At 62.7% G+C, this 113273-nt stretch carries 102 protein-coding genes and 1 riboswitch (2 of these 103 cut by a window edge); of the genes, 48 read left to right on the top strand and 54 right to left on the bottom strand.

Features of this window, described 5'->3' with window-relative positions; translation table 11 throughout:
- Window positions 1-646, bottom strand: the 5' portion of a protein-coding gene (locus tag AC097R_RS09385) for an MBL fold metallo-hydrolase (protein ID WP_479597813.1). Its footprint begins 221 nt before the window's first position; only the first 646 of its 867 coding nucleotides appear in the window; its start codon is at window positions 644-646; its stop codon lies off the left edge, out of view.
- A 128-nt stretch (window positions 647-774) separates the two neighbouring features.
- Between AC097R_RS09385 and AC097R_RS09380 the strand changes: the two genes are divergently transcribed.
- On the top strand, window positions 775-1665 hold the full coding sequence (locus tag AC097R_RS09380) for a LysR family transcriptional regulator (RefSeq protein ID WP_479597812.1): 891 nt from the start codon (window positions 775-777) through the stop codon (window positions 1663-1665).
- 6 nt (window positions 1666-1671) lie between these two features.
- On the opposite strand, the gene AC097R_RS09375 is transcribed toward AC097R_RS09380, so the two are convergent.
- Complete coding sequence (locus AC097R_RS09375) at window positions 1672-2589, bottom strand: LysR family transcriptional regulator (RefSeq protein WP_479597811.1); 918 nt, start codon at window positions 2587-2589, stop codon at window positions 1672-1674.
- Window positions 2590-2688: 99 nt separating this feature from the next.
- Here AC097R_RS09375 and AC097R_RS09370 point away from each other — a divergent pair, with 99 nt between their 5' ends.
- The 4 genes from AC097R_RS09370 to AC097R_RS09355 all read left to right on the top strand — a co-directional run bounded on the left by AC097R_RS09370 (window position 2689) and on the right by AC097R_RS09355 (window position 5588).
- Window positions 2689-3687 (top strand): NAD-dependent epimerase/dehydratase family protein, encoded by a 999-nt coding sequence (locus AC097R_RS09370; RefSeq protein ID WP_479597810.1) that lies wholly within the window; start codon window positions 2689-2691, stop codon window positions 3685-3687.
- A gap of 47 nt (window positions 3688-3734) precedes the next feature.
- A complete protein-coding gene (locus AC097R_RS09365; RefSeq protein WP_479597809.1) occupies window positions 3735-4649 on the top strand; it encodes an RNA polymerase sigma-70 factor in 915 nt (304 codons plus the stop codon).
- A gap of 37 nt (window positions 4650-4686) precedes the next feature.
- Window positions 4687-5145, top strand: coding sequence for a carboxymuconolactone decarboxylase family protein (locus AC097R_RS09360; protein WP_479597808.1), 459 nt, complete (start codon window positions 4687-4689; stop codon window positions 5143-5145).
- Window positions 5146-5336: 191 nt separating this feature from the next.
- Window positions 5337-5588: a histone protein gene (locus AC097R_RS09355; protein ID WP_479597807.1), complete on the top strand. Its 252-nt coding sequence runs from the start codon at window positions 5337-5339 to the stop codon at window positions 5586-5588.
- A 123-nt stretch (window positions 5589-5711) separates the two neighbouring features.
- Here the strand turns inward: AC097R_RS09355 and AC097R_RS09350 are convergent, their stop codons facing one another.
- On the bottom strand, window positions 5712-6887 hold the full coding sequence (locus AC097R_RS09350; RefSeq protein ID WP_479597806.1) for an FAD-dependent monooxygenase: 1176 nt from the start codon (window positions 6885-6887) through the stop codon (window positions 5712-5714).
- A gap of 88 nt (window positions 6888-6975) precedes the next feature.
- On the opposite strand from AC097R_RS09350, the gene AC097R_RS09345 reads away from it, so the two are divergent.
- Window positions 6976-8433, top strand: a complete 1458-nt coding sequence (locus AC097R_RS09345) for a sensor domain-containing diguanylate cyclase (RefSeq protein WP_479597805.1) — start codon at window positions 6976-6978, stop codon at window positions 8431-8433.
- Here AC097R_RS09345 and cadR read toward each other — a convergent pair.
- Window positions 8430-8894, bottom strand: a complete 465-nt coding sequence (gene cadR / locus AC097R_RS09340) for a Cd(II)/Pb(II)-responsive transcriptional regulator (RefSeq protein ID WP_479597804.1) — start codon at window positions 8892-8894, stop codon at window positions 8430-8432. The genes AC097R_RS09345 and cadR overlap by 4 nt on opposite strands.
- Window positions 8895-8986: 92 nt before the next feature.
- On the opposite strand from cadR, the gene AC097R_RS09335 reads away from it, so the two are divergent.
- On the top strand, window positions 8987-9649 hold the full coding sequence (locus AC097R_RS09335) for a cation efflux transmembrane domain-containing protein (protein ID WP_479597803.1): 663 nt from the start codon (window positions 8987-8989) through the stop codon (window positions 9647-9649).
- 8 nt (window positions 9650-9657) lie between these two features.
- Here AC097R_RS09335 and AC097R_RS09330 read toward each other — a convergent pair whose 3' ends face one another.
- Window positions 9658-10302, bottom strand: coding sequence for an NAD(P)-dependent oxidoreductase (locus AC097R_RS09330; protein ID WP_479597802.1), 645 nt, complete (start codon window positions 10300-10302; stop codon window positions 9658-9660).
- A gap of 114 nt (window positions 10303-10416) precedes the next feature.
- On the opposite strand from AC097R_RS09330, the gene AC097R_RS09325 reads away from it, so the two are divergent.
- Window positions 10417-11310 carry a LysR family transcriptional regulator gene (locus AC097R_RS09325; protein WP_479597801.1) on the top strand — a complete coding sequence of 298 codons (894 nt, stop codon included), beginning with the start codon at window positions 10417-10419 and terminating at the stop codon, window positions 11308-11310.
- A gap of 6 nt (window positions 11311-11316) precedes the next feature.
- On the opposite strand, the gene AC097R_RS09320 is transcribed toward AC097R_RS09325, so the two are convergent.
- From AC097R_RS09320 to AC097R_RS09300, 5 genes are all read right to left on the bottom strand, one after another.
- The gene (locus AC097R_RS09320; RefSeq protein ID WP_479597800.1) at window positions 11317-13794 is read right to left on the bottom strand and encodes a beta-glucosidase; all 2478 of its coding nucleotides are present in this window, start codon (window positions 13792-13794) and stop codon (window positions 11317-11319) included.
- A gap of 13 nt (window positions 13795-13807) precedes the next feature.
- Complete coding sequence (locus tag AC097R_RS09315) at window positions 13808-16720, bottom strand: aconitate hydratase (RefSeq protein WP_479597799.1); 2913 nt, start codon at window positions 16718-16720, stop codon at window positions 13808-13810.
- 101 nt (window positions 16721-16821) lie between these two features.
- Window positions 16822-18009 (bottom strand): hypothetical protein, encoded by a 1188-nt coding sequence (locus tag AC097R_RS09310; protein WP_479597798.1) that lies wholly within the window; start codon window positions 18007-18009, stop codon window positions 16822-16824.
- A 41-nt stretch (window positions 18010-18050) separates the two neighbouring features.
- Entirely contained in the window at window positions 18051-21137 is a 3087-nt protein-coding gene (locus tag AC097R_RS09305; RefSeq protein WP_479597797.1) for a CHAT domain-containing protein, read from the bottom strand.
- Between the two features lie 44 nt (window positions 21138-21181).
- The gene (locus AC097R_RS09300; RefSeq protein WP_479597796.1) at window positions 21182-22519 is read right to left on the bottom strand and encodes an NAD(P)/FAD-dependent oxidoreductase; all 1338 of its coding nucleotides are present in this window, start codon (window positions 22517-22519) and stop codon (window positions 21182-21184) included.
- A gap of 109 nt (window positions 22520-22628) precedes the next feature.
- On the opposite strand from AC097R_RS09300, the gene AC097R_RS09295 reads away from it, so the two are divergent.
- Window positions 22629-24845 carry a molybdopterin-dependent oxidoreductase gene (locus AC097R_RS09295; RefSeq protein ID WP_479597795.1) on the top strand — a complete coding sequence of 739 codons (2217 nt, stop codon included), beginning with the start codon at window positions 22629-22631 and terminating at the stop codon, window positions 24843-24845.
- Window positions 24846-24858: 13 nt separating this feature from the next.
- Here the strand turns inward: AC097R_RS09295 and AC097R_RS09290 are convergent, their stop codons facing one another.
- From AC097R_RS09290 to AC097R_RS09250, 9 genes are all read right to left on the bottom strand, one after another.
- Complete coding sequence (locus AC097R_RS09290) at window positions 24859-26064, bottom strand: D-amino acid dehydrogenase (RefSeq protein WP_479597794.1); 1206 nt, start codon at window positions 26062-26064, stop codon at window positions 24859-24861.
- On the bottom strand, window positions 26061-27008 hold the full coding sequence (locus tag AC097R_RS09285) for an ornithine cyclodeaminase family protein (protein ID WP_479597793.1): 948 nt from the start codon (window positions 27006-27008) through the stop codon (window positions 26061-26063). Before AC097R_RS09285 ends, AC097R_RS09290 begins: the two co-directional genes overlap by 4 nt.
- 20 nt (window positions 27009-27028) lie before the next feature.
- A complete protein-coding gene (locus AC097R_RS09280) occupies window positions 27029-28627 on the bottom strand; it encodes a methyl-accepting chemotaxis protein (protein WP_479597792.1) in 1599 nt (532 codons plus the stop codon).
- 37 nt (window positions 28628-28664) lie between these two features.
- The gene (locus AC097R_RS09275; RefSeq protein ID WP_479597791.1) at window positions 28665-29513 is read right to left on the bottom strand and encodes an amino acid ABC transporter substrate-binding protein; all 849 of its coding nucleotides are present in this window, start codon (window positions 29511-29513) and stop codon (window positions 28665-28667) included.
- A 34-nt stretch (window positions 29514-29547) separates the two neighbouring features.
- Window positions 29548-30951 carry an amidase gene (locus AC097R_RS09270; protein WP_479597790.1) on the bottom strand — a complete coding sequence of 468 codons (1404 nt, stop codon included), beginning with the start codon at window positions 30949-30951 and terminating at the stop codon, window positions 29548-29550.
- Complete coding sequence (locus tag AC097R_RS09265) at window positions 30948-31634, bottom strand: amino acid ABC transporter permease (RefSeq protein WP_479597789.1); 687 nt, start codon at window positions 31632-31634, stop codon at window positions 30948-30950. Before AC097R_RS09265 ends, AC097R_RS09270 begins: the two co-directional genes overlap by 4 nt.
- Window positions 31631-32290: an amino acid ABC transporter permease gene (locus AC097R_RS09260; protein ID WP_479597788.1), complete on the bottom strand. Its 660-nt coding sequence runs from the start codon at window positions 32288-32290 to the stop codon at window positions 31631-31633. The genes AC097R_RS09265 and AC097R_RS09260 overlap by 4 nt, the downstream gene beginning before the upstream one ends.
- Entirely contained in the window at window positions 32287-33075 is a 789-nt protein-coding gene (locus AC097R_RS09255; RefSeq protein ID WP_479597787.1) for an amino acid ABC transporter ATP-binding protein, read from the bottom strand. Before AC097R_RS09255 ends, AC097R_RS09260 begins: the two co-directional genes overlap by 4 nt.
- Window positions 33076-33143: 68 nt before the next feature.
- On the bottom strand, window positions 33144-34010 hold the full coding sequence (locus AC097R_RS09250; RefSeq protein ID WP_479597786.1) for an ABC transporter substrate-binding protein: 867 nt from the start codon (window positions 34008-34010) through the stop codon (window positions 33144-33146).
- 149 nt (window positions 34011-34159) lie between these two features.
- On the opposite strand from AC097R_RS09250, the gene AC097R_RS09245 reads away from it, so the two are divergent.
- Entirely contained in the window at window positions 34160-35287 is a 1128-nt protein-coding gene (locus AC097R_RS09245) for a GlxA family transcriptional regulator (RefSeq protein ID WP_479597785.1), read from the top strand.
- A gap of 42 nt (window positions 35288-35329) precedes the next feature.
- Here AC097R_RS09245 and AC097R_RS09240 read toward each other — a convergent pair whose 3' ends face one another.
- Window positions 35330-35560: a hypothetical protein gene (locus tag AC097R_RS09240; protein ID WP_479597784.1), complete on the bottom strand. Its 231-nt coding sequence runs from the start codon at window positions 35558-35560 to the stop codon at window positions 35330-35332.
- Between the two features lie 101 nt (window positions 35561-35661).
- Here AC097R_RS09240 and AC097R_RS09235 point away from each other — a divergent pair, with 101 nt between their 5' ends.
- A complete protein-coding gene (locus AC097R_RS09235) occupies window positions 35662-36366 on the top strand; it encodes a hypothetical protein (RefSeq protein WP_479597783.1) in 705 nt (234 codons plus the stop codon).
- Here AC097R_RS09235 and AC097R_RS09230 read toward each other — a convergent pair.
- Window positions 36359-36748, bottom strand: coding sequence for a hypothetical protein (locus AC097R_RS09230; protein WP_479597782.1), 390 nt, complete (start codon window positions 36746-36748; stop codon window positions 36359-36361). The two genes, AC097R_RS09235 and AC097R_RS09230, sit on opposite strands and share 8 nt — an antisense overlap.
- 121 nt (window positions 36749-36869) lie before the next feature.
- Here AC097R_RS09230 and AC097R_RS09225 point away from each other — a divergent pair, with 121 nt between their 5' ends.
- Window positions 36870-37682 (top strand): helix-turn-helix domain-containing protein, encoded by an 813-nt coding sequence (locus AC097R_RS09225; RefSeq protein WP_479597781.1) that lies wholly within the window; start codon window positions 36870-36872, stop codon window positions 37680-37682.
- A gap of 49 nt (window positions 37683-37731) precedes the next feature.
- Here the strand turns inward: AC097R_RS09225 and AC097R_RS09220 are convergent, their stop codons facing one another.
- Entirely contained in the window at window positions 37732-38373 is a 642-nt protein-coding gene (locus AC097R_RS09220; RefSeq protein ID WP_479597780.1) for a TetR family transcriptional regulator, read from the bottom strand.
- Between the two features lie 166 nt (window positions 38374-38539).
- Between AC097R_RS09220 and AC097R_RS09215 the strand changes: the two genes are divergently transcribed.
- From AC097R_RS09215 to AC097R_RS09180, 8 genes are all read left to right on the top strand, one after another.
- A complete protein-coding gene (locus AC097R_RS09215; protein ID WP_479597779.1) occupies window positions 38540-39799 on the top strand; it encodes an efflux RND transporter periplasmic adaptor subunit in 1260 nt (419 codons plus the stop codon).
- Between the two features lie 18 nt (window positions 39800-39817).
- Window positions 39818-42973: an efflux RND transporter permease subunit gene (locus AC097R_RS09210; RefSeq protein WP_479597778.1), complete on the top strand. Its 3156-nt coding sequence runs from the start codon at window positions 39818-39820 to the stop codon at window positions 42971-42973.
- On the top strand, window positions 42966-44396 hold the full coding sequence (locus tag AC097R_RS09205) for an efflux transporter outer membrane subunit (protein WP_479597777.1): 1431 nt from the start codon (window positions 42966-42968) through the stop codon (window positions 44394-44396). The genes AC097R_RS09210 and AC097R_RS09205 overlap by 8 nt, the downstream gene beginning before the upstream one ends.
- Before the next feature lie 519 nt (window positions 44397-44915).
- Window positions 44916-45560, top strand: a complete 645-nt coding sequence (locus AC097R_RS09200; RefSeq protein ID WP_479597776.1) for a hypothetical protein — start codon at window positions 44916-44918, stop codon at window positions 45558-45560.
- Window positions 45561-46036: 476 nt separating this feature from the next.
- Window positions 46037-47065 carry a rhamnose ABC transporter substrate-binding protein gene (locus AC097R_RS09195; RefSeq protein ID WP_479597775.1) on the top strand — a complete coding sequence of 343 codons (1029 nt, stop codon included), beginning with the start codon at window positions 46037-46039 and terminating at the stop codon, window positions 47063-47065.
- 10 nt (window positions 47066-47075) lie between these two features.
- Window positions 47076-48647: a methyl-accepting chemotaxis protein gene (locus AC097R_RS09190; protein WP_479597774.1), complete on the top strand. Its 1572-nt coding sequence runs from the start codon at window positions 47076-47078 to the stop codon at window positions 48645-48647.
- A 51-nt stretch (window positions 48648-48698) separates the two neighbouring features.
- Window positions 48699-51131 (top strand): hypothetical protein, encoded by a 2433-nt coding sequence (locus tag AC097R_RS09185; RefSeq protein WP_479597773.1) that lies wholly within the window; start codon window positions 48699-48701, stop codon window positions 51129-51131.
- Between the two features lie 20 nt (window positions 51132-51151).
- A complete protein-coding gene (locus tag AC097R_RS09180) occupies window positions 51152-52114 on the top strand; it encodes a LysR family transcriptional regulator (protein ID WP_479597772.1) in 963 nt (320 codons plus the stop codon).
- Window positions 52115-52183: 69 nt separating this feature from the next.
- Here the strand turns inward: AC097R_RS09180 and parC are convergent, their stop codons facing one another.
- From parC to AC097R_RS09165, 3 genes are read right to left on the bottom strand one after another with little or no spacing between them, the layout of a single operon-like run.
- Window positions 52184-54571 carry a DNA topoisomerase IV subunit A gene (gene parC / locus AC097R_RS09175; protein WP_479597771.1) on the bottom strand — a complete coding sequence of 796 codons (2388 nt, stop codon included), beginning with the start codon at window positions 54569-54571 and terminating at the stop codon, window positions 52184-52186.
- Window positions 54572-54577: 6 nt separating this feature from the next.
- Window positions 54578-55447 (bottom strand): lytic transglycosylase domain-containing protein, encoded by an 870-nt coding sequence (locus AC097R_RS09170; RefSeq protein ID WP_479597770.1) that lies wholly within the window; start codon window positions 55445-55447, stop codon window positions 54578-54580.
- Between the two features lie 5 nt (window positions 55448-55452).
- Window positions 55453-57423, bottom strand: a complete 1971-nt coding sequence (locus tag AC097R_RS09165) for a DNA topoisomerase IV subunit B (RefSeq protein WP_479597769.1) — start codon at window positions 57421-57423, stop codon at window positions 55453-55455.
- Between the two features lie 125 nt (window positions 57424-57548).
- Between AC097R_RS09165 and AC097R_RS09160 the strand changes: the two genes are divergently transcribed.
- From AC097R_RS09160 to bamC, 6 genes are read left to right on the top strand one after another with little or no spacing between them, the layout of a single operon-like run.
- Window positions 57549-58763, top strand: a complete 1215-nt coding sequence (locus AC097R_RS09160) for an MFS transporter (RefSeq protein WP_479597768.1) — start codon at window positions 57549-57551, stop codon at window positions 58761-58763.
- A gap of 1 nt (window position 58764) precedes the next feature.
- The gene (locus AC097R_RS09155) at window positions 58765-58890 is read left to right on the top strand and encodes a hypothetical protein (protein ID WP_479597767.1); all 126 of its coding nucleotides are present in this window, start codon (window positions 58765-58767) and stop codon (window positions 58888-58890) included.
- A 22-nt stretch (window positions 58891-58912) separates the two neighbouring features.
- Complete coding sequence (locus AC097R_RS09150) at window positions 58913-59725, top strand: SDR family oxidoreductase (RefSeq protein WP_479598115.1); 813 nt, start codon at window positions 58913-58915, stop codon at window positions 59723-59725.
- Window positions 59722-60300 (top strand): class I SAM-dependent methyltransferase, encoded by a 579-nt coding sequence (locus AC097R_RS09145; protein ID WP_479597766.1) that lies wholly within the window; start codon window positions 59722-59724, stop codon window positions 60298-60300. The genes AC097R_RS09150 and AC097R_RS09145 overlap by 4 nt, the downstream gene beginning before the upstream one ends.
- Window positions 60301-60334: 34 nt before the next feature.
- Window positions 60335-61228, top strand: coding sequence for a 4-hydroxy-tetrahydrodipicolinate synthase (dapA, locus tag AC097R_RS09140; protein WP_479597765.1), 894 nt, complete (start codon window positions 60335-60337; stop codon window positions 61226-61228).
- A gap of 26 nt (window positions 61229-61254) precedes the next feature.
- Complete coding sequence (bamC, locus tag AC097R_RS09135) at window positions 61255-62337, top strand: outer membrane protein assembly factor BamC (RefSeq protein WP_479597764.1); 1083 nt, start codon at window positions 61255-61257, stop codon at window positions 62335-62337.
- 76 nt (window positions 62338-62413) lie between these two features.
- Here the strand turns inward: bamC and AC097R_RS09130 are convergent, their stop codons facing one another.
- The 3 genes from AC097R_RS09130 to AC097R_RS09120 form a co-directional block, all read right to left on the bottom strand.
- Complete coding sequence (locus AC097R_RS09130; protein ID WP_479597763.1) at window positions 62414-62599, bottom strand: hypothetical protein; 186 nt, start codon at window positions 62597-62599, stop codon at window positions 62414-62416.
- 155 nt (window positions 62600-62754) lie between these two features.
- Window positions 62755-63252 (bottom strand): hypothetical protein, encoded by a 498-nt coding sequence (locus AC097R_RS09125; RefSeq protein ID WP_479597762.1) that lies wholly within the window; start codon window positions 63250-63252, stop codon window positions 62755-62757.
- Window positions 63245-64381, bottom strand: coding sequence for a JmjC domain-containing protein (locus tag AC097R_RS09120; protein WP_479597761.1), 1137 nt, complete (start codon window positions 64379-64381; stop codon window positions 63245-63247). The genes AC097R_RS09125 and AC097R_RS09120 overlap by 8 nt, the downstream gene beginning before the upstream one ends.
- Before the next feature lie 13 nt (window positions 64382-64394).
- Here AC097R_RS09120 and AC097R_RS09115 point away from each other — a divergent pair, with 13 nt between their 5' ends.
- Complete coding sequence (locus AC097R_RS09115; RefSeq protein ID WP_479597760.1) at window positions 64395-64928, top strand: FKBP-type peptidyl-prolyl cis-trans isomerase; 534 nt, start codon at window positions 64395-64397, stop codon at window positions 64926-64928.
- 121 nt (window positions 64929-65049) lie between these two features.
- Here AC097R_RS09115 and dut read toward each other — a convergent pair whose 3' ends face one another.
- Both dut and coaBC read right to left on the bottom strand, forming a co-directional pair.
- Entirely contained in the window at window positions 65050-65496 is a 447-nt protein-coding gene (gene dut, locus AC097R_RS09110; protein ID WP_479597759.1) for a dUTP diphosphatase, read from the bottom strand.
- A gap of 9 nt (window positions 65497-65505) precedes the next feature.
- Window positions 65506-66723 carry a bifunctional phosphopantothenoylcysteine decarboxylase/phosphopantothenate--cysteine ligase CoaBC gene (gene coaBC / locus AC097R_RS09105; RefSeq protein ID WP_479597758.1) on the bottom strand — a complete coding sequence of 406 codons (1218 nt, stop codon included), beginning with the start codon at window positions 66721-66723 and terminating at the stop codon, window positions 65506-65508.
- An 89-nt stretch (window positions 66724-66812) separates the two neighbouring features.
- On the opposite strand from coaBC, the gene AC097R_RS09100 reads away from it, so the two are divergent.
- Genes AC097R_RS09100 through AC097R_RS09080 form a run of 5 tightly spaced genes read left to right on the top strand, consistent with a single transcriptional unit; the run spans window position 66813 to window position 71632 of the window.
- On the top strand, window positions 66813-68480 hold the full coding sequence (locus tag AC097R_RS09100) for a CTP synthase (protein WP_479597757.1): 1668 nt from the start codon (window positions 66813-66815) through the stop codon (window positions 68478-68480).
- Window positions 68480-69334 carry a 3-deoxy-8-phosphooctulonate synthase gene (gene kdsA / locus AC097R_RS09095; RefSeq protein ID WP_479597756.1) on the top strand — a complete coding sequence of 285 codons (855 nt, stop codon included), beginning with the start codon at window positions 68480-68482 and terminating at the stop codon, window positions 69332-69334. The genes AC097R_RS09100 and kdsA overlap by 1 nt, the downstream gene beginning before the upstream one ends.
- A gap of 59 nt (window positions 69335-69393) precedes the next feature.
- Window positions 69394-70677: a phosphopyruvate hydratase gene (gene eno / locus AC097R_RS09090; protein ID WP_479597755.1), complete on the top strand. Its 1284-nt coding sequence runs from the start codon at window positions 69394-69396 to the stop codon at window positions 70675-70677.
- A 26-nt stretch (window positions 70678-70703) separates the two neighbouring features.
- Window positions 70704-70979, top strand: coding sequence for a septum formation initiator family protein (locus AC097R_RS09085; RefSeq protein ID WP_479597754.1), 276 nt, complete (start codon window positions 70704-70706; stop codon window positions 70977-70979).
- A 17-nt stretch (window positions 70980-70996) separates the two neighbouring features.
- Entirely contained in the window at window positions 70997-71632 is a 636-nt protein-coding gene (locus tag AC097R_RS09080; protein ID WP_479597753.1) for an AAA family ATPase, read from the top strand.
- Here AC097R_RS09080 and hslO read toward each other — a convergent pair.
- Both hslO and AC097R_RS09070 read right to left on the bottom strand, forming a co-directional pair.
- A complete protein-coding gene (gene hslO / locus AC097R_RS09075) occupies window positions 71618-72607 on the bottom strand; it encodes an Hsp33 family molecular chaperone HslO (protein WP_479597752.1) in 990 nt (329 codons plus the stop codon). The two genes, AC097R_RS09080 and hslO, sit on opposite strands and share 15 nt — an antisense overlap.
- 41 nt (window positions 72608-72648) lie before the next feature.
- On the bottom strand, window positions 72649-73173 hold the full coding sequence (locus AC097R_RS09070; protein ID WP_479597751.1) for a gamma carbonic anhydrase family protein: 525 nt from the start codon (window positions 73171-73173) through the stop codon (window positions 72649-72651).
- A 40-nt stretch (window positions 73174-73213) separates the two neighbouring features.
- Between AC097R_RS09070 and AC097R_RS09065 the strand changes: the two genes are divergently transcribed.
- Both AC097R_RS09065 and AC097R_RS09060 read left to right on the top strand, forming a co-directional pair.
- Complete coding sequence (locus AC097R_RS09065; RefSeq protein ID WP_479597750.1) at window positions 73214-74011, top strand: ferritin-like domain-containing protein; 798 nt, start codon at window positions 73214-73216, stop codon at window positions 74009-74011.
- A 44-nt stretch (window positions 74012-74055) separates the two neighbouring features.
- Window positions 74056-75297: an EAL and HDOD domain-containing protein gene (locus AC097R_RS09060; RefSeq protein ID WP_479597749.1), complete on the top strand. Its 1242-nt coding sequence runs from the start codon at window positions 74056-74058 to the stop codon at window positions 75295-75297.
- A 13-nt stretch (window positions 75298-75310) separates the two neighbouring features.
- Here the strand turns inward: AC097R_RS09060 and xerD are convergent, their stop codons facing one another.
- A complete protein-coding gene (gene xerD / locus AC097R_RS09055) occupies window positions 75311-76222 on the bottom strand; it encodes a site-specific tyrosine recombinase XerD (protein WP_479597748.1) in 912 nt (303 codons plus the stop codon).
- Window positions 76219-77178, bottom strand: a complete 960-nt coding sequence (locus tag AC097R_RS09050; RefSeq protein WP_479597747.1) for a tripartite tricarboxylate transporter substrate binding protein BugE — start codon at window positions 77176-77178, stop codon at window positions 76219-76221. Before AC097R_RS09050 ends, xerD begins: the two co-directional genes overlap by 4 nt.
- A 114-nt stretch (window positions 77179-77292) precedes the next feature.
- On the opposite strand from AC097R_RS09050, the gene AC097R_RS09045 reads away from it, so the two are divergent.
- Window positions 77293-78204 carry an AEC family transporter gene (locus AC097R_RS09045; protein WP_479597746.1) on the top strand — a complete coding sequence of 304 codons (912 nt, stop codon included), beginning with the start codon at window positions 77293-77295 and terminating at the stop codon, window positions 78202-78204.
- 7 nt (window positions 78205-78211) lie between these two features.
- Here AC097R_RS09045 and AC097R_RS09040 read toward each other — a convergent pair whose 3' ends face one another.
- Window positions 78212-79222, bottom strand: coding sequence for a M14 family zinc carboxypeptidase (locus AC097R_RS09040; protein WP_479597745.1), 1011 nt, complete (start codon window positions 79220-79222; stop codon window positions 78212-78214).
- Between the two features lie 238 nt (window positions 79223-79460).
- Here AC097R_RS09040 and AC097R_RS09035 point away from each other — a divergent pair, with 238 nt between their 5' ends.
- On the top strand, window positions 79461-79589 hold the full coding sequence (locus tag AC097R_RS09035; RefSeq protein WP_479597744.1) for a hypothetical protein: 129 nt from the start codon (window positions 79461-79463) through the stop codon (window positions 79587-79589).
- Window positions 79590-79604: 15 nt separating this feature from the next.
- Window positions 79605-80621 (top strand): MBL fold metallo-hydrolase, encoded by a 1017-nt coding sequence (locus tag AC097R_RS09030; protein ID WP_479597743.1) that lies wholly within the window; start codon window positions 79605-79607, stop codon window positions 80619-80621.
- A gap of 10 nt (window positions 80622-80631) precedes the next feature.
- On the opposite strand, the gene queG is transcribed toward AC097R_RS09030, so the two are convergent.
- Entirely contained in the window at window positions 80632-81645 is a 1014-nt protein-coding gene (gene queG, locus AC097R_RS09025; RefSeq protein ID WP_479598114.1) for a tRNA epoxyqueuosine(34) reductase QueG, read from the bottom strand.
- A 93-nt stretch (window positions 81646-81738) separates the two neighbouring features.
- Between queG and tsaE the strand changes: the two genes are divergently transcribed.
- From tsaE to AC097R_RS09010, 3 genes are all read left to right on the top strand, one after another.
- Window positions 81739-82248, top strand: coding sequence for a tRNA (adenosine(37)-N6)-threonylcarbamoyltransferase complex ATPase subunit type 1 TsaE (tsaE, locus tag AC097R_RS09020; RefSeq protein ID WP_479597742.1), 510 nt, complete (start codon window positions 81739-81741; stop codon window positions 82246-82248).
- Entirely contained in the window at window positions 82245-83666 is a 1422-nt protein-coding gene (locus tag AC097R_RS09015) for an N-acetylmuramoyl-L-alanine amidase (RefSeq protein ID WP_479597741.1), read from the top strand. Before tsaE ends, AC097R_RS09015 begins: the two co-directional genes overlap by 4 nt.
- A 132-nt stretch (window positions 83667-83798) precedes the next feature.
- Window positions 83799-84578 (top strand): N-acyl amino acid synthase FeeM domain-containing protein, encoded by a 780-nt coding sequence (locus tag AC097R_RS09010; protein ID WP_479597740.1) that lies wholly within the window; start codon window positions 83799-83801, stop codon window positions 84576-84578.
- Window positions 84579-84594: 16 nt separating this feature from the next.
- Here AC097R_RS09010 and AC097R_RS09005 read toward each other — a convergent pair whose 3' ends face one another.
- The 4 genes from AC097R_RS09005 to AC097R_RS08990 form a co-directional block, all read right to left on the bottom strand.
- Entirely contained in the window at window positions 84595-87534 is a 2940-nt protein-coding gene (locus AC097R_RS09005; protein WP_479597739.1) for a putative bifunctional diguanylate cyclase/phosphodiesterase, read from the bottom strand.
- Between the two features lie 70 nt (window positions 87535-87604).
- Window positions 87605-88249, bottom strand: a complete 645-nt coding sequence (locus tag AC097R_RS09000) for a VTT domain-containing protein (protein WP_479597738.1) — start codon at window positions 88247-88249, stop codon at window positions 87605-87607.
- A 70-nt stretch (window positions 88250-88319) separates the two neighbouring features.
- Window positions 88320-88808 carry a hypothetical protein gene (locus tag AC097R_RS08995; RefSeq protein ID WP_479597737.1) on the bottom strand — a complete coding sequence of 163 codons (489 nt, stop codon included), beginning with the start codon at window positions 88806-88808 and terminating at the stop codon, window positions 88320-88322.
- Between the two features lie 90 nt (window positions 88809-88898).
- Window positions 88899-89699 (bottom strand): sterol desaturase family protein, encoded by an 801-nt coding sequence (locus tag AC097R_RS08990; protein WP_479597736.1) that lies wholly within the window; start codon window positions 89697-89699, stop codon window positions 88899-88901.
- A 72-nt stretch (window positions 89700-89771) separates the two neighbouring features.
- On the opposite strand from AC097R_RS08990, the gene mutL reads away from it, so the two are divergent.
- Together mutL and AC097R_RS08980 are read left to right on the top strand one after the other, a co-directional pair.
- On the top strand, window positions 89772-91748 hold the full coding sequence (mutL, locus tag AC097R_RS08985; protein ID WP_479597735.1) for a DNA mismatch repair endonuclease MutL: 1977 nt from the start codon (window positions 89772-89774) through the stop codon (window positions 91746-91748).
- A 17-nt stretch (window positions 91749-91765) separates the two neighbouring features.
- Window positions 91766-92485 carry a DNA alkylation repair protein gene (locus AC097R_RS08980; protein WP_479597734.1) on the top strand — a complete coding sequence of 240 codons (720 nt, stop codon included), beginning with the start codon at window positions 91766-91768 and terminating at the stop codon, window positions 92483-92485.
- Between the two features lie 9 nt (window positions 92486-92494).
- Here AC097R_RS08980 and AC097R_RS08975 read toward each other — a convergent pair whose 3' ends face one another.
- From AC097R_RS08975 to AC097R_RS08960, 4 genes are all read right to left on the bottom strand, one after another.
- The gene (locus tag AC097R_RS08975; protein ID WP_479597733.1) at window positions 92495-93544 is read right to left on the bottom strand and encodes a cytochrome d ubiquinol oxidase subunit II; all 1050 of its coding nucleotides are present in this window, start codon (window positions 93542-93544) and stop codon (window positions 92495-92497) included.
- Window positions 93537-94871, bottom strand: a complete 1335-nt coding sequence (locus tag AC097R_RS08970; RefSeq protein ID WP_479597732.1) for a cytochrome ubiquinol oxidase subunit I — start codon at window positions 94869-94871, stop codon at window positions 93537-93539. Before AC097R_RS08970 ends, AC097R_RS08975 begins: the two co-directional genes overlap by 8 nt.
- The gene (locus tag AC097R_RS08965) at window positions 94858-95448 is read right to left on the bottom strand and encodes a GbsR/MarR family transcriptional regulator (protein ID WP_479597731.1); all 591 of its coding nucleotides are present in this window, start codon (window positions 95446-95448) and stop codon (window positions 94858-94860) included. The genes AC097R_RS08970 and AC097R_RS08965 overlap by 14 nt, the downstream gene beginning before the upstream one ends.
- Window positions 95449-95552: 104 nt before the next feature.
- Window positions 95553-96683 carry an alpha/beta fold hydrolase gene (locus tag AC097R_RS08960; protein WP_479598113.1) on the bottom strand — a complete coding sequence of 377 codons (1131 nt, stop codon included), beginning with the start codon at window positions 96681-96683 and terminating at the stop codon, window positions 95553-95555.
- 286 nt (window positions 96684-96969) lie between these two features.
- On the opposite strand from AC097R_RS08960, the gene AC097R_RS08955 reads away from it, so the two are divergent.
- Window positions 96970-97551 (top strand): TetR/AcrR family transcriptional regulator, encoded by a 582-nt coding sequence (locus AC097R_RS08955; protein WP_479597730.1) that lies wholly within the window; start codon window positions 96970-96972, stop codon window positions 97549-97551.
- Window positions 97552-97604: 53 nt separating this feature from the next.
- On the opposite strand, the gene AC097R_RS08950 is transcribed toward AC097R_RS08955, so the two are convergent.
- On the bottom strand, window positions 97605-100394 hold the full coding sequence (locus tag AC097R_RS08950) for a bifunctional diguanylate cyclase/phosphodiesterase (RefSeq protein ID WP_479597729.1): 2790 nt from the start codon (window positions 100392-100394) through the stop codon (window positions 97605-97607).
- A 73-nt stretch (window positions 100395-100467) separates the two neighbouring features.
- On the opposite strand from AC097R_RS08950, the gene AC097R_RS08945 reads away from it, so the two are divergent.
- Genes AC097R_RS08945 through AC097R_RS08925 form a run of 5 tightly spaced genes read left to right on the top strand, consistent with a single transcriptional unit; the run spans window position 100468 to window position 105357 of the window.
- Window positions 100468-101361, top strand: a complete 894-nt coding sequence (locus tag AC097R_RS08945; protein WP_479597728.1) for a DMT family transporter — start codon at window positions 100468-100470, stop codon at window positions 101359-101361.
- Window positions 101362-101396: 35 nt separating this feature from the next.
- Window positions 101397-102833 (top strand): MATE family efflux transporter, encoded by a 1437-nt coding sequence (locus tag AC097R_RS08940; protein WP_479597727.1) that lies wholly within the window; start codon window positions 101397-101399, stop codon window positions 102831-102833.
- Window positions 102830-103804, top strand: coding sequence for a tRNA (adenosine(37)-N6)-dimethylallyltransferase MiaA (gene miaA, locus AC097R_RS08935; RefSeq protein ID WP_479597726.1), 975 nt, complete (start codon window positions 102830-102832; stop codon window positions 103802-103804). The genes AC097R_RS08940 and miaA overlap by 4 nt, the downstream gene beginning before the upstream one ends.
- Window positions 103801-104487 carry an ABC transporter ATP-binding protein gene (locus AC097R_RS08930; RefSeq protein ID WP_479597725.1) on the top strand — a complete coding sequence of 229 codons (687 nt, stop codon included), beginning with the start codon at window positions 103801-103803 and terminating at the stop codon, window positions 104485-104487. Before miaA ends, AC097R_RS08930 begins: the two co-directional genes overlap by 4 nt.
- 48 nt (window positions 104488-104535) lie before the next feature.
- On the top strand, window positions 104536-105357 hold the full coding sequence (locus AC097R_RS08925; RefSeq protein ID WP_479597724.1) for a substrate-binding periplasmic protein: 822 nt from the start codon (window positions 104536-104538) through the stop codon (window positions 105355-105357).
- 58 nt (window positions 105358-105415) lie between these two features.
- Here AC097R_RS08925 and AC097R_RS08920 read toward each other — a convergent pair whose 3' ends face one another.
- From AC097R_RS08920 to AC097R_RS08880, 9 genes are all read right to left on the bottom strand, one after another.
- Complete coding sequence (locus AC097R_RS08920) at window positions 105416-106177, bottom strand: PEP-CTERM sorting domain-containing protein (RefSeq protein WP_479597723.1); 762 nt, start codon at window positions 106175-106177, stop codon at window positions 105416-105418.
- A gap of 100 nt (window positions 106178-106277) precedes the next feature.
- Window positions 106278-106946, bottom strand: coding sequence for an ABC transporter ATP-binding protein (locus AC097R_RS08915; RefSeq protein WP_479597722.1), 669 nt, complete (start codon window positions 106944-106946; stop codon window positions 106278-106280).
- Window positions 106939-108519, bottom strand: a complete 1581-nt coding sequence (locus AC097R_RS08910) for an ABC transporter permease (protein ID WP_479597721.1) — start codon at window positions 108517-108519, stop codon at window positions 106939-106941. The genes AC097R_RS08915 and AC097R_RS08910 overlap by 8 nt, the downstream gene beginning before the upstream one ends.
- A gap of 16 nt (window positions 108520-108535) precedes the next feature.
- Entirely contained in the window at window positions 108536-109567 is a 1032-nt protein-coding gene (locus AC097R_RS08905; RefSeq protein ID WP_479597720.1) for a thiamine ABC transporter substrate-binding protein, read from the bottom strand.
- A 60-nt stretch (window positions 109568-109627) separates the two neighbouring features.
- Window positions 109628-109721: riboswitch (TPP riboswitch) on the bottom strand.
- A 41-nt stretch (window positions 109722-109762) separates the two neighbouring features.
- Complete coding sequence (locus AC097R_RS08900) at window positions 109763-110239, bottom strand: DUF2269 family protein (RefSeq protein ID WP_479597719.1); 477 nt, start codon at window positions 110237-110239, stop codon at window positions 109763-109765.
- Window positions 110236-110601 (bottom strand): DoxX-like family protein, encoded by a 366-nt coding sequence (locus AC097R_RS08895; protein ID WP_479597718.1) that lies wholly within the window; start codon window positions 110599-110601, stop codon window positions 110236-110238. The genes AC097R_RS08900 and AC097R_RS08895 overlap by 4 nt, the downstream gene beginning before the upstream one ends.
- 3 nt (window positions 110602-110604) lie before the next feature.
- Window positions 110605-111723 carry a saccharopine dehydrogenase family protein gene (locus AC097R_RS08890; protein WP_479597717.1) on the bottom strand — a complete coding sequence of 373 codons (1119 nt, stop codon included), beginning with the start codon at window positions 111721-111723 and terminating at the stop codon, window positions 110605-110607.
- A 4-nt stretch (window positions 111724-111727) separates the two neighbouring features.
- Window positions 111728-113206 (bottom strand): DUF1501 domain-containing protein, encoded by a 1479-nt coding sequence (locus AC097R_RS08885; protein ID WP_479597716.1) that lies wholly within the window; start codon window positions 113204-113206, stop codon window positions 111728-111730.
- Window positions 113207-113215: 9 nt separating this feature from the next.
- Window positions 113216-113273: the 3' portion of a DUF1800 domain-containing protein gene (locus AC097R_RS08880; protein WP_479597715.1), read on the bottom strand. It continues 1766 nt past the right edge of the window; 58 of the gene's 1824 nt are visible here — the last part of the coding sequence; the start codon falls outside the window, past its right edge; the stop codon is at window positions 113216-113218.

The raw sequence follows: 113273 nt of genomic DNA, 5'->3' as shown, positions 1-113273 counted from the left end.
CGGGTTTCAGGGCAATCATTTCATCCAGCTGAGCCACCCAGGCCGCGCGCTCGGCTGCGGTTTGGGTATCGGCCGTCCACACATGCATGTTGCCAAACACACCGATGTTGCCAACGATGGCTTTGATGGATGGGATCCAGGCGTAAGGGCGGTGTGCCAACAGGCCTTGCGTGCCGCGGATCTCAATCGTCTGGCCTTCCAGCGTCAGCGTGTTGCCTTCCAGTGCGCGCGGCACCACGGGCTTGCGTGGTGCATTGGCGCCCATCTTGGGGCCCCAGAACGCGACCTTGCCTGCCAGCTTGGGGGCCAGCTTGCTCAGCACAGCGGATGTGGTCACCACGTCCGCGTTGGGGAAGAATTCTTTCAGCGTTTCCACGCCAAAGTAGTAGTCAGGGTCGGCCTGGCTCACGTAGATGGTGGTGAGCTGCTTGCCGCTGTCCAGCACATTGGCCGCAATGCGCAAGGCGTCAGCGCGGGTGAAGCCGGCGTCAATCACGATGGCTTCTTTTTCGCCCACTACCAAGGTGGAGTTGACATTGAAGCTATTGCCGTCGGCGTTGTAGACCTTGACGATGAGCGGCTGGGCGGCCTGGGCGCCGGTGAAAGCGATGGCGAGGGATGCGGCGAGTAGGGTCGTGCGGATCATGTTGAATTCCTGAAGGTTGAGGGACGCTTTGAGGACCACTCTTCGGCGTTGGAATGAACTTTAGTTTCAATATCCGAACAGATAAACCCGATAATTCGCCCATTACTGTTTCATATCTTGATCAAATCATGGACCGACTGACCGCCATGCAGGTGTTTGTAGAGGTGGCCCACAGTGGCAGCTTCAGCGCCACAGCCGACAAACTGGACATGTCGCGTGCGATGGTCACGCGCTATGTGGGCGAGCTGGAGCAGTGGCTGGGCGCGCGCCTGTTACAGCGCACCACGCGCAGCGTCACGCTCACCGATGCGGGTGAAAACTGCCTGCGCCGCAGCCAGCAAATGCTGGCGCTGATGGAAAACGTCGAAGAAGAAACCCACAGCCACGACGGCACCTTGCGCGGCCAGCTGCGCATCACCTGCAGCATGTCGTTGGCCTATGCGCAAATAGCGGCGGCAGTGACGGACTTTTTGGAGCTGTACCCGCAACTCAAGGTCGACCTCAATGCCAGCGAGGGCGCGCTGAACCTGGTGGAGGCGCGCATTGACCTGGCCATTCGCATCAGTGCGGAGCCCGACCCCATGCTGATCGGTCGTGTGCTGGCACCGTGCACGTCCGTGCTGGTGGCGTCACCCGATTACTTGCGCGCGCAGGGAAAGCCGAAGCTGCCGGCCGACCTGGCCGCGCACCGCTGCCTGAGCTATGCCAACTTTGGCAAAAGCGTGTGGAAGCTGCAGCGCGGAGACGAGCACGCGGAGGTGCGCGTGGGCAGCTACTTCAGCGCGAATGAGGCCACGGCTTTGCTACGTGCGGCGCTGGCGGGCGGCGGTGTGGCCCTTCAGCCCACGTACCTGGCCAACCCGCATCTGCGCGACGGCAGCCTGCAGGCGGTGTTGCCAGACTGGAAATTGCCCGACATGGCCATCTACGCGCTGTACCCCTCGCGCAAGCACTTGTCACCCGCGGTGCGCGCGTTTCTGGACTTTCTGGTGGAGCGGTTTGCCAAGGTGCCTTGGTAGGCCTGCTCATCCCACCGCGGTTCCGGCAGCCACGTGGTCTTGCAATCCCTGCAGCAGGGCATCAAACGTCACCTTGCAGCGCGGGTTGTTGCGCAGGTCTTCGTGCATGGTGATCCAGGTGTCCAGGCTGAACAGCAAGCGTTCGGGCAGCAGATGCACCAGCTGAGGGTCGCGCGCCGCAAGGGCCAACTGACAAATGCCAATGCCACTGCCGGCGCGTATCAATGCCAGCTGCGCGATGTCGCTGTCTGTGCGAATGGCGAAGGCCTCCCGCTGCCACATGGGAAACCCTTTACGTGCAGCGCGCACAAACGGTGTTTCCTCGTCAAAGCCGATGAGCGCGTGCTGCGCCAGATCCGCCAATGACGTGGGGGTGCCGCGCTTGCGCAGGTATTTTTTGTGCGCATGCAAACCCAGGTGCACCTGGCCCACGCGCCGGGCAATCAGCAGCTCCTGCTTGGGCTGCGTCATGCGGATGGCGATATCGGCCTCACGCTTGAGCAGGTCCTGCACGCGGTTGGTCAGCACCAGTTCCACCTTCAGGTCGGGGTGTTCGCTCTGCAGTCTGGCCAATATGGGCGGCAACACCTCCACCCCAACCACCTCGCTGGCGGTCACCCGCACCGTACCCTGAACGCCCGCACCCTGCCCTTCCGCGGCACGCCTCAAGGCAGCGGCGGAACTGCTCATAGTCTCGGCAAATGTCTGCAATGCCAAAGCGGCCTCGGTGGGCAACAGCCCCAGCTGGGACCTGGTGAACAGCGTGACGCCCAGCGACCTTTCCAGCGCTGCAATGTGCCGCCCCACCGTGGGTTGGGCCACCCCCATGGCGCGGGCAGCGCCCGAGAGGGACCCTTCTTTCAACACGCTCAGGTACGAGCGGTAGAGCTCCCAGCCCATGTCGCCTGCAGTGTGGTTAGTCATACATAAATGTATAGCGTCTATGACATGTTGGTCAATTGCTTAATAACCTGCGTGCTTTCACACTCCATCCATCGCAACATTTTTTCAAGGAGTATTCAGATGCAAAGCAAGACAGCATTGGTATTGGGCGCCACCGGCGGCATTGGGGGTGAAGTGGCCCGGCAACTGCGTGACGCAGGCTGGACGGTGCGCGCACTGCGCCGCGGTGGCGCACTGGCCACAGAGCAACGCGACGGCATGGAATGGGTGCGCGGTGACGCCATGCACCGCGAAGATGTGGTGGCCGCAGCCCAAGGCTGCTCGGTCATCGTGCACGCGGTGAACCCGCCAGGCTACCAACGCTGGGCCGAGCTGGTGCTGCCCATGATCGACAACACCATTGCCGCCGCGCAGTCCCAGGGTGCCACCATCGTGCTGCCCGGCACGGTGTACAACTTTGGCCCCAATGCGTTCCCCCTGCTGCGGGAAGACTCGCCCCAAGACCCCTTGACCCGCAAGGGCGCCGTGCGGGTGGAGATGGAACACCGCCTGCGCGTGGCCAGTAGCCAGGGCTGCAGCGTCATCGTGGTGCGGGCTGGCGATTTTTTTGGCCCCAAGGTGGGCAACAACTGGTTCTCGCAAGGCTTGGTCAAACCCGGCCAGGCCGTGAAGACGATCAGCCTGCCTGGCACACCCGGTGTGGGCCACCAGTGGTCTTACCTACCCGATGTGGCGCGCACCATGGTCGAACTGCTGCAACGCCGCACCACGCTGGAACCGTTCGCAGCGTTCCATATGGCGGGCCACTGGGATGCCGATGGCACACACATGGCGGAGGCCATCCGCCGCGTGGTGGTGCGCCATGGTGGCGCCAAGCCCGTGCTGCGCGCCCTGCCCTGGTGGCTGATGACCCTGGCCTCGCCCTTCGTCACCACGCTGCGTGAAATGCGCGAGATGCGGTATTTGTGGAAAACGCCCTTGGTCATGGGGAATGAAAAGCTGTTGGCCGTGCTCGGGCACGAACCCCACACGCCCCTGGACCAAGCGGTGCAAGCGACGCTGGACGGCATGGGCTGCCTCACTGGCACGGCAGAAGCAGCCCGCTGGCAAAGCGTATAAAAGCAGATCGCTGTCACAAATCGGGTTCGCCAAACGTCTACACCTGTATGAACGACACCACCGCCACTTTCCACCGCCTGCGCCCCCGTCTGCAAGGCATTGCCTACCGCATGCTGGGTTCGTTGGCCGAGGCGGAGGATGTTGTACAGGACGCGTGGCTGCGTTGGCACGAGGCAGACACGGACAACCTGGACAGCAGCGAGGCCTGGTTGGTGTCCGTCACCACCCGCCTGGCCATTGACCGACTGCGGACGGCCAAGATCCAGCGCGCGCACTATGTGGGCACCTGGTTGCCCGAACCCTTGATGTCGGATTCGCCCGTCTCGCCCGAGCAACTGCTGGAGCGGGTGGACGATGTGTCGGTGGCGTTTATGACGCTGCTGGAGCGCCTGGCGCCCGAGGCCCGCGCGGCATATTTGTTGCGCGAAGTGTTTGATGCCGACTACGGCGAAGTGGCCGAGGCACTGGGCAAGACCGAACCCGCCTGCCGCCAGCTGGTGCACCGCGCCAAGGCACAGCTGCAGGACCAGCGCCCGCGCTACACGGTGGCACGCGAGACCCAGCTGCGGTTGCTGCGCGGTTTTGCCGATGCAGCGGCGTGCGGCAATTTTCATGAACTCAAGGGCATGCTGGCCGATGACGCACAGCTGATTGGTGACGGCGGCGGCAAGGTGCCCAGCTTTGGCGTGCCCCTGGTGGGCGGGCCGCGCATTGCGCAGCTGTACCTGGCCACCTCTCTGCGTTTTCCGGGGGCGGTGCGGTTTGAGGTGGTGGTACTGAATGGCCAGTGGGGGCTGCTACGCTTTATTGATGGCGTGCTGGAATCCGCGCAGTCGCTGGAGACCGATGGCACGCGCATCGTGCGCATCCACTCCCAACGCAACCCCGACAAGCTGGCCCGCATTGCCGCCACGCTGGGCCGCGACTTTGCTGTCACAAACGTGCCACCCCAAACGTCTTGAGTTTGTACATTTCGTACAGCAACCAAGGCAACGCACAATGAACCAACCCCGTCTCCCCTGGACCACACTCGCTCCCAAGTCTTACCAAGCCATGGCTGGCGTCAGCGCCAGTATTTCCCAGTCTTCGCTGGGCCCGGTACTGATTGAACTGGTGCAAACGCGTGTATCGCAAATCAATGGCTGCGCCTTCTGCCTGGACATGCATGTGCGCGACCTGCGCAAAGCCGGCGAGAACTGGCAGCGCATCAACAGCTTGCCCACCTGGCGCGAGACAGGCCTCTACAGCCCACGCGAACGTGCGGCGCTGAACTGGGCCGAAACCCTGACCCAACTGGCAGGCGACACCAGCAGCCGCGATGCAGAGTTTGACGAACTGAAAGGCCAGTTCAGCGACCAGGAAATCGTGGAGCTGACATGGGCGATTGCGCAGATCAATACATGGAACCGAATGGCCATTGGCATGCACATGCCGGTGCTGGAAAAAGCCATCGATTGAGCATTTGTTTTTTTTCGCAGCCGCACTTTTCGGACCGCGCAAATATTGAGGACAATAGAGGCCTGTTCAAGTTCTTGAACAGATAACAAAACAGGAAAAGAAATCAAATGGCAACTGCAAAAAAAGCGGCCCCTAAAGCTGCAGCGACAAAGAACAAAACTACAGCTCCTGCGCAAGCAAAGAAGACTGTGGTGAAGGCTCCCGCCAAGAAGGCGCCCGTCTCCAAGACTGCCAAGGCCATTGAAAAGCTGACCGCGAACATTGCCAAGCTGACCGAACGCAAGAACAAGCTGGGCGCTGAAATCAATGCCCTGCGTGACCAACGCACTGCGTTGAAAGCAGCTCCCGTTGCGGCCGCTCCTGCTGCTCCCAAGGCAAAGGCCAAGCCTGCTGCCAAAGCCGCTGCACCTGCGAAAAAAGCAAAGCCTGCTGCAAAGAAGTAAGGCACTTCGGCGACCACGTCGCCAAGTAGAAAAGGCCCCATCGGGGCCTTTTTTTATGTCAAATCGGCTTCCAGCCCCCGTAGATATTGCGCTAGCAGCTACGTTTTCTATAGCAACCTTGAACTACGCCTGGTAGCCATACAGCCAGGGTACATCCAGCACATGCTGCCCCAGCAGCTTGAGCGACAGGTCTCGGCCCAAGCGCAGCGGGCCACGCAAGTGGAAAATCTCACCGTTGCGGATGGCGCGTGCTTGCACCCGCGCGTTGCGGCGCCAGCGCGTTTGGGCGTAGTGCGCCAGCGCGGCAGGCACATCGGCTGAATGGGCCTGCAAAGACATCACTAGCTGCTGCGCATCCTCTATCGCCATACCCGCGCCCTGGGCCATATAGGGGCGCATGGGGTGGGCCGCGTCGCCCAGCAGCGCAATGCGGCCTTGTGCCTGCTGCGCAGCACTGGTCATGGGTGGGCGGTCGTACAGCGGCCACAGGCGCCAGTCGTCAATCGCGTGGATCAGGTCCAGCAGCGGTGCCTGGGCATTGGCCAGGCGCGCGCGCAGCTCGGCGGCGTTGGCGCTATGGTCCCACGATGTCGGGTCACCCTCGGTCTGGCCTTGCACGATGGCCACGACGTTGAGCCACGCGCCTCCACGCACCGGGTACTGCACTACATGGAACTTCGGCCCCAACCAGGCCGTGACGGCCCGGCTGCGCAGCGCTGCGGGCAAGCCGTCTTGCCGCACCATGGCCCGAAACGCCAGGTGCCCGGTAGACCGCGGCGGCGCCTGCGGCAGCAGGTGCTGACGCACCTGGCTCCACAGGCCATCGGCCCCCACCAGCAGCGGTGTGGTCAGCAGGTGGCCCTGCGCCGTGTGCAGCTGCACGCCTTGCGCATCTTCTTCAAGGCGGGTGATTGCCGTGGCCAGCTGCAGCGACACGCCGTAGGCCTGCACGGCCTGCAACAGCACGCCATGCAGGTCGGCCCGCGCCAGCGTGGCATAGGCCGCACCGTACTGCGCCAGAGCCTGCGCGCCCAATGGCAACATGCCCAAGGTTTTCGCAGTCAGCGCGTTGCGCACTTCCAGCTGCGTAGGAAAAGCCGCCACGCTGCGCAGCACGTCGCTGAGGCCCCAGCCCTCCAGCACCTTCACCACGTTGGGCCCTAGCTGAATACCGGCCCCGACCTCGCCAAAGGCGTGGGCCTGCTCCACCAGCCGCACGCCCATGCCGGCCCGCGCCGCAGCCAGGGCAGTTGCCATGCCGCCGATGCCTCCGCCCACAATCACCATTGCTTGTTCCATACCCGCCATTCTCCCCCGCCCCGGGGCCTCCTAGTTTGACCTTGCGCAGCTACACTGACCACGACTGCCCAACCACTGCACCTCCACCATGACCGCCAGCACCGACTTTGAACTGTTGTTTGAATCCGCCCCCATCTCTCTCTGGCTGGAGGACTACAGCGCCCTCAAGACCCTGTTTGCGCAATGGCGTGCCGACGGCATCACCGATCTGGGTGCCTACCTGCGCCAGAATCCCCTGAATGCTGCCCAGTGTTCGCAGTGCTACCGGGTGCTGCAGGTGAACCGGCAAACCCTGCGCCTGTATGGCGCGGCCAGCCAGCAGGAGCTGGTGGCGCGCCTGCCCGATGTGTTCCGCGGCGATATGTTTGAACACATGGTGACCGAGCTGGTGCACCTGTGGAAGGGCGAACTGGAATTCTCCAGCCAGGGTGTGAACTACACACTGGACGGGCGCCGCATGGATGTGCAAATCCATGTGCGCGTACTCGAAGGCCATGAGGACACCTGGGACCGCGTGATGGTGTCCCTGCAAGAAGTGACTGCGCACACCCTGGCACGGCAAAAGCTGGAACAAAGCGAGCAGCACGCACGCAATCTGTTTGACCTGTCGCCCGTATCGCTGTGGGCGGAAGACTTCAGCGGTGTGAAGCGGCTGATGGACGACGTGCGGCATTCGGGCATCAAGGATTTCCGCGTATTCCTGAGCGTGCACGCCGAATTTGTGACCCGCTGCATGGAGCAGATCCGGGTGCTGGACGTGAACCAACACACGCTGCACATGTTCGCCGCCACCGACCGCACCGACCTGCTCGGCAAGCTGGACCTGGTGTTCAGGGATGAGATGAGCGATTCGTTTGCCGACCAGTTGCTGGACCTGTGGAATGGCAAGACCATGCAGACGCGCGAGGTGGTGAACTACTCGCTGAGTGGCGAACCGATCAACATCCACATGCAGTTTGCGGTGATGCCGGGGCATGAGGCCGACTGGGACCTGGTGCTGGTATCGCTGGTGGACATCACCGCACGCAAAAAAGCGGAGGCCTACCTGGAATACCTGGGGAAGCACGACGCGCTAACGCGCCTGCGCAACCGGGCCTTCTATGTCGAAGAACTCAACCGCATCTCGCGCAAGGGACCGTGGCCACTCAGCATCGTTGCCATGGACCTGAACGGCCTGAAAGCCGTGAACGACAACCAGGGCCACGCCGCGGGCGACGCCATGCTGCGCCGCGCGGGCGAGGTGCTGGCCAAGGCGGCGGGCGACCAGCAGCCACTGTGTGTGGCGCGCATTGGTGGTGACGAGTTTGTGGCCCTGATGCCGGGCAGCGACGAGCGTGCGGCCAACGGGTTGAAGGAACGCATCGAATCCATGCTGGAACTCAACAACCAGTTCTACCCTGGCCAGAAGCTCAGCCTGGCGGTGGGCATCGCGTCCTGCCATAGTGCGGCCGCGGTGGAAGCCACCATCCACGCCGCGGACCAGGCCATGTTTGAAGCGAAGAAGCGCTTTTACGACGAATCGTCATTGGAACGCCGCCGCATCTAGTGCACGCCGCGGTGCGCCTTGCCATGGCTGCCATGCACGTGGCCCACGGATGCCGCGGCCGGTGTTGCCGCTCCTTCTGACAGCCCTTGCAGGATGCCGCAATGCGCTGCATCCTGCACACCCTGGCACTGGGCGCGCAGGGCCTTGAGCTGTTTCTCCAGTTGGCGCAACTCACGCACACGCTGGGCCACGTGGCCGATGTGCGCATCCAGCAGCGCATTCACCTGCACGCAGTTGTCTTCAGGCGCATCCTGAAACGCCAGCAACGCGCGAATCTCTTGCAGCGTCATGTCCAGGCTGCGGCAGTGGCGCACGAACTGCAGGCGCTGCGCATGGTGGGCTTCGTACACGCGGTAGTTGGCATCGGTGCGCACCGGCGCGGGCAGCAGGCCCTCGCGCTCGTAGTAGCGTATGGTTTCCACCGGGGTACCGGTGGTGCTGGCCAGTTCACCGATTTTCATGGGATGCGTCCTTCCAAAACCTTGTTGCAGTATAGGGCTTGACTCTGAAGTGGCTTCAGGGTTTCCAATGCTGGCATCGACGAGGAAACCTTATGAGCCAACACTGCTGCGAACACGACACTCCCGCCATTGAAACTCTGCACAATCCTGCGCGCTACCGCCGCATTCTGTGGATAGCCCTGCTGATCAACGCCGCCATGTTTGGCGTGGAGATGGCAGCCGGCTGGCGCGCGGGCTCGCTGTCGCTGCTGGCCGATGCGATTGACTTTGCGGGCGATGCGCTGAACTACGGCGTGTCGCTGGCCGTGCTGTCGGCCGCGCTGGCCTGGCGCGCACGCGCAGCTGTGGTCAAGGCCGTATGCATGATGGGCTTTGGCCTGTTGGTGTTGGGCAAGGCGATCTGGAGCGTCTGGCAAGGCGGTGTGCCCGATGCCACCACCATGGGCGTGGTGGGTTTTCTGGCACTGGCCGCCAACGTGGCCGTGGCCTGGATGCTCTACGCCTTCCGCGAGGGCGACGCCAACATGCGCAGCGTGTGGCTGTGTTCGCGCAACGATGCGATTGGCAACATTGCCGTGATGCTGGCCGCCGTTGGTGTGGTGAGCACCGGCAGTCGCTGGCCCGACCTGCTGGTGGCCGCCGGCATGGCCGCCCTGGCTTTGCAAGGCGGCTGGCAAGTGATGCGGCAAGCGCGGGGTGAGCTGGCGCAGCCAGGCCATGGTGGTGACCATGGCCACCATGGGCACAGCCACTAGGCCAGGCTTTAGTTCGCCACCGTAAACCGCTTCTGGATGTGCTTCGGAGCTTCGATCTCATCGACGATCGCCACGGCCATGTCCTGCACCGAGATGCTGCCAGGTCCGCCACCCTCTGCCCATAGTGGCGCATCGGCGCCCAGACGGTATTTGCCGGTACGCACACCGGGGTTCAGCAGCATGGCGGGGGACAGGAATGTCCAGTCCAGCGTGGTTTCTTTCTGGATCAGGTTCAGCGCGTCGCGTGCCGCGCCTGCGGCTACCTTGTATTCGGCGGGGAACTCGGGGGTGTCCACCAACTGCACGCCGGGCGCCACAAACAGGCTGCCGGCGCCGCCCACCATCAAGAAGCGTTTCACGCCGGACAGCTTCACGCCCGCAAAGATGGCGTGCGTGGCTTGCAAAAAGATTTCTGCAATTTTGGGTTCGGTCCAGCCTGGGTTGTAGGCGCTGATGACGGCGTCGTGGCCCGCAGCGGCCTTGGCCACTTGGGCCGCGTCCAGTGCGTCGGCGGCCACCACGGTCAGACCGGTTTGGGCGGCCACTTTGCCGGGGTTACGGGCCAGCACGGTGACCTGGTGGCCGCGGCTCAGCAGTTCTGCCAATACGGGGGTGCCCACAAAGCCGGTGGCGCCAATCAGAGCGATTTTCATAACAAAACTCCTGTGAATGAAAGAAACCGATAGTGTGATTACTTCACCCAACGCTGAATAGGCGGTAAATTTCGCTTTGACTGTGAAGTAAAACTAATCAATCAAAGAGAATCCATGGACCAACTCAAACGCATGGCGGTGTTTGCCGAGGTGGTGTCTGCCGGCAGCCTGAGTGGCGCGGCGCGCCAACTGGGTATGACGCCGTCAGCCGTGAGCCAGCACCTGCGCCAGCTCGAGGACGCGCTGGGCCTGGCGCTGCTGCACCGCTCCACGCGCAAACTCACCCTGACTGAGGCAGGCGCGCGCTATGTAGAGGGCTGTCGGGCCATGGTGGCTGCGGCGCGCTCGGCGGACCAGGCACTGGAGCTGCACCGGGATGAGCCCGAAGGCGAGCTGCGCATTGCGGCCCCCATCGGCTTTGGCAGCCTGCTGGCCACAGCGCTGGCGCCCTTGCGCAGCCACCCCAAACTCAGTCTGCACCTGCTGATGGATGACGCGCTGGTGGATGTAATCGCAGAGCGCGTGGACATTGCGGTGCGCGTGGCCAACCTGCCGGACTCCAGCCTGGTGGCACGCAAACTGGGCACGCTGCGGGCGCAGCTGTGTGCATCGCCTGCCTACCTGGCAGCGCGCGGCTGGCCCCAGCAACCGGCAGACCTGGCGCGGCACGACTGGCTGGGGGGACGCCCGCAGGGGCCTGCGCAAGAGACATTGCAGTTGCACACGACCGATGGCCAGGTCGCCACGGTGCCGGTGACTTCCAGGGCATCTGCAACCCAGGTCACCGCCCTGCACTCACTGTGTGTGGCGGGCTGGGGCATCAGCATTGTGCTGAGTGACGACGACCGCCGCGCGTTGGCCGATGGGCGACTGGTACCCGTGCTACCGGATTGGAGCCCGCCCGACTACGACGTGTACGCCATCACCGTGCGCCGCGGAGAGCAACCGGCCAAGGTGCGCCATGCGCTGGATCTGCTGGCCAGCCATTTCGCCACCCTGACCATTTAGCGCCACTCAGCCCTGGCAGGCCTCTGTCCAATCGCCCGTGAGGGTGAGCACTTGGTGGGCCTGCAGGTCTGCCTGCGACAAGCCGGCCGACACCGTGAATGCGCCCGCCTCCGCCACCCAGGATTTGCGCGCTGCATCAAAAAATGCCAGTGAACGCATGCCCAGCACCACGCGCACCATGGCACTGGCCCCGGGCTCCAGGTGCACTTTGCCAAAGCCTTTGAGTTCACGCACGGGCCGCTCCACGCTGGCGGCTTGGTCTGCCACATAGACCTGTGCCACGGCGGTGCCGGCCCGCTTGCCGGTATTGCGCACCACCACTTCCACCACCACGCTGCCGCCCGGCGCCACCGTGTCGGCGGACTGGCGCAGCGCGGTCACTTCAAACTGCGTGTAGGTCAGCCCATGGCCAAACGGAAACTGCGGCGTGATGCCCTTGCGCTCATAGTGGCGGTACCCGATGAACACGCCTTCGTCGTAGCGCACGTGGCCGTCCACACCGGGGTACTGCAGCGGCTGGCCCAGCGCGGGCGAGTCTTGCACGCGCACCGGCCAGGTTTGTGGCAGGCGGCCACCGGGTTCGGCCTGGCCCAGCAGCACGTCAGCAATCGCATTGCCGCACTCTTGCCCGGGGTACCAGGCTTGCAGCACGCTGCCCACTTGGTCTATCCACGGCAACTCGACCGGCGAGCCGGTTTGCAACACCACCACGGTGCGCGGATTGGCCGCGGCGACGCGCGCGATCAATTCGTTCTGGCGGTGCGGCAATTCCATGCTGGTGCGGTCCAGGCCTTCGTTGTCCCACTCAGCATTCAGGCCGGCAAACACCACGGCCACATCAGCGGCACTGGCAGCGGCCACGGCGGCTTCGATGTCTGCATCGCCCAGCACACGGTGGGCCCCAAAGCGCAAGGCGTTGATGTCCAGGTGTTCGGGTGCAGCGGTGCTGAACTCTAGCGTCATGTTGCACACCTCACCGGCCTGCAGCGTGCGCGCATGCCGCACCTCGCTGCAGCCAAAGGTGAAATAGGTTTCGCCGCGGGACCATTGGGTCCAGGCGTCTACCGCCAACACGCCGTTGATAAAGGCGCGGCTCACGCCCGCGCTGATCAGCGAGAACTGGTAGTCACCCGCCTGGTCCGCCACGAATTGCAGCGTGGCCTTGGCCGAGAACGCGCCGCGGTGCACCGAAGGGTGCACGGTGTCGATCCACAGCTGCTCGGTGTTGGCCACGGTCTGGCTGAACACAACGGGGCCGCTGAAGTCCAGGCTGTTGAAAAACTCCACCTGCATGGGCGCCTGCACCACCGGCACGTAGCGGTGGATATCGGCCCCCGCATGGTGGGTGAAGGTGACACCCGGGCACTGCGCCTGCAGCGCCGCCAGCGGGGCCACACGGTAGTGCGCATTGACTGTGGCGCTGCCACCGCCCATGATTTGCGGCACCACAGCGGCCTGGCCAATCAGCGCCACGGTGTGCCCGGCTTGCAGTGCCAGCGGCAGCAGGCCAGCGTCGTTTTTCAGCAGCACGGCGGCATCGGCTCCCAGCTTGCGGATCAGCGCGCGGTGGGCCGGCACGTCTTCGGCACTCTCGGGCGCAATGGTGGCGTTGTGCAGACGGCCCAGGCGCTGCATCAATCGCAAGATGCGGCCCGCGCAGTCGCGCACGGCCTGGGCGTTCACGCGCCCGTCTTCCACGGCCTGCACCAGGGCCGCGCCGCGCGCGCGCGTGGTGCCGGGCATTTCCAGGTCGCAGCCGGCCTCGGTCGACTCCACGGTGCCCATGCTGGCAAACCAGTCAGACATGACGATGCCGTCAAAGCCCCATTCTTCGCGCAGCACCTGCTTGACCAGGCGGCGGTGGTTGGCCGCAAACGTGCCGTCCAGGCGGTTATAGGCCGTCATCACGGCCATCACACCGGCCTCTTTCACCGCGCGCTCAAAGGGCAGCAAATACAGCTCGCGCAGTGCGCGCTCGGAAATGTCCGAGCTGATGTCCATGCGCTGGTACTCGCTCTCGTTGCCCACAAAGTGTTTGATGGTGGCGGCCACGCCCTGGCTTTGCACACCGCGGATATAGGCCACGCCCATCTCGGAGGCCAGCCACGGGTCTTCGGAATAGCACTCGAAGTTGCGGCCGTTGAACACCGTGCGGTGCAGGTTCACCGTGGGGGCCAGCAGCACCTGCGCGCCCTTGAGCTTGGCCTCGGCACCCAGCGCCGCGCCGGTCTCTTGCAGCAGCGCGGTGTTCCAGGTAGCAGCCAGTGCAATGCCTGCGGGAAAGCAGGCGGTGGCCGGGCCATCCTTGAACATGCCACCACGCGCGCCGTTAGGCCCGTCGCTGACCTTGATGGCGCCGATGTTCAGTCGCGGAATGGCTTGCGTGGTCCAGAAGTCGGCGCCAGTCAGCAAGCTCACCTGCTCGGCCAGGGTGAGCTGGTCCAGCAGTGACTGGATGGTGTCGTACTCGTGCGATGCGGTCATGGGGTATGTCTCCTCAGGCCAGCAACTGGCGCAACACGAAAGGCAGAATGCCGCCCGCGCGGTAGTAGTCCACCTCGATCGGCGTGTCCACGCGCAGCGTCAGCGTCACCTCTTGCGTGCTGCCGTCGGCGCGCGTGATGCGCAGCGTGGCGTCGCTTTGCGGCGTGAGGTTGGCATCGGGGATCACGTCAATGCGCTCGTTGCCCTTGAGACCCAGCGACTGCCAGGAGTCGGTGCCCTTGAACTGCAGCGGCAACACACCCATGCCCACCAGGTTCGAGCGGTGGATGCGCTCAAAGCTCTTGGCGACCACGGCCTTGATGCCCAACAGCTGCGTGCCTTTGGCGGCCCAGTCGCGGCTGGAGCCGGTGCCGTATTCCTCGCCGGCAAAAATCACGGTGGGCACACCGTCGGCCATGTACTGCATGGCGGCGTCATAGATGGCCATCTTGTGGCCAAGGTCTGGGCCGTCGTGCTGGTAGATGGTTACGCCGCCCTCTTCGCGCGAACCGGCCGCATCGGCAGGGATCATCAGGTTCTTGATGCGCACGTTGGCAAAGGTGCCACGCATCATCACGTCGTGGTTGCCGCGGCGTGCGCCATAGCTGTTGAAGTCGGCCTTTTGCACGCCATGCGCGCGCAGCCATTGGCCGGCGGGCGAACTTTCCTTGATAGAGCCTGCCGGCGAGATGTGGTCGGTGGTGATGGAGTCGCCAAACAACGCCATGATGCGGGCCCTCTCCACCGAGGCTGATTCAGCACCATTTAGGCCTGTATCCCCCGTAGAACCTGCGCGAACAGCTACTGAATCCATAGCAAAGTCTGCAAAAAACGGCGGCTCGGCAATGTAGGTGCTGGTGGGCCAGGTATAGGCCTGACCGGCCACGCCCTTGATCTTGTCCCACAGCTTGCCGGGCTCGGTCTTCACCTTGGCATAGTTCTCACGGAAGGCCTTGCCTTTCATCGCGTACTTCAGCAGCTTGTAGATCTCGTCACTGGTCGGCCAGATGTCGCCCAGGTACACGTCTTTGCCACCCTTGCCCTTGCCCACGGGCTCGGTCATCAGGTCGCGGGTCACCGTGCCGGCAATCGCGTAGGCCACCACCAGCGGCGGGCTGGCCAGAAAGTTGGCCTTCAGGTTGGGGTGGATGCGTGCTTCAAAGTTGCGGTTGCCTGAGAGCACAGCGGCGCAAATCAGGTCATTGGTGGTGATGACTTCGTTGAGCTCGGGCGTCAGATCGCCCGCATTGCCGATGCAGGTGGTGCAGCCATAGCCCGCCAGCGCAAAGCCCAGCTTCTCCAGATACGGCAAGAGGCCGGTCTCGGTCAGGTATTCGGTCACGATGCGCGAGCCGGGCGCCAAACTGGTCTTGATGTGGGGCTTGACCTTGAGCCCCGCCTCGACCGCCTTCTTGGCCAGCAGGCCCGCGGCCAACAGCACACTGGGGTTGGAGGTGTTGGTGCAGCTGGTGATGGCGGCGATCAGAACATCGCCGTTGCCGATGGTCACATCCGTTCCACTGCCCGCAGCCACCGCGGTAGACGCCGTGTTGGGCGCGTGATGCGCGGCTAGCGTGGGCTTGCTGCTTTCCATCTCCACCACCTGGCGCGGCGCGCCCAGCGGCGTGGGCGGTGCCTTGGGCACTTTGACGCTCAGCGGCTCGTCCCAGGTGCGGGCCAGGTGGCGGGTGTGGAACACGGCGGCGCTTTGGTTGAAGCCATTCTCGGCATTGGGTTTGGAGAACAGTGACTCGAACTGGCTGGCCACTTTGCCCAGCTCGATGCGGTCCTGCGGGCGCTTGGGGCCGGCCAGGCTCGGCGTCACATTGCCCAGGTCCAGCTTCACGACTTGCGAGTAATCAATGTCGCCGGACTTGGGCACACCAAACAGGCCCTGCGCCTTGAAGTAGGCCTCGAAGGCTTCCATCTCGGGCTTGGTGCGGCCGGTGCCCGCAAAGTACTCCATGGTTTTCTCATCCACGGGGAAGAAGCCCATGGTGGCGCCGTACTCGGGCGCCATATTGGCAATGGTGGCGCGGTCGGGCAGCGCGAGCGTGCGCGTGCCCTCGCCATAGAACTCGACAAACTTGCCCACCACCTTGTGGCGGCGCAGGATCTCGGTCACGGTCAACACCAGGTCAGTCGCCGTCACGCCCTCGCGCAGGCGGCCCGTCAACTCAAAGCCCACCACATCGGGCGTCAAAAAGTACACCGGCTGGCCCAGCATCGCAGCCTCGGCCTCAATGCCGCCGCAGCCCCAGGCCACCACGCCAATGCCGTTGATCATGGTGGTGTGGCTGTCGGTGCCGACCAGCGTGTCGGGGTAGTACACACCGGCCGCCGTCTTGTGCACACCGCGTGCCAAATACTCCAGGTTCACCTGGTGCACGATGCCAAAGCCCGGTGGCACCACGCGGAAGGTGTCAAACGCCTGCATGCCCCATTTCATGAACTCATAGCGCTCGCGGTTGCGCTGGAATTCCAGCTTCATGTTCAGGTCCAGCGAATTCTTCTTGCCGTAGTGGTCCACCATCACCGAGTGGTCCACCACCAGATCCACGGGCACCAGCGGCTCAATGCGCTTGGGGTTCTTGCCCAGCTTGACGGCCACGCTGCGCATGGCTGCCAGGTCGGCCAACAGCGGCACGCCCGTAAAGTCCTGCAGCACCACGCGGGAGACGACAAACGGAATTTCGTTGGTGCGGTGGCCCGTGGGGCTCCAGTTGGCCACTTCAGCCACATGCTCGGCCGTGACCTTCTTGCCGTCGCAGTTGCGCAGCACGCTCTCCAGCACGATGCGCATGGACACCGGCAGGCGGTTGACATTGGGGAATTGCTTGGCCAGGGCAGGCAAGGAATAGAACTTGCCGGCCTTGCCGGATGCGGTCTTGAAGTTTTTGAGGGTGGACGCAAAGGCGTGGGGCATGGGGTTCTCCTCCGGGGGTGGTGCAGGTTGTTCTGTATCCATTGTGGCGTGATTGCGCGACGACTGCATGGCGCCGGGCTTTGGCAAGGGCCGCCACACCATCAACGTTGGGTTGTCTTCGCCTCCACGGCGATCCAGGCATCGCCCTGGCGTTCCAGCACGTAGTCTTCGGTGGACTCAAACCGGTAAGCCTTGGCGCCCTGCTTGCCCTGCTCCAGGACCACGGAGCGGACCACGATGCGGGTGCAGTCACCCGCCGTCTGCGCACGGGCTTGCGTGACCGGGCGGCGGTGCTGGTAGTGGGACAGGCTTTGCACGGCGGTGGCGGCACTGCTGGCAAACGCTTCACGCTCCAGGCGCAGCGTCGTGTACTGCCCCGCCTTGTCGCGCACCGTGGCCTGCACTTCACTATCTGGCGCGAACATCTTCAAAATCTGGGCGGTGTCCTGCCGGTCTATCGCAGCGTCGAGCTGGGCCAGCCAGGTGCGCGCGGTTTCCGTGGGGTTGCAGGCAGGCGGCTTGCGCCGGGCGTCCAGTTGTTGTTTGCTGGTGGCGTCTGCCTGCGCGGACAACGCATCCAGCTCCGCATCGAACTGGCCCGGTACATAAAAGTCCGGCACCTTGTCCAAGATCACCGGCAACACCAGGGTCATCAGGGCCCGCGTCTTGATGGGGTTGACCTGGCGTGCAAAGCCCACTTTGCCCGGGTCAATGTCCAGCGCGTTGCCATTGGCCTCCAGGGTGGTGCCGCCGCGGTTGACTTTGTCATAGGTGCCCGCCGCCTGCGACAACGTTGGCACCAGGGCTTCGGTCACCACATAGGGTTCGTGGTCGGTACCGCGAATACCGATGGTAGAGGTGGGTGTGGTGATTTTGTAGGCACGCGGATTGATATGCCCTATCCACCCCGTCACCAGGCGCAAGCCCCCTTCCAGCAGGCGCAGCGCGGCGTGGTCACTGGCCTTGCCTTCGGCCGCAAAGCGCTCGGCCACAAAACTGGCCCCGGGCCGCACAGCAATCGCTCCGGCATCCACCGTCTTGAGCAGCGCCTCCGCACCGCTGGTGGCCGTGACGCGTTCACCGACCGTGACGGCGTCCCCCAGCTGCAAGGCACGTGACTGGCCGCCATCCCGGGTCGCGGTGACCTGGCCCTGGATACGCCAGACCGTGGCAAACGCGCCACCGGGCTCGGTGGCATGCGCCGCCACCCCGGCCAGGCTGAGCGCTGCCAGCGCCAGCCCTCCCAGGACGGCGGCAAGCCGGTGTGTGACGGAACCGTGGACTGACATCGGAAGAGAGTTGTACATAAACGCTTGTGGAGTGAGAGGGGCTACCGTGCGGGATCGCCAAACAGCGCATAGGGCGCCCAGTAAAAAGGATGGGTCCAGCGCCCGGCCCCCAGCTGGCCATCAATCATCGCCAGTTGGGCTTGTTGCAGGCTTTGGCTGCGCGCCGCCCCGCCCTTGGCCTGCTGCAGGAAGGTGGCGGTACTGAGCGCAGCGGCCGACTCGGACTCCACACCCCAATGCGTAGCCATCACCGAGCGTGCGCCGGCAAAGAAGAAGCCACGCACCAGCCCCGACATCGCAGCACCGCCCGCCTCACCCGCCGCGGTATTGCAGGCCGCCAGCAGCACCCACTGTGCGTTCAGGCGCAACCCCAGCACATCGTCCAGTTCCAGCAAGGGCGATTCACCTGCGTCCGCCGTGGCCGACATGGCCAACGCGGGCTTGGAGATGCCGGGCAACTCGCCGGGCATCAGGCCGTGGGTGGCAAAGGCAACCACACGGCGGTCCACCAGATTGGCCTCCAGCACCGCGCGCCGGGTGGCCTGCACACCCAGCCGCAAATCGGCCTGCGGGTCGGCACCTACCGCGGCGGCCAGGGCCAGCAGTTCGGCCCGGGTCTCGGGCAGGGGTGGTACATCGCCATAGCGAAAGCCCCATTCGGCGTCGTAGCGGGCGGCACCTGCTCCCAGCGCCGCACCCAACAGGCTGGCCACACCGGCCGCTGCGGGAGATGCCGCGGGCGGGCGGGCCTCAGTCCCCAGTTTGAAGACCGGATCCCCAAAGCCCATCAAGGCCTTGGCCGCTGCCGGTGCGGCTGCCGCACGGCGCAGCGCCAGCAGTGCCGACGGAGAAGGCAGTTGGCTCACGGCCATCTGGCGCACCAGCCACGCTGGCGCCACATTGCCATCGGGGGGGTGGGTCACCAAGGTGGCCAGCGGCAAACTGGCCAGGGGACCGCTGGTGGCCACGATCAGCGAACGCACGCCGCGCAGCGGCGTCTCCAGCGGGCCCAGCAACGCCTGGTACAGGGCGTGCAATTGCGCCAGCGGCAAGGCGGCTTGCCTGCCGAGCTCTGCAGCGCCCAGGTCCATCCGGGTGCGCAGCTCATTCACCCGCCGCGCGATGTCGGTGGCGGACCACGGGCTGGCAGTGAAACCGTTGTGGCCCTCGGCACCCACCAGCCAGACCAGGGTGCCGCCATCGGTGGGGTAGACCACCAGCACGGCCTCGCCAGCGCCCAGCAGGCGGCGCAACTGCTCGGGCTTGGGCGTGGTGGGGGTGACCAGATCGGCGTAGCCCGGGAACTGTTTGGCGATGGTCTCCCGCTGCTTTGTCAGAACTGCGCGGGCGTTACCAGCCTCGGTCTGCTGCAGCTTGATCAGATCGCGCACCTCGCGCAGGCGGCGGTTCAGGCTTTTTTGCTCTTCCTCGGGCAAGTCCTTGAAGCCATCGGCCTGCACGTCCCTGCGCAGGCGGTCCTCCTGGCCCAGTGTGTCATTGACTTTAGAGAACAGCAACGCCGCGGCCTGGCGCTGGGTCTGCTCCTGCTCCAGCAAAGCGCGCAAGGCCGGCGTGGCGGCCATCACGCGCGCGGTGCTGTCTGTCAATGCGCGTTGGGTCACGCCCAGGCTGCTGCGGTCGGCAATTTGCATGGCGCGGTCGGTCATCGCGGCGTCCAGCGCTTCGCCTTTGACCGCATGCTCGGCCACATAGCGCATGAACTCGTTGAACGCCACGCCGAACACAAAGCCGCGCACCCCGCGCATGTCCAGGTCCACCCAACCCGCGGGGTTGTCCAGCGTGGCAGCAAACAAGGATTCGTAGTCGGACATGGCACGCGACACCTCGCCACGCAGCAGGCGGACCACAGCGCGTACGCCCGCGGCCTCCTGCGTCTGGGGGTGGCTGGTGCCGTACAGACGGGTTCTGTAGCGCAGGATGCGCTCCACCCCGTCCAGGGCTTCGTCCAGGCGCCCGTTCTTGGCCGCCAGCAGCGCCAGCAGCCGCCAGTCCGAGGCGCGCGTGCGGGCCAGCACATCGGCCGGCATGCTGGCCAAAAACTCCCGGTACGCGCTGTCCGCCTCCTTCCAACGCTGCAGGCCAATCAGGCCGCGCACCACTTCCTGGCGTGCCAACCAACGCGTGTGGCTGGCGGCACTGGCGCCGGCACGCTGCAGCATGGCATCCGACTGGCGGGCCGCAGCCAGCCCTGCTTCGAACTGCTGGGTTGCATTCAGGCTGTTCGCAAGGCGGTAGTTCCAGCGTGCGCCCAGCCCGTCGCTCAGCTGGCCCGAACGCCACAGGGCAATGTTGTCTTGCGCCACGCTCACGGCTTCCTGGGGGCGGCCTTGCCGCACCAGCGCATAGGTGAGCATGCCCAGGGAACCGTCCAGCCAGCCTATAGCGTCCAGCAGCTCGGGGCTGCGCGCGTCCGTACTGCGCGCCCGTGCTTGCTGCACCTCACGCCGGGCCAGCCCCACGGCCTCGCGCAGCGTGGCCACAGAGGCCGCAGAGTCGCCGCGGTGCCGTTCCACTTCCGCGCGCACCTGCAGCCGCTCAATCGGCATACGGGGCGGAATCGGGCCGCCACGCTGCAGGGCATCCGTGGCCAGGACATCCGCACGCGCCCAGTAGCGGGCCAAAGCGGCTCGGTCATTGTTCTGCGCGGCGAAATAGGTCTGGCGCAAAGCCACCGACGCACGCACCCCCAGGGGCAGCGTTGTGTCCACCACAAAAGGCTCGCTGGCTTCCAGGGCCTTGCCGGAGCTGCCCCAGGTGAATTCGGCATTCAGGTAGGCCGTGATCCAGGCCTCGCCCCCCGGCTTGCCCTTGCCCTCGGTGAGCAACTGCCGGGCCACATCGACAAAGCGACTCCGGTCTTCCAGCCATTGCGCAGCCCGGTACTGGCGCTGCAAGAGCTGGTACCGGGGCTCAGGGGCGTCTGGCAGGGGCTGGGCCAGCAGGCGGGCGGCTTCCTCCGGCGTGAACTTGAGGCTGCTGGTCTCCGCATCGTCCATGGCCATGGGCTCATCCGGCTCGGACTGGGCCATGGCCACCGGCATCCAGCACGCAGCGCAGACCAGCAGCAGGCCCACACGGAGAACGCTATGCACTGGCAGCAGGCTCATCGGTCACTCCATCGGGTTGCGGCCGAAAAGGCTGCAGGGTGTTGTTAGGCGTCGCGCTTCACCACGATGCGCGCGTGGCGCTCAAAAGTCCAGTACGACCAGGCCCAGTCAATCATCACGACCAAGCGGTTGCGAAAACCGATCAGGAAAAACACGTGGATGAACAACCAGAACAGCCACGCCGGGAAACCGGTAAAGCGCAGCTGGCCCAGCAACGGCACGCCGACATCAGCCACCGCCGCCTTGCGGCCAATAGTGGCAAGGTCGCCGTAGTTGGCATAGCGAAACGGCAACCCGGCCAGCCCTTGCTGGCGCCGCACAATGTTGGCGGCGGCGGTGCGGCCCATTTGCTTGGCGCCTGGCGACACGCCGGGCACGGGCGTGGGCTCCTTGCCCGGCACATGGCTCATGGCGGCGGCCAGGTCGCCCACCACGCTGATCTCGGGGTGGCCGGCCAGGCTCAGGTCCGGCAGCACCTGCACGCGGCCCGCGCGGTCCAGCATGGCACCCGTGGTGGCTGCCACCAGCTTGCCCAGCGGCGAGGCCGCCACGCCGGCCGCCCAGACCACGGTGGCCGCATTAATTCGCTGTGTCTGCCCGCCCTCTTCCACCGTGATGCCCTGGGCATCGATGTGCGTGACGCGGGCGCCCAGGCGCACTTCCACCCCAATTTTTTCGAGCTGGCGTTTGGCGCTATCACTCAGCGCCTGCGGGTAGTTGCCCAGCACGCGCGGCCCGCCTTCGATCAGCAGCACACGCGCCTTCTGCGGCTGGAAGCGGCGGAACTCGCCCTTGAGCGTGTGGCGCGCGATCTCCACCATGGTGCCCGCCATTTCCACCCCCGTGGGGCCGGCGCCGATGACCACGGAGGTCAGCAAGGCATCGCGTTCGGCCACGGGCGCCTCCACGGGCAGGCTTTCGGCTTCTTCATAGGCCATCAGCATCTGGCGGCGGATGACGAAGGCATCTTCCAGCGTCTTGAGGCCGGGCGCATGGGCGGCCCAGTCGTCGTGCCCAAAATAGCTGTGCGTTGCGCCTGCAGCCACGATCAGGTGGTCGTAGTGCAGCGTCTGGCCCACTCCACTCCCGCCGTCCAGCTGCACGGTGCGCGCCTGGGCGTCCAGCCCGGTCACCTCGGCCATCAGCACGGTCACATTGGGCTGGCGGCGGAAGATGCGGCGTATGGGCTCGGCAATAGCGGGGGCGGTGAGCCCCGCGGTGGCCACTTGGTACAGCAGGGGTTGGAAGAGATGGTGGTTTTGCCGGTCTACCACGGTGATGTCCACCTCGGCGTGGCGCAGGGCCTTGGTCGCCTCCAGTCCTCCAAAACCGCAACCGATGATGACGATGCGCGCACGCGCTGCTGAAGCTGGTGAAGTCATGCCGGCATCGTAGCAGCGCCCCAAGGCACATGTCGCCTGTGTTATCGACAAACCCTGTGCCACCATGCGTAAATGCCGCAGACATAGCGACCCAACCTGCGAGGCCCCCATGAGCGAGACCACCCACCACCGTATTTGCCCCCTGTGCGAGGCCTGCTGCGGCCTGGAGATCAAGGTGCGCGACCAGCAGGTCGTCAGCATCCGCGGGCACGAGGCCGATGTGCTGAGCCGCGGCTATATCTGCCCGAAGGCCATTGCGCTGAAAGACCTGCACGAAGACCCCGACCGCCTGCGCACCCCGCGCATTAAGCGCAACGGTGTGCATGTGGAAGCCACCTGGGAGGAGGCCTTTGCCGAAATTGAGAAGCGCTTGCCACCCCTCATCGCCGCGCACGGGCGCAACGCCACGGGCGTGGTGGTGGGCAACCCCTCGGCGCACAAGATCGGGTTGCTGACCTACTTTGCCAAGCTGTCCCGCGCGCTGGGCACGAAGAATGTGTTTTCCGCCTCCACCCTGGACCAGATGCCCAAGCAGCTGGCCAGCGGCCTGATGTATGGCCACTGGCTCTCCACCGCCCTGCCCGACATCTGCCGCACCGACTTGATGCTGGTGATTGGTGCCAACCCCCTGGCCAGCAATGGCAGCATGTGGACCGTGCCCGACTTCAAAGGCAAGGCCAAGGCATTGCAGGCGCGCGGTGGCCAGCTCATCGTGATCGACCCGCGGCGTACTGAGACGGCGGCCCTGGCCGATGCGCACCACTTCATCCGCCCTGGCTCAGATGTGTTTTTGCTGGCGGCTCTGGTGCACACGCTGTTTGCCGAAAACTTGGTCACCCTGGGTCGCGTCGCCGAGTGGGTGGTGGGTGTAGACGATGTGCGGGCGGCCATGGCGCCGTTCTCCGCGGACGCTGTAGCCACGCGCTGCGGCATGGCGGCCGACACCATTCGCGCGCTGGCACGCCAGCTGGCCACCACGCCGCGTGCCGCGGTGTATGGCCGCATTGGCACCTGCACGCAGGAGTACGGCACGCTGGCCAGCTGGCTGGTGGATGTGCTCAACACGCTAACCGGCCATCTGGACACCGAAGGCGGCATGTTGTTTGCCAAGTCCGCCGCGTTTGCGGCCAACACGGCCGGCAAGCCTGGCACGGGCAAGGGCGTCACCACAGGTCGCCACCACGCCCGCGTGAGCGGCGCGCCCGAGGTGTATGGCGAGCTGCCGCTGACCTGCATTGCCGAAGAAATTGAGACCCCGGGCGAAGGCCAGCTGCGCGCCCTGATCACCGTGGCGACCAACCCGGTGCTCTCCAGCCCCAACGGGCCCCGCCTGTCGCAAGCGCTGGAGTCGCTGGACTTCATGGTCAGCCTGGACATTTACCTGAACGAGACCACGCGCCATGCCGACGTCATCTTGCCCGGCCCCTCGCCGCTGGAAGACTGGCATTACGACGTGGCCTTTCCCCAGCTGTCGTGGCGCAACCATGCGCGCTACAGCCCGCGCGTGCTGCCCACGCCTGCGGGCCAGCCCGAGGAATGGCAGACGCTGCTGAAGATCGCCGCCATCGTCCAGGGCAAGGGCGCACAGGCCGATGCCAACGCGCTGGACGACGTCCAGTTTGCGGAGGACGCCCAGCGCCTGTTTGGCACCCACGCCGCTGCCGTTGTCGCCGCCACCCAGAACCTGCGCGGTCCGCTGCGCACACTCGAAGTAGCGCTGCGCACCGGCCCCTATGGCGACCAGTTCGGCCAAAAGCCCGATGGCTTGTCGCTGCAAAAAGTGATGGATGTCAACCAAACCGGCGGCATCGACCTGGGCGAACTGCAGCCCCGCATCCCCGAAATGCTGCGCACGCCCAGCGGCAAGGTAGAGTTGGCGCCGCCCATGTTGCTACAAGATTTGAAGCGCGCTGCGCAGGATCTACGCCGGCCAGCGCCCGATTTGGTCATCATCGGCAGGCGCGATGTACGCACCAACAACAGCTGGATGCACAACCTGCCCACGCTGGCCAAAGGCCCGTTCCGTTGCACCGCACTGGTCCACCCCATTGATGCCGCACGCCACGGCGTGACCGACGGCGCCCAGGCTACGCTGCGCAACGGCACACGCAGCGTGCAAGCCCAGGTACACATCAGCGCAGAGATGATGCCCGGCGTGGTCAGCCTGCCCCACGGCTGGGGCCACAACCTGGCCGGCGCCCAGCTGTCAGTGGCCGCCGAACGGCCCGGCACCAACATCAACGCCCTGCTGGACGACCAGCTGCGCGATCCGTTGTCGGGGAATGCGGTGTTGGGTGGGGTGGCGATTACGATGGAGGCGGCCTAGGCTGTGGCTTCTGTTATCGGGTGATTTCCTGGGAAATCATCATTGCACTGCCTGCAGCCAACGTGAGACCCAACGCACCATGACCGGCATTCAGAAACAGGTTGTGGAATTTGCGGCGCCCAATGACAGGAATCGAGTTTGGTGTTGCGGGCCTTAGGCCTGCCCATGTGCTCGGCATCGAGAGGTCGCAGGCACCAGGAAACACGGACTCAACTGAGGCCGCGATCCTGGCAATACGATCCTCGGGAATAGATAGCCCATAGCCACCCATTTCTGCCAAGGCAGCGACTCGCAGACGTCCGCCCAATGGGGCAAATACCGTTTTCTGCGCCAAGTCCGTCACACTCACGCGCGGAGTGCGTACGCTGTCCTTAATCGGCACAGTGATGCTGTAACCTTTGATGGGGTATATCGGCAGATAGAGCCCCAACATAGCCGCATGGCGAGCCACGCTTGCCCCAGTAGCCAACACAAAGGCGTCCGCCTGAAACTCGCCCTGGCTGGTGCGCACGGCTATCAGTCGGTCACTCCGAATTTCAAATCCCTGTAGACGCGTTGCCCAGGATAAAGTGCCGCCCATTTGCTGCACACTCCGGGACAGATGCTGACAAAGCTGGTGGGGATCCGCGACGCATTCATCGGCTGTCCACACGCCGCCCACAAAATGATCGCGGTAGTGCCGCAGGGTCGGCTCATGTTCCAGACACTCTTCGGCGGACAACAAAGACTGCACACATCCAAATTGCTTTTGAAACGCTATTTGCTGGCGTTGCCGGTCCAAGCTGGATGGTGTGGGGCAAAGCACCAACTTTCCATTGCACTGAAAGTCAAAAGACCACTCCTCATCCGCCATCCATTGGGTCAGCGTTTGGCGACTTAAGCTGGACAGTCGCAATAGCGTTGTTGTCCCCGCCCGTACTTGGCGGGAGGTGCATGATGTCAAGAACTGCAGACCCCAGTACCACTGCCTCCAGTCGAGTTGGGCTGAAAACCGCAGCGGCGAGTCGCCCGAAAGCAACATATGGGGAAGCGAAGCAAGAGTATGTGGCGAGGCCAGTGGCTCTACATAGCTATAGCTGAGCTGGGCACCGTTGGCGTGACTGGTCAAGAGGCCGGGGCCTTCGGCTTCGTCCACCAGATGTACCTCGTAGCCCTGCTTGGCCAACTGGTATGCCGTAGCACACCCCACGATACCGGCACCCAGCACACAAACTTTCATGCAGCAACTCCCCGAGACAGGCCCATACAAGCCTTGGTGCTTAAGGTGTATGCCAAGTAGGCGCAGGCCACATCAGAGAGCCCGACCCCCACAGATTTGGATACGATGATGTCCTCGTCCCCGGACCGCCAAGACTGCTGCCCGGCACATAGCTCGGGGATGTCGACTACCTTTTCCAGTTCCGCACCGGTGTTCCACAACACCAGCTCGCCAGCCTCACGCAAGCTTTGTGGCTTCCACTCGACAATGATCCGTTTCGCACGCGTCAACGTCACATCGTCCAGTTCTCGTCCTTTCGCAGAGCTGGTCCCAATGGCGGAGACGAAGGCCCCAGGCTTGAGCCAGTGCCCATCAAAAACTGGCTCGGAAGAACGCGTTGCCGTCACGACTATGTCAGCATCGCGCACAGCCGCCTCTGCACTTCGCACCCGAACCTGCGCACCAGTTTGAAGCATCAACTGGGTGCACCATTCCGTATCTACCACAGGGTCCACCACGGCAATCTCATCAAAGCGGAAGAAATGGCTCAACGCCCGAGCCTGAGCACGTCCTTGGAAGCCGGCTCCGAGCAAAGCCAGTTTCTTGGAGTCTTTCCGTGCCGCCTTGCGCGCCACCATGGCGGTAATACCGGCGGTCCTGAACTTGGTAATCTCTGCTCCATCCAACACTGCAATAGGCAAGTTGCTATCAAGGTCGAACAGGTTAATCAAGAACGAAAATTGCCCATTGACTGTGGGATAGACCTTGAGGCCGGCTACTTTTCTCGCACCCCACACGGCACCCATGGAGCTCAGTCGGAAAGCTCCACTGTCGGTGCGCTGCCGGTCATGCACTTGTGCCTGCCCTCGCGCCAAGTCTTCGAACGACGCTTGCAGAATATCGACGACAGCCGGGTAATCGAGCAGACTGGAAATCACTTTGTCATCAAGGTGTAGCAGTTTCATGGGACGTCCTAAAAAAATGGTCAATGGATGGGTGAATGGCTGAGAAGGTAGTGCGCATGCGGCGCGAGACGGAAGGTGCCCACGCGCTCCGCCAGCCTCTCGGCATGGCCTTGAAGACTCTCCGACGCGGCAGCACTTTGCTCCACCAGGGCAGCGTTCTGCTGGGTCATCTGGTCCAAGGCATTGATGGCGTTGTTGACTTGGGCAATCTCAGCGCCCTGGTCTGCCGCAGCTCTGTTGATGTCGGCGATGACCTCCGTCACGCGCTGGACCGACGCTACGATGCCGGTCATGGTGTGCCCAGCGGCTGCAACCAGTTGGGAGCCCGCCGCTACGCTGTCAACACTGACATCGATCAAATCCTTGATCTCTTTGGCCGCCTGCGCAGACCGGGTCGCCAAATTACGCACCTCACTGGCGACCACTGCAAAGCCTCGCCCCTGTTCCCCGGCTCGTGCAGCCTCGACTGCAGCGTTCAGCGCCAATATGTTGGTCTGAAAGGCAATGGCATCGATCACTGAAATAATGTTCGAGATTCTTTGTGAACTCCCATGGATATCGCGCATGGTTGCAACCACTTTGGCGACTACGGCGCCGCCTTGTGCAGCCACCTTCATTGCGGAAGACGCAAGCTCATTGACGCGCTCAGCTGACGATTCAGAGAGCTGGACCGTGCGGGTCAGCGCAGACATATGTGCAGCTGACTGCTGCAAGTCGCTGGCAGTTTGCTCGGTGCGGCGGCTCAAATCCAGATTGCCGATGGCAACTTCTGCACTCGCCAGGCGAATCGACTCAGCCGCCTGCCTCACCTCCCCGACAACGCCACCGAGCGACGACTGCATCTCTGCGATCGCCTGAAGCAACTGCGAGGTCTCGTCGCGTCCCTCCACAGCAATAGCCTGGCTCAAGTCGCCCGAAGCAATGCGCCGTGCAATCACGACGGCGCGATCCAGGGGCTCGCACACCGAGCGCAGCGCAAGCCACATCAGCGGCACCAGTAACAGCAGCGTCAATGCAACCAGTCCTAACCGCAACAAAGATGCGGCATTGGATTGCAGCGCCATCGCCTCACGTGAGTTGACCTCCACCGCATGCTGCACCTCTACCAATTGCCGCGTGTTGTCTTCAAGCGCCTTAAAAGTCTCATCCGCCTTAGCGGAATAGGCTAGTGCAGAAAGCCCGTCAATGACACCACTCTGCAACTGCGACAAGATTGGGGCGAGAAGAGCGACATAGCGACTTATCAGTTCTTTTTGTTTTTCCAGCAGATGGGTAATCGCCGAGTTCCCCTCGTTGGTCGCGCGAATTTGGTCCCCCATTTTTTGCGCTTGTTGGATTTCTCTTTGCCACACCCCAATAAGCTCCTGCACCTGATCGGCATTCGACGTGCCAATGGCAACCGCAGCGCTCTCCCAACGCCGCATCCGACTCAATGATTCGCGCAATGCTGCACTGTCTGCGGCGGCGACATTGGATTGGATAAAGATCGCGGTGGTGTTACGGCTAACCTGCTCTGCCGATATCCACCCCCAAACGCCCAGAGCTGTTAGAGATAAGGACACAGCAGCAAGAACAAGGTAAAAGCGAGACCGAATGCTGAGCAGCTGAACAAAAAACATAAAGACACTCCAAACGACTTTTTAGTGGCGACAGTTGCTAGGGAATTCCGTACTTGTTGGGATATCGCAGGTTCTCTCGCATGTACACATTCATCGGCATATGAACGGTGTCGGTTTCAAACCACTTCTTGTAGAGAGACAGCAATTCGCCTGAGGTCATCAGCGCCAGCAATGTTTTGTCCACAATCGCTAGAAATGTTGGATCGCCCTTAGGCAACATGAAAGCGTAGGGCTCCACCGACATAAAGCGCCCCGTGACCATGAGGGTGTCCCTGCTGCGGGATTGCCCCATGAGCCCGTACAGCAGAATGTCGTCCTGTGCAAATGCGTCCGCGGTGCCGGCCTCTACCAAGGCCAGCCCTTCGACATCCGTTGCGACTGTCAAAACTGCCAAGTTTTGCTCCGTCTGCAACTTCAGTACCAGCATCTCCGCCGTCGTCCCCCTGCTCACAGCGATGCGCTTGCGCCAAAGTTCGGCGTTGTTTTCCACCCTGAGCGGCTTGCGGGTAAGCAGGCGCGCTCCGGTGGTGAAGAACGTGTAAGAGAATTCAACATCCTTCTGCCGAGCCACCGTATTGGTATTGCCGCCGCATTCCATGTCGATGGCACCCGACTTGAGAAACGGAATGCGCTGCGCGCCCTGCAGAGGCTGGTAAGTGACGGTCAAATCGGGACGTTTCAGCGTCTTGCGCACTGCCTCAATGACCCGATTGCACAGATCAATGGAGTAACCGACGGTTTGCCCCTGCGCATTCTCAAATGCAAAGGTTCCAGGTGTGGGGATGTAGCCAACGCTGACTGAGCCTCGGCTGGCAATGCGCTGAAGTGTGGGGCTGTCCGGCGTCTGGGCATGCGCCAGCATGACTTCCCACAGCAGGGGCAGCATGAGCCAACATCTGAATTTCACATGGACCTGCCTTTCAAACCAATGCGGGAGGGACAGCTCGGTGCCAGATCGTTGCCTGCTCGAATGCAAACGCAGCCTGCAAAACCGTGGGTTCAGCAAAGGCGTCCCCCACTATCTGGATGGAAATGGGCATTCCCTGTGTCGATAGTCCGGCCGGAATGGCAACGGAACACAAGTCCAACAAATTGACAAAACGGCCAAATCGCGACAGTGGTGTTGCCAACTCATCTACATCAGTCAGGGCAATGGCCGTAATGGCGTTCGTGGGAAACACGCAGACATCCACGCTGGACATGGCGTCCCGCATCTCTGCAATCGCGGCCTCCCGTGCCTTCAGTAAATCAATATAGCCAGCAGCGCTGATGTCACGCCCCAAAAGAATGCGGCGCTTGATATGGGGGTCAAACTGAAGCTCACTGCGCTCGAACAGTGCACCCAGATTGGCATAGCCTTCGGCACTCATCAGGTTGCCTGCGATGCCCATGGACTTTTCCAGGCTTTGTGGCAAAGGCTTTTCTACCAACACCATACCCAGCTTGACCAGCACCGACAGTGCCGTGTCATAGGCGGCCAGGACCTCCAGATCCACACCTGAGCGCTCAGCCTGGGGCAGCACCCAAACCCGCATACCCTGTACATCACGTGTGATCCGCTCCGATACGCTGCGCACAGGCGCGCGCCGCGAAACAGGGTCTCGTGGATCAGGACCCGCCAGTACGTCCAACATCAAGGCACAGTCTTGTACTGTTCTGGTTAGAGGCCCTACCGTGTCATGGGTAGGGCAAAGGTCTATCAACCCGTAGCGACTAATCAACCCATGGGTGGTCTTCAAGCCGACGAGACCGCACAGACCTGCAGGGATGCGGACCGACCCGCCCGTATCTGTTCCCAGCGCGGCACACGCCATGCCAGCGGCTACGGCCACGGCGGAGCCGCTACTGGATCCTCCAGGAATGCGATGTACCTTGAGATCCCACGGGTTCCAGGGCGTGCCCATGGAGGCATTGGTACCCCAGCCGCCAAAGGCGTACTCCACGGTATGGGTTTTTCCCAACACAATGGCTCCGGCAGAACGCAAGCGATCCACTGTGGTTGCGGTCGAGCTGGAGGTTCTAGCAGGGAGGGCTTTGGAGCCGGCGGTAATCGGGCGGCCTTGAATTTCGAACAAATCTTTAATGGCCACTGTGATGCCGTGCAGTGGCCCCACGGTATAGCCAGCACGTCGCATGCTGTCCAAGCCGCGCGCTGCTTGCAAAGCCTCTTCCTGATAAACATCCAAATACGCATGCAGCTTGGAATCGAATGCTTCGATGCGCGCCAATTGCCGGGTGACGAGTTCCTCACTGTTCAGGCGACCATCGGCCAGGGCCTCTAGCGTCTGCACCATAGAAGCGAAAGTAAGTTCCGTACCGCTCATACGCCCCCCATGACCCGACGGCCACGCGATAGCCGCCGTTCCAGCAATCGGGAGAGCATCGACAGGGGAAATGCGATGGCGAAGTAGAACAAGCCCACCAGCAAAAAAATATGCAGTGGCAAAAAGTACTCGCTGGACATGGCCCGTGCGGCCAGCATCAGCTCATCGGTGGCAATCAGGGCGCATAGCGAGCTATCTTTCAAGAGGGCAACGTAGGTGTTCACCAAAGACGGCAGCATGACCCGCAAGGCTTGGGGAAAGATCACCTGCAAAAAAACCTGGTGCGGCGCCAAACCGACCGCCAGTGCAGCTTCTCCTTGCCCTCGGTGGATGGATTGCAGCCCCCCACGCAGGATCTCCGCGACGTAGGCGGCCCCATGAAGACCAAGCCCCAATATGCCTGCCCAGAAACCAGACAAGGTCAGACCCAAGGGAGGCAATGCGAAATACAGCGTCAGAAGCAAGGCCAGGAGCGGCAAGGTGCGTACGAACTGGATAAAAACATTTGCCAACCAGCGCACAAATCCGGATTGGCAGCGAAGCATTGCTACCAGAATGGCTCCCCACAACAACGCCAGTGCAAAACCAACAAACGAAAGCTGGACTGTCATTTTTGCGGCTTCCAGAAGTCGTGGCCACCACTCAGGCCAGTACTGCTGGAACACAGAGAAAAAGGCGTTCATCGTTTGCTCTCCATCAGGCGTTCGGCCCGCGCAAAGCCCCAGCTGACGGGCAACACCATGCCCGCGTACACCAGCATGGCAGCCAGGTAAATAAGGGTGGTTTCAAACGTAGAGGTCACCAAATTGCGTGCGAAAAACATGACCTCTGGCGCTGCAATCGCAGATGCAATGGAGGTGTCTTTCACCAATTGGCTGCTGTAGTTGGCCAAAGAGGACCAGGTCAGCCGGAACATTTGCGGAAAGAGAATGTGCAGCAGCGTTTGCTGCGGAGTCATTCCCACCACCAGCGCAGCTTCACGTTGACCGGGATGGATGCACTGCAGTCCTGCGGCGAAGACATCGCACAACACCGCGGCTCCGACCAGGCCCAAGCCCAAAGTGGCAGCAGCCAGAGGAGAGAAGCGGATATCGAATGTAGCCAAGCCGAAGTAGATGACAAACAGATGTGCCAAGGCCGGAATGTTGCGCATCCATTCGATGTAGGCAGCGATCACGAGCTTTAACAGACGCAGGCGCACGAATGTGACGGTGACCGCCAGCAGCATGCCGCCCAGCAATGCAATGACGAAGGCTCCAGCGGCAATCTCCAAGGCCACTTTCGCCCCTTCCAACAGTCCTGCGAGGATTCGAAAAAATAGCTCGAGATCGGCGATCATGGTTGGCCCACTGGTCGTCCGGCGGCCTGCCCGAGAAAGTTGCGAGTGCGTTCTTGCTGGGGTCGATCAATGACCTCTTGGGCCGATCCTTGCTCCACCACGTGGCCACCATCCATAAAGATCACACGGTCTGCAACATCCCTGGCGAAGCGAATTTCATGCGTCACCAGAATCATTGAACGGCCTTCATCGGCGAGCTCACGGATCACCGTCAGCACTTCTCCCACCAGTTCTGGATCTAGTGCCGAAGTGGGCTCGTCAAACAAGATGACTTGGGGCTGTTGAGCCAGCGTACGGGCAATCGCGACTCGTTGCTGTTGCCCGCCGGATAGACGATCCGGATACTCCGCCGCCTTCTTGGACAAATGCACTTTGTTCAACATTTCGTCCGCCAGCTCATAGGCCTCTGCTTTGCGCATGCCTGCTGCCTTGATAGACCCCAGGGCTACGTTGTCGCGTACGGTCAGGTGTGGCCACAAATAGAACAGCTGAAAAACCATTCCCATTTCGCGCCGCTGTGGTGCCAATTCTCGATCGGTCAAAAAATGCAGCTTCCCGCTCTTGTCTATACGTTGACCAATGCGCTCCTCGCCAAGGTAGACCGACCCAGCATCCAGCCGCTCCAGAAAGTTCAGGCAGCGCAAGCAGGTGGACTTGCCGGAGCCACTAGGGCCGATCAGTGAGAGTGTTTCTCCCTTTTTGAGATCGAAGGAGATCCCTTTGAGCACATCAAGTTCGCCGTAGCGCTTGTGCAGTCCATCGACGCGTAGCAATGCGTTGTTCATTTGGTTTGGCCTGGTTTGAAGATGGCAGGAGCGCGCCCGGGCGCCCCTCCGGTTTACTTGTGCAAGGCTTACTTGCAGCTGGGCAGCTTCCAGTCGGCAGGGCGATCTACCCCAGCGCGGAAGTTTTGACCCGCAGGGACGTACCAAACGTCCTGCACCAGGCCGTATTTGTTACCAATTTTCTTGAGCTCACAGCCCTTCCAGAGCTTGGCAATCTCCGCGTTCACGGTCTTGGCCAATTCGGGGTTGTCTTTGTTCAGGCCAAACACCACCTGGCCCAAGCCGGTGAGCAGAGGGTAGTCCGCGCTGTTGTCAGAGAAGGCGTTGAACTTCAGTTTCCACTGGGGGTTGCGGGAGATGGCGTACTGCATGACTGGTGGGTCACCAATCACGGCATCAATCCGGCCAGAAAGCAAGTCACGTACCGCGGCATCGGAGGTGTCATAGGTCGTCAACTGCAAGCCACTGATCTTGCGCAGCTCGGGAATGAAAGAAAACCCGGTGATCGTGCCGACTTTCTTGCCCTCAAGATCCTTCAGGTGGGACCAATCGGTCTTGCTGGATTGGGTAATGCCATTCTTGAAATAGTGGATGGGATCGCTCAGCGTCATGATTTTGGAGCGCTGTTCGGTCCAGCCCATCGTTCCTGCCATCACGTCCACACGCTTGGACTGGACCGACGCGATGGTGCCGGACCACTCCATCAATGCCGGCTTGACCTTCAGCTTGATGGCGTCGGCCACGTGCTGAAGGATCTCCCCGTCGTAGCCAATCATGGCGCCATCTTGGTAACCCGTACCTGGCATATCTCCAGTGAAGGCGATGGTGAGAGTATCTTTCTCGACAGTCTGCAAAGCTTGTGCGTGTGCCGCCGGCAGCAGCGTGGATGCACCAAATAGGGCGCACAGTATGTGTGTGCAAAGGTACTTCTTCATAAGAAAACTCCTGAGTTGGGGTATTGAAAAAATGTCGTTGGCTGACGGGTTGGATGGTATGAATCGCCCCCCACTTGTCATAGGAAGTGCTAGCGAAGAAATAGAACGTATGCGACATTACGTGTTTACCCCTACCTCTGTGAGAAGCCATGGAACGAAGCACAGCCCCCAGAAAACGTACCCGGCGCTCTTCGGCCATCACGCCTTTGCTCAAAGACGACTGTGCGGAGCTGGTCGATAAGCTGGACCGCGCGAAGGCCAAACCCCGGAGCGACGCACTGGCTTCAGGTGTGGAATTGCGCTTAGCGATTTTTTTATGTCCGCGCTTCCCGTTGTTGTCGCTGGCTGGGTTGTGCGATGCGCTGCGCCATGCAGCAGACTTAGGTGATCAAAGTCGCCAAGTCCGCTGCACTTGGACCGTACTGAGTACCAAAGGGGATCCTGTGGTGTCGAGCTGTGGCGTTGCGGTTCCCACAGTCGGCGTAGACACCTTGGACAATGACTTCGACTATGTGGCCATCATCGGCGGACTGCTTCCGTACATGAAGGCGCGTGATACGCATGGTGTGCAGTTTCTGCGCCAGGCCGTGAGGAAGCGCATCCCATTGATTGGTATCTGCACTGGGAGTTTTGTGCTGGCCCAGCACGGTTTCATGGCGGGGCGTGTGGCCTGCGTGCATCCATTCCACGTCAACGACTGGAAAGAGATGTTTCCCGATTTGGCATTCACAACCAATTGCGACTATGTGTTTGACGGGGACAGAGTGACTTGTGCGGGGGGCATTTCCATCATTGAATTGGCTACCGAGCTGATCCGCATGCATTGCGGGCCAGACCGGGCCGCCAAGGTGGTGCACCAAATGACGGTGACCCAGAAGTCAGCTATCTCACATCTAACCCGTCGGAGAGCACTGGGTTACGCCTCCAGCGACAGTGACAAGCTGAAAGAGGCGATTGTTTTGATGGAAAAAAACATTACCACCCCACTGGAAATTTCGGTGATTGCGAAGATCATCCAGTCCAGCAACCGTCAACTGGAACGTGTTTTCATGGCAGAGACCCAGTCCTCGCCGTCGGAGTTTTATAGAAACTCACGGCTGAAGTACGGCCGCTGGATTGTGACCACTAGCGATCTTCCGATCAGCACCATTGCTTACGAATGCGGATTCTCCGATGCCTCGCATTTCATCCGGCATTTTCAGCAACTCTACGGCGTCTCCCCCGGAAGGCTGCGCAAGGCCTCGGCCGCAGCCGAGGCAACCGGTGTGAAGAGTTAAGCGCTTTTTTGAGCTTGCGACCTGGGCCACCCACCTAGGCGGTCAACCAAGCAGGTACTGCTCCACCGCCAGCTTGGCCTCTGCCATGTCCGAGAAAAAGCGGGTGCCCTGCGGCGCCGCTTTGGGCATGTGGCTGGGTGGGGCCCACAGCCGCTCATCGAGCCAACTGGCGGCGACGCCGCCAATGTCTTTGGATTTGAGGGTGCAGACCGGAACATCGTCCTGCAATGCTGTGCACACAGAGGGCGATTCTTGCCAAGTGATGTGAGCCATAGCGACCCGCTCCGCAAAGTTGGAAACAAATTTTGTGTCGCCCGGAAAAGAAAGTCCAGCACATTGCGGCGGTGGCGGCCTGCCGCTTACCATCTCTGTCCATGAAGAAAGTCATCCTCTCCCTCATCGCCCTCCTTCTGCTCGCCATCGCTGGCGGCGCCTACTGGCTGCACGGCAACCTGGACCACCTGGTCAAAAGCGCCATTGGCAGCTACGGCAGCGCCATGACCGGGGCCACCGTGAAGGTGGAGAAGGTGGACATTCGCCCTACCGACGGCCGTGGCACCCTGAGCGGGCTGCAGATTGGCAACCCTGCGGGTTTCAAATCACCGTATGCCGTGAAGGTGGGCACGGTGGAGCTGGAGGTCGAGCTGTCGTCGCTCACGCAGGACGTGGTGGTGATCAAAAAGATTGCCGTGCTGTCGCCCGATGTGATCTACGAGAAGGGCGACGCAATGACCAACTTCGACGCCATCCAGAAGAACATTGAAAAGTACCTGGGTCCGTCATCCAAAGATTCCAAGGGCAAGAAACTCATCGTGACGGAGTTCATCATCCGCGGTGCCAAGGCCCACGCCACGGCGCCTTTTGTGGGCAACAAGACCATCGACGCCGAACTGCCCGACCTGCACCTGCGTGACCTGGGCAAGGCCCAGGGTGGCCTGACGCCCGGTGAACTGGGCCAGGAGATCACCAACGCACTGGAGCAGCGGCTGATGGTCTCTCTGAGTTTTGACCGCCTGATGAAGTCCATCGGCAGTGCCCTGGAGAAAACGGGCAATGCCATCAAGGGGCTGTTCAAGTAGAGGCCATGGCCTGCAGATAGGCCAGCATGCCGACAAACGCGGCCTGCGCCAGCACATAGCCCACGCCCAGCGGGCTGAGTGCCACACCGGCGCCCACCGCCAGCCACAGGCTGGCCACCACCCAGGCTCCATTGCCCAGCGCCAGCAGGCGCACACCCGCCCGCGGCAACTCCCGCTGCGCCAGCAGAAAGCCGATGTACACCACGAACACCAGCACCACCCAGGCCGAGGCCTGCACCAGCGCCGCAGGCATGCCCAGCAGGCTGGACACGGTGGCCTGGGCCTCCAGTTGCAGAAGCGCGGTACCGACGCCGGTGATCGCATCCAGCCACAGCACGCGGCGGGTCCAGACGGGGGTGGTGAGCAGAGAGAAAGACGACATGGAAAACTCCTGAAGGATTGAACAAGGCCCCGATGGTGCGGCGCCCCGCGACGCTGCGCCATTACCTGGGAGGTCATGGCCGCACCGCCCCAAAGCACAGGCCCAGCGCTACCATGCGGCCATGCACACCCCCACCGCCCCCAACAGTTTTGGCCAACGCCTGCGCCACTGGCGCCAGCACCGGCGCCTGAGCCAGCAGGAGCTCTCGCACCAGGCCGACATCTCGGCCCGGCACGTGAGTTTTCTGGAGACCGACCGCTCAGCGCCCAGTCGCGAAATGGTGCTGCGCCTGGCCGAGCGACTGGAGGTGCCGCTGCGCGAACGCAACCAGCTGCTGACCAGCGCGGGCTACGCCGCCATGTACCGCGAGCGCCCGCTGGACCACCCCGACATGGCCGAGGCACGCGCCGCGGTGGAGTTGATCTTGCGGTGCCACGAGCCCTACCCCGCGCTGGCCATGGACCGGCACTGGAACATGGTCAGCGCCAACCGCCTGGTGCCGGTGTTTCTGAACAACATTGCGCCCGCACTGCTGCAGCCGCCGGTGAACGTGCTGCGCCTGAGCCTGCACCCGCAGGGACTGGCGCCGCGCATTGCCAACCTGGGGCAGTGGAAGCACCACCTGTTTGAACGCCTGCGCCAGCAGATCCACAGCACGGGCGACGCCACGCTGCAAACGCTGATGGAAGAACTGCACAGCTATGACGCCAGCCACGGCCCGGACCGCGCCCACCTGCAGGGCGAGACGCGCGGTGTGGTGATGCCGTTTCAGCTGGACACGGCGCACGGGCAGCTCAACTTCATCAGCACGGTGACGATTTTTGGCTCGCCCATGGACATCACGCTGCAAGAGCTGGCACTGGAAACCTTTTTGCCGGCGGATGCCAACACGGCCGCCGTGCTGCAGCAGTTTTATAAGGAAATTGGCCGCTAGCCCCCGTGGAACGTGCGCCAGCAGCTCCTAAAACAGGAGCAAACCAGTTTCAGCGGTGGGTCTTGGTGGAACGTGGAGCCGGGGCCAGCCCCTGCAAGTAGGCGTCCAGCGTGGCCTGGCCTACGGCCTCCAGGTCAAAGGCATCGGGCGACAGCAGCCAGTTGAACTTGAGCCCGCCGACCAGCGCGAACAGACCCAGTGTGGCGCAGCGCAGATCCATGTCGGCGCGGATATGGCCCTTGTCCTGCGCCAGCTGCATCAGGCGGTGCATGTCGTCAATGCACTCGTTACGCCCGGCAATGTGGCGCTCGCGCATGCTTTGCAGCTCGTCCACGTATTCCACCTTCTGGGTGGCGATCTCGAACACGCGGCGCACCTGGTCGTTGTGGGCGATCTGCTGGAAGGCCGAGGCCGTGTTGCGGCGGATTTTGTCCAGCGGCTGCTCTTCGTCTACCGGCTCCATCTCCGTCATGCGCGCCATCATGGGCAGGGTCACCCGCTCCATCATGGCGTGGAAGAGTTCGCCCTTGTTCTCGAAGTGCCAGTAGATGGCGCCTCGGGTTACGCCCGCCGCTTGGGCGATCTCTTGCAGCGTGGTGCGCGACACCCCGCGCTGGTGAAACACGCGCTCGGCGGCATCCAGAATCAGCTCGCGGGTGGCAAGCGCGTCTTCCTTGGTTTTGCGGGCCATGGTCTACAACAGTTTCACAGGAATTTCACACATACATTCAAGCATGTATGTATACTAATCGAAATTGCTGCATTTGCAAAAACCGTTTGCCGGGGGTTTGCCCTAGGTCAACAATGCGGCAACCCCCATCCGCTCTCCGATCCATTTTTGTAACAAAGGGATTCCTATGTCTCCGTTCCGCCAGACCGTGGGTTTTGCACCCGCAACACTGTCTTTGGGCCGCTTTGCCCTGATGTCGATTCCCCTGGCTGTGGCGCTGGTCGCCTGCGGTGCCAAGGACGGCGCCCCCGGTGCCGGTGGCCCTGGTGGCGGCATGCCACCCGCTGAAGTGGGCGTGGTGACCGTGGCGCCGCAAACCGTGGCGCTGCAGTCTGAGCTGCCCGGTCGCGTGAGCGCTGCCCGTGTAGCCCAAGTGCGTGCCCGTGTGAACGGTGTGGTGCTGCAACGCCTGTTCCGCGAAGGCAGTGAAGTGAAGGCCGGCCAGGTGCTGTACCAGATCGACGCCGCCCCCTACCGCGCCACACTGGAAAGCGCCCAGGCCAGCGTCGCCAAAGCCCAGGCCAATGTGGCCCAGGCCACGGCCCAAGTGGAACGCAACAAGCCGCTGATGGAAGCCAACGCCATCAGCAAGCAGGAATACACCACGCTGGTGACCACGCAGCGCCAGGCCGAAGCCGACCTGGGCACCGCCAAGGCTGCGGTGGAAACCGCCCGCATCAGCCTGGCCTACGCCACGGTCACGGCGCCCATCTCGGGCCGCATTGGCCAGTCGCTGGTGACCGAGGGTGCGCTGGTCAGCGCCACCGAAGCCACCCAGTTGGCCGTGATCCAGCAGACCGCGACTGTGTACGTGAACTTCACCCAAAGCACCACCGACGTGCTGCGCCTGCGCAAGGCCATAGCCAGCAAGCAATTGCGCGCGGCCGGCGATGGCTCGGTGCCCGTGCGTGTGGTGCTGGAAGACGGCAGCGAGCTGCCCAAGGCCGGCAAACTGTTGTTCTCTGACCTGACGGTGGACGCCACCAGCGGCCAGATCACGCTGCGGGCCGAAGTGCCCAACGCCGACGGGCTGCTGCTGCCCGGCCAGTATGTGCGCGTGCGCCTGTCGCAGGCCGAACTGCCTTCAGGCATTCTGTTGCCCCAGCAAGCCGTGACCCGCACCAACCAGGGCGACACCGTGCTGGTGGTGGGTGAAGGCGGCAAGCCTGGCCCCCGCCCCGTGAAGGTGGGCAACGCCCAGAACAACCAGTGGGTGATCCTGGACGGCCTGAAAGAAGGCGACCAGGTCATCGTGGATGGCTTCCAGAAAATGATGGTGCCCGGTGCCCCGGTGAAACCCGTGCCGTGGACGGGTGGCGCGCCCGCCGCCGGCGCTCCGGGTGCTGCGGCATCTGCCCCCGCCGCTGCGGCTTCCGCAGCCAAGTAAACCGACGAGGCACCTTTCATGGCCCAGTTTTTTATCGACCGCCCCATCTTTGCGTGGGTGATAGCGCTGTTCATTCTGGTGATGGGGGGCGTGGCGATCACGCAGCTCCCCGTTTCGCAGTACCCACCGGTGGCGCCTCCGTCCATCGTCATCAACACCGCTTACCCCGGTGCCTCGGCCCAGACGCTGGAGGACAGCGTGCTGTCCGTCATCGAACGCGAAATGAACGGCTCGCCCGGCTTGATCTACATGGAGTCGGTGGCGCAAGCCGACGGCTCCGGCAGCATCACGCTGAGCTTTGAGACCGGCACCAACCCCGACCTGGCCCAGGTGGACGTGCAAAACCGCCTGTCGCGCGCGTCCCCACGCCTGCCAGCGGCGGTGACGCAGCAGGGTGTGCGCGTGGACAAGTCGCGCTCCAACTTCTTGCTGTTCACCATGCTGTCGTCGGACAATCCGGACATCGACCCCATTGCGCTGGGCGACTACGCCTCTCGCAACGTGGTGCCTGAAATCCAGCGCCTGCCCGGCATTGGCCAGGCCCAGTTGTTTGGTACCGAGCGCGCCATGCGCATCTGGATCGACCCGGCCAAGCTGGCCAGCTTCAACCTCTCGGCTGCCGACGTCAGCGCTGCCATCAAGTCGCAAAACGCCCAGGTATCTTCCGGCGCGATTGGTGACCTGCCCAACATCACGGGCCAGAGCATTGCCGCCACGGTGGTGGTGAACGGCCAGCTCAACAGCGTGGCGCAGTTTGGCAACATTGCCTTGCGCTCCAACGCCGATGGCTCGGCCGTGCGCTTGAAGGACGTGGCCCGCATCGAACTCGGTGCGCAGGGCTATGCCACGTCGGCACGCCTGAACGGCAAGCCTGCGGTCGGTATCGGCGTGCAGCTTTCCCCCAGCGGCAACGCCATGGCTGCGGCCAAGGCCGTGCGCGAGCGCATGGAGCAGCTGCAAACCTACTTCCCCACCGGGGTGAAGTGGACCATCCCCTACGACAGCTCGCGTTTCGTGAAGATCTCGATCTCGCAAGTGGCGGAGACGCTGATTGAAGCCGTGGCGCTGGTGTTCCTGGTGATGTTCCTGTTCCTGCAGAACTGGCGCTACACCATCATCCCCACCATCGTGGTGCCCATCGCGTTGCTGGGAACCTTTGCCACGCTGCTGGCACTGGGCATGTCCATCAACGTGCTGACCATGTTTGGCATGGTGCTGGTGATCGGTATCGTGGTGGACGACGCCATCGTGGTGGTGGAGAACGTCGAGCGCATCATGAGCGAGGAAGGCCTGCCGCCGTTGCAGGCCACCAAGAAGGCCATGGGCCAGATCTCGGGCGCCATCGTGGGCGTGACTGTGGTGCTGATTGCCGTATTCGTGCCGCTGGCGTTCTTCAGTGGCTCGGTGGGCAATATCTACCGCCAGTTCTCGGCAGTGATGGTCAGCTCCATCGCGTTCTCGGCCTTTATGGCGCTGTCGCTCACGCCTGCACTGTGCGCCACGCTGCTCAAGCCTGTGGAGGCCGGCCATGCGCATGCCAAGACCGGTTTCTTTGGCTGGTTCAACCGCGGCTTCAGCAGCACGGCCAAGGGCTATGAAAGCTTTGTGGCACGCCTGCTCAAAAAGGCCGGCCGCTACCTGGTGATCTACGCCGCCATCATCGGCGCCGTGGCCGTCATCTACCTGCGCTTGCCCACCTCGTTTTTGCCCGGTGAAGACCAGGGCAACATCATCGTGAACGTGCAACTGCCCCCCGGTGCCACGCAACAGCGCACGCTGAATGTGATGCAGCAGGTGGAAGGCTTCATCCTCAAGCAGCCTGAAGTGCAAAGCATGGTCGGCGTGCTGGGCTTCAGCTTCTCTGGCCAAGGACAAAACGCCGCGCTGGCCTTCGTGACGCTGAAAGACTGGGCCGACCGCCCAGGTCCCGAGCATTCGGCGCAAGCGTTGGCAGGCCGTGCGTTTGGTGCGCTCATGGGCATCCGTGACGCGTTCATCTTCCCGCTGAGCCCGCCCCCCATTCCCGAACTGGGCAATGCCACAGGCTTCACCTTCCGCCTGCAAGACCGCGGCGGCAAGGGCCACGATGCGCTGATCGATGCACGCAACCAGCTGTTGGGCATGGCGTCCAAGAGCCCCATCCTTACCCAGGTGCGCCCCGATGGCCTGGAAGATGCGCCCCAGCTGCAGATCGATATTGACCGTGACAAGGCCAGCGCCCTGGGCGTGGGCTTTGACTCGATCAACAGCACCATCTCCACCGCGCTGGGCTCGGCCTATATCAATGACTTCCCGAACCAGGGCCGTCTGCAGCGTGTGGTGGTGCAGGCGGATTCCACCGCCCGTATGCAGCCGGATGACATCCTGAAGTTCAACGCGATCAATGCGCAGGGCAAGCCCGTGCCACTGTCGGCCTTCGCCACCACCCGCTGGGTGAAGGGCGCCATGCAAACCGTGCGCTACAACGGCTACCCTGCTGTGCGCATCGGGGGTGCAGCGGCCGCTGGCTACAGCACAGGCGCAGCCATGGCCGAGATGGAGAAGTTGGCCGGGCAACTGCCGGCTGGCTTTGGCTATGAGTGGACCGGCCAGTCCCGCCAGGAAAAGCTGGCGGGCTCGCAAGCCACCGTGCTCTATGGCTTTGCCATCCTGGCCGTGTTCCTGTGCCTGGCCGCGCTGTACGAGAGCTGGTCCATCCCGCTGGCGGTGATTCTGGTGGTGCCCCTGGGCGTGCTGGGGGTGCTGGTGGCCACGCTGCTGCGCGGCTATGCCAACGACGTGTACTTCCAGGTCGGCTTGATCACCATCATCGGCCTGTCCGCGAAGAACGCGATTCTGATCATCGAATTTGCCAAGGACCTGCAGGCCCAGGGCAAGGGATTGATCGAGTCGGCACTGGCGGCTGCGCACCTGCGCTTTCGCCCCATCGTCATGACCTCCATGGCCTTCATGCTGGGCGTGCTGCCTCTGGCGATTGCCAGCGGCGCGGGCTCGGCCAGCCAGCGTGCCATCGGCACCGGCGTGATGGGCGGCATGGTGGTTGGTACCTTCCTGGCCGTGTTCTTTGTGCCCATCTTCTTTGTGGTGGTGCGCGGTATTTTCAAAGGCAGCGAGCGCCAGCACCAGTTTGACGCCGCCCACGGACACCACATTGGAGGCGAGTCCCATGAGTAAGCATTTCTCCCCCAGCCGCCCTGCCCTGCGCCTGGCCACACTGTCTGCCGTCCTGTGGTTGGCGGGTTGCAGTTTCATCCCCACCTTCCAGCGTCCCGCGGCGCCGGTGGGTGCCAGCTTCCCGGCCGTGAAGGCCGAGACCGCGGCCGAGGCATCAGCCCGCACCGCAGCCGACGTTGAATGGCAGGCCTTCTTTCAAGATGCGCGCCTCAAGCGCCTGATTGAACTGGCCCTGCAAAACAACCGCGACCTGCGCGTGGCCGTGCTCAACATCGACCAGACCCGTGCCAAGCTGCAAGTGGCCCGCGCCGACGAGCTGCCCACGGTGAACGCTGGCATCAACGGAAGCCGCGGCCCCACCACCACGGGCGCCGTGGTGAGCAGCTACACCGCAGGCCTGAGCATCACCGCCTACGAGCTGGACTTTTTCGGCCGCGTGCGGGCACTCAGCCAAGCCGCCCAGGCCCAGCTGCTGGGCACCGAAGAAGCGCGCAAGACCGTGCAGATCAGCCTGATCGCGTCGGTGGCCAACACCTACCTGAACCTGCTGGCCGATGACGAGCTGCTGCGCAGCACGCGCGAGACGCTGAAGACGCGCCAGGATTCGCTGCGCCTGATGCAGCTGAAGTTTGACAACGAGGCCGCATCCAAGTTGGACCTGAGCAGTTCGCAGTCGCTGCTGGAAGGCGCCAAAGCCAGCCTGGCCCAGCTGACCCGCCAGCGCGCCCAGGACGAAAACGCCCTGGTGCTGCTGATCGGCCAACCGCTGCCCACCGACCTGCCCGCCGGACTGGACATGGCGCAACAAGGCCTGGTGGCGGACCTGCCCGCTGGCGTACCGTCGGAGCTGCTGACCCGCCGCCCCGACGTGCGCCAGGCCGAGCAAAACCTGCTGGCCCTGAACGCCAATATCGGCGCAGCGCGTGCGGCCTTCTTCCCGCGCATCACGCTGACTGCCAGCGCGGGTGTGGCCAGCAACGACCTGGAAACCCTGTTCAGCAACGGCACCAGCGTCTGGAGCTTTGTGCCCCAGCTGTTGGTACCCATCTTCGATGCGGGCCGCAACAAGGCCAACCTGGAAGCCGCCAAGGTGAACAAGGAAATTGCCGTGGCGCAGTACGAGAAGGCCATCCAGACCGGCTTCCGCGAAGTAGCCGACGCCCTGGCCGGCCGCGCCACGCTGGGCGACCAGCTGCAGGCGCAGACCGCGCAACTGGAAGCCGAGAAGACCCGCATGGGCCTGACCGACCTCCGCTTCAAGAACGGCGCCGCCAACTCGTTTGATGTGCTGGATGCCCAGCGCTCGCTGTTCACCGCGCAGCAAGCGGTGGTGCAGGTTCAGCTGCTTCAGTTGCAAAACCTGGTGACCCTGTACAAGGTGCTGGGCGGTGGCTGGACAGAGGCTGCTGCAGAGCAGAAGTAATAGACAAATGGGGCACCAGCCCCCGTGGATATTGCGCGAACAGCTCCTAATTTAGGAGCTGTTTTTGTTTGGGTAGCAGGACGTTCCCGAACACCGCCCGGGATAACCCTGTGCAATCTCCTCGCCGGTTGTAAGGCACCACTGCGCCTTGGCTAAGTATTTACCCCAGGCCTGCTGACCCCACAGCACGTCCGCTGATGCACCTACCTAGCATTTCAGGCACTGCAGCAAACCACCCTTCCAGGCATCAGGCTTTTTGATGAAATCCATAAAAAAGTCTGCGTTGATCTGATAGATATTTCTCCCTACAGTGACCACCAGAGTCCACCATCGCGCTGGGCATTGCCAATCTGTAGCGAAATACGTCATGACAAAAACAAACCCCGACCTCATGCCTGCGTTGGTTCGACATGCAGTGTTGTTGGCGACGCTCGGCCGCAGCTTGGAAATTCACGCGTTGACCGGACAACCCAATACATTGAAGCTGCCCCATTGCAGTGAGTCCAGGTACTGACAGATATGTCTCCCTTTGTGGTTGATTTTTCACGCCCACAGGCGGTGCTTCTCTTCTCTGTACTGATTGTCACCTTGCAATTCATTGCGGTTTTCATAGCAATCTTCTTTATGCAAAAGAGATACCAGGGACTGGAGTCGCAGAGGAAAAGATATTCACGCTCCAATAAGCTGTTCATTCGCTTGGAAGCTTCACTTTCGCAGTTACAAGTGCTGGAAAGAATCCACTTGATCAATGTTCATCAGAAGCTGGAGCAAGAAATCGACGACCAACTCAATGCACTCTGGATAGACATCGAAAAGGCGCTGGGGCAGATTGCATCTGTGGAGTACGTGGGGAAAGTCAAATTCTCCGTGCTGTCTGTTCGGGCAGGATTTGAACTCTACAAGCAAATGCAAAGGGACTTTATCAACCATTCCAAGCTGGGGGAAAAGGCATTTGCGCAGCGTATGCTCAACTCACAAGGCAAAGAGCTGCGCATCAGCGTGGAGAGTGTTCTCAAATCCGGACGAGAAACCAGCTTTAAACACCTGTTTACGGGGTACAAAATCAATGGCGCATTGGATTTCGCTTGGATGGTGTATCCCCTGACATTGATATTGATATTCCTGTCCTACTCCGTCTCGGTGCGAATGTATGCGTCGCCTTAACAGGCTGCAGAAATACCCAACGTGCGCAGCATTGCTGCTGGCGTGAAGTCTCGTTTTTCAGTGGTGCGGGTCAATGCTGCTCCCAATCACCCCACTCCAATCTCAATTCGATCTCCACCCATCACGCGGCCTCCAGGCGGAGGGTGCCCCAAGGTGCACATGCGCACTGGGCGCTCGCGGACTTCGGCAGAAAACTTCGTTGACTTTCTAATGGCTCTTTAAAACTGCCCGGGATTACCCTGTGCCACCCCAGTACCGGTTGCATCGCAGCAGACTATCCGTACTAGGTACTTTCCCCCAAAACCTCTAAGCCTTCATAGCGCTCGAGGCTAGGTCAAACCCTCATTCCAGCTTTGGCAACAAGCTGCATTTACTTCCATCAGTGTTTCTTATGAATTCCATAATAAATATTGCTTGGATCTGATGGGGATAGCTCCCTACAGTGGCCTCCATCGGCAATCTGTAGCGGGTACACCATGACAAAAACAAAAACTGGCCTCAGGCCATCGTTGGTTCGGCGGGCTGTGTTGCTGGCGGCTCTGTGCGAGGGCCTAGGCATCCGCACCGCAGGCGCAGCCACGGGGCCAAGCAATGGCTTGAAGATGGCCTACCTGCCCAAACAGATAAACAACCCCTACCACGTGATTCTGGGTGAGGGCGTGATGGAAGCAGCACGTGAACTGGGTGCACAGGCGCGCATGCTGGGGCCTACCAACGCGCAAGCACTGGCTCAGGAGCCTTTCATCCAACAGTTGATTGCAGAGCGTTTGAACGCCGTCATCCTGGCTGCGAACGAGACGGTGGCGCTGCTGCCCAAGGTGCGGGAGCTCAGCGCCGTGGGCACCAAGATTGTGGCGGTGGACGCGGACCTGGCTACGGACGCGCGCGATCTGTTCATCAACCAGGCCAGCCAGGAAGGCGTGGGCCGCGCGCAAATGCAGCTCATGGCCAAGCTGATGGAGGGGCAAGGCGAGTTTGCCATTCTGTCCGCCAATATCACGGCCAGCAACCAGAACGCCTGGATTTACTGGATGCTGCAAGAGCTGCGCCGCCCCGTCTACCAGAACATGAAACTGTCCAAAGTAGTCTATGGCAACGACGATCCAGTCAGGTCGCGCGAACAGTGCATGGCACTGCTACAAAACCCCAACCTGCGCGGCATCATCTGCCCCACAACCGTGGGCATTCTGGCCAGCGCGGAGTACGTGGCCGCATCGCCACACAAGGGCAAGGTCCATGTGACCGGGCTGGGCACACCCAACCAGATGCGTCCATTTGTCAAAGACGGCACAGTGCAGGCCTTTCAGCTGTGGAACCCGGTGGACCTGGGCTACTTGGCTGCCTATGCGGCCGCCAGCCTAAGCAAAGGCGCGATCACCGGCAAAAGAGGTGAGACCTTTGCCGCGGGTCGGCTGGGCAACTACGTGGTGGGTGCCAAGGGCGAGGTCATTCTGGGTGCGCCCACGACCTTTGACACGTCCAACATCGACCGCTTCAATTTCTGAGAGTGCACACATGAGAATTCAGAACCAGATCATTGGTTTGGGTGTCGTGGGCGCCGTATTCGTGGCCTTGGTGGGTTTGTCCGGTCTTGCCGCCACCAGGTCCATCCAGGGCGGACTGGACGATGCACTGGGTGCCAGCGTGTCCTTGAGCGAGAGCCAGACTGTAGGCACGCTGTTGGACTCAGTGCGGGGTGATGCCCAGCTAGCCTTGTTTGCGGGCCGACAGCGCAACCCGGACCGGCTGATGGAGGCCGAGAATGGTTTCAAACTGCACGCCAAGGCGTTCCAGGACGCAGTGACCAGCCTACAGGTGCGCGCACTACCAGCCAATGGCCAAACCGCGTTGCAAACCATCACGCCGCTGAGCACCAGCTACTTGCAGCAGGCGGCAAAGCTTGTGGAGTTGTCGACCTCCGACATACCGCAAGCGGAAAGTCTGCTGGGCGATTTGCAGAAAACCTATGGACAGTTGACGGGTCCGGTGGCCACATTGGGGCAGGATATCTCTGCTGCTTCTGTGGCCGAAGTGGGGGCGGCCAAAGCGACCATCGTGACGGCACAGCGCGCCGTGTTGCTGGCTCTGGTAGTAGCCGTGCTCATCCTGCTAGCGGCAGCCATCTGGTTGGCGCAGCAGATCAAACGCCCCATGCTGCACGCGGTAGAGGTAGCCGGCAACATTGCGCACGGTGATCTATCGGCTCCGGTGAGGGTGTTTGGGAGCGACGAGTTTGTGCACCTGTTCCGTGAACTACGCACCATGCAGCGCGGCTTCTCCGACATCGTTGCCCGGGTTAAGCAAAACTCCGAATCGGTAGCCACCGCCAGCGCCGAGATCGCCCAAGGCAACCACGACCTCTCCGCCCGCACCGAACAACAAGCCAGCGCCCTGGAAGAAACCGCCGCCTCCATGGAAGAACTCGGCTCCACCGTCAAACAAAACGCCGACTCCGCCCGCCAGGCCAATCAGCTAGCCATGAATGCCTCTACGGTCGCCATCCAAGGCGGAGAAGTCGTCGGCCAAGTCGTGGAAACCATGAAAGGCATCAATGAGTCCAGTCGAAAGATCGCCGACATCATCAGCGTCATCGACGGAATCGCCTTCCAGACCAACATCCTGGCCCTGAACGCAGCCGTAGAAGCCGCAAGAGCCGGAGAACAGGGAAGAGGCTTTGCGGTGGTGGCGTCTGAAGTCAGAAGCTTGGCCGGAAGATCCGCAGAAGCTGCCAAAGAAATCAAAACCCTCATCGGCACCAGCGTAGAGCGGGTAGAACAGGGAACCGCCCTGGTCGACAAAGCCGGCTCCACCATGACCGAAGTCGTCACCAGCATCAAACGGGTGACGGACATCATGGGAGAAATCAGTGCAGCCAGCAGTGAACAAAGCAGTGGAGTGACGCAGGTAGGAGAAGCCGTCACCCAGATGGACCAAGCCACCCAACAGAACGCAGCGCTAGTCGAACAAATGGCCGCAGCAGCCTCCAGCCTGAAGAGCCAGGCGCAGGACCTGGTGCAGGTGGTGGCGGTGTTCAAGCTGGGAAATCTGAAGCCCCAAGCCCCCGCACTGTCCTTTTCCAACACATAAAAACAAAGATTTTCCCGCTACGTAATTCAAATAACTTGAGGAGACATGAAGATGATGAAGAAGACGACGTTGGTACTCGCCGCCGCACTCGCCTGCGCTGGAATTTCCGCAAATGCTTACCCTACGGGGAGCATTTCTGCACAGACTTTGCAAGAGTCTGAAATCAACTCCACGACCCTGGGGCTGCTGAAGAAACACGTGAAATATGCAGAGAGCATCTACCACGACTACTCAGCCAGCATTCCCGGTGCCGGCTACTTCCATTCGGGTGCCGCCACAGAAGACGGCATCCGCACCACCGCCAACTATGCCTATTTGTATGCGTTGCTGCTGACGCGGACAACCGATACATCCTTCAACGGCATTCCGCGCGCAACGGTGGAGGCCCATCTCGTCGCCAACCTGAAATACCTCGTGAACACCCACAAGTCGTCGGGGAGCTACAACACGACTTCGGGCGCCAAATGGGGCAAGGTGTGGGAGTCCAGCATGTGGTCTTCGTATGCGGCCCTGGGAGGCTGGATGGTGTGGGCCCAGCTGGATACCGACACGCAAAACAAGCTGAACCTGCTGGTCAGCGGCGAGGCCGACTACAAGGCCGCCACTCTGCCCCCTTACGGCGAGTGGAGTGACACCAAGGCAGAAGAGAACGGCTGGGACACCAACATCCTGTCGCTGGCGCGCAGCATGCAGCCCAATCACGCTAATGCGGCCAAGTGGGACGACATGGCGAAGAGCTACATGATGAACACCTACTCCACGCAGGCTGATATGTCAGACGCGACGGTGGTCAGCGGCAAGGCTGTGAGCACTTGGGTGCGCGGTGCCAACCTGCACCCCGACCTGACGCTGGAAAACCACGACATCTTCCACCCCATCTACCAAATGGTTCCCATCAACGAGCTGGGAACCTCCGCCGTCTTCTACAAGATGGGCAACCTGACCCCGCCCGCCGCGGTGGAACACAACATGCTCAACGTGTGGAACAAGGTGCTCAAAAAAATTGCCCTGCCGGAGGGCGAATGGATGTACCCCAATGGCGTGGACTGGATGGTGCATGACTACGAGCATTTGCCCGCCTACAGCTTTCTGGCCACCTACTTCAAGGACGCGGACGCCACCATGCTGGAGAGCCGCACGCTGGAGTACATGCGGGAACGGGCCAACCTGCAAACCGACGGCAGCTACTTTGGCAGCCTGAGCGATATCGGCCCACGTCGGGAATCGGTGGCAGCACAGCGCTTGGCCGATGCATTTCTGTACCACGAGTTTTTTGGCCCTGGCTCCACCACGCCAAGCACACCCAGCGGCTTTGTCAGCGCACAAAGCGGCGTGACGGACCTCAGCTACACCAAAATACTGCTGCACCGCAACGCGCAGAAATATTCCACTTTCTCGTGGCAAAGCAAGTTCATGGGCTACATCGGCCCCAACCCTGCCAGCTATATGAACGAACCCTATGTGCTGGTGCCGTACCAAAAATCGTTCGTGGGGTACTACAACCTCAACGGCGTGGCCACCAATGCGTCCTACATCACGCACACCAAACAGACTGCGGCCACTTGGTTTACCACCGGCGGGGTGCTGTCGGAGAACGCCGGCAAGCTGACCCGCTACTTGTCCTTCACCTCTTTGCCAGACAACAATCTGGTGGTCTACATGGACAAGGTGGTGGCCAACGCGGCAGTCACCATTGTTCAGGAATATGGCGGCGCGTTTGACTTTGAGCGCGATTCCGCATCTGGCGCGGCGCGCACGGTGTATTCCGCCTCGGGCACCACCGGCATGCCCACGCAGTTCACCGCGTACAGCGGTGACTGGATGAATGTGGATGGCAAGCTGGGCGTGGTGGTCAAGGGTGGCAAGGGTTTCAACTTTGGTTCCAAGGGCATACAGGCTGGCGCCACCAGCTCGCGCATGTATGGCTCGTACTTCACGGGCTCCAAGGCAGCCGCAGCCAATGAAATCATTTCCGACAAGGTGGTGGTAGCTGCGGTCAACCAGACCGCAGCTCAGACAGCCCAGTTGAGCGCCAATCTGCTGCGCCCCACGGTGGGGTTTGGATGGTCCGCCTCCATCGTGCAGGACGAGCGCAACTACCGCTTTCTGGTGGCCAGCAACTTTGACGGCTCCGGCGCCACGTCCATCCAACTGACCAGCAACGAGGGCGCACCAGTCTTGCCGGTGGCATCGCAGGTAACCGGCAGCACAGGCGTTGCCACACTGACGCAGGATGTGCAGAAGTCTCTGCTGCACACGCTGCGCGCCTATGCCAGCGTGGTGGGCACGGGCACCGTGCAAACGGTCACACGTGGTCTGTCCAACACCTGCGTGCTGACCAATTCGGGAAGCACTGCGGTCAGCACCAAGGTCACCATCCTGGGCGCGGGCGGAACGTTTGTGTCGGGTACCACCACCGTCCAGCCAGGCAAGAGCGTTTCAGCCTCCGAACTCAATGGCAGCATTGTGTTCAAGGCGCTCTAGCCCTCATCTGCCGGTCAAACGTGGGACATCCAGGTACAGTAGAAAAGCGCGGCCTCCTCAGGAACCTGACACTGCGACAGCTGCGGGTGTTTGAGGCGGTCGCCACCCACTTGAACTACTCGCGCGCTGCAGAGGCCATGAGCCTGACGCAGCCCGCAGTCTCTATGCAGGTGCAGCAGCTGGAGAGCGAAGTCGACCTGCAATTGCTGGTCAAGACCGGCAAAAAAGTGACGCTGAGCCAAGCGGGTGAGGAGATGCTGCGGCAGGCCAGGCGCATCCTCAACCAGGTGCGCATGGCCGAAGAGGCCATTGGCGACTTCCATCCGACAGAGGCCAATAGAAGTGGGCTGCTGCACCTGGGTCTGGTGTCTTCCGCGCACTACTTTGCTCCGGCATTGCTGATGACCTTCGCGCAAAGTTGGCCGCAGGTGAAATTCAAGCTAACGGTGGACAAGCGGGAACACATCCTGGCAATGTTGCAAGAGCACCAACTGGATGTGGCCATAGCGGGCTACCCACCCTCAGAAGCCGATGTGGAAGCGGAGACCTTTGCCGAAAACCCGCACTGCGTGGTGGCACAAGCCGAACACCCGCTGGCACAACAACGCAACATTGGCTGGCATGCCCTGCGTGATGAACCATTTATCTTCCGGGAGCCAGGATCGGCCACACGCCAGTTCTTCGAACACATCCTGCAAGCCCAGTCACTGCAAGTGAAAGTGTCCATGGAGCTGTCAGGCAACGAAACCGTCAAACACGCCGTGATGGCGGGCATGGGCATCAGCTTCCTGTCGGCCCACACCTTCCAGCTGGAAATCGAGTCCGGGAAAATCGCCGTGCTGGACATGGAAAACATGCCCAAGCGCCTGGACTGGTGCCTGATCCACCGCCGGGACTCCAGCCTCAGCGGCGTCAACGGCGCATTTCGTGACTTTGTGCTGGAGCGGGGACGCGAGCTTGCCAAGTGCAAAATTGCAAACTAAAAAAGCTCCTAGCCCCCGTGGAATCTGCGCAAGCAGCTCCTAAATCAGGAGCGCTTTCACAGTCCCCGCTCACTCCACCCGCGTAATACCTGACGGTTTGAAGCCCAAATCCGCCGCCTTGCCCTTGCGTCCACGCGCTGCGCGGGCGTTGTTGAGGCTGCGGATTTCCAGGGTCTCATCGCGCTCCTTGCCGCCGCGGCCGATGCCGGCGATGCGGATGCTGCGCGTGTAGGCGGCAGCGCCAGCCAGCGTGTCTTTGGCTTCCAGGTCGATGAGCATGAGGCCGCGCCCGCCCTTCTCCATGGTCTTGAGTTCGGAGATCTCAAATGTGAGGATGCGGCCCAGCGTGGACGCGCAAGCCACGTGGGTGGCGGGCGCCACCACGGCGGCAGCCGTGCCGGCCACGGTGACCTTGCCTTGCGCACCGGCCACCAGGGATGGGGCGCACAGGGTTTCGCCCTCGCCCACCCCCACAAAGGCCTTGCCAGCCTTCTGGCGGGAGACCATGTTGTCCACACTGGCGATAAAGCCGTAGCCGCCCGAGCTGGACAGCAGCAGCATGGCGTTGGATGGGCCAGCAAAGTAATGCAGGATTTGCGTGCCGCTTTCCAGTTCGATCAGAGTGGTGACCGGCTGGCCATCGCCACGGCCGCCAGGCAGCAGCGACACGGCCACCGAGTAGATGCGTCCGTTGGAGCCAAACACCAAGAGCGTGTCCACGCTGCGACATTCAAACGTGCCGTACAGACCATCCCCGGCCTTGAAGGCGAAGGTGGAGGCCTCGTGGCCGTGGCCGGTGCGTGCACGCACCCAGCCTTTTTCACTGATCACCACGGTCACCGGTTCGTCCACCACCTTGACTTCGGCCACGGCCTTTTTCTCGGTCTGGATCAGCGTGCGACGCGGGTCGGCAAATACTTTGGCGTCGGCTTCGATTTCCTTGACCATCAGGCGGCGCAGTGCGGCGGGGCTACCCAGAATTTCTTCCAGCTTGCCCTGCTCGCCACGCAGCTCGGCCAGCTCCTGCTCGATCTTGATGCCTTCCAGCCGCGCGAGTTGGCGCAGGCGGATTTCGAGAATGTCTTCGGCCTGGCGGTCCGAGAGGCGGAAGCGTTCGATCAGCGCGGCCTTGGGCTCGTCCGACTGGCGGATGATGGCGATCACTTCGTCGATGTTCAGCAGAACGGTCTGCCGACCTTCCAGAATATGGATGCGGTCCAGCACCTTGTTCAGGCGGTGGCGGCTGCGTTTCTCAATCGTGGTCTGGCGGAATGCAATCCATTCGGTGAGCATCTGGCGCAGCGACTTTTGCGTGGGCCGACCGTCCAGCCCCACCATGGTCAGGTTGATGGGCGAGGAGGTCTCCAGGCTGGTATGGGCCAAGAGCGCGGTGATGAGCTCTTGCTGTTCAATGCGACTGGTCTTGGGCTCGAACACCAGGCGCACCATGGCGTCCTTGTTCGATTCATCGCGCACCACGTCCAGCACGCTGAGGATGCTGGCCTTGAGCTGCGTTTGTTCTTGCGACAGCGCCTTCTTGCCGGCTTTGACCTTGGGGTTGGTCAGCTCTTCGATTTCTTCCAGCACGCGCTGGCTGCTCACGCCGGGCGGCAGCTCCGTCACCACCAGCTGCCACTGGCCGCGCGCCAGGTCTTCAATCTTCCAGCGCGCACGCACCTTGAGGCTGCCACGGCCGGTGCGGTAGGCATCTGCAATGTCTTGCGCCGGGCTGATGATCTGGCCACCACCGGGAAAGTCGGGGCCGGGGATCAGCGTGTACAGCTCGGCATCGGCCAGCGCTGGCGTCTTGATCAGCGCCACACAGGCATCGGCAATCTCGCGCAGGTTGTGGCTGGGGATTTCAGTGGCCAGGCCCACGGCAATGCCGCTGGCGCCGTTGAGCAAACTGAACGGCAGGCGCGCGGGCAACTGGCAGGGCTCTTCGGTGGAACCGTCGTAGTTGGGCTGAAACTCCACCGTGCCCTGGTCGATTTCTTCGAGCAACAGCGTGGTGATCTTGGCCAGGCGCGCTTCGGTGTAGCGCATGGCCGCGGCGCCGTCACCGTCACGCGATCCAAAGTTTCCTTGCCCGTCGACCAGCGGATAGCGCTGCGAAAAGTCTTGCGCCATGCGCACCAGCGCGTCGTAGGCGGATTGGTCGCCATGCGGGTGGAAACGGCCCAGCACATCACCCACCACACGGGCGCTCTTCACCGGCTTGGCACCGGCGTTGCCATTGGCCCCGCCAAAGCCCAGGCCCATGCGCGACATGCTGTACAGAATACGGCGCTGCACCGGCTTCAAGCCGTCGCAGACATCGGGCAGCGCACGGCCCTTGACCACGGAGAGGGCGTATTCGAGGTAGGCGCGCTGGGCGTAGGTGGCCAGGTTCAGTTCGCTGTCATCGCCGGGGGTGGCGGGGTCGGGGATCAGATCAAGCGTGGTTTGGTCAGTCATGTTTCTTCAGTCAGCTATTCGGGTGTCCGGCTCAGGCGGGCGCTGCAGGGGCGCCACCATGTTGCCGCGGCCAACGGCACCGCCCAGGGCCACGCCCTGCGCGCCGGGCGCTTTCAAAATATAAGGATCACGGGCGCCGGCCATCACGTAGCCCTCGCCATAGGTGGCTTTCACACGGCCAGACGCCGTCTTGTTCACCTGGGCCACGGGTACGGGTTTGAGCGCGGTGTACAGCTCGCCCACGGTGACCACGTAGTTCTGGGTTTCCTTGAAGTTGGGCACCTTGTTGCCCGCGCGCTGCACCGCGCCCTCGCCCGCGTTGTACGAGGCCAGGGCCAGGTCCAGCTTGCCGGGGAACATGTCCATCAGCAGCCGCAGGTAACGCGTGCCCAGGTTGATATTGGTCTTGGGGTCGGTCAGCTTGGACTCCACCGAGCGCCGGCGATCGCCATCCACACCAAAGCGGCGCGCCGTATCGGGCATCACCTGCATGAGGCCAATGGCGCCCTTGGGTGATACGGCGTCGGCGTCAAAGCCAGACTCGGCAGCCACCAGGGCCTGCAGCAGCTCGTAATCCACCCGGTAGCGCGCGGCGGCGTCTTTGAGCAGGGGCTGTATCTTGCGGTAGCGCGGCGAGGACTCGAAAAACTCGGCCAGCTTGGGGTTCACGCCGGGTGCTGCGGGTGCCACAGGCGCGGCGTCTCCCGGGGCAGCAGGCTGCACCGGTGCACGGTAAAACAAGGTGTAGCGCGCGTCCACCTGCTGGTCAGAGAAGTAGCTGCGGCCTTGCTCGTCCACCCACACCCAGACATCCGCCCGGGCATGAAATGAGGCCACAGCCCCCATCAACAGTGCGCAAGCAGCTACTAATTTCATAGCAATCAGACGTCGATCTCCACCGAATCGCCATGCAGCTCCATCAGCTCACGCCGGGCCGCGGCCTCGCCCTTGCCCATGAGTTTGGTGATCAGCGCCTCGGTCGCGCCAAAGTCGATGGCGCCCAGCGCCACGGGTAGCAGGCGGCGGGTGTCGGGGTTCAGCGTGGTGTCCCAGAGCTGCTCGGCATTCATCTCGCCCAGGCCTTTGAAGCGGCTGATGCTCCAGGCGCCTTCGCGCACGCCTTCCTTGCGCAGCTTGTCCAGGATGGCGGTGAGTTCGCCTTCGTCCAACGCATAGGCCTTGGAAGCCGGTTTTTTGCCACGCGCCGGGGCATCCACGCGGAACAACGGCGGGCGCGCCACAAACACATGGCCGGTTTCAATCAGCTTGGGGAAGTGGCGGAAGAACAGGGTCAGCAGCAGCACCTGGATGTGCGAGCCGTCCACGTCCGCGTCCGACAAGATACAGACCTTGCCGTAGCGCAGGCCGCTCATGTCGGGCGTGTCATTGGGGCCGTGGGGGTCCACGCCAATGGCGACCGAGATGTCGTGGATTTCGTTGTTGGCAAACAGGCGGTCGCGGTCCACCTCCCAGGTGTTGAGCACTTTGCCGCGCAACGGCAAGATGGCCTGGTTTTCCTTGTCGCGGCCCATCTTGGCGCTGCCGCCGGCGGAGTCGCCCTCCACCAGAAACACCTCGTTGTAGGCGATGTCTTTGCTCTCGCAGTCGGTCAGCTTGCCGGGCAACACGGCCACACCGCTGCTCTTGCGCTTCTCGACCTTCTGGCCGGCCTTTTGCCGCGTCTGCGCGGCCTTGATGGCCAGCTCGGCCAGCTTTTTGCCATAGTCCACATGCTGGTTCAGCCACAGCTCGAGCGTGGGGCGCACAAAGCTGGACACCAGGCGCACGGCGTCACGCGAATTCAGGCGTTCCTTGATCTGGCCCTGAAACTGCGGGTCCAGCACCTTGGCGCTGAGCACGTAGCTGGCGCGGGCGAACACGTCTTCGGGCATCAGCTTCACGCCCTTGGGCAGCAGGCTGTGCAGCTCAATAAAGCTCTTCACCGCGGTGAACAGGCCATCGCGCAGGCCGCTCTCATGCGTACCGCCGGCGCTGGTGGGGATCAGGTTCACATAGCTCTCGCGCACTGGCGCACCGTCTTCGGTAAAGGCCACGCACCAGCTGGCGCCCTCGCCTTCCGCAAAGTTGTCGCTCTGGCTGTCGGCAAAGCCTTCGCCGTCGAACAGCGGAATGACGGGGTCGCCATTCAGGGTCTGCATCAAATAGTCTTTGAGGCCGCCTTTGTAAAGCCAGTTCTGGCTGTCCTTGGTTTTCTCGTTCACCAGCGTCACGCTGACGCCGGGCATCAGCACGGCCTTGCTGCGCAGCAGGTGGGTTAGTTCGCCCATGGGCAGCACGGCAGATTCAAAATACTTGGGGTCGGGCCAGACGCGCACGGTGGTGCCCTGCTTGCGGTCGCCCTCGCCAGCCTTGCGCACTTGCAGGGCCTCGGTCACGTCACCGCCCTCGAACACGATGTGCGCCACCGAACCCTCGCGGTAGGTGGTGACTTCCAGCCGCTTGCCCAGCGCGTTGGTGACCGACACCCCCACGCCGTGCAGACCACCCGAGAAGCTGTAGGCGCCGCCTGAGCCCTTGTCGAATTTGCCGCCGGCATGCAAGCGGGTGTACACCAGCTCGATCACGGGCGCCTTCTCTTCGGGGTGCATGCCAAAGGGAATGCCACGGCCATCGTCTTCAATGCCCACCGAGCCGTCGGCGTGCAAGGTGACCTTGATCTTTTTGCCGTGCCCGGCCAGCGCCTCGTCGGCGGCGTTGTCCAGCACTTCCTGGATGACGTGCAAGGGGTTGTCGGTGCGGGTGTACATGCCCGGGCGCTGTTTCACAGGCTCCAGGCCCTTGAGCACACGGATCGACGCTTCGGAATATTCGGGGGGTGGTTTCACTGCCATAGCCTTCCATTGTAGTGCGGGGGATTGAATTACCTGTATAAACATACAGAAACGCCGCCTACACATTCCCCCAATCTGTCACTGCCGCTTCAGCAACCGCCCGGCAAACTGGCTACAGTGCACGCATGACCCAACCCAGCAAACCGCTTTCCATCATTCAAGTTTTGGCCTGTGGCGCCACCATCGTCACCCTGTCCATGGGCATACGCCATGGCTTTGGCCTCTGGCTGCAACCCATCACCCAGGCCCAGGGCTGGACGCGCGAGACCTTTGCCTTCGCCATCGCCATCCAAAACCTGACCTGGGGTGTGACCGGCATCTTTGCCGGCATGGCGGCCGACCGGTTTGGGGCGTTCCGCGTGATCCTGGTGGGGTCGGTGCTCTATGCGCTGGGGCTGGTGGGTATGGCCTATGCCAATACTCCGCTGCTGTTCACCCTGGCCAGCGGTGTGCTGATTGGCACGGCCCAGGCCGGCACCACCTATGCGGTGATCTATGGCGTGATTGGCCGCAATGTGTCGGCCGACAAACGCTCCTGGGCCATGGGGGTGGCGGCCGCTGCGGGATCGTTCGGACAGTTTTTGATGGTGCCGACCGAAGGTTTTCTGATCGGCCACATGGGCTGGCAAGAGGCGCTGGTGATTCTGGGCGCGGCCTCGTTGCTGATGATTCCGCTGGCCTGGGGTTTGAAAGAACCCAGTTTCGTGGGCAATACCGCCCCCAAACGTGAACAATCCATCGTCCAGGCGCTGCGCGAGGCCTTCAAGTACCCCAGCTTCCAGTTGCTGATGGCGGGCTACTTTGTCTGTGGCTTCCAGGTGGTGTTCATTGGCGTGCACATGCCCAGCTACCTGAAAGACAAGGGCCTGTCGCCCCAAGTGGCCAGCTACGCGCTCGCGCTGATCGGCCTGTTCAATGTGTTTGGCACTTATGCGGCGGGTGTGCTGGGCCAAAAAATGCCCAAGAAGAACATCTTGGCCTTTATCTATTTCGCGCGTGCCGTGGCCATCAGCGTGTTTCTGGTGGTGCCCCTGACGCCCGCCAGCGTCTATGTGTTTTCTTCCGTCATGGGCCTGCTGTGGCTATCGACTATCCCCCCCACCAATGCCACGGTGGCGCAGATCTTTGGCGTGGCGCACCTGTCCATGCTGGGCGGTTTTGTGTTCTTCAGCCACCAGATCGGCTCGTTCATGGGCGTGTGGCTGGGCGGTTTTTTGTACGACAAGACCGGCAGCTACGACATCGTCTGGTACATCGCCATCGCATTGGGCGTGTTGGCCGCGCTGGTGAACCTGCCAGTGCGCGAGGCGCCCATCCAGCGCGCGGCGCTGGCGCATTGACGTGAGCAAACCTCGCAGTTTGCTCCTCTGGGGTGCCGCTACCGCTGCGCTGCTGGGGGTGTTTTACCTCTACACCCAACCTGACTTTCTGGTCCAGCTGGCCAACCAAGTCTGGGCCTGCTTTTGATGGAACCCGCATGACTAATCGCCTGAACACCACCATCATCACCGGCGCTTCTGATGGCATTGGCGCCGAAATGGCGCGCCAACTGGCCCGCCAATACGGGGCCAAAGCGGCTTTGGTACTGGCGGCGCGCAACGCCGCCCTGCTGAACGCCGTGGCCCAGCAATGCCTGGAGCTAGGCGCCCAGGTGCTGGTGGTGCCCACCGATGTCTCGGTGGAGGCCCAATGCCGCGCCTTGGTGGAGCAGACCGTACAGCGCTTTGGGCGTATCGACGCGCTGATCAACAACGCGGGCATCTCTGCGCAGGCCTTGTTCAGCGATGTGAAGGCGGAAGACCTGGGCTGGTACGAGCAGCTCATGCGTGTCAACCTCTGGGGCAGCGTGTGGTGCACCCATGCGGCCCTGCCCCACCTGAAAGCCAGCCGCGGCCATATCGTGGCGGTGTCGTCGCTGGCCGGGCTGGTGGGCGTGCCAGGGCGCACCGCCTACAGCGCGTCCAAATTTGCCATGGCGGGTTTCTTTGAGGCCCTGCGCACGGAGCTGCGCGGCGTGGGCGTGAGCGTGACTACCGCCTACCCTGGCGTGGTGCTCACCAACATTCGCAGCCGCGGCCTGAACGCGACCGGCCAGGCCGCAGGCTCCAGCGGCTTGAAAGAGGACGATGCGATGACGGTGGAAGAATGCGCGCGGCTGATTTTGGATGGCATGGCCCAGCGCGAACGCGAGGTGGTAATGACCACCAAAGGCAAGCTGGGCCGCTTTGTAAAGCTACTGCTGCCTGGCCTGGTGGAAAAGATGGCGCTGGCGGCCCTCAAAGATCACGTGAAGCCGCAATGACGCCGGAGACAGCGGAACACGGCAGCCTCAGGGCCTCCCCCTGGGTCCAGCGCTGGAGCCATCTGCTGGCCCCGGGCGCCGAGGTGCTGGACGTGGCCTGCGGCGCTGGACGGCACCTGGAATGGTTTCACCGCCGCAGCCACGCCGTGACCGGCATAGACCGCGACATTGCAGTCGCAGCGCAGCGCGTTCCCCAATCCACCCTGGTCCAGGCGGACATCGAAAATGCGCCCTGGCCGATGGTAGAGGGCGAATACCCCCAACAGTTTGGCGCCGTTGTGGTCACCAATTACCTGTGGCGCCCTCTCTTGCCCACCCTAGTGGCCAGCGTGGCGCCCGGCGGCGTGCTGCTGTACGAGACCTTTGCCGCTGGCAACGAAACCGTGGGCCGGCCGAGCCGACCCGACTTCCTGCTCAAGCCCGGCGAATTGCTCAGCGCCTGTGCGGGTTTGCAGGTGGTGGCCTATGAAAACGGCTACCTCGACCAGCCACCCCGCTTCGTACAACGTATCGCCGCTGTACGTGTCTTTACCCACGCGACATCCGGGGGTGTGCCAGCCCGGCATGCACTCTAGTTAAAATGCCCGTTTACCGAACAATCCACTCGACATGAACGCTTCTAAAGGTCCGATCCGGGGCAGCATCGTAGCCCTCATTACCCCGATGCTCGACGATGGCTCCGTGGACTACCCCGCGTTGCGCAAGTTGATCGACTGGCACATCGCCGAAGGCACTGACTGCATTGGCGTGGTTGGCACCACGGGCGAGTCCCCCACCGTCAGCGTGGAAGAGCATTGCGAAATCATCCGCGTGTCAGTGGAGCAGGCGGCTGGTCGCGTACCCATCATGGCCGGCTGCGGTGGCAACTCCACGCGCGAAGCCATTGCCTTGGCCAAGTTTGCCAAGGGCGTGGGCGCCGACTGCCAGCTGCAGGTCGTGCCCTACTACAACAAGCCAACCCAGGAAGGCCAGTTCCAACACTTCAAGGCGATTGCCGAATCCGTGGACCTGCCTGTGGTGCTGTACAACGTGCCCGGCCGATCTGTGGCCGATATGGCGCACGACACCGTGCTACGCCTGGCAGAAGTGCCTGGTATTGTGGGCATCAAGGAAGCCACCGGTAACATCGAGCGCGCCCAGTGGCTGATCAAGGAAGCGCCCAAGGGCTTCTCCATCTACTCGGGTGACGACCCCACCGCCGTGGCGCTGATGCTGTGCGGCGGCCATGGCAACGTGAGCGTGACCGCTAACGTGGCGCCCCGCCTGATGCACGAGCTGTGCGTGGCCGCGATTGCTGGCAATGTGGCCCGTGCCATGGAAATCCAGCTGCAACTGCTGCCCCTGCACAAGGCACTGTTTGTCGAATCCAATCCCATCCCCGTGAAGTGGGCCGTGGCCCGCATGGGCCTTTCCAAGCAGGCCCTGCGCCTGCCTTTGACCCAACTCACCGCGGCCAACCAGCCTGTCGTTGAGAAGGTACTCAAAGCCGCCGGACTGATCTAAGTCCCCCTTACCGTTCTAGGACATTCGTGAATTCCACTTCCAAAGTTTTTCTGCTGGCTGCGGCCGTCGCGCTGGGGGGCTGCTCGGCCCTGGAATCCGACAAGGTTGATTACCGCAGCACCGGCAAAGCGCCGTCGCTGGACATCCCCCCCGATTTGACCCAGTTGTCCAAGGACACCCGCTACACCATGGTCGGTGGCGCCGTATCGGCCTCGGGCTACCAGGCCAACCAAGCGGCCACCAGCAAGGCGCCCATTGCGGCGCTGGCCGTGGGCGATGTGCGGGTTGAGCGTGCGGGCAACCAACGCTGGCTGGTGGTCAACCGCCCGGCGGAAAAACTGTGGGAACCCGTGAAAGACTTTTGGCTGGAAAACGGCTTTCTGCTGGCCATGGACCAAAGCAACCTGGGCATCATGGAAACCGACTGGGCCGAAAACCGCGCCAAGATCCCGCAGGACATGATTCGTGCCGCATTGGGCAAACTGCTGGATTCGCTGTACTCCACGCCGGAGCGTGACAAGTTCCGCACCCGTTTGGAGCGGGATGCGAATGGCAACACCGAGATCTTCATCAGCCACCGCGGCATGCTGGAGGTGTACACCACCAATGGCGAAAAACAAACCGTGTGGCAACCACGTCCAGCGGATCCTGAGCTGGAAGCGGAATTCTTGCGCCGCCTGATGGTCAAGCTCGGCATGACGCCGGAGCAGGCCAAAGCACAGGTAGCGGCCAGCACGAGCAAGCCCACGGCCACCGTGAGCACCGTGAACGGCCAACCCGCTGTCTTGCTGGAAGAAGGATTTGACCGCGCCTGGCGCCGGGTCGGTCTGGCGTTGGACCGCACCGGTTTCACCGTGGAAGACCGGGACCGCAAACAGGGGATTTACTTTGTGCGCTACGTGGCAGCCACTTCGGAGAACTCCGAACCTGGCTTCTTCAGCAAGCTGTTCAGCGGTTCTGGCAAAGCCGCGCCGCCTGCCAAGTACCAGATCGCCGTGCGAAGCCAAGGTGAAAGTTCCACCGTGAATGTGCTGGACGCCACTGGAGCAGCCGAAACATCTGCCGTCGCACAGCGCATCGTCAAGGTCATCGCGGACGACATCAAGTAAATTCATCTGTGCTGCCTTTGGCAGTACAGGGACGAAAAAAAACCACCTTGCGGTGGTTTTTTTCTCTGCAAGCAGATTACTGCTTGGCTGGCTCGGAAGCAGCAGCGGCTGCAGCAGCAGCAGCAGGAGCTTCAGCAGCAGGCGCTGCAGCGGGTGCAGGAGCAGCAGCTGCGGCAGCAGCAGCAGGAGCTTCTTCTTTTTTACCGCAAGCAGCCAGGGCAGCGGCAGCGATCACGGCTGCCAAAACGAGAGATTTGTTCATTTTTAAAAACTAAGTGAGTTAACGAAACAATTTCCGGAAATTGTCTAACCAGCAAGCTGGCCAGCCCTGACAAAAAGCGTTCGATCTCTTTTCACCAGAGTTGTAAATTATACAAGACCCAAAATGGTGCCCGCGGGTAAACCCTCTTGCCCCGTTTACAGGCCCAAAATAGTGGCAGGAAAACCGGGCGAACTTTGCCTGCGGCACTCTTCCAGTTCCTCGCACAGCAGCACTCTGCGTTGCGGTTCCGTACCTGCCACCCCCACGCTACGCGTCACGTCCAGGCGGCGCATGGCCCATGCAGGGCTCCACAAGGCGCTGGGGAATTCACTGGCGTCCAGATGCTTGCACACCCGGCAGTCAATGAGGTGGTCCCACAGCCCGCGCCATTGCACAAACCGGTGCTGGTTGCGCTGAACCCCATCGTAGCTGCGTGCCAGCAGCGTCAAGCGTCCGCCTTTGCGCGACCAGGCATGCAAAGACTCGACCACCGCCTTTTCCCGCAGCGGCCAGTCATTGAAATCCGCATCGCTCCAGACCATGGTGAGCCAGCCCTCGTGCGCGGCGCACGCCAGTGCATCGCGCACCATTTGCGTGAATTCGGAGGGTCCCGAGAAGGGACCGTTCAACAGGGGTGAAGTGGCGTCAGTCATCGGGATGCAACCAGCCGGAGCCGCACCAGTCTTCCACCAACGCACGTGCGCCCGCACTCAGGCGTTTGACCTCTGCGGCGCTCAAGCCTCGCGTGTTCGCCAACTGCTGCATGAACTGGGCATCTTTGCCCGACGCATTGAAACTCTCACCATTGATGAACACGTGGTCTGTGTCGTACAGCATGCGGGTTTTGCGGTCCAGGCGTACCGCGCCCTGCACGTCGCCATCGCCATCGCCGCCGTCAAACCACACCTGGGCCTTGGGTTCACTCAGGTACTCGCCCAAGGCGCGGGCCACGGCCTTGGGGTCTTGCAGGGCTGCGCGCAAAGCTTCCTGGGCAAAGTCCAGTAGCGGCGCAGGCATGGCACCGCTATGGGCCACCGCATCCTGTTTGGGATCACGGTACAGGCTGGGAGCAACCTCATCCATGGCCTGCTCTGCCAGCCGCTGCAAAATCTCCTGCGCAAGCTCAGCGCGGTCTGGCGAGCGAAAGCCAATGGAATAGGTCATGCATTCGCCTTCAGCCACACCATCATGCGCGTACTTGGGTGGCAGGTACAGCATGTCCCCGGGCTCCAACACAAACTCTTCTTCGGGCTCAAAATTCGCCAAAATTTTGAGCGGGATATCGGGCTGCAAGCTCAGGTCTTTCTGGCGGCCAATGCGCCAGCGTCGACGGCCATGGGCTTGCAACAAAAACACGTCATAGCTGTCAAAGTGCGGTCCCACGCCACCGCCATCGCTGGCGTAGCTGATCATCACATCGTCCAGGCGCGCATCGGGCACAAATCGAAACTGGTTGATCAGCGCGTGCACGCGCTCGTCATGCAGATCCACCCCCTGCACCAACAGGGTCCACCCGGCTTGCTTAAAGGGCGGCAGCGCTTTGCGCGCGAACGGGCCGTGCTTGAAGCGCCAATCCGCCGCGTCTTTGGCAGACGCCTGCACCACCAACCGCGACTCCACATCTTCTTGCGCGGCCAAGTCCAGCAGCTCGGGACGGTCCAGCAACGGCCGAAAGCCCGGGATCGCCTGGCGGATGACCAGCGGCTTCTTCTGCCAGTGGCGTTGCATAAAGGTTTGTGGCGACAAACCGCCCAGGAGTTGCAAGGGTTCTTGGATGTTCATGGGACAATTCTGCATGGAAATTACTCAACAATGCGTCGTTGCCCTCACCTGGACGCTGAAAGACACTTTGGGCGAAGAACTGGACGTTTTGGACGAGCCGGTGGAATTTTTACTGGGCGGTCATGACCTCCTGCCCCCCATTGAAGCGGCGCTGCAAGGCCACGTGGCAGGCGAGGCCTTGGACCTGCAGATTGAGCCCGAACAGGCGTTTGGTGATTTCAATGACCAACTGCTATTTCTGGAGCCACGCGCCCTCTTCCCCGCGGAACTGCAAGAAGGCCTGACCATGGAAGGCCACGCGCTGCCAGCAGGCTGCAACCCGGACGCGCCCAAAGACGCGCTCTACACCATCACTGACATTTACCCCGAGCACGTGGTGCTGGACGGCAACCACCCGCTGGCGGGCATCGCCATTCGCATCAGCCTGAAAGTGGAATCGGTGCGCGAAGCCACCGAGGAAGAAATTGGCCGCGGCACCGCTGGCACCGGTTTTTTCCGCATTCAGCCAGTTCACGCCTCCGCCCCCGGCAGCGACACATTGCACTAGCGGTCGCATCTGCTCGCAGTGTCTTAGCTCAGGAACCCCGCGGAACCGGCTTTGCCGGGCCGATGGGGTTGTCCCCTTCCGGGGGAGAGGGGACTACACGCAGTGAGTCCCAACAGGGGGGTCAATTTTTCCCGGTCGAGCCGTAGCCGCCTTCGCCACGCTGTGATGCGGGAAACTCCGACACCACATTGAACTGCGCCTGCACCACCGGCACGATCATGAGTTGCGCAATGCGTTCCATGGGCTGGATGGTGAATTCCACGGCGCTGCGATTCCAGGCACTGACCATCAGCTGGCCCTGGTAATCACTGTCGATCAGGCCCACCAGATTGCCCAGCACAATGCCATGCTTGTGGCCCAGGCCCGAGCGCGGCAGGATCAGCGCAGCGTAAGCCGGATCCTCCAGGTAAATCGCCATGCCGGTGGGAACCAGTTGCCAAGCATTGGGCGCCAGGGTCAGTGGTGCGTCCAGGCAGGCGCGCAAATCCAGCCCTGCGCTACCAGGCGTGGCATAGGTGGGCAGGTTGTCATGCAGGCGGCTGTCGAGGATCTTGACGTCAATTTTCATGGGATAGGTTCAGTGGGTGGCACGTTGGCGCTTGGCAATCTCTGCAACCAGTTGCCTAGCCAACGCGAGTTTGGAGTTGCGGGGAAGTTCTTGGGCACCATGGGCATCGACCAGCAGCAGCGCGTTGTCGTCTTGCCCAAAGGTGGCGGGGCCGATGTTACCGACCAGCAGCGGCACGCCCTTGCGCGCCCGCTTGGCCGTGGCATGTGCCAGCAGGTCATGGCTCTCGGCTGCAAAGCCGACGCAGAACAGCGCACCGCTGGTAGCGCGCGGTGAACGGGCAATTTCCGCGAGGATGTCCACGTTTTCAACAAAGCCCAGCTGCGGCGTGTTGCCCGAGCCATCTTTCTTGATTTTTTGATCCGAAATCTGCGCGGGACGCCAGTCGGCCACGGCGGCCGTTGCTATAAAAATAGTAGCTACTGGCGCATATTCCACGGCGGCCGCATGCATATTTTGTGCAGATTTCACATCTACACGCTGCACACCGCGCGGCGTCGGCAAGGCCACGGGCCCCGCGACCAGCGTGACCTCAGCGCCGGCTTCACGCGCTGCGCGGGCAATGGCAAAGCCCATCTTGCCGCTGGAGAGGTTGGTGATGCCGCGTACGGGGTCAATCGCCTCAAACGTGGGGCCTGCGGTCACCAACACGTGCTGGCCGGCCAGCACCTTGGGCTGGAAGAAGGCGATCACGTCCTCCAGAAGCTCCTGCGGCTCAAGCATGCGACCGTCGCCGGTCTCGCCGCAGGCTTGAAACCCGGACCCCACGCCCAGCAGCGTAGCCCCATCCGCCTGCAATTGCGCCAGGTTGCGCTGGGTAGCGGGGTGCGCCCACATCTCGCGGTTCATGGCAGGGGCGATCAACAGGGGCACAGAATCCATGGGACGGGCCAGGCACATCAGGCTCAGTAAATCATCCGCACGGCCATGCAACAGCTTGGCCATGAAATCGGCGCTGCAAGGCGCAATCAGGATGGCGTCAGCCTCGCGACTCAGGTTGATGTGGGGCATGTTGTTGCGCTCACGCGCGTCCCACTGCGAGTCGTACACCGGGCGGTTGCTCAGCGCCTGCATGGTCACCGGGGTGATGAACTGCGCGGCCGCATCGGTCATCACGACCTGCACCGTGGCGCCCTGCTTGATCAACCCACGGCAGAGCTCAGCCGCCTTGTAGCAAGCGATGCCGCCGGTAAGCCCCAGAACAATGTGTTTGCCAGATAAATCCATGGAGTGCCTCTAGAGCCGAGGACCGCAATGTAGCAGACGCCTATAATCTCGCTTTACCACCTCATCGAACCCATAGGTTCGCCCCTGACATGACCAAATTTGTCTTCGTCACCGGCGGTGTGGTGTCTTCCCTTGGCAAGGGAATCGCCTCAGCCTCCTTAGCTGCGATTCTGGAATCGCGGGGCCTGACAGTCACCCTCATCAAGCTTGACCCCTACCTCAACGTAGACCCCGGCACCATGTCGCCCCTGCAGCACGGCGAGGTGTTTGTCACCGACGACGGCGCAGAAACCGATCTGGACTTGGGCCACTACGAGCGTTTCATCGAAACGCGCATGCGCAAGACCAACAACTTCACCACCGGCCAGATCTACAAGAGCGTGCTCGACAAAGAGCGCCGCGGTGACTACCTGGGCAAGACCGTGCAGGTCATTCCCCACGTGACCAACGAGATCCAGGAGTTTGTGAAGCGCGGTGCGCGCTTTGGTGAACCCGACGCGGTGGACGTGGCGATTGTGGAAATTGGCGGCACCGTGGGTGACATCGAGTCCCTGCCCTTCCTCGAAGCCGTGCGCCAGATGAGCCTGAAGCTCGGCCCCAACAACAGCGCCTTTGTGCATCTGAGCTACGTGCCCTGGATTGCTGCCGCTGGCGAACTCAAAACCAAGCCCACCCAGCACACGGCCAAGCAACTGCGCGAAATCGGTATTCAGGCAGACGCGCTGCTGTGCCGTGCGGACCGCCAGATCCCAGACGAAGAGCGCCAGAAAATTTCGCTGTTCTCCAATGTGCCCGAGTGGGGCGTGATCTCCATGTGGGATGTGGACACCATCTACAAGGTGCCACGCATGCTGCATGAGCAGGGCCTGGACGGCCTGATCTGCGACAAGCTGCGCCTGAACACCCCGCCCGCCAACTTGAAGCGCTGGGACGATCTGGTCTACGAGACCGAGCACCCCCAGGGTGAAGTCACCATTGCGATGGTCGGCAAGTACGTGGACCTGACCGACAGCTACAAATCGGTCAACGAAGCCCTGCGCCACGCCGGCATGAAGAACCATGTGCGCGTGAAGATCGAGCACGTGGACTCCGAAACCATCGACACCGCCAGCGTGAACCAGCTCGCCAAGTACGACGCCATCCTGGTACCCGGCGGCTTTGGCAAACGCGGCATCGAAGGCAAGATCAGTACCGCACGCTTCGCCCGCGAGAACAAGGTGCCCTACCTGGGCATCTGCCTGGGCATGCAGGTCGCTACCATCGAGTTTGCGCGCCATGTGGCAGGCCTCAAGGAAGCAAACAGCACCGAGTTCGAACCCGACAGCCCCAACCCAGTGATCGCACTGATCACCGAGTGGAAGGATGCGGACGGCACCATCAAAACCCGCAATGCCAACTCGGACCTGGGCGGCACCATGCGCCTGGGCGCACAAAGCTCGGACGTGACCAAGGGCACGCTCGCCCACAAGATTTACGGCAACGTGGTGACGGAGCGTCATCGGCACCGCTACGAGGCCAATGTGAACTACCTGGAACAGCTGCGCCAGGCCGGCCTGGTGATTTCTGCGCTGACCCAGCGTGAACAACTCACTGAGATCGTGGAGTTGCCACAGGCCGTGCACCCCTGGTTTGTAGGCGTGCAGTTCCACCCCGAATTCAAGTCCACGCCCTGGAACGGACACCCGCTGTTCAATGCCTTTATCAAGGCTGCAGTGGACCACCAGTCCGAAGGCAAGAATCTGAAAGCGGTCGCCTGATGAAACTCTGTGGATTTGACGTTGGCCTGGAGCACCGCTTCTTCCTGATTGCCGGCACTTGCTCCATCGAAGGACTGGAAATGTCCATTGATGTGGCGGGCCAGCTCAAGGAAGCGTGCACCGCCTTGGGCATCCCTCTGATCTATAAGGGCTCCTTCGACAAGGCCAACCGCTCCTCCGGCACCAGCAAGCGCGGCGTCGGCCTGGACGCCGGCCTGAAAATCTTGGATGAGGTACGCCGCCAACTGCAATTGCCTATCCTGACCGATGTGCATGACGAATCCCATGTGGCCGAAGTCGCCAGCGTGGTGGACGTGCTGCAGACACCCGCCTTCCTGTGCCGCCAGACCGACTTCATTCGCGCTGTGGCACAAAGCGGCAAACCGGTGAATATCAAGAAGGGCCAGTTCCTTGCGCCCTGGGATATGAAAAACGTGATTGACAAGGCCCGCGCCGCCGCCGAAGAAGCCGGGCTATCGCCGGACAGCTTCCTGGCCTGCGAACGTGGCGTGAGCTTCGGCTACAACAACCTCGTAGCCGACATGACCAGCCTGGCCGAAATGCGCAAGTCGGGTGCACCTGTAGTGTTCGACGTGACCCACTCGGTGCAAAAGCCCGGTGGCCTGGGTGGCACGAGCGGTGGTGCGCGCGACATGGTGCCCGTGCTGGCCCGAGCCGGTGTAGCGGCAGGCGTGGCTGGTCTCTTCATGGAGACCCATCCCAACCCCGCCGAAGCCTGGTCTGACGGCCCCAATGCCGTGCCGCTCAAGCACATGAAGGCGCTACTGGAAACCCTGGTGGCACTGGATTCCGTAACCAAAAAAACTCCCCTCCTGGAAGACAATTTCCAGTAAGGGCCCGCATCATTCAGCCTGCCGTTTTGTTTGTCTGTTTTTGAACTTGAAAGAAACCCATGAGCGCAATTGTTGATATCGTCGGTCGCGAAATTCTGGACTCCCGTGGCAACCCCACCGTGGAATGCGATGTGTTGCTGGAGTCGGGCACCATGGGCCGTGCGGCCGTGCCCTCCGGTGCATCCACCGGTTCACGCGAAGCCATTGAGCTGCGTGACGGCGACAAGAAGCGCTATCTCGGCAAGGGCGTGCTCAAGGCCGTCGAACACATCAACACCGAAATCTCCGAAGCCGTGTTGGGCCTGGACGCTTCCGAGCAAGCCTTCCTGGACAAGACCCTGATCGACCTGGACGGTACCGAGAACAAGTCCCGCCTGGGCGCCAACGCGATGTTGGCCGTGTCCATGGCCGTTGCCCGTGCAGCCGCTGAAGAAGCTGGCCTGCCCCTGTACCGCTATTTCGGCGGCATGCGCAGCGTGCAAATGCCCGTGCCGATGATGAACGTGATCAACGGCGGCGAACACGCCAACAACAACTTGGATCTGCAAGAGTTGATGATCATTCCCGTGGGCGCCCCCAGCTTCCGCGAAGCCCTGCGCTGGGGTGCCGAAGTGTTCCACGCGCTGAAGAAAATACTGCACGACAAAGACATCAGCACCGCCGTGGGCGACGAAGGTGGCTTTGCCCCCAACGTAGAAAACCACGAAGCCGCCATTCAGATGATTCTGGAAGCGATCGACAAAGCTGGCTATGTGGCTGGTGAACAAATCGCCCTGGGCCTGGACTGCGCTGCCTCCGAGTTCTACAAGGACGGTAAATACAACTTGGCTGGCGAAGGCCTGATCTTGTCGAGCCAGGAATGGACCGACATGTTGGCCACCTGGGTCGACAAATACCCCATCATCAGCATTGAAGACGGCATGGCCGAAGGCGACTGGGACGGCTGGAAGATCCTGACCGACCGCCTGGGCAAGAAGGTCCAGATCGTGGGTGACGATTTGTTTGTGACCAACACCAAGATCCTGAAAGAAGGCATCGACAAGGGCATTGCCAACTCGATCCTGATCAAGATCAACCAGATCGGCACCTTGACCGAAACCTTCGCCGCCATCGAAATGGCCAAGTGCGCCGGCTACACCGCCGTCATCAGCCACCGTTCGGGCGAAACCGAAGACTCGACCATCTCTGACATCGCCGTGGGCACCAACGCTGGTCAGATCAAAACCGGTTCGCTGAGCCGTTCCGACCGCATGGCCAAGTACAACCAGTTGCTGCGCATCGAAGAAGACTTGGGTGATGTGGCTGTGTACCCCGGCCGCGCTGCCTTCTACAACCTGCGCTAAAGCGCAAGCCGCCGCCCTGCCACCGTATGAGCAGCCGACTTGTTCCCGCTGCGTTGATCGCGTTGTTGGTCATCTTGCACGCCCAGCTGTGGTTTGGGCGCGGCAGCGTTCCCAATGTGTCCCGGCTGTCCGGCCAGTTGGACGCCCAAAAGCAGCACAATGCCCAGGCCGCCCTGGCCAACGAACGGCTGGTTGCCGAAATCCATGATCTGCGCGAAGGCCTGGAGATCGTGGAAGAAAAAGCCCGCTCTGAATTGGGCATGGTGAAAGCCAACGAGATTTACGTGCAAGTGGCCCGCTGAGCGGCTCTGATGCCCGCATGAAAATTGCCATCCTGGGCGCGGAATGCAGTGGCAAGTCCACGCTGAGCCAGGCGCTTCTCGCACCGCTGACCACCCGTTACCCCGAAGTCGCCGCCATTGACGAATACCTGCGCACTTGGTGCGAAGTGCATGGCCGCCCACCCCAGGCGCATGAGCAGGCCCATGTGGCCCATACCCAGGCACAACGCATCCAGCAAGCCACGGCGGCGTGCATCATCGCCGATACCACCCCCCTGATCACCGCCGTCTACAGCGATGTGCTGTTCAACGACCCCACGCTCTACCCCGAGGCCATTGCCTTTCAGCGCACGCTGGATGTGACATTGGTGATGGGGCTGGACATAGCATGGGTGGCGGACGGTATACAGCGCGACGGCCTCGCCATCCGGCAACGCATTGATACGCGTTTGCGCGAGGTACTGCTCGCACATAAATTGCCCTTTGCCAGCGTCTACGGCCAGGGCACCCAGCGCACCGAGGCAGCGCTAACGGCAATCACCCACGCCAGCACCAAACACCATGCGCCGCAAGACAAGGGCCAGCCATGGGTATGGGTCTGCGACACCTGCTCCGATGCCGCCTGCGAACACCGGCTGTTCAGCCGGTTAACGCCAAGTTCAGTGGGGCGTTGAGCCGCCCGCGACACGCTGCACTGGTTCTGCAAACAGCTCTGCCGCGTCCACCGGGTCAAAACGGTACTGCACGCCACAGAACTCGCACGCCACTTCGATGTCTTCGCGCTCGGTCAGGATGGTTTCCACCTCTTCACGCCCCAGGCCCACAATCATCCGAGCCACCCGCTCGCGGCTGCAGCTGCAGACAAAGCGCGGAGCGGCCTCACCCTCCAACGGCTCAAAGCGGACCAGTTGCTCTTCCCAAAACAGACGACGCAAGATCGTATCCACGTCCAGATTCAGCAGCTCCTCGCGCTTGAGGCTGCTGGCCAGCGTGGCGATACGGTTGTAGTGCTCGTTCACCCCAATCGCGTCTTCGTTTTCTTTGGACACCATGCTGCCGGAGAGATTGCCTTGGCCCGCCATGGGCAACCGCTGGATCAACAGCCCCGCCGCAACCTTGTCATTGGCAGCCAGCACCAGCGTGGTGTCGAGCTGCTCGCTCTGCAGCATGTAGTGCTCCAGCACCTCGCTGAGCTTTTCGATCGGGCGGCCATGGTCATCAAACAAGGGCACCACGCCCTGGTAGGGCTGCTGCCCGGGGAATTTGGTCTTGGGGTCCAGGGTGATGGCGCAACGGCCCTGGTTGCTGGCGTTCACCATCTGGCTCAGCGTCGCATCGGGCGCCACGTCGCCAGCCACCGTGGCGGTGGCACGCAAAGTCAGGTCCGATTGCACCTCCACCACGGCCACCTTGACGGGTCCGTCGCCAAAGATCTGCAAGACCAGGGCGCCATCAAACTTGATGTTGGATTGCATCAAGGTCGCGGCAGCCGTCATCTCGCCCAGCATGTCCTGCACCGGCACCGGGTAAGCGCCCGTGACCGAGTTGGACGCCCTGCGCCGCAGTATTTCTACCCAGGCATCGGTCAAGCGCACGATGGCGCCCCGCACGGGCAAGCCATCAAACAAAAACTTGTGCAATTCAGACATGCACGTCTCCAGTCAAGCCAGGCCAGAGTGGCCCAGCGGGGTTAAGCAATTTTCTTCAGTCCGTTTTTGAAACGCTGGGCGTTCTCAACATAGTGCAGTGCACTCATGCGCAGGCCGGCCTGCTGTTCAGGGGAGAGTTCACGCACCGCTTTGGCGGGGCTGCCCAGGATCATGGAGCCATCTGGAAACTCCTTGCCCTCGGTCACCAAGGCCCCTGCGCCCACAATGCAGCCCTTGCCGATCTTGGCGCCATTGAGCACGATGGCACCGATACCAATCAGCGAGCCATCGCCCACGGTGCAGCCGTGCAGCATGACCTTGTGACCGACGGTCACGTTCTCTCCAATGGTCAGCGGCTTGCCGATGTCGGCGTGCAGCACGCTGGCATCCTGGATGTTGGAACCTTTGCCGATGCGGATGGTCTCGGTATCACCACGCACCACCGCACCAAACCAAACACTGGCGTCGTCGGCCAACTCCACATTGCCCATGACCTGGGCGCTATCGGCCACCCAGGCCGAGGAGGCCACACGGGGTGCCACTCCATCGAGTTCATAAATGGCCATGTTGTACTTTCAGAAGCGCGCAAAACCTAGAATTGTAGAGATGGAACTCCGACACCGCGCGCTGCACGCCTTTTGCCTGACCGATGCGCTTGAAAAGGCTGATGCAACGCAGGCGCTATGGGCGGACGCCGCCACCCTCCCTCTGGACACCGCCGTGGTATTGCCGTGGCCAGAGCAGCCGGGGCGCCCGCCCCACCCCACCCAGGTGCACCCCAAAGATGTGCCGCGCCGCACACCATTCACGGCGGATGGCCATGCGGCGCTCATGCATTCCATCGCGCACATTGAATTCAATGCGGTCAATCTGGCCCTGGATGCAGTCTGGCGCTTTCCAGACATGCCCCCCGCGTATTACCTGGACTGGCTGCGCGTCGCCCAGGAGGAGGCCCAACACTTCAAGCTGCTGCAGGCCCATCTGCGCGCCCGCGGGTACGACTACGGAAGTTTTCCGGCCCATGACGGCCTGTGGACCGTGTGCGACAACACCCGCCACGATGTAGTGGCCCGCATGGCCCTGGTCCCCCGCACCATGGAAGCCCGTGGGCTGGATGCCATTCCCCTGATCCAAGCCAAGCTGCGCAAAGTGGGAACGCCTGACGCCCTGCAAGCGATAGCCATATTGGATGTGATTCTGGAAGAGGAAGTGGGGCACGTGACCATTGGCAACCAGTGGTACCACTGGCTTTGTAAGCAAAAAGCGCTGGAACCCGGCGCGTTCTATGCGCAAGCTGCTATCAAACATGCAGCACCCCGCCCCAAGCCCCCCTTCAACCTGGAAGCCCGCAAGCGCGCGGGATTCTCGGAGGCGGAGATGCAGGCCTTCTCGGGCCCGGCTTGAACTGCAAGCCCACGTCTAGAATGCACTGAACATTGCACTGCACCATGTCTGACTCCGCCCCAACCGCATCCAGCCCCGCCTCCATTGCGATCGCCCGCCAGGCCATCCTGGACGCCCAACGCATGGTGTTTGGCTACGAGTTGTTTGACCGATCGGTGCGAGCCGACCAGCACACCGCCTCCAGCGACGCGCAGCTGCTGTTCAACCTGCTGTCCCTGGCAGACAACGAACCGCTGATGGACCGGAAAACCCTGTTCATCAACTGCACCCATGACAGCCTGGCCGGTGGCCACCTGGAACTGGTCGCGCCCGACCACATCGTGCTGGAAATCCCCCCGCTGTCTGTCTCGGAAGTGGACCAGATCAAGACCCGCTTCCCCACCTTGCAAACCATTCGCGACCGCGGTTTCCGGCTGGCGTTTGACTACTCGGTGCTCACCCGCTCCTACGAAGACTGGTTGCCCCTGGCCTCCTTCATCAAGTTCGATCTGTCGGTCCTCAAGCCGCAGGCCGTGGCCTCGTTTATCAAGCTGGCACGGGGCAAGTCCAGCGCCGTGTTGATTGCTGAAAAGGTAGAGACCGTACAGCAGCACGAGATGCTGCAGGAGCTGGGCATTACCCTCTTCCAGGGCTACTGGTTTGCCAAACCGGTGCTGGTAGAAGGCCAGAGCATACGGCCGGCGCAAGCCACCATCCTGCAACTGATCAACCTGGTGCGCAAGCAGGCCAGCACCAATGAAATTGAGGAGGTGCTCAAGCGCGACCCCACGCTGTCATTCAACCTGCTGCGCTTCATCAACTCGGCAGGCTTTGGTTTGCGCACCGAAGTCACTTCGTTCAAGCACGCCGTCATGTTGCTGGGGCTCAAGAAGCTGTTCAAGTGGGCCGCCTTGCTGCTGACCACCTCACAGGCTGGCGACACGCCACCTGCGGTGGGCAGCACCGCCGTGGTGCGAGGCCGGCTCATGGAACTGCTGGCGGGCGAGACCTTGCCGACGGACGAATGCGATAACGCGTTCGTGGTGGGCGTGTTTTCGCTCTTGGATACCTTGCTGGGCATTCCCATGCCCGCTGCCCTGGCCACGCTGACGCTGCCGGAATCGGTCACCAACGCCCTGCTCTACCGCACGGGCCCGCTGGCACCCTACCTGCTGCTCACCGAAGCGTGCGAATCGGGGGACGATGACGCCTTCGCCGAAACCACCACCGCGCTGGGCCTGAGCAGCAACCAGGTGAACTGGGCCCACCTGCAGGCGCTGGCCTGGGCAGAAACCTTGCTCGACTAAACCCCGCGCGCGGCTAGCCGCGCGGATGGTGCTGGGCGTGCAGCGCGGCCAAACGCTCGCGCGCCACATGGGTGTAGATGGTGGTGGTGGAAATATCCGCATGGCCCAGCAGCATTTGCACCGAGCGCAAATCGGCCCCGTGGTTCAGCAAATGCGTGGCGAACGCGTGGCGCAAGGTGTGCGGTGACATGGGCGCGCGAATGCCCGCCGCCAGCGCGTACTTTTTTACGATGCCCCAGAACATCACCCGTGACATGGCGGTGCCTGCCTGTACACCGCGTGAGGTGATGAACAAGTCTTGCGTCTGCTTGGGCCCCAACAACTCCGCGCGGGCCTGGCCCAGGTAGCGCTGCAGCCACTGCGCCGCCACTTCGCCAAACGGCACCAAGCGCTCCTTCGATCCCTTGCCCAGCACGCGCAGTACGCCCTCGTTCAGGCCGAGGTTCAGCGTGCGCAGCGTCACCAGTTCGCTCACCCGCAAACCGCTGGCGTACATCAGCTCCAGCATGGTGCGGTCGCGCACGCCCAGGGCCGTGCTGGTATCTGGCGCAGCCAGCAAGGCCTCGACCTGGGCTTCAGTCAGGGTTTTGGGCACACGCAGGGCCTGCTTGGCAGCTTGCAGCTTGAGCGTGGGGTCCGCCGCTACCAGCCCCTCGCGCAGGGCCCAGCGGAAGTAGCGCCTGAACACGGTCAAGCGCCGGTTGGCCGTGGCGGCCTTGGTCTGCGCATGCTGCGCGCCAAAGTAGGCCTGGATGTCGTGCTCCCGTACACCCGGCAAGCTTCGGCCTTGCAGCCATTGGGCAAACAGGGTCAAGTCACGCCGGTAGGCCTGCAAGGTGTTTTTGGACAGCCCCTCTTCCAGCCACAGGGCATCGATAAAGGCATCTACCGACGCGGTGTCGGCTGCCACCGCAGCAACGGTCATTCCAGGTGCAATTTTGCGGACTCCACCACTTTCTTGTACACCTCAAACTCGGCCTTGATCTGGGCGGTGAACTGCTCCGGCGTGTTGCCCACCACCAAAGAGCCGGTTTCTTCAATGCGCTTTTTCACGGCCGGATCTTCCAGCACCTTGCGCACGGCCGCATTCACCTTGTCCACTACTTCTTTAGGCAGCCCCTTGGGGCCATAGATGCCGTAGAACGCCATGCGGTTCACCGGCTCCAGCCCCACCTCTTTGAAGGTGGGCACATTGGGCAACTGGGACAGACGCTGCGGTGCCGCCACCACAATGGGCACCAGCTTGTTGCTCTGGATAAACGGCAAAGCCGATGGCAGGTTGTCAAAAATCAACGGCACTTGGCCACCCACCGTGTCATTCAGGGCTGGGCCGGCGCCACGGTAGGGAATGTGCGTGATGAACACCCCTGCCAGGTTCTTGAACAACTCGGTCTGCATGTGGCCAATGCCACCCGTGCCCGAAGAGGCGTACGAATACTGCCCGGGATGGCTCTTGAGTTCCGCCATGAAACTCTTGAAGTCTTTGGCCGGAAAACTGGGATGCACCGCAATCACATTGGGCGTGGCCGCGATGTTGACGATGGGTGTGAAATCGGTGAGGGGGTTGTAGGGGTTCTTGGGGTTGATGGCAGGATTAGCGGCCACCGTGGACACGGTGGCAATGCCCAGCGAATACCCATCGGGCACGGCCTTGGCCGTTTCATTGGCACCGACCACTCCGCCGCCACCGGCTTTGTTTTCCACAATCACGCTTTGGCCCAACACCTTGCCCAGCGGGTCGGCAATCACACGGGCAATGATGTCGGTGGTGCCGCCCGGGGCAAAGGGCACTTGCAGCTTAATGAGTTTGTTGGGATAGCCCTGTGCCAGCGCAGCACTGGAGGCGGCCACCAGACCCATGGTGAACAGCAGACGACGCATGTGATTTCTCCTGTGGAATTTTCAGAATGGTACCCCGCGCCACCAGTTCTGCCATGCTGATTTGCGCCTACGTGGAAACCCGGGTGCCTGCACCCTGGCTGCTATCCTTGGCCTGTGAATTACGCCCAACTCCTTTTCCCTGATTTCTCCCTGATCCTGTGCGGTTACCTGGTCTGCCGCTACACCGCTCTGAACCGGCCGGTGTGGGAGCAGGTGGAGTCGCTGGTGTACTACTTTTTGTTCCCCGTGCTGCTGTTTCAGTCCATCGTCAAGAGTCCGCTGGATCTGGGGGCCGCCTCCAGCCTCATTGGTGCGGGGTGGGCCAGCGGGCTGGTGGGCATTGGACTGGCCTATGCCATTCCCCACCTGCCCTGGCTGCGCACCCATGTGGACGCGCGTGACCATGCCTCCAGCGCGCAAATTGCTTTTCGTTTCAATTCCTTCATCGGCCTGGCCATTGCCGATCGCTTGGCAGGCCTACAGGGTGTGCAGCTGATCGCGGTGCTGATTGGCGTGTGCGTGCCGGTGTTCAATGTGGCCGCGGTATGGCCCATGGCGCGCCATGCCCAGCGCGGCTTTGTTCGAGAACTGGTGCGCAACCCGCTGATCATTGCCACCGCTACCGGTCTGGTCGCCAACCTGCTGGGCTTTGCCATTCCGGCATGGATGGAGCCCACCGTGACGCGCTTGGGCGCCGCCTCGCTGGCGCTGGGGCTGATGGCCGCCGGCGCCGGTATGCAGCTGGGTGCGCTGGCGCGCGGCAAGGTGCTGGCCGCAGCGGTGATTGCCATTCGCCACCTGCTGACCCCCATCGTGGCCTGGGCCATTGCACGCGCCCTGGGCTTGAGCCCCACGCAGACCACCATCCTGCTGGCCTTCTCAGCCCTGCCCACGGCCTCCAGCTGCTATGTGCTCGCCGCGCGCATGGGCTACGACGGTGCCTACGTGGCGGCCCTGGTCACCGTGTCCACGGTGATGGGTATGGTCAGCCTGCCGTTTGCCCTGGGCGTGTTGCAGCGCCTCTGAGGCCGCGTTAGTACCAGTGCTGCAGCGCCTCGGCATGCAGCACATGGCGCTGGCCATCCTGCGGCGCCCACGACTCTGCGCTGCAGGCCGCACGGGTCAAAAAATCCAGCATCCACAAATGCCGGCGCAACACGCGCTGCTGGCGATGCCCAATCAGCGGGTTGAAGATGCCGTGGCGGCTGAACAGCTGGCGCGGGTTTTTCTTGATCCACAGCCACGACCCCATCTCCAGCGTCAGCGGCAGAAACACGCGCTCCGGCGCCTCGCGCGACTGCAGGTACAGGTGGTCCCACAGGTCGCCATGGGTCAGGTACTGCAGGCTCTGCGGTTCAAACACATAAGGGTGGTGGTTGTAGGTCTGGCGAAAAATCACCTGCAGCGCGTACATCTCGGCCAGGTGGTGCAGGGGTTGGCGCGTGTGGGCAAACGGAAACCACAGCCGGTCACTGAGCCCAAAGCCCGAATGGCAGTCCACTGACATGCTGAAGGGGCGTGGCAGCAACTCCTGCGCCACCACCTCGCACACGGCCTGGTTTTCCTCCTCCATAGGGACACCCACCAAGCCGCGGTACCACGGCAGGCGCGAACTCAGGCGCTGGCCACCCACCCAGGTGGGCACGGGCTCTAGCGCATCCACCGGGGCATTGCGCATCAGATCCACGCCACGCGGGTTGGCGCGCGTGCCCAACGCCATGCCACCAGGGTTCACCAGCGGAACGAACACCAGGCGCAATGACTCCAGCTGGCGGTGCAGGGTATGGTCCCAATTCAGCCGCATGACGATGCTGAGCAGGTAGGCCAACACCACTTCGGCGCCAATGCGCTCCAGCCCATGCACCCCGCCAAAGAAACCGATGGCGGGCACTTGGGGGTCCGGGTTGCCCAGGGCGATGGCGTACACCGGCAGGCTGGTGCCACGGCAGTCCACCTGGCGCACCACGCGCGTGTCCACGCGGTCCCCCGCGAGCTGGAGAATCCGCTCCAGTTCGGTCAGTGCAGCGAGTGCGCGGTGTTGCAAAACCAGCTCCTTGTTGGCCGCCAGCATAGCGGCGCAGCGCAGGTTTTAGGCACCCAAAACGTGCCTGATGCCAGCGCACCACACTGCCATGAAACCGTCACACAGGCCTCCTAGAGTGGCTGCATCTGCAAACCACCGGGAGCCCACCATGATCCTCAAGCTACTTGGCCTGCAACGCCTGCTCGATGAGCTGTTCGAAGACAACTGGCTGGAGCCAGTGGCTTTGATCGAGGTCTGAATGCGCAAGCGCACCACGCCCTCGCGCCCCTTTCTGCTGCCCTGGCTGGCCGTCACGATGGCGCTGGTGCAGGGCGTTGGGGAATTGCTGGCCTTGCAACGCACCCACCTTCCCCGCAAACGCCGCTGACCCTACACTGCCCGCATGAAAATCTTCAAGCGGCTGGTTCTGGGGTTGTTGGTATTGGTGGTGCTTGCCGTGGCGGCACTCACCTGGATGCTGGGCCACCCACCCAGTCTGAACGGCCTGGACCGTTTGCGCTGGTCGGCCGCACCACCGGCGCCCCAGGCACCGCTGCGGGTCAGCTTTCTGGGCGTGGCCACCGTGCTGCTGGACGACGGTGAAACCGCCCTGCTCACCGACGGTTTTTTCTCCCGCCCGAACAAGCTCACCACCTTTCTGCGCAAGGTGGAGCCCGATGTGGCCGGCATTGCCGCTGGCCTGCAACGCGCCGGCATTCCCCAGCGCACGGGCAAGCTCGCCGCGGTGATTCCCCTGCATTCCCATTACGACCACGCCATGGACGCCCCCGAGGTGGCCAAGCGCACCGGAGCCCTGCTGCTGGGCTCGTCATCCACCGCCATGGTGGGCCGCGGCTGGGGCCTGCCAGAGACGCAAATTCGCACCGCGCAGCTGCGCACACCCTACACCTTTGGTCGCTTCACCGTCACGCTGTACCCCGCGCTGCATACGCCCACTGGCTTTACCGGCGGCGAGATCACCGTACCCCTCGTCCCTCCTGTCCGTGCCACCGACTACAAGGAAGGCCAAAGCTATGTGGCCCGCATTGAGCACGATGGGCGCACGCTGCTGATCAGCGGCACCGCAGGCTTTGTGCCCGATGCGCTCAAGGGCGTGCAGGCCGACGTGGTGATGCTGGGCATCGGTGCCATGGGCCCGCGCAGCGAAGAACACAAAGAGGCCTACTGGCGCGAGACCGTGACCGCCGTGGGAGCGCGCCGCGTGATTCCCATCCATTGGGACGATTTCTGGATCCCTTCGACCCTGCCCATGCAGCCCATGCCGCCCCCGCTGGACGACTTTGAAGCCTCCATCGCCTTTTTGCAGCGCAAAGGGGCGCAGGACGGGGTGGAGATTCGCCTGCCCCTGGAATGGAAGGCGATGGACGTGTTTGCGGGGCTACCGCCGCGCCTCAAGTAAACCTGGCTATTCAGGCCGCGTTTTGCAGCGCCCACTGCACGTGCTCTTGCACCAGCGGGTCGGGGTGGTCGGTGCGGCGTTGCAAAGACTGCACCAGGGTCTGGCGCTGCGCTGTAGCCAGTGCTGTGCCCGCCAACGCATTGCCCATGGCCACCGCTACATTGCGCAGCCAGCGGGCGTGGCCGATGCGGCGTATGGGGCTGCCCTCGGTGTGGCGCAGAAAGGTGGCCTCGGTCCAGTCCAGCAGCGTGGCCAGTTGCATCCCGGTCAATCCGTCGCGCGCATCGAAGTCGGGCAAGGCGCTGCGCTGGGCAAACTTGTTCCAGGGGCAGACCAGCTGGCAGTCATCACAGCCATAGATGCGGTTGCCCATCAGGGGACGCAGTTCCAACGGAATCGGCCCGGCATGCTCAATGGTCAGGTAGGAAATGCAGCGCCGCGCATCCAGCCGGTGCGGCGCGATGATGGCCTGCGTGGGGCACACGCTGATGCAGGCGTTGCAGCTGCCGCAGTGCGGCTGCACAGGCGCGCTGTCAGGCAGGGCCATGTCCACATAAATTTCGCCCAGAAAAAACATGGAGCCCGCTTCGCGGTTCAGCAGCAGCGTGTGCTTGCCGCGCCAGCCCTGGCCGCTGCGCGCGGCCAGCTCGGCCTCCAGCACGGGCGCGCTGTCGGTGAATACGCGGTAGCCCAGCGGGCCCATGTGCGTGGCCATGGTGTCGGCCAGCTTTTGCAGGCGGCTGCGCAGCACCTTGTGGTAGTCCCGCCCCCGGGCGTACAGCGACACAATGCCCTCGCCGGGGCGCTGCAGGCGCGCCAGTTCGGTGTCCTGCCAACCTTCTGCCGTGTCGCGCGGCAGGTAGTCCATGCGCGCGGTGATCACGCTCACCGTGCCTGGCACCAACTCGGCCGGGCGGGCACGTTTGAGGCCGTGGTGGGCCATATAGGCCATGTCACCGTGGAATCCTTGCGACAACCAGGCCAATAAACCGGGCTCTGCGGACGACAAATCCACACCGGCCACGCCAATTTGGGAGAATCCAAGTTCCCGGGCCCAGGCCTGGACTTGCACAACCCACGGGTTGCCCTCTTGCCCACTGTCTGATTGAGCGTTGAATTGAGTGCTGTTGATCGTCACCACCCCATTGTAGAAAGCAGCCTGACCCTGGCATGGGCGGACGAATCCGCCACCCACGCGTTTGCCGCCCACTGGGCCGCACAGCCCGCGCTGGCCAACGCCTTCATCGCGCTGCATGGCGACCTGGGCGCGGGCAAGACCACCTTCGTGCGGCACCTGCTGCAGGCACTGGGCGTGACCGGCCGCATCAAGAGCCCCACCTACGCCGTGGTAGAGCCCTACGAGCTGGACCCGCTCAACATCTGGCACTTTGACTTCTACCGCTTCAGCGACCCGCGTGAATGGGAGGAAGCAGGCTTTCGCGACATCTTCGCCAGCCCCGGACTGAAGCTGGCCGAGTGGCCCGAGAAGGCCGCGGGCATGCTGCCCGTGGCCGATGTGGACCTGCACATTCGCACACTGGACGACGCGAGCCGCCTGGTCACCCTCACCCCCCACACCACCACCGGTGAGGCCCTGGTGCAACACCTGCCCAAGGCCGCTGCATGAAGCGCCGGACGCTGTTGCAGGCCGGCAGTGTGGTGCTGACCCTGGGCGCGGCCGAGCTGTCCCGCGGCGCCACCATCATGACCGTGCGGGTCTGGCCCGCGCCCGAGTACTCGCGCGTCACCATCGAGTCCGATGCCTCGCTGGTCACCAAGCAAACCTTTGTACCCAGCCCGCCGCGCCTGGCGGTGGACATTGAGGGCATCACGCTGAACCCCGCCCTCAAGGAGCTGGTGGCCAAGGTGCAGGCCGACGACCCGAACATCGCCGGCATCCGCGTGGGCCAGTTCACGCCCACGGTGGTGCGGCTGGTGGTGGACCTGAAACACGCCATCCGCCCGCAGGTGTTTTCGCTGAGCCCGGTGGCGGCCTACCAGCATCGGCTGGTGCTGGACCTGTACCCGGTGAACGAGGTGGACCCGTTGGAGGCCCTGATTTCTGAGCGCCTGACGGACACCAACAAGGCGGCTGCAGCAGCCAACCCGCCCAAGCCCGCTGCCAGCAACGATCCGCTGGACGCGCTGATCGCCATGCACACGCAGCGCCCTGCTTCCAGCCCCGTGGTGCCGGGTACGGTCACCGCCCAGAATGCTCCTAAAACAGGAGCTGCTCGCGCAGATTCCACGGGGGCTAGCGGCCCAAATGGCACTAAATCACCGGTGGTGACACCAGCCAGCCCCGCAACGCCCACCACCGAGCGGCTGATCATCATTGCGCTGGACCCGGGCCATGGTGGCGAAGACCCGGGCGCCATTGGCCCTGGCGGCACCAAAGAGAAAGACGTGGTACTCAAGCTCGCTCACCTGCTGCGCGAACGCATCAACAACGCCAGCGTCAATGGCAATGCCATGCGCGCCTACCTGACGCGCGACGCCGACTTCTTTGTGCCCCTGGGCACGCGGGTGCAAAAGGCGCGCCGGGTGCAGGCCGACCTGTTTGTGAGCCTGCATGCCGATGCGTTCTTCACGCCCGATCCGCAGGGCGCCAGCGTGTTTGCGCTGAGCCAGGGCGGTGCCTCCAGCAGCGCCGCGCGCTGGATGGCGGCCAAGGAGAACAAGGCGGATTTGATTGGTGGCTTGAACGTGAAAGCCAAGGACGCCACGGTGCAGCGCGCGCTGCTGGACATGAGCACCACCGCGCAGATCAACGACAGCCTGAAGTTGGGCAGCAACCTGCTGGGCGAGATCAAACGCGTAGGCAAGCTGCACAAACCCAAGGTGGAGCAAGCCGCTTTTGCCGTGCTCAAGGCACCCGACATTCCCAGTGTGCTGGTGGAGGCCGCCTTCATCAGCAACCCCAGCGAAGAGGTCAAGCTCAACAGCGAGGACTACCAGAACCAGCTGGCCGATGCGCTGATGCGCGGCATTGAGAGCTACTTCGCCAAGAACCCACCCCTGGCCCGCAACCGCACGACCAGCTAACCCTCCAGCCTGCACCTCCGGTACCAGCACCAGACCCGAAAAGGCGGCCAAAACACCGCTTAATTCGGCGATTACAACTAGGTGCTAACCCTAGACTGATTTCCTCAATAACGTTAACGAAGGGGGGTTGTCATGGTTCAGGCAAGCTGCGTTTCAACGCTGGGGGTTCCATCCGAGATTTTGCCGTTCAAGGTCGAAATCGCATCGCGAGCCCAGATGGAGGGCGTGATCCAACTGCGCGCCGCCTCCTATGGCAAGCACCTCCCCGAACTCGGCGCCAAGCTGCGTGAACCCGAAGCCGCCGACTTTGAGCCCGGCTGCGAGGTCTTCGTCGCCACGTCCAAGCTGGATGGCTCCATGCTCGGCACCCTGCGCACCCATGCCAACCAGGCCAAAGCCCTGCCCTTGCAGCATTCGCTGAAATTGCCTGCACGCTTTCACGGCAGCCGCATGGTGGAGACCACCCGCCTGTGTGTGAAGGGCAACCCCCATTCCTCGCTGGTGCGCACCGCCCTGTTCAAGGCCCTGCACAGCTACTGCCTGGCACAAGACGTGGACTGGATGATGGCCACCGGCCGCCGGCCCGTAGACCGCATTTACGACAGCCTGTACTTTTCCGATGTGGGCGACGCGGGGGTGTTCTACCCCATGACCTTCACGGGCGGTGTGCCGCACCGGGTGATGCAACTGGCGCCCCGCGCCGTGCAGCCCCTGTGGCACGCTTCACAGCACAGCCTGCACCGCTTCTTCTTTGAGGCCCAGCACCCCGACATCGACCTGTCCCGGGCCAAGCCACTGGCACAGCCCTGGCACTGCCCAGAGATTGATGCCCCGCAAACCACCACGGAGGACAGCATGCTGCTAACGGGAAGCAAGGCCGAATGGAAGGTCTCCGCCGCCATGGCCCTGTAGGCTCTGACGCAGGGGGTCAGTGCAAGGTGCCCAGGGTGGATTCCGGGAATAGCGACATGGTGGCGTCGGCATTGGCCTGCAGCAGCTTGACGAAGGCAAGGATCTCGGGGTCCTCGATGAAGTCCGCACCGCTTTCAGCGGCCAGGATTTTTTCGGGCATCACCGGTTTGCTGATGCCGTAACCCTGCGCGTAATCGATGCCCGCATCCACCAGTGCGCGGATGGTGGCCAGGTCTTCGGCAAACTCACCCACCGACTTCATGCCCAGGCTGCTCACCAGGCCACCAATGGCCACGATGATGGCCATGCCAGACTGGCTGCGTGCCGCGTCGCGCACCAGGGAACCGTCCAGCTTCAGGGCGTCCACCGACAAGCCCTTGAGGTAGCCGAACGAGGAATACCCGGCACCAAAGTCATCCAGCCCCACCTTGGCACCCATGGCACGCACGCGGTCAATGAAGCGCTGCATGTTGCGCATGTCGGTGATGGCCACGGTCTCGGTGATCTCGATGCAGATCTTCGACAGGGCCTGCGGGTGCTGTTCAAACAGCGCAAACAGCTCGGCCGTGAATGACTCATCGTTGAGCGAGCCACCGGACAGGTTCACGCCCACAAAATGGGTTTGCTGCAGCTGCTGTGCATGGCGCTCCAGCCAGTCAATGGCGGTGGTGACCACCCAGCGGTCGATGATGGCGGTTTTGCCATGGGCCTCGGCGGCTTCGATGATGGTGCCCGCGCCCACCACGCTGCCATCAGGTTTGCGCAGGCGCACCAGCATTTCAAAATTCAGCGAATCAAAGGGTCGGTTCAGCGACAGCTCAGGCTGCATCATGAGGAACAGGCCCTGGGGTGTTTCGCCGCGCTCCAGGCAGTTGATCAGGTCCAGCTCGTCCTGGTGCTGCTGGAAGAAGCGGTCACCCGTCTCCATCACCACCAGGCGCTGGTTGCTGCGCTTCTTGGCCATGCGGCACAGCGTGTCGGCCGCCGACACGATGTCTTTCAGCGGCGACTGGCTGAACTGCGCCGTCTCCACCAGCCCACCTGACACGTCCAGCGAAAAGCTCTGGTTGTCGATCTGAAACGGGGCCGAGCCTATCAGCATGGCAATGCTGTTGCAGCTGGCCTCGCTGTCGGCCATGCTGGCGCGCGAGAACACCACCACAAACTCATCCCCGCCCACGCGGGCCAGCATGTCGTGGCGCTGCAGTACGCTACCCATCCGCTCGGCCACCTGCATGAGCACGTTGTCTCCGGCGGTGTGGCCATACAGGTCGTTGATGAGCTTGAAGCGGTCCAGGTCAAAGTAGGCCAGCGCGGTGGACTGGTAGCCCACCTTGGCCGTTTCCAGGGCCAGGCCGCGCAGGTTCAGGCAACCGGTCAGCGGGTCGTGGCTGGCCAGGTACTCCAGGCGTTCGGTCACCTGTACGCGCTCGGTGATGTCCTGCAACGAGCATTCGATGGTCTTGCCATCCACCGTCGAGGCCTTGATGGCAAACCAGCTGTTGCCGGTGGCACGCGGCAACAGGGCCTGGGTTTGCAGTTCGATGGAGGTGCTGCCTCGCGCGCTGTGCAGGGCCACGATTTGTTGTACCACGTCCGCATCGAACAGCTGCTGCAGTGACAGGGGTCCATCCACCGGAATGCGCCGAACCATGGAATGGAAGGCCGGGTTGGCCTTCATGATCTGCGCGCCCACGCCAATGGTGAACAGGCCCACGGGCGAGTCCTGGTAAGCCGCCTCCAGCAACTTTTGCGCACGCTGGTTTTGCAGGCGGTGTGAGCGCATGTGCTCGGCCACCGCGGCAGACGCCAGCAGCGCCGAGGCGATGGCGGCCGTCACGCTGTTGAGCCCCGCCAGCAGCAGGCGCTGGCCGGTGGCAGCAGCCACCACTTCGTTCATGCTGGCCACCAGCGTGACGATGATGGAAGCTGCATACCAGGCCGCCACGCGGGAATGCGTGTGGCGCAGGATTTTGGCCAGATAGACAATCATCAAAATCACCACCGAAGCGGTGGCGACCCAGAGAATCGGCAAGGTGCGCTCGTACGACAGGAACGGGCATGCCACGATCACCGCCACCGCGCTGAGCTGGTGCAGCCTCAACAGCCAGCCGGCCTTGACGTCCTGCAACTCGGCTTTGAACAGCGCGCTGAACAGGCCAATGGTCATGGCGTAGTACATGCACAAGGTCCATTGCCGCATGGGCGTGAACCAGGCGGGGTCAAGCGCCCCGCCAAAGAGCTCCACGTCGGTGCCCGCCGACAGGCCCGCCATGCGCATATTCAGCAGCAACCAGCCCACAAAGGTCCAGTACAGGGCGCTGCGGTTCACTACGGCGGTGAGCAGCATGAAGATCGCCAGCACGCCAATGCCGGCCTCGAGCATCACGCCGGTCTTTTGGTGCGACACCTGCGCCTGGTCCAGGGCATGCGGCTCCCAGGCGTCCGCAGAAATCTTGGCAGGCCCCCGGTAGGCCGCCCGGCACAGCAGGTCCCACGCAGCGGCTGCCTCTTGGGGCTGCAACGAGAACCCCGCCCGGCTGCGCTGCATGCCACCAGAGACCGCAAAGCGGTTGGCATCGCCCAGCGACAGGCCGGTTTGCAGGTCCCAGCAGCTCAGCGCGGTGGCGTGGCGGGAGGGGAAATCAATTTCCCACGGGTGGTCGACGGGGGCTTGCGGCACATGCACCGAAAACCAGAAGCTGTTGGTGGAGAGGCGGGTTTCGGCAGAGGCAACGGTGGGGGCGGCCTGCAGATGGTGGCGAACACCGTCCAGGGCCGCCACATCCACGGGCTCGGACTCCTCCCACACCTGAATAGGTAGAGGAACGCCTCTTGCGATGTCTGTATGCCCCAATTGCCACAGCAGTGCCAAGCCGGCTAGCATGACCAGCACGGCCGGAAACACCAACGTGGTTAATCGGTTCAGCAGGGTTTCAACGACTTTTCCCGCCATGCCTTTGTTCTATGTTTGTGGAAGTAGCGTGCGAAGGCACGCCTCTTCTACTATGCCATGAGAACGGAGCTCAACTTGCGGTCTTGAAGCGGGACTTGAGCGCGCCAGCGCAGATGATCAGGCCGGGAATGAGGATCATGGCCCAGATGATTTTGTCCAGATGGGCCTTGACCCAAGGGAAATTGCCAAAGAAGTAGCCGATGGTGACAATGCCGCCCACCCACAAGGCACCGCCCACCACGTCGAACAAAGTGAACTTGGAGCGTGTCATCTGCGCCACACCGGCCACAAAGGGCGCAAAGGTGCGCAGAAACGGCATGAAGCGCGCGGCAATGATGGTGACGCCGCCGTATTTCTCGTAAAACGCGTGGGCCTGGTTGAAGGCCTGCTTGTTGAAGAAGCGCGAGTCTTCCCACTGGAACACCTTGGGGCCGATAAAGCGGCCGATGGCGTAGTTGCTCTGGTTGCCCAATATCGCCGCGGCCAGCAGCAGGCTGACCGACATGGTGTAGTCCATCAGGCCCACGCCGCACATGGCGCCCACCACGAACAGCAATGAATCGCCTGGCAAAAATGGCATGACCACCACACCGGTCTCGACAAAGATGATGGCAAAGAGCAGCGCGTAGACCCACAGGCCGTAGTTCTGGACAAACACCTCCAGGTATTTGTCTACATGCAGGACGAAGTCGAGAAGCGAAGCGATGAGTTCCATGGGCGTGAATTATCCCTGCCCGCCACGGCGCCACCGTGACACCCCAAGAAACGTGGGGCTTACTGCCAGTTCAGGCGAAGACGTTGAGCTTGGCGACCGCTTGCTTGAAACCGCCAAAACCGCCAAAGCGGCTGGTGGGCAGTGTTGCGGCGCTGCCGCCGGAGGTGGGTGCGCTCCCCAGGCCCGCCTTGCTCATGTCAAAGTCGCGCAGGGTGTTGACTGCCGAGGCCACAAATTGTTCGGCCGGGGTCTGGTCCACCGCTGCGCTGGCACGGCCGGCGAACACGCCGTCGCGCGTGTAAATGCCGCTGGCCGCTGCCTTTTGGCCGCTGCCCAGCTCCAGGGTTACCCCGGCAGGTGCTGCCGTGGTCTCGGGTGCAGGACTGGGCTCCACCACCGCAGCCACGGTTTTGCGCGTCGGCATGGTACCTGCGCCTGGGGTTGGTGCGCGCGTGCCGCCCGTATCCGGCTGCTGAAGTGCGTCAGACGGGGCTGCCGCGGCGCCGGGTGTGCCAGGCGTGGCGGGAGGAAAAATAAGGTTCAGGCGGTTGATTTGCATGGCGGGCCCCACAAGGGATGTGCGTTCCCACAGTGTCGCCATGGCCGCGGCCGCCCAGCCGCAAAATAAAGCCCGAAAAGCGCCGTTTTTCTATCCCTTGGCTTGCGAAGTCACCTGTGCAAAGCGCTGCTGGTAGTGCGGGTTTTCGGTTTTGAAGACACGATCCCACCAGGTGAACCACAGGCCGTAGTTGCCCTGCGCGGTCTCGTGGTGCAGATGGTGGTGGGTGGTGGTGGTGAAGCGCCCGCCCAGCCAGTGGGTGGTAAAGCCGCGCGGCATGGTCTCCACCGCCGCATGGCCGTGGGCGTTGCGCGTGATCTGGTGCACCGCAAAGGCCAGCAACACGCCCACATGCAGCGGCACCACCAGCAGGGCCAGCGGTGTCACCAGCGCATTCACCAGCGCCTCCAGCGGGTGAAAGGCATAGGCCGCCCAGGGGCTTGGGTGGCGCGAACGGTGGTGCAGGCCATGCACATGGCGGAACAGCCAGCGCGTGTGCAGCAGCCGGTGTGTCACGTAAAAGTAAAAGTCGTGCCACAGCAGCATGGCCGGAAAGCTCAGCAGCAGCCACCAGATGCCATATTCGGTGGGCCGGAAATACACCGTCACCCGGTTGCTCACCACGGCCGCAGTGATGGCCATGGCCAGCGCGGAAAAAATCAGCAGCGTGGAGACGGAATAGCGCATTTCGCGCCGGATGTCTTTTCGCGCGGGCCATTGGGCAATCAGGCGGTGTGACAGCCGCTTGCGCAGCAGCACGTGCAACAGCAACCACACGCCCAGCGCGGCGGTCAGATAGAACGTGCCTTCGTGGATCAGGGCCTGGCCATACACGTGGGCCAACCAGGCCACGGCCTCGGGGTTCTGCCAATGGCTGAAATCAGGAAGCATGCCGCGCCTTTGAAGTCACCACAACGCTGTGGCCGGCGCATGCTAACGCACTTCGCCCCCTAAAATGAGGCGGTGAACGCTTCGTTACCTTCTTCTATCGCAGCCGCGGCCCGCCGCCCTATCCGCGAACTCCCCGACGAACTCATCAGCCAGATTGCGGCCGGTGAAGTGGTGGAGCGCCCCGCCAGCGTGGTCCGCGAGCTGGTGGACAACGCGCTGGACGCCGGCGCCACGCAAGTGACGTTGCGGCTGCTGGCCGGCGGCGTGCGCCTGATCAGCGTGGAGGACGACGGCCAGGGCATCCTGCGCGACGAGCTGCCCATCGCCTTCAAGCGCCACGCCACCAGCAAGATCGGCAGCCTGCACGACCTGGAGAGCGTAGCCACCATGGGCTTTCGCGGCGAGGCGCTGGCCGCTATCAATTCCATAGCTGATTGCGCAATCTTGTCGCGGGCTAGCGGCATCAACGATGCCTATCTGCTGGACGGACGCACCGGCGAACTCAAACCCGTGGCGCGCAGCCAGGGCACCACGGTGGAAGTGAAAGAGCTGTTCTACAGCACCCCCGCCCGCCGCAAATTTCTCAAGACCGACGCCACCGAGCTGGCCCACTGCATTGAAGCCGTGCGCCGCCACGCGCTGGCCCGCCCCGACGTGGGCTTTGCCATCTGGCACGAAGGCAAACTGGTGGAGCAGTGGCGCAAATGTGAACACACCGACCCGCTGGCCGCGCTGGACCAGCGCCTCAGCGACGTGCTGGGCCTCGAGTTTCTGGCGCAAAGCGTGCGCGTGGACTGGCACAGCAAGCAGGCCAACGAATACGGCCAACCCGCGCTGCGCGTCTGGGGCCGCGCCGGCGTGCCCGACGCCGCCCGCTCTCGCGCCGACCAGCAGTTCTGCTACGTCAACGGCCGCTTTGTGCGCGACAAGGTGCTGACCCACGCGGCCCGCAGCGCATACGAGGACGTGCTGCACGGCCACCGCCAGCCGGTCTATGCGCTGTACGTGGCCATGGACCCGACGCGCGTGGACGTGAACGTGCACCCCACCAAGATCGAAGTGCGCTTTCGCGACAGCCGCGAAGTGCACCAAGCCGTGCGCCACGCCGTGGAAGACACCCTTGCCGCACCACGCGCCGCTGCCGCAGCAGGTGCCGTGGATGGCCAAGCCCAAGCCCCCTCGTTGCTGGCCCAGCCCGGTACTTATGTATCAAAAGCGCCTGTAGCCCCCATGTACAGTGCACAACCAGCTATCAAATTTGAAGCAGATGCCGGTTTGATCGGCCATCGCGTCAGCGACGTAGGCGCCCTATGGCAGCGCAACCCCGCCACCCAAGGAGGCTGGGCGGCAGAGGGCTTTGCGCAGGTCAAGGAGGAGCCCGCACAGCGGGCGGGGGACACGGAGCAAAGCCCTCTGCCACCCAGCCGCCTAGCCAGCGAAGAAGCATGGCCGCTCGGCCGCGCGATTGCACAGTTGCAAGGCGTCTACATCCTGGCCGAAAACAACCAGGGCCTGGTCATCGTGGACATGCACGCCGCGCACGAACGCATCGTCTACGAACGGCTCAAAACGCAGATCAGCCTCACCGCCCCCGACGGCTCGGTCCACCCGCTGGCCAGTCAGCCCCTGCTCATTCCCGCCACCTTTGCCGCCACGCCCGATGAAGTGGCCACGGCCGAAGCGCACGTGGCCACGCTCAACACCCTGGGCCTGGAGATCAGCCCCTTCTCGCCCAAGACCCTGGCCGTGCGCGCCGTGCCCACCACGCTGGCACAGGGCGACGCGGTGGAACTGGCGCGCAGCGTGCTGGCCGAGCTGGCGCAACACGACGCCAGCACCGTCATCCAGCGCGCGCAAAACGAAATCCTGGGCACCATGGCCTGCCACAGCGCCGTGCGTGCCAACCGCAAACTCACCCTCGAAGAAATGAATGCCCTGCTGCGCGACATGGAAGCCACCGAGCGCAGCGACCAATGCAACCACGGCCGCCCCACCTGGCGCCAGCTCAGCATCCGCGAGCTGGACACGCTGTTTCTGCGGGGCCGCTAGTGCACGCCCTGCCGAGCTTGAGCGCAGAGGCCAGCGCGGCCCAGGGTGCTTTGTTTGCGCTGGCCGATACTGGCAAGGCCACCACCGCAGCGCGCTACTTCCAAAGCGCTCCGGGCCAATACGGCGAAGGCGATGTGTTCCTCGGCATCCGCGTGCCCGTGATCCGCGAAACTGCACGCCAGTTCAACACCCTCACGCTGGACGACTGCGCCGCCCTGCTGCAGTCGCCCTACAACGAGGTGCGCGTGTTCGCGCTGGACATCCTCACGCGCCGCTTTACCAAGGGCAAGGAAGCGGTGCAGGCCGCGGTGTTTGACTGCGTGCTGCAGCAGCGCCACCGCATCAACAACTGGAACCTGGTGGACGGAGTAGGGCCTTACATTAGCGGCCCGTATCTGCTGAAGCGCGACCGCAGTGTGCTGTGGCAGTGGGCCCAATCCCCCGTGCTGTGGGAGCGGCGTCTGGCCGTGCTCAGCACCTTTGCCTTCATCCGCGCGGGGGACTTTGACGATGCGCTGAAGCTCTATGCCCAGCTGCTGACCGACCCGCACGACCTCATGCACAAGGCCTGCGGCTGGATGCTGCGCGAGCTGGGCAAGCGCGACGAAGCGCGGCTGCTGGCGTTTCTGCAAACCCACTACGCCGCCCTGCCCCGCACTACGCTGCGCTATGCGATTGAAAAGTTCACGCCGGCGCAGCGGGCGGCGATGTTGAAAGGCGACTTCGCGGGGCTGTGACAGGCCCGCTCAGTACTTCAGCGCCGTACTCTTGCCCCAGAACACCCGGTAGGCATACACCGTATAGCCAATGATGACCGGCAACACCACCACCACACCGTAAAAGATGACCTGCAGCGCCTCCGGTGCGCTGGCTGCATTCCATACGGTGAGCTTGTCCACCACCAGCCAGGGGAACAGGCTGTAGGCCAGGCCATAGAAGGCCAGCAAGAAGATGCCTACGGTACTGGCAAAGGGTACGGCCGCGCCGTACTGGTTGTTTTGCGCCAAGCGCGTGGGCAGGCGCTTCAGGCTGCGCGCGATGACCACAAACAGTGCCACCGTCATGGCGGGAATCGGCAGCAGCATCACCACATTCGGGAAGCTGAACCACTTGTCAAAAATGCGCTGACTGACCCACGGCGTGGCCAGCGAGATGGCCGCCACCCCTGCGGCGGTGAGCCACAGGCTGCGCTGGGCCCAGTGCACGGCCTTGAGCTGCAACACACCTTCGGTCTTCATGATGAGCCAGCCCGCGCCCAGCAGGCAGTAGGCAGCCACCAGGCACAAACCAATCAGCGCATTGAACAGCTGGCTGCCCCAGTCCGTGGCAAAACCGGTGACCAGGCCACCGAGCATGAAGCCCTGTGACCAACCTGCCAAGAGCGAGCCGACGTAGAACGCGCGGTCCCACAGCGGCTTGTGTTTGTCGCGCGCCTTCACGCGGAAGTCAAACGCAACACCGCGCAGCGTGAGCGCTACCAGCATCAGCGCCACGGGCAGGTACAGCGACCCGAGGATGACACCGTGCGCCATGGGGAAGGCCACCAGCAGCACACCCACGCCCAACACCAGCCAGGTTTCGTTGGCATCCCAAAACGGGCCGATGCTGGCGATCATGGTGTCCTTCTGCGCGACGTCGTCGGCGCGGCGCAGCAGGACGCCCACGCCCAGGTCGTAGCCATCCAGAATCACATAGGCCAGCATGGCCAGCGCCATCACCAGCGCAAACACCAAGGGCAGCCAGCCCGCGGGCTGGGTGAGGTCGGGCATGGTCAAAGCGGTCGTCGTATCAAGCATGGGCCACCTCCGGCAAAACGGGCTCTGGAATGCTGGCCTTGCGCGCCAGATAGAACAGCACACTCACATACGAAGTGAGCAACACGGCGTACAGGCTCAGGTACATCACCAGCGTGAAGGCAATGTTGCTGGCAGGCACTTTGGAGGCAGCTTGCGCGGCCGTCAGCACCCCCTGCACCAGCCAGGGCTGGCGGCCTATCTCGGTCACATACCAGCCGGCAATCAAGGCTACCCAACCGGCAAAGGTCATGGCCACCAACACGCGTGCCAGCCAGGGTTGCAACGCATCCTTGCGCACCTGCCAGCTGCCCAACCAGCTCACGGCCAGCATCAGCAGGCCCACGCCCACCATGATGCGAAAGGCCCAGAACACGGGTGCCACAGGGGGATGCTGGTCGCCAAATTCCTTGATGCCCTTGATCTCGCCATCCCAATCGTGCGTGAGGTACAGCGACGCCAGCTTGGGGATCGCGATCTCGTACTTGTTGGTTTGCGTGGCCTTGTCGGGCATGGCAAACAGCACCGCGGGCGCACCCTTTTGCGTTTCCCAAATACCCTCCATGGCCGCAATCTTGGCGGGCTGGTGGTGCAAGGTGTTCAGGCCATGCTGGTCGCCCACCACGATCTGTAGCGGGATCAGCGCGGCTGCCACAAAAAGGCCAGTGCGCAGCGAGGCCTGCACGGCTTTGCCCTTGTCCCCCTTGAGCCAGCGGTAGGCGCTTAAGCCGGCCAACAAGAACGCGACGGTGAGGCCCGAGGCCAGCAGCATGTGGGTCAAGCGGTAGGGGAACGAGGGGTTGAAGATCACCTCGAGCCAGCTCGTCACATGCGCCTTGCCGTCGATCATCTCGAAGCCGGCGGGCGTGTGCATCCAAGAGTTCAGCGCCAGAATCCAGAAGGCCGACATGGTGGTGCCAAAGGCCACCAGAAAGGTGGCCGTGGTGTGCACCCGTTCGCTGACGCGTCCGCGGCCAAACAGCATGATGCCCAGCATGGTGGCTTCCAGGAAGAAGGCCGTCAGCACTTCATAGGCCAGCAGCGGCCCGGCCACATTGCCCACGGTGTTCATGAAGCCCGGCCAGTTGGTACCAAACTGGAAACTCATGGTGATGCCGCTGACCACGCCCAGCGCAAAGGTCAACGCAAACACCTTGACCCAGAACTGGTAGGCGTCCATCCAATGCTGCTGCGCTGTGGCGATAAAGCGCGTCTTGAAAAACAGCAGCACCCAACCCATGGCAATGCTGATGGTGGGGAACAGGATGTGGAAGGTCATGTTGGCCGCAAACTGAATGCGGGCCAGGACGACGGGGTCAAAGCTGTCCATGGTCGGTTCCCTCGGTGGTGGGTTTGGCGGGGGTGAACACGCTCTTCACCCGGTCTTTCATCTCCAGCAGCTTTTGCACCTTGGCGCCCATCTGCATCAGGCTGACCAGCGTGGCGGAATCCATCTTCTGCACATCGTCCAGCCAGTCGGTCATCAGCTCGATGAAGGCATGCATTTGCTTCATGCGTTCCTGCGCGTGGATATCTTCCGCCACACTGGGCTGCTCCATTAGTGCGTCGCGCAACATGGAGAGCGTCGGGTCTATCTCCCGCTTACGCCGTTCGTTGGCCAGCGTGCGGAAGATGGCCCACACGTCCTCGGGCGCCTGAAAATACTCGCGCCGGTCGTTGGGCTGGTGAATCAGCCGTACCAGGTTCCACGACTGCAGCTCCTTGAGCCCCATGCTCACGTTGGACCGGGAAAACGCCAGCGCCTCCCCGATCTCATCCGCATTGAGCGGCTTGGCCGACACATAGAGCAGCGCGTAAATCTGGCCCACCGTGCGGTTGATGCCCCAGCGGCTACCCATTTCGCCAAAGTGCAGCACGAAGCGCTGCGTGAGCGGAGGAAGGTTCATGTCTTGGCTTTCCTGAATTTTCAGTATTTTCTGAAATATCAGGAATTAAAGGAAGTCCGGCGTATTAACCTTGACTGGGATCAAGGGGTATTCCCTGCCGCAACCTACCCGCGTTTGTCATCCACCCCACCCACCTCCTTCATGAAGTCGAGCAGGAGGGTGGCTAGCCGGGCCGGCTGCTCCTGTTGGATCCAGTGACCGGCACCGTCGATCAGCTCGATGCCGCGCATCCTTGTCGTCGCCTTGGCCTTCATCACTTCGAGCGCGCCTGGCGACACATAGTTAGCCCAATCACTGTTTCCGCCGATGAAGAGCGAAGGGACATCGATCGTCTTGCCCGAAAAGAGGCGCAACTCAGCGTTGAGGGCTGGGTCGGTAAAGACGCGATAAAGCTGCAATGCGCCTTGAAAACCCGTGCGGCCGTACTCTGCCGTGTACACATCCAGTTCAGGTTCGGTGAGCCATTTGCAGGCCAATACCTCGGCGGCAGACGGTTGGAGTGGCGCTACGCTCTGCGACATGGTTTTGCCCAGTTCCATCACGTAGTAGGTCGGCAGTTGCGCAAGTTCTACAGGGGTTGGCGCCTTCAACGGATGCGGCTTGTTACCCGGCCAATCTGCGCTCTTGGCATAGAAAAATGCCCGAAGAAACGCGTGCAATCCTTGTGGAGGGTGCCACAAGTCATCGTTCGCTTCGCGTGTGCTCAAGTATTGTTGATAGTGCTTTCGCGGCGGGTCCAGCGCCGCCAGTGCAGCCGCCAGCATTTGATTCCCGTTGTTCGGTGGGATTGACGGTGCATTGGTGTCTGCCGTGTTGAACGGCAATGCTGGTGCGCCAGGAAACGGGGCACTCATCAGCACCACCGAGGGAAATACGTCAGGTCGGGCCAGCGCGCAATACGCCGCCACTGGCGAGCCGAAGTCATGCCCGACAAGCATTGCCGTACGCCGATATCCCAATGCCGACACCAATCCGAGGGCGTCTCTCGTCAGGTTCAAGAAACTGAAGGTCCCTAGCTGAGCGTCATAGCTGCTATCCCAGCCGGTGGTGCGACCAAACCCCCGCTGGTCGGGCGCCACAACGTGGTACCCGGCGTCAGCCAGCAGGGGCATTAGGTGTCGCCAGCCGTACGCCAAGTCCGGAAAGCCGTGCAGAAGCAGCGCGAGTGGTCGCCTTGGGCTTTCGTAACCGGCTTCGAGAATATGGACATCGAGGCCGTTGACCCCTTGGACCATGCGCGAGCGGACCCCTTTGGGGAGCGATAGCTCGTTATAGGTTGATGTGGTCAAAACAGTTTCTCCTTTGGGGTTTGCGTGGGCAGTTTGGAATGACGCGGCTACGAGACTGGCGGCGCCCAGGCTTAAGACGGCTCGTCGGGACGCCGAGGGGTTGAGATTCAATGGGTGATTCATGATTTCTTGGCTTAGGACTTGGTGGAGGGGGATCAACAGGTTTATATGGTTATCACCATAGTATGTCGATCACCATACAAAAGCAAGCACTTTGTGTTAAGTTCACCGCATGCCACGTACAACTGACGCCCGCGCTAACGCGATTGCCACAGCCGAACGGCTGTTTCGCATCCAGGGATATACAGCGACCGGATTGATCCAGATCCTGAAAGAGAGCGGTGCGCCCAAAGGATCGTTCTACTTTCACTTTCCACGTGGCAAGGCACAGCTCGCCGAAGAAGCCATCGACCAATACGTTGCCAAAAGGATTGCTGTGTTGCGCGCAATCTCGTCGAATACGGCGGGCGACGCGCAGAACTTCGTTCAACAGATATTCAGCGCGTTTGCGGCCGAAATGGTCGCCTCTGATTTTCAGTACGGGTGTCTGATGCAAAACCTGGCGAATGAGCTACCCGCACTGGACGCCGAGTTAACCAAACGGGTTGCGCGCGGATTTATAGATTCGACCGCGATTGTTGCGGAGCATTTCAGAGGGTGCGGTTTTGCCCCTGCGCGCGCATCCTCGACCGCAGCTGCGTTGGTGGCCGCTGTCGAAGGAGCGCGAACAATTGCCCGCCTGGAACGCACGCCGGCCATATTCGAAGCGCTGGCGGAAGTTAGTGCCCAGCGGTGGGCCGCTCCCGAGGGGTGATCAACCGCCATCCCCGCAGCGACTTAAGCAAGCGCTACGGCGACAAAACGTCCCTACCCCACCACCCCAGCCACCGCCAACACCGACGCCTCAAACGCCGCCACATCCATGGGCCGACCAAACAAATAGCCTTGGTACGCAAAGCAGCCCTGGGTTGCCAGAAATTCGCGTTGGGCTACGGTCTCTACGCCCTCGGCGATCACGTTCAGGTTCAGGCTATCGGCCAACGCGATGACCATCTTGGCGATGGCGGCGTCGTTGCTGTCCACCAGGATGTCGCGCACAAAGCCTTGGTCGATCTTGAGTTGGTCCAACGGCAGCAGCTTCAGGAACGACAGCGAGGAATAGCCAGTGCCGAAGTCGTCCATCGAGAAGCCGATGCCGCGCGCCTTCAGCGCGCGCATCTTGGCAATGGTGTTGTCCACATCCGAGACCAGCACACTCTCGGTCAGCTCCAGCTTCAAGCGCTTGGGGTCGGCGCCGGTGGAGGCCAGCACCGCCAGCACCACGTCCACAAAGTCGGCACGCATGAGCTGGCGGGCGCTGATGTTGACGGACACCGTGAGCTGTTGCAGGCGGGGATGGTGCGCCCAGGCCGCAATCTGTTGGCACGCGGTCTCCAAAATCCAACGCCCCAAGGGCACGATGAGGCCGCTGTCTTCGGCCAGCGGGATGAACTCGGCCGGCGACACCATGCCGCGCTGCGGGTGCTGCCAGCGCACCAGTACTTCGGTGCCGGTGATATGGGCCTGCGCATCCACCTGCGCCTGGTAGTGCAGCACAAACTGCGTGTGCGCCACGGCCTCATGCAACGCGGCCTCCAGGCTGGCGCGGTGGGATACCGCGGTTTGCATGTGCGCATCAAAAAACCGCAGTGTGTTGCGCCCTGCGGCCTTGGCCTGGTACATGGCCAGGTCGGCGCGCTTGAGCAGTTCGTCCAGCGGCTCGTGCTTGTCACCAAACAGGGTGATGCCGATGCTGGGCGTGCTGCGATAGCTGGTGTCGGTCAACACGTAGGACTGGTTCAGCACCTCCAGCACTTTCTCTGCCACCTGTTCCGCCTGGGTCACGGCGGCATAGCCGTCGTCGCTCAGGTCTTGCAACATGACCACAAATTCATCCCCGCCCAGGCGCGCCACGGTGTCGCCCTCGCGCACACAGGTCAGCAGGCGCTGAGCGACCTGCTTGAGCAGCTGGTCGCCCTTGTCATGGCCCAGCGTGTCGTTCAGGTCCTTGAAGTTGTCCAGGTCCAAAAACAGCAGCGCGCCCTTGCGCTTGTGGCGCGTGCTGTGGGTCAGCGCCCGGCCCAGGCGGTCCATCAGCAGGCGCCGGTTGGGCAGGCCGGTGAGCGGGTCGTAAAACGCCAGGTTGCGGATCTCGTCTTCGGCGGCCTTGCGGTCGGTGATGTCCATCATGGTGACCACGTAATGGGTGACCGCGCCCTGGCCATCGCGCAGCGCCGTGAGGATGAGCCAGACTGGGAACACCACGCCGTCCTTGCGGCGGTCCCACACCTCGCCCTGCCAGCTGCCTTCGGTCTCCAGGCTGGTGGTCATGGCCGCGTAAAAGGAGTCGTCCTGCCGGTTCGAACCCAGCAGGGTTTGGGGGAGTTGGCCCAACGCTTCGGCAGGGCTGTAGCCCGTCAACTGGGTGAAGGCGCGGTTGACCTTGAGAATGACCCAGTTGGCATCGGTCACAAAAATGCCCTCTTGCGACTCAAATGCCGCCGCTGCAATGCGCAGCTCGGTCTCGCGCTGCTTCAGCGTGGCCAGCAAGGCGTTGAAGCCCTGGATCAGATCGCCAATTTCATCGTCCGACTCCACAGGCAAGGCATGCGTGGGCACATCCGCTCGGTTTTGCTGCGCCAGGCAGCTGGACGCCGCCAGCAACGGTGCCAGTTGGCGGCGCAGCAGCAGCCAGGTCAGCACCCCTGCCGCCGCGGACAGCAGCAGCGTGGCTAACACCATGCGCAAGCGCACCGCGTTCACCAGCGCAAACGCCTCTTGGGCGGGCAGGCTGACCACCACATACCAGTCCACCGCACGCAGGCCGTTGGCCGAAATCAGCACACTCTCGCCCAGGCCGTTTACCGTCAGCCCCCCACCCTCGCCACCCGCAATGAAATGGTCGATCAAAGGGCTGATGCCCGGCTGGGCGGCGGGCGTCATGACGCGCGACTTGTCGGTGGCCATCACTACCATGCGGCTTTGCCGTGAGACCAGCAGATAACCCCCGGTCTCGCCGTAGCGGTTCTTCATGATCTGGTCCAGAAAGCTGGACTGCCCCAGATTGATCACCCCCACCAACACGCCCAGCACCGCTCCTTTGGCATTGCGGATGGCCATGGCCATGCCGATGACAGGTGCATTGAGCTGCCGACCAATCATCGGCTCCGCCACCACGGGCCGGGCAGATCGCAGGGCCCGCTGAAAGTACTCGCGGTCCTGGTACGACACGCCCACGCGCTGGGCCGAGACGGGTAGCGATGCCAACGTCATGCCGCGTGCATTGGTGATGAAAGTGCCACCGTTGAATTGGCTCTGAAACACCGGATGCTGCACCAGGAAGCGCTGCAGGGAGACCGTATCGTTCAGCCGCCCCTCCCCCAGCTCTGTGGCGACCAGTTCCAGCGAATGTTTGCGTTCTTCGATCTGGTCGTTGATTTCGTTGGAGACCAGCCGCGCGATGGACGACTGCTGGTCCATGGCCTGCTGCTGCAGGCTGTCGCGCATCACTTGGCTGACATAAAACGACAGCGCCCACAGGCTGACCAAAAAGCAGGCCAGCGTAGACAGCGTGACCCGCGTACGCACCGAGCGCCACACAGGGAGTACTGCTTTCAAGCCGACCATGGTCCTCCCAAACATTCATTCGCCTTACACCACAATCTAACCGAGAACCGACAATTCACCCTTCATGAAAACCAAATACTTTGCGCAGCTGGTTGCGCTATCGGCCCTGTGGGGCGCCTCCTTCCTCTTCATCCGCATCGCCAGCCCCGTGTTTGGCCCCAATGTGTTGGCGCTCCTGCGGGTGGGCTTGGCCACGGTCACCCTGGCACTCCTCATGCGGGCCATGCGTCAGCCCTGGCCGCTGCAGCAGTGGCGCACGCTGGCGGTGATCGGCGCGCTGTCCGTGGCGGCGCCTTTTCTGTTGTTTGCCTGGGCCGGACTGCAGTTGCCCGCGGGCTACAGCGCCTTGCTCAACTCCACCGCGGTAATTTTCGGCATGTTCGCCTCGGCCCGCATGAAGGAAGACACCATCACCGTGCGCAAGGTATTGGGCTGTGTATCTGGCTTTGCCGGGGTCGCGCTGATCGTGAGCCTGGGGCCGGTGGAGCCCTCGCCCAAAGTGATGCTGGCGGTGCTGGCCTGTGTGGTGGCCTCGGCGTGCTACGGCATTTCTGCTCCCATCACCAAACGTGCTGTGGGCCAACTGCAGCCACTGCAGATTGCGGCCAGCATCCATGTGCTGTCACTGCTGATGCTTTTGCCCGGCGCGGCCTGGAGCTTTCCGCAAGCCCGCTTCAGCATGCCAGCCCTGCTGGCCGTGACCGTGATGGGCGTGGTCACCTCGGGCCTGGCGTACTGGGGGCACCTGCGCATCCTGCGCCATGTCACGCCCGTGGCCGCCATGAGCCCCATCTTCATGATTCCGGTGTTTGGCGTGCTGTGGGGCCACCTGTTTTTGGGCGAACAGCTGGGGGCAGGCATTTACGCAGGCGGTGCGCTGGTGTTGTTGGCCAGCGCACTCATCACGGGCTTCAACCCCTGGCAGCGCTGGCTGGATTTGATCGACGCCAAGCCCTGAGCGGGTAGCAGGTGCACTCGTAGAATGGCAGGCCCATGTCTGCCACACCACCTCTACCCGCCCCCCACGCCCCACGTTCACCCGCCAGCCGCACGGCCCGCGCCGGTGCCGAACTGCTCGCCCTCTGGCAACTGGCATGGCCCATCCTGATCGGGCAGCTGGCCAATGTGGGCATGTCGGTGGTGGACGTGGCCATGGCCGGCCATGCCTCAGCGCATGACCTGGCCGGCATCTCGCTGGGCGTGTCCATCTGGAACATCACCATCATCACGCTCATGGGGCTGATGATGTCGGTCGCGCCCCTGGTAGCCCACCACGTGGGCGCAAAAGAATTTGACAAGGTACCGCACCTGGTGCGCCAGGGCCTGTGGAAGGCGCTGGGTGTGGGCCTGTGCGCCATGGTGTTGGTCAACGTGGCGGCGCTGGTGTTTGACCACATGGACATCGAGCCCCATGTGCGCGAGGTGGCCAGCGGCTTTGTCTTCATCATCAGCTTTGGCCTGCCGGCCTTCACCTGCTACCGCGTGCTCTACGGCTACAGCGCCAGCCTGAACCAGACCAAGCCCATCATGGTCATGTCGCTGGCGGCGCTGGCGCTGAACGTGCTGGTGAACTGGCTGCTGGTGTTCGGCGTGGGCCCGTTCCCGCGCCTGGGCGGGCTGGGCTGCGCCTGGGCCACGCTGCTGTGCGTGTGGCTCAACTTTTTGGGTCTGCTGGTGTGGATGCGCTTCGCACCGGCCTACTGCAGCACCTGGCCGTTTGGCAGCTGGGAATGGCCGCATCCCGAGAAGCTGGGCGCGCTGTGGAAACTGGGCTTTCCCATTGGCGTGACCTACTTTGCCGAGACCAGTGCGTTCGGCCTCATCGCGCTGCTGATTGCGGAATTTGGCAGCCGCGAAGTGGCCTCGCACCAGATTGCGCTGAACTTCACCTCGCTGGTCTTCATGGTTCCGCTGAGCATGGGTATTGCGCTGCTCACGCGCGTAGGCCAGTCGCTGGGCGCGGGCGACCCGGTGGCCGCGCGCTTTCGGGCCTGGGTGGGCGTGAACGCCGGGCTGGGCTTTGGCGTCGTGTCGGCCGTCGGCATTGCGCTGTTTGCGCACCAGATTGCCGGGGCCTACACCAATGACCCTGCCGTGGCCGCGCTGGCCGCCAACCTGTTGTTTCTGGCCGCGGTGTTCCAGCTGTCGGACTCGGCCCAAGTGGTGACCAGTTGCGCCATCCGGGGCTACAAGGTCACGCGCAGCCCCATGGTGATCCACCTCACAGCCTTCTGGGTGTTCTCGTTGCCGCTGGGCTGCGTGCTGGGCCTGGCGCCGCAGTGGCTGCCCTGGCACCCAACCAAGGCCATGGGTGCGCAGGGTTTCTGGATTGCGCTGGTGGTGGGCCTGACGGTAGCCGCCGTGGGCCTGGTGCTGCTGCTGCGCCGGGTGGCGCTGGACCACCTGCCCGGGCAGGCCCGCAGCGCATGAATACGCCCCTGCCCTTGCATATCTGCCTGGCTGGCCCGACGGCCAGCGGCAAGACCGCTGCCGCGCTCGCAATTGCAGAGCACCACCCTTGCGAGATCATCAGTGTGGACTCCGCGCTGGTGTTCCGTGGCATGGACATTGGCACGGCCAAGCCCAGCGCCGCCGAGCTGGCCGCTGTGCCGCACCACCTCATCGACATCCGCGACCCACTGAATGCCTACAGCGCGGCCGAGTTTGTGCGGGATGCCCAAGCGCTCATCACCGACATTGCGGCGCGCGGCAAGTTGCCGCTGCTGGTGGGCGGCACCATGCTGTACTTCAAGGCCCTGTTTGACGGGTTGGACGACATGCCCGCCGCGAACCCCGAAGTGCGTGCCGCACTGGACGCTGAAGCCACCGAGAAAGGCTGGCCCGCCATGCACGCCCAGCTGGCGCAGGTGGACCCCATCACCGCCGCCCGCTTGGCCCCGGCCGACAGCCAGCGCATCCAGCGCGCGCTGGAGGTGTACCGCATCTCCGGCCTGCCGCTGTCACACTTTCACGCGGCCAGCTCTGCTGTCAAAACAGAAGCTGCTCGCGCAGATTCCACGGGGGCTAGAGCCCTAATTTCCTTGGAACCCGTGGACCGGGCCTGGCTGCACGGCCGCATCGCCCAGCGCTTTGACACCATGCTGGCGCAGGGTTTTCTGGACGAGGTGCAGGCCCTGCGCGCGCGCGGCGATCTGCACCTGGACCTGCCCAGCATGCGATGCGTGGGCTACCGCCAAGCGTGGGAGGCACTCGATGGTTTGTGGCCCATGGCTGAACTGCGCGACAAGGGCATCTTCGCCACGCGCCAGTTGGCCAAGCGGCAGATCACCTGGCTGCGCTCCATGCCGCAACGCCAGGTGGTGGCCGCTGACGCGCCCGATGCGCTGGCGCATGTGATGGCGTTGGTGAGTACCGCGCTCAACCACCAGGCCACCCCATGACCCTGCGCGTCCAGAATCTCAGCAAGCACTACGGCAGCACGCCTGTCTTTGCCAATGTCTCGCTGGACGTGGCACCCGGCGAGTTTGTCGCCATCGTCGGTGAGTCCGGGGTGGGCAAATCCACATTGCTGAACTGCATGGCCGGGCTGGACCACTGGGACAACGGCAGCGTGCAGCTGGCCGGACACGACCTGGCCACGTTAAACGACGACGCCCGCGCCCTGCTGCGCCGTGAGGCCGTGGGTTTTGTGTTCCAGGCCTTCCACGTACTGCCGCACCTGGACGTGGCGCAAAACGTGGCGCTGCCCTTGCTGCTGCTGAATCGGCCAGACCCTGCGCGGGTCGAGTCTCTGCTGGAGGCCGTGGGCCTGGGGGGCCTGGGGGCCCGCCTGCCACAGCAGCTCAGTGGCGGGCAGTTGCAGCGCGTGGCCATTGCGCGGGCTCTGGTCCACCAGCCCGCCCTGCTGCTGGCCGATGAGCCTACGGGCAACCTGGACCCCACCACCGCCGCCAAGGTGATGGACGCACTGGTGGCGCAAACCCGCCAGCATGGCACCGCGCTGGTGCTGGTCACCCATTCGCTGGCCGCCACCGCACAGGCCGACCGCGTGTTGCATTTGCGTGCCGATGGCATCGCGCCACAAACACCCGCAATAGCCCCCGTTTCAACCCCCAATCTCTGAGCAGTTGGCAACACAGACGCCGGCGCTTGCGCTAGACTGGTTTGGATGGTGAAACAACGCCTTACCAACGTTCTGCTGATTCCTGCCCTCTGCGCCCTGGCCACCAGCGCCGCGCAGGCAGGTTGCAGCCGCCCCATGAACGTGCCCATGTCCGCCACGGGGCAAAGCGTGATGATTGCCGACAACGAGATATCGGGCATCTACCCCGAGCTGCTGCAATCGCTGGCCAAAGAGGGCTGTGAATTTGTCCTCACCGCTGTTCCCCGTGCCCGCCAGGAGCTGATGTTCGAGACCGGCAAAGCCGACCTGCTCATCCCGGCCAGCAAAACACCACGGCGCGATGAACTCGGCATCTTTGTGCCGCTGATCCGCAGCCGTGCCACCCTGATCTCGCTGGACGCCAAACGCCCGCCTCTCAAAAGTGCCTATGAGCTGCTGGAACGCAAAGACACCCGGGTGGTGCTGGTGCGCGGCTTTGACTACGGCGTGCCTTACCAAGAGTTGATGGAGGCCCTGGCCAAACAAAACCGTCTGCTGCTGGAGTCCGACCCGGTTGCCGTAGCCCGCGTGCTCAAGGCCAACCCCGGCGACGTGACCATCATGGCTCCGGTGACCTTTACGGGTGCTATCCAGGACGACTCGCGTGTGAGCGACCTGATCGACCGTCTGCGAATGGAACCCCTGAACGAACTACCCTGGGGAGACAGTGGTGTCTACCTGTCCAAGGCTACGCTCAACAAAGAAGACACGACCACGCTGCTGGCCATCCTGAATCGCGCATCACTGTCGGGCGTCGTGTGGAAAGGGTTTCAAACCTACTACCCCGCCAACGTGCTCAAAGAGAGCATCAAGTCGCGCGACAGCAAATAAAAACGGCCCTTGCAAGGGCCGTTTTCTCATCTGCGCCAGAAGAACTGGCCCTAGGCTATCAAGCCTGCTTTTTGCGGCGTGCCACCACACCGATGGCGGCCAGACCGGCCAGCATCAGCGCATAGGTTTCGGGTTCAGGCACCGCGCTCACGCTGATCAGTGTGTAGTCAGACTGGTTGGTGCCAGCACCGCCCGCAGATCCTTTAACTCCAGTCGCAGCACCAAATGAAATCGACTTGACCAGCGCATTGCCGAAGGGATTGCTCACCTTCCAGGCACCGCCCTTGCCATCAGACGCGGGGCTGAGATTCAACACCGAACCGTTGCTGCCCGACCAGATAGCGGTGTTGACGCCAGTAGCCTTCAAGGTGAACGACGCCACGGAATTGTTGGCAAACTTCACACTGATCTTGGCCACTTCGTTCACGTCGCTGTACTCAGGGCCGTCAAACAGCAGGCCCAGCGTGAAGCTGGTGACCTTGATGCCACTGGAGAAGCTGCCCACGATGGACTCACCAATGTCGATCTCACCAGCAGTGCGTTCGCTACCGGTGAAAGGCGACACGCCAATGCCCTGGTAGCCGCCTTGGCCGGCCTTGGTGCTGAACTTGGCGGCCACATTGTTGGGGCCCACCGCCACCAGTGCGTTGAAATTGGCGGTCACACCCCCCAAAAAGGTGGTGCTGTAGCTGCTGCCCGAACCAAAGTTCACGCCATACAGCGTGTTGTTGGTATTGGCGGGGTTGGACGCCGCGGCGCTGAAGCTCAGGCCAGCGACCAACAAGGCCAGAGCGGTCGATTTGAGGAAAGAAGTGTTCATAGTCCCTGCAGAAGAAAAGGTGCTTTACTTGTTACAGGAGGTTACAGAAATTCACAGCCGCTGGCGATAGGCCAATCGGACTAGGCCGCCACAGATTCCCTCACCACTGGGGTGCCAGAGCCCCATCCACCAGCCGGTAACCCCTCGTGCCCATGGCGCGCGCTTCGGTTTCGTCATGCGTGACCAAGATCGTGGCCATCTGGAACTCGGCAATGCGCTGCACAAACTCCTGGCGCAGCTGCAGGCGCAGCTCGGCGTCCAGCGCGGAAAACGGCTCGTCCAGCAGCAGCACGCGCGGCCGGGTGATCAGCGCACGCGCCAGCGCCACGCGCTGTTGCTCGCCGCCCGACAACTGCCACACCTTCGATTTGGCATAGGCCTGCAGGCCAAAGCGCTCCAGCATGGCCACGGCCTGCGCGCGTGCCTCTGCCTTGCGCTGGCCCTGCTCCACCAAGCCAAAGGCCACGTTGTCCAACACGTTGAGGTGCGGGAACAGCGCAAAGTCCTGGAACATGAGCGCAAAGCCGCGCCGCTCGGGCGGGGTGTGGGTGATGTCTTGGCCGGCAAATAACACGCGCCCGCTCTCGGGCGGCTCCAGCCCGGCGACGATCTTGAGCAGCGTGCTCTTGCCACTTCCCGATGGCCCCAACAACGCCGCCGTTTCGCCGGGGCGCACCTCCAGCGCCAGGTCTTGCAGCAGCGGGCGTGGCGCCGCATGCCGGGGGGCGTAGGGCTGCCAGTGTTTGCAGATGGCCTGCAGCTCAAGCATGGTCGCGGTCCTCAGAGGGCTTGGTTTCAATCAGCACAAAGGCCAGCAGCGCCAGCCCCATGAGCACACAGGCCAGCACCAGCGCGGCGCTGCGGTTGGCCGCACCGGGGCGGCCCAGGTGCTGGTAGATCAGGGTGGTGAGTGTGGCCCATTCGGGGCGCGACAAAAACAGCGTGACCGCAAATTCACCCACGGCCGTGGCCGCCGCAAACGCCATGCCGCGGCGCAGCGCCGGCGCCAGCAGCGGCAGCGTCACGCGCACAAACGCGCGCCAGGGGCTGGCACCGAGGCTGCGTGCGGCGTCCAGGTAGTGCTCGGGCAGGCTGTCCAGCGCGGACGCGATGGACTTGGCGACAAACGGGTAGGCCAGCAAGGCATAGGCCGCCACCAGCAGGCTGAAGCTACCGGTCCACGCGGGGTACAGCAGCAACAGGCCAAACGCCACCATCACGGGCGAGACCATGAAGGGCAAAAACACCAGCGCCCGCAGCCACAGCAGGCGGCGCGCGGCCAGCGCATGCACCAAGCCCAGCGCCATGGCCAGCAGCAGGGACAGTACGGTGAAACGCGCCGTGTTGTACAGCGCGACCAGCGTGTCGTCTTCGAGCAGCACGGCCCAGGCCTCCGCTCCTGAATTTATAGCGCCTTGCGCAATGGCGACGAGGGGTAGCGCACAAACAAGCACATAAACCGCGACCATGGCCAGCACGGCGGCCCACTGCGCCACGCCTTGCGGCCCCACACGTGGCACGCGGTCCGCGCGGCCGGGCGCGGCTAAGCGGCGTTCGATAGCGGCATAGGCCAGAGCCACCAGAGCCGTCAGCAGCAACATCCACACCGCCAGCACGCCGGCCTGCTGCAGCTGCAGCTCGTGCGCCACCAGGGTGTAAATCTCTACTTCTGCCGTGGCGTAATCCTGCCCGCCCAGCACCAGCGCCAGGCCAAAGCCCGCAAAGCAGTACAGGAACACCAAACACAACGCCGAGGCCAGCCACGGCGCAATGGCGGGCCACTCCACACGCCAGAAGGCACGCCAGGGCGTAGCGCCCAGCGTGCGCGCCGCGGCCACGCGCGAGGCACTCACCTGCCCCAGCGCATCGGTACCCGCACGCACCACCACACAGAGGTTGAAAAACAGATTGCCGTAAAGCAACAGCCAGGGCGTGTCCTGCAAGTCCGGCCCGCCCAAACGCACCAGCAGGCCCTGCGGCCCCAGCAACGCGAGCACGCCCATCGCGGCCACCAGCGTGGGCACCACAAAGGGCAGCATGAGCCCGCGCAGGATCAGCGTACGGCCAGGAAAATCGAAGCGCGCCAGGACCCAAGCCATGGGCAAGCCCAAGACCAGCGAGGCCACGCAGGTGATGCTGGCCTGCCAGAACGACCAGGCCATGCGCCAGCGCAGATACGGGTCCAACAAGGGCGCCAGCAAGGTGGCCGCACCGGCATCACCGCGCCAGCCTTCCACCAGCAAGCGCAGCGCGGGCGCCACCAGCACCACCAGTAAAAACACCAGTGGCAGCGCAGGCAGCACCCAGCCCGCCCAGGGCTGCGCCGGGTCGCGGTGGCGCATGGTCAAACCCGGCGGATTACTTCAGCACCACCTTGGTCCAGCGTGCCACCCAGCCTGCGCCCTTGGCGGCAATGTCGGCATCACTGGGTGCGTTGAAGGCAGTGGGCTCAGGCGCGAATGTGAAGGCGTCGGACTTGGCCACACCGGCTTCGGTGGGGTACATCCACATCTCGGTTTGCATGCCCTGCTGCACAGCGGGTGAGCGCAGGAATTCGACAAACTTCTCTGCGGCGGCGCGCTGCTTGCCACCTTTCACCAGCGCCACGCCCTCCACCTGGCGGAACACGGCTCCGGGCAAACTCAGGGATGCGGTGGGCGGCTCGGCCAGCTTGGTCTTGGCGTAGAACACTTCAGCCGCCGGGCTGGTGGCATAGCTCACCACGATGGGGTGCTTGCCGCCGTTCTGGCTGAACTCGGTGTAGTAGGCCTCGCTCCAGCCCTTGGCCACCTTCAGGCCGTTGGCACGCAACTTGGCCCAGAAGTCAAAAGCCTTGTCTTCACCCATGGCACCAATAGTGGCCAGCAGGAAGGCGTAGCCTGGGCTGCTGGTAGCCGGGTTTTGCACGACGAGCAATTTGGCATACGCGGGCTGGGCCAGATCTTCCAGCGCCTTGGGCACGGCCACGCCGTTCTTGGCAAACCAGGCCTTGTCGTAGTTGAGCGTCACATAGCCATAGTCCACCGGCACCAGCGGCGCAGGCAGTTCGGCCGCGGGCTTGCGGCTGGCGGCGGCACCGGCGTAGCTGTCCAGCACATCGGCGGCCAGGGCCTTGGGCGCCAGCGCGTTGTCGATGCCGTAGACCACATCGGCAATCGGGTTGGCCTTGGTGAGGATGAGCTTGTTGAGCATCTCGCCCGCATCGCCGGCCTTGGTGATGCGCAGCTTCACGCCGTTGTCTTTTTCAAACTGGGCCAGCAGCGGCTTGGGCACGGTGAATGAGCTGTGGGTCAGCACACGCAGGTCGGCAGCGTGGGCGGCGGCAAGGCCCGCGGTCAGCAGGGCCGCACCCAGCGTGGTCTTCAGAAACGAAAAAATCCCGTGTTGCATGGTGTGCTCTCTTTCAATGCGCCAGCAGAAGGTCGCATCAAAAACCGGCACCCGCAAAACGGGACAGGCTTCTCACACTTCCTACGCTGGCATAACCCAGATCAGGTACATGGGGTATTTCTCAGTCCTTTGACGGACACCCCCGGTGGAAGCGTGGATTGTAGGCTTTTGCGTCTGTGAGACGCCTGCGCAGGCCTAAGCCCACAGGGCGGGCTTGGCCACCATCAGGTAGAACACCACCAGCATCGCGATGAAGGCCGGGTAGCCCAGCGCCTCCCAGCGGCGCGCGTAATGCCAATAGAGCTCTGGCAAGGGCTCGTTCTTGTCATGCGCGGTCTTGGCCATATCGGCCATGCGCAGCTGCAGTGCCACCACGGGTGTCCAGCAGGCGCCGGTGAACAGGTAAAGCGCCACCGTTAGCAACAACCAAGGTGTGGTCCACGGGAAGCCCGCCAGGTAGGCCATCCACAGCCCCGTGATGGGCTGGATCACCACAGCGGGCGAGGTGAACCAGGTGTCGGCCCGCACCACCAAACGCGACACAACGGCCTGCGCGGCCATCACGCCACTTCGGTTGGCATAGAAGAAGAAAAATGCCGTGCCAAACCCGGTGCCCACCAGCACGACGCTGGACAGGATGTGCACCCACTTCAAGAACAAATAGAAACTCACTGCGACCTCCGCATCAATATCCAGAGCACCACCGCGATGGGCACATTCTTGGTCAGCGGGCCCAGCGGATGCAGCCACAGCGCGGGCTGCATCACCGTCGCCACGACCGTCATACCCAGCATCGCCAACAATGCCAGGCCGTAGACGCGCCGCACCGGCCACACCAGCAAGAGCAGCCCCAGTACAGCATCCAACGCAGCTCCGGCCCACACCAAGGCATCGGCCACGCACATGTCCGTCACGCCACTGGCCACCAGCAGCATGCGGCTTTGCCCACGCAGCTCCAGCATGCTGACGATCGCCGTGGCCAGCCACACAAAGACCAGGCTGTAACGCAACCAGCGTGACTCAGCGTGTGCCATGGCTCAGCCCTCTTCCACCACATCCGTCACCATGCCCCACTTGGCAAACTCGGGGGTGAATTCGCCGAGGGCATGCAGGCCCACGCAGGCGCGTGCGCCGGCTTGCATGTGCTCTCCCGCGGCCAAGCGGCGGGCCAGCAGGATGGCGGCCATGCAGGGGATTTCGGGGCCGTGGTCGTTGTCGGCAGCGATGTGCCACGCGCGCTTTGCCGCTGCGCCGCTTCCATCCATACCCGACACGCGCACCACCATGCCGCCCAGTGCGGAGCCCAGAGAGTCGAAGGCCTTGGCACCGGCGTTCAGCAGTTTGGCCAATGACGAAGGATTTTTAAGCAGTCTTCGTTGTCGCAGCCACGCAAGAAATGCAAACGCACGCTGGGCCAGCCCCACCTCCACCGCAGCGCGAAACTCCACGCGGTCTCTCACTTCGTAGTGCGCGGGAAACAACTCCAGATCCGGAATATCACACACGGCACCCAGCCGGGTTTTCAGTCGTTCAAATTGCACCGGCTCAGGGTTGCCCCAGCCGATCTGCGCTTGCCAATGCCCACCGCGCCACACCTGCACCGGTGCGCCGCAGTAGCTCAACACCGCCTCCAGCGTGGCGACACCGCGTGGTGCTGTTTGGGCCGGGGCAATGCACACGTCTATGGTGTCAATGCGTTGCCAGCCGTGGCACAGAAAGTCCACCACCGCAGACGACAGCGCGGGCACGGTGCTGGCGCCGCTGATAGCCACCCGATTGGCAAAGACAAAAGCGTCTTGCATAGCGCCGGCGAATTCGCATACAAAGCGCCGACCATCCGCCAGATCAATGTAGTGCGCGCCAGCCTGCGCACAGGCTTGAGCTACGGCATAGTCCTGCCCCTGGAACGGGCCCGCGGTGTGGATCAACAGTCCCACCTGGTGGGCCCGCAGCGCTTGCGCAAAGTGGGAGCCCTGTCCGTCCACCGCTATTCCTACGGCCTTATTCTGGTGCGGCTGATTCAGCGTGGCAGCGAAGGCCGATGCCCGTGCCGCATCGCGCCCACCCACCAGCAGCTGGATAGAAGCGTCGGCGGCCAGCGCACGGCAGATGCGCGCACCAAAATTCCCATAGCCCCCCAGCACCAACACCCGCATGCAGTCAGCCCAAGAAACCGAGATTCACCGGGTAGTCAGGTCGCTTGGCCAAGTCGCCAAAATGCCGCAGGTTGGGCAAGATGGTGTGCATGTCTTTGGCACCCACGCCAAACCATCGCGCCAATGTGGCGGCGTATTGATCGACCGACGTACTGGGCAGCAGGCGGCCTTGGCCCACATGCCACTGGTCTTGTGCTGCGCCCGTGTTGCCCACGCTGACCGGGGGCGGTGCGCCATAGAAAGCCTGCCCTTTGACCGCGCCACCCACCACGATATGGTGACCGCCCCAGCCGTGGTCTGAGCCATCACCGTTGGAGGTGAGCGTGCGGCCAAAGTCGGACGCAGTGAAGCTGGTCACGCTGTCGCTCAGGCCCATCTCTTCGGTAGCCTTGTAAAACGCGGCCATGGCGTCACTCACGCGACCTAACAGCACCGGCTGCTGGGCGATGAGGTTGTCATGCAAATCAAAGCCGCCCAATGACACCAAAAACACCTGGCGCTTGCTGCCGAGCACCGAGCGCCCCTTGATCAGGCGCGCCACCATCTTGAGCTGATCGGCCAGCGGATTCTGCGCAGGAAATTCGGTGGCCAGCGGGCTGCCCGTGGGGCCCGCCTGGCTTTCTGCCAGGGCGGACGAGATATGCACCTCGGCCTCACGCGCACGCTGGGTAATGCGCACGTATTCGTTTTCCAGCATGTGGTCGCTGGGCTGCGAGATCATGCTGGAGAGCAAATTTTTCACTGCCGTGGAGCCATACACCGCCCCCTCTGTGGCACCCCGCACGCGCACCGCACCGCCCGTGCTGACCTGGTACTGCAGGGCCGCATCGCCCGACAGGAACACCGCATTGCCCGTGACCGACACGCAGGTGAACAGCGACTTCTGGTTGGCCGCCATGGCCATGTCGCCCAAGTGGCCGCCCCAGCCCACGGTGGAGCCTTCGGGCGAGGACGACTGCCAGATGGACTGCTGGTCGTTGTGAGAAAACAGCTTGGGTGGCAGCGGGTAGTTCTTGCGGTCCGGACTGTTGTATTGCTCACGCGTCAATGGCACCACCAGCGGCCCCACATTGAATTGCACTGCCGCCTTGCCCGTGTTGAACAGGTCGGCCAGCCCCGTCATGGCGGGGTGCAGCGCGTACTGCCGGCCGCCCGCCAATGGCGTGCGGGGCTTGAGCAGCGTGCGCTCCAGGTCGGCGCGCGCAATGGCAATGCCGCCACCCGCCTCACCCGCGCCGCCGCGCACCGTGGCGTACTGCGCGTAGCTGGCTTCGTCATAGGTGACCACGGTGTTGGCATAGTCGTTACCGCCGTAGAGGAACACGCACACCAGGGCCTTGTAGTCGTTGGCGCTTGCGGCCGCGGCTTCGCCAAGTGCTGCCAGGTTCATGGCCATGGGCAGTGCGGTGCCCGAGAGCGCCAACTGACCGGCGCGCTTGAGGAAGCTGCGACGGCTGTGGGGGGAGAGTTGCATGAAGTCCATGGGGTGCCCCTATTTTTGAACCAGGTACTGTGGTGCGGCCATGGCGAGAAACACTGCCGCGGCCACG

Source organism: Rhodoferax sp. ZS1R25 (assembly GCF_056521335.1).
This window is presented reverse-complemented; position numbering and strand designations above follow the sequence as displayed.

What these genes read in the sequence shown, in the direction of transcription:
- AC097R_RS09050 (WP_479597747.1), bottom strand. Translation starts at nt 77,178, where the DNA reads ATGCGTCGTCTGCTGTTCACCATGGGTCTGGTGGCCGCCTCCAGTGCT.
- miaA (WP_479597726.1), top strand. Translation starts at nt 102,830, where the DNA reads ATGAATACGCCCCTGCCCTTGCATATCTGCCTGGCTGGCCCGACGGCC.
- AC097R_RS09275 (WP_479597791.1), bottom strand. Translation starts at nt 29,513, where the DNA reads ATGCTGCCCCTGCTGTGGGAAGTCATGCTGGCGCATGCCCAGACGCCG.
- AC097R_RS08970 (WP_479597732.1), bottom strand. Translation starts at nt 94,871, where the DNA reads ATGGACAGCTTTGACCCCGTCGTCCTGGCCCGCATTCAGTTTGCGGCC.
- dut (WP_479597759.1), bottom strand. Translation starts at nt 65,496, where the DNA reads ATGAAAATTGACGTCAAGATCCTCGACAGCCGCCTGCATGACAACCTG.
- AC097R_RS08965 (WP_479597731.1), bottom strand. Translation starts at nt 95,448, where the DNA reads ATGAACCTTCCTCCGCTCACGCAGCGCTTCGTGCTGCACTTTGGCGAA.
- AC097R_RS09300 (WP_479597796.1), bottom strand. Translation starts at nt 22,519, where the DNA reads ATGACTTCACCAGCTTCAGCAGCGCGTGCGCGCATCGTCATCATCGGT.
- AC097R_RS09360 (WP_479597808.1), top strand. Translation starts at nt 4,687, where the DNA reads ATGAACCAACCCCGTCTCCCCTGGACCACACTCGCTCCCAAGTCTTAC.
- AC097R_RS09370 (WP_479597810.1), top strand. Translation starts at nt 2,689, where the DNA reads ATGCAAAGCAAGACAGCATTGGTATTGGGCGCCACCGGCGGCATTGGG.
- AC097R_RS09115 (WP_479597760.1), top strand. Translation starts at nt 64,395, where the DNA reads ATGGAAATTACTCAACAATGCGTCGTTGCCCTCACCTGGACGCTGAAA.
- AC097R_RS09220 (WP_479597780.1), bottom strand. Translation starts at nt 38,373, where the DNA reads ATGGCCCGCAAAACCAAGGAAGACGCGCTTGCCACCCGCGAGCTGATT.
- dapA (WP_479597765.1), top strand. Translation starts at nt 60,335, where the DNA reads ATGAACGCTTCTAAAGGTCCGATCCGGGGCAGCATCGTAGCCCTCATT.
- AC097R_RS09125 (WP_479597762.1), bottom strand. Translation starts at nt 63,252, where the DNA reads ATGACTGACGCCACTTCACCCCTGTTGAACGGTCCCTTCTCGGGACCC.
- AC097R_RS09315 (WP_479597799.1), bottom strand. Translation starts at nt 16,720, where the DNA reads ATGCCCCACGCCTTTGCGTCCACCCTCAAAAACTTCAAGACCGCATCC.
- AC097R_RS09375 (WP_479597811.1), bottom strand. Translation starts at nt 2,589, where the DNA reads ATGACTAACCACACTGCAGGCGACATGGGCTGGGAGCTCTACCGCTCG.
- AC097R_RS08975 (WP_479597733.1), bottom strand. Translation starts at nt 93,544, where the DNA reads ATGCTTGATACGACGACCGCTTTGACCATGCCCGACCTCACCCAGCCC.
- AC097R_RS09185 (WP_479597773.1), top strand. Translation starts at nt 48,699, where the DNA reads ATGATGAAGAAGACGACGTTGGTACTCGCCGCCGCACTCGCCTGCGCT.
- hslO (WP_479597752.1), bottom strand. Translation starts at nt 72,607, where the DNA reads ATGTCTGAATTGCACAAGTTTTTGTTTGATGGCTTGCCCGTGCGGGGC.
- AC097R_RS09005 (WP_479597739.1), bottom strand. Translation starts at nt 87,534, where the DNA reads ATGGCGGGAAAAGTCGTTGAAACCCTGCTGAACCGATTAACCACGTTG.
- AC097R_RS09015 (WP_479597741.1), top strand. Translation starts at nt 82,245, where the DNA reads ATGAAGCGCCGGACGCTGTTGCAGGCCGGCAGTGTGGTGCTGACCCTG.
- AC097R_RS09230 (WP_479597782.1), bottom strand. Translation starts at nt 36,748, where the DNA reads ATGTCGTCTTTCTCTCTGCTCACCACCCCCGTCTGGACCCGCCGCGTG.
- AC097R_RS09265 (WP_479597789.1), bottom strand. Translation starts at nt 31,634, where the DNA reads ATGAACGCCTTTTTCTCTGTGTTCCAGCAGTACTGGCCTGAGTGGTGG.
- AC097R_RS09165 (WP_479597769.1), bottom strand. Translation starts at nt 57,423, where the DNA reads ATGGCAGTGAAACCACCCCCCGAATATTCCGAAGCGTCGATCCGTGTG.
- AC097R_RS09205 (WP_479597777.1), top strand. Translation starts at nt 42,966, where the DNA reads ATGAGTAAGCATTTCTCCCCCAGCCGCCCTGCCCTGCGCCTGGCCACA.
- AC097R_RS09260 (WP_479597788.1), bottom strand. Translation starts at nt 32,290, where the DNA reads ATGATCGCCGATCTCGAGCTATTTTTTCGAATCCTCGCAGGACTGTTG.
- AC097R_RS08905 (WP_479597720.1), bottom strand. Translation starts at nt 109,567, where the DNA reads ATGCAACACGGGATTTTTTCGTTTCTGAAGACCACGCTGGGTGCGGCC.
- AC097R_RS09100 (WP_479597757.1), top strand. Translation starts at nt 66,813, where the DNA reads ATGACCAAATTTGTCTTCGTCACCGGCGGTGTGGTGTCTTCCCTTGGC.
- parC (WP_479597771.1), bottom strand. Translation starts at nt 54,571, where the DNA reads ATGACTGACCAAACCACGCTTGATCTGATCCCCGACCCCGCCACCCCC.
- AC097R_RS09195 (WP_479597775.1), top strand. Translation starts at nt 46,037, where the DNA reads ATGACAAAAACAAAAACTGGCCTCAGGCCATCGTTGGTTCGGCGGGCT.
- AC097R_RS09280 (WP_479597792.1), bottom strand. Translation starts at nt 28,627, where the DNA reads ATGTTTTTTGTTCAGCTGCTCAGCATTCGGTCTCGCTTTTACCTTGTT.
- AC097R_RS09160 (WP_479597768.1), top strand. Translation starts at nt 57,549, where the DNA reads ATGACCCAACCCAGCAAACCGCTTTCCATCATTCAAGTTTTGGCCTGT.
- AC097R_RS09330 (WP_479597802.1), bottom strand. Translation starts at nt 10,302, where the DNA reads ATGAAAATCGCTCTGATTGGCGCCACCGGCTTTGTGGGCACCCCCGTA.
- AC097R_RS09255 (WP_479597787.1), bottom strand. Translation starts at nt 33,075, where the DNA reads ATGAACAACGCATTGCTACGCGTCGATGGACTGCACAAGCGCTACGGC.
- AC097R_RS09035 (WP_479597744.1), top strand. Translation starts at nt 79,461, where the DNA reads ATGCGCAAGCGCACCACGCCCTCGCGCCCCTTTCTGCTGCCCTGGCTG.
- AC097R_RS09295 (WP_479597795.1), top strand. Translation starts at nt 22,629, where the DNA reads ATGAGCGAGACCACCCACCACCGTATTTGCCCCCTGTGCGAGGCCTGC.
- AC097R_RS08895 (WP_479597718.1), bottom strand. Translation starts at nt 110,601, where the DNA reads ATGGCACACGCTGAGTCACGCTGGTTGCGTTACAGCCTGGTCTTTGTG.
- AC097R_RS09365 (WP_479597809.1), top strand. Translation starts at nt 3,735, where the DNA reads ATGAACGACACCACCGCCACTTTCCACCGCCTGCGCCCCCGTCTGCAA.
- AC097R_RS08885 (WP_479597716.1), bottom strand. Translation starts at nt 113,206, where the DNA reads ATGGACTTCATGCAACTCTCCCCCCACAGCCGTCGCAGCTTCCTCAAG.
- AC097R_RS09335 (WP_479597803.1), top strand. Translation starts at nt 8,987, where the DNA reads ATGAGCCAACACTGCTGCGAACACGACACTCCCGCCATTGAAACTCTG.
- AC097R_RS08945 (WP_479597728.1), top strand. Translation starts at nt 100,468, where the DNA reads ATGAAAACCAAATACTTTGCGCAGCTGGTTGCGCTATCGGCCCTGTGG.
- AC097R_RS09190 (WP_479597774.1), top strand. Translation starts at nt 47,076, where the DNA reads ATGAGAATTCAGAACCAGATCATTGGTTTGGGTGTCGTGGGCGCCGTA.
- AC097R_RS08960 (WP_479598113.1), bottom strand. Translation starts at nt 96,683, where the DNA reads ATGGTCCAAGGGGTCAACGGCCTCGATGTCCATATTCTCGAAGCCGGT.
- eno (WP_479597755.1), top strand. Translation starts at nt 69,394, where the DNA reads ATGAGCGCAATTGTTGATATCGTCGGTCGCGAAATTCTGGACTCCCGT.
- AC097R_RS09085 (WP_479597754.1), top strand. Translation starts at nt 70,704, where the DNA reads ATGAGCAGCCGACTTGTTCCCGCTGCGTTGATCGCGTTGTTGGTCATC.
- AC097R_RS09235 (WP_479597783.1), top strand. Translation starts at nt 35,662, where the DNA reads ATGAAGAAAGTCATCCTCTCCCTCATCGCCCTCCTTCTGCTCGCCATC.
- AC097R_RS09320 (WP_479597800.1), bottom strand. Translation starts at nt 13,794, where the DNA reads ATGACCGCATCGCACGAGTACGACACCATCCAGTCACTGCTGGACCAG.
- AC097R_RS09240 (WP_479597784.1), bottom strand. Translation starts at nt 35,560, where the DNA reads ATGGCTCACATCACTTGGCAAGAATCGCCCTCTGTGTGCACAGCATTG.
- AC097R_RS08990 (WP_479597736.1), bottom strand. Translation starts at nt 89,699, where the DNA reads ATGCTTCCTGATTTCAGCCATTGGCAGAACCCCGAGGCCGTGGCCTGG.
- AC097R_RS09345 (WP_479597805.1), top strand. Translation starts at nt 6,976, where the DNA reads ATGACCGCCAGCACCGACTTTGAACTGTTGTTTGAATCCGCCCCCATC.
- AC097R_RS09210 (WP_479597778.1), top strand. Translation starts at nt 39,818, where the DNA reads ATGGCCCAGTTTTTTATCGACCGCCCCATCTTTGCGTGGGTGATAGCG.
- AC097R_RS08890 (WP_479597717.1), bottom strand. Translation starts at nt 111,723, where the DNA reads ATGCGGGTGTTGGTGCTGGGGGGCTATGGGAATTTTGGTGCGCGCATC.
- AC097R_RS09060 (WP_479597749.1), top strand. Translation starts at nt 74,056, where the DNA reads ATGTCTGACTCCGCCCCAACCGCATCCAGCCCCGCCTCCATTGCGATC.
- AC097R_RS09250 (WP_479597786.1), bottom strand. Translation starts at nt 34,010, where the DNA reads ATGAAGAAGTACCTTTGCACACACATACTGTGCGCCCTATTTGGTGCA.
- AC097R_RS08995 (WP_479597737.1), bottom strand. Translation starts at nt 88,808, where the DNA reads ATGCAAATCAACCGCCTGAACCTTATTTTTCCTCCCGCCACGCCTGGC.
- coaBC (WP_479597758.1), bottom strand. Translation starts at nt 66,723, where the DNA reads ATGGATTTATCTGGCAAACACATTGTTCTGGGGCTTACCGGCGGCATC.
- AC097R_RS09080 (WP_479597753.1), top strand. Translation starts at nt 70,997, where the DNA reads ATGAAAATTGCCATCCTGGGCGCGGAATGCAGTGGCAAGTCCACGCTG.
- AC097R_RS09065 (WP_479597750.1), top strand. Translation starts at nt 73,214, where the DNA reads ATGGAACTCCGACACCGCGCGCTGCACGCCTTTTGCCTGACCGATGCG.
- AC097R_RS09170 (WP_479597770.1), bottom strand. Translation starts at nt 55,447, where the DNA reads ATGAAATTAGTAGCTGCTTGCGCACTGTTGATGGGGGCTGTGGCCTCA.
- AC097R_RS09215 (WP_479597779.1), top strand. Translation starts at nt 38,540, where the DNA reads ATGTCTCCGTTCCGCCAGACCGTGGGTTTTGCACCCGCAACACTGTCT.
- cadR (WP_479597804.1), bottom strand. Translation starts at nt 8,894, where the DNA reads ATGAAAATCGGTGAACTGGCCAGCACCACCGGTACCCCGGTGGAAACC.
- AC097R_RS09380 (WP_479597812.1), top strand. Translation starts at nt 775, where the DNA reads ATGGACCGACTGACCGCCATGCAGGTGTTTGTAGAGGTGGCCCACAGT.
- AC097R_RS09225 (WP_479597781.1), top strand. Translation starts at nt 36,870, where the DNA reads ATGCACACCCCCACCGCCCCCAACAGTTTTGGCCAACGCCTGCGCCAC.
- AC097R_RS09270 (WP_479597790.1), bottom strand. Translation starts at nt 30,951, where the DNA reads ATGAGCGGTACGGAACTTACTTTCGCTTCTATGGTGCAGACGCTAGAG.
- xerD (WP_479597748.1), bottom strand. Translation starts at nt 76,222, where the DNA reads ATGACCGTTGCTGCGGTGGCAGCCGACACCGCGTCGGTAGATGCCTTT.
- AC097R_RS09200 (WP_479597776.1), top strand. Translation starts at nt 44,916, where the DNA reads ATGTCTCCCTTTGTGGTTGATTTTTCACGCCCACAGGCGGTGCTTCTC.
- AC097R_RS09310 (WP_479597798.1), bottom strand. Translation starts at nt 18,009, where the DNA reads ATGTCAGTCCACGGTTCCGTCACACACCGGCTTGCCGCCGTCCTGGGA.
- AC097R_RS09305 (WP_479597797.1), bottom strand. Translation starts at nt 21,137, where the DNA reads ATGAGCCTGCTGCCAGTGCATAGCGTTCTCCGTGTGGGCCTGCTGCTG.
- AC097R_RS09325 (WP_479597801.1), top strand. Translation starts at nt 10,417, where the DNA reads ATGGACCAACTCAAACGCATGGCGGTGTTTGCCGAGGTGGTGTCTGCC.
- AC097R_RS08955 (WP_479597730.1), top strand. Translation starts at nt 96,970, where the DNA reads ATGCCACGTACAACTGACGCCCGCGCTAACGCGATTGCCACAGCCGAA.
- AC097R_RS09245 (WP_479597785.1), top strand. Translation starts at nt 34,160, where the DNA reads ATGGAACGAAGCACAGCCCCCAGAAAACGTACCCGGCGCTCTTCGGCC.
- AC097R_RS08915 (WP_479597722.1), bottom strand. Translation starts at nt 106,946, where the DNA reads ATGCTTGAGCTGCAGGCCATCTGCAAACACTGGCAGCCCTACGCCCCC.
- AC097R_RS09000 (WP_479597738.1), bottom strand. Translation starts at nt 88,249, where the DNA reads ATGGAACTCATCGCTTCGCTTCTCGACTTCGTCCTGCATGTAGACAAA.
- AC097R_RS09350 (WP_479597806.1), bottom strand. Translation starts at nt 6,887, where the DNA reads ATGGAACAAGCAATGGTGATTGTGGGCGGAGGCATCGGCGGCATGGCA.
- AC097R_RS09010 (WP_479597740.1), top strand. Translation starts at nt 83,799, where the DNA reads ATGGTTCAGGCAAGCTGCGTTTCAACGCTGGGGGTTCCATCCGAGATT.
- AC097R_RS09290 (WP_479597794.1), bottom strand. Translation starts at nt 26,064, where the DNA reads ATGAAAGTTTGTGTGCTGGGTGCCGGTATCGTGGGGTGTGCTACGGCA.
- AC097R_RS09030 (WP_479597743.1), top strand. Translation starts at nt 79,605, where the DNA reads ATGAAAATCTTCAAGCGGCTGGTTCTGGGGTTGTTGGTATTGGTGGTG.
- AC097R_RS09130 (WP_479597763.1), bottom strand. Translation starts at nt 62,599, where the DNA reads ATGAACAAATCTCTCGTTTTGGCAGCCGTGATCGCTGCCGCTGCCCTG.
- AC097R_RS08940 (WP_479597727.1), top strand. Translation starts at nt 101,397, where the DNA reads ATGTCTGCCACACCACCTCTACCCGCCCCCCACGCCCCACGTTCACCC.
- AC097R_RS08920 (WP_479597723.1), bottom strand. Translation starts at nt 106,177, where the DNA reads ATGAACACTTCTTTCCTCAAATCGACCGCTCTGGCCTTGTTGGTCGCT.
- AC097R_RS08910 (WP_479597721.1), bottom strand. Translation starts at nt 108,519, where the DNA reads ATGCGCCACCGCGACCCGGCGCAGCCCTGGGCGGGCTGGGTGCTGCCT.
- kdsA (WP_479597756.1), top strand. Translation starts at nt 68,480, where the DNA reads ATGAAACTCTGTGGATTTGACGTTGGCCTGGAGCACCGCTTCTTCCTG.
- AC097R_RS09120 (WP_479597761.1), bottom strand. Translation starts at nt 64,381, where the DNA reads ATGAACATCCAAGAACCCTTGCAACTCCTGGGCGGTTTGTCGCCACAA.
- AC097R_RS08930 (WP_479597725.1), top strand. Translation starts at nt 103,801, where the DNA reads ATGACCCTGCGCGTCCAGAATCTCAGCAAGCACTACGGCAGCACGCCT.
- AC097R_RS09070 (WP_479597751.1), bottom strand. Translation starts at nt 73,173, where the DNA reads ATGGCCATTTATGAACTCGATGGAGTGGCACCCCGTGTGGCCTCCTCG.
- AC097R_RS09145 (WP_479597766.1), top strand. Translation starts at nt 59,722, where the DNA reads ATGACGCCGGAGACAGCGGAACACGGCAGCCTCAGGGCCTCCCCCTGG.
- AC097R_RS09285 (WP_479597793.1), bottom strand. Translation starts at nt 27,008, where the DNA reads ATGAAACTGCTACACCTTGATGACAAAGTGATTTCCAGTCTGCTCGAT.